This is a genomic window from Altererythrobacter sp. CAU 1778 (assembly GCF_054482795.1).
The window spans coordinates 1-115,343 of sequence record NZ_JBTLRP010000002.1 but is presented as its reverse complement, the minus strand read 5'-3'; the positions used below and the strand labels follow the sequence as shown (position 1 = coordinate 115,343).

Here is a 115,343-nt window from a genome sequence, read left to right as displayed (position 1 = left end):
GGAAGTGCGCGGCATCGTGCAGAAGGATGACGACGTGCTGCATATCGTCGTGCGCGAGCTGGTCGACGGCACCGATCGCCTGCTCGCCCTGTCCGACGACCTGCTGCACACGCAGATGGAACGCGCCGACCACGTAAACAGCCCATTGCCGCCGTCCGCCTCGCGCCACCCGCGCGATGCGCAGATCATTCCGCGATCGAGAGATTTTCATTGATGCAAGGGCGCTCCTGTCCGTAACGCTGCGCGGATACATGAGCGATCCTTCCACCCACACCCGGTTCCGCGACGCGCTGGGCGCCTTTGCCACCGGCGTGACCATTGCGACGACGCTGGACGAAAGCGGCGATCCGGTGGGCGTGACGGCGAGCAGCTTCAACTCCGTCAGCCTCGACCCGCCGCTGGTGCTCTGGTCGCTCGCCAAGGAAAGCAAGTCGCGCCCGGCCTTCTGCGCCAGCGGACATTTCGCCGTCCATGTCCTCACCGCCGCGCAGGAGGCGCTGTCCAACCGCTTCGCCCGGTCGGGGGAAGACAAGTTCGCCGATGTCGACTGGCACAAGGGGCAACTGGGCTCGCCCGTGTTGCAACACTACGCCGCGCGCTTCGAATGCCGCACCCGTCACCAGTACGAGGGCGGCGACCACATCATCATGGTGGGCGAAGTCATCGATTTCGAATCGCGGGACGAAGCCCCGCTGCTGTTTCACGGCGGTCGCTATGCCGATCACCGCCCGCGGCCCGTTCGCAGCGCGGTGGACATGGAACACGGCCATTTCAGCGACGATTTCCTGTTCCAGCTGGTCTCGCGCGCGCACTATGCCACATCGCGCAGCGCCCGCGGCACGATCGCCGCGCTCGACCTGTCCATGGCCGAATACCTCGCGCTCGCGCTCCTCAGCCGCCAGTCGCCGCAAACGGGCGCGCAGCTTGCCAATTATTGCGACGACTTCGGCTACGCGCTGGCTGAAAGCGATATTACGGCAATGGTCCGACGCGACCTGCTGGCCGCCACGGACGGCGGGTTCGAACAGGGCGAGGAAGGGCGCCGGCGTTTCCTTGAAGTGCTGGCCGCAGCCAAGGCGCGCGAAACGGATCTCGCCGACCAGCTGACCGACGCCGAACTGGCCGAGGCGAAGCGGCTGCTGCGCAAGATCATCGCCCTCGCCGAAGCGGGCTGATCCGCTCAGGCGAGGCCGGTGATGCGGCCAGCCTCGTCCAGCCCGATATCGAGCGCCGCCGGATGGCGCGGCAGGCCGGGCATGGTCATGATGTCGCCGCAGATCGCCACCACGAAGCCCGCGCCCGCCGACAGCCGAACCTCGCGCACCTCGACCACGTGGCCTTCGGGTGCGCCGAGGCGAGCCGGATCGGTCGAAAAGCTGTACTGCGTCTTGGCAATGCAGACCGGCAGTTCGCCGAAGCCCCACCCGGCATATTCGGCCAGAGCGCGGGCCGCAGGCGCGGACAGCACGATGTCCTGCGCGCCGTAGATTTCGCGCGCCACGGTGCGGACCTTCTCCGCCAGCGGCATCGCATCGGGATAGAGCAATTCGACTTGGGCCGCGGCGTCCAGCGCCTCCATCACGCGGCGCGCCAGCTCGGTCGCGCCTGCGCCGCCCTCCGCCCAATGGCGCGACAGCGCGCAGGTTACGCCGAGATCAGCGCAGATCTTCTCCAGCGCTGCAACTTCCTCGGCAGCGTCCTTGGCGAAATGGTTGATCGCGACCACCGGGGTCAGGCCGTATTTCCGCAGGTTCGCGACGTGACGCGCGAGGTTTGCCGCACCTCGCTCCAGCGCGGGGACATCGGGACTCTCGAGATCGGCCTTCGCCACCCCGCCCTGCATCTTGAGCGCCCGGACAGTTGCCACCAGCACCACGGCATCGGGGCGGAGGCCAGATTGGCGGCACTTGATGTCGAGGAATTTCTCCGCCCCCAGATCGGCGCCGAAGCCGGCTTCGGTCACCACCACGTCCGCCAGTTTCAGCGCCGCCCGCGTGGCGACGACCGAGTTGCAGCCATGCGCGATATTGGCGAAGGGACCGCCGTGGATGAAGGCGGGATTGTTCTCGATCGTCTGCACCAGATTGGGCGCGAGCGCATCGCGCAACAGCACCGCCATGGCGCCGTCCGCGCCGATGGCTCGCGCGGTGACGGGTTCCCTTGAATAGCTGCGCGCCACGATCATATCGCCGAGCCGGCGCTGGAGGTCGTGCAGATCGCTGGCGAGGCACAGGATCGCCATGATTTCCGACGCGACGGTGATGTCGAAGCCGCTTTCGCGCGGAATGCCGTGCGCGGGACCGCCAAGCCCGACGGTGATGTTGCGCAGCGCGCGGTCGTTCATGTCGACCACACGCCGCCAGCTGATCCGCCGCGGATCGATATTCAGCGCATTGCCCCACTGCAGATGATTGTCGATCATCGCCGACAACAGGCTGTGCGCCGAGGTGATGGCGTGGAAATCGCCCGTGAAATGGAGGTTGATGTCCTCCATCGGCACGACCTGCGCGCGCCCCCCGCCCGCCGCGCCGCCCTTCATCCCGAAGCACGGGCCGAGCGAGGGTTCGCGAAGGCAAGCCATGGCGTTGACGCCGATTGCATTCAGGCCGTCAGTCAGCCCGACGGTGGTGGTGGTCTTCCCCTCTCCCGCCGGGGTCGGAGTTATGGCCGTGACCAGCACCAGCTTGCCTGCGGGCCGGTCCTTCAGCGCAGCAATCTGGTCGAGCGAAAGTTTCGCCTTGTCATGGCCGTAGGGGACCAGCGCCCGTGCCGGCAGGCCCAGCCGCCGCTCTGCCAGCGACAGGATCGGCTCCAGCTTCGCGGCGCGGGCAATATCGATGTCGGGCGCGCCGGGCGGCGGCAGATGGTCGGTCGGCATGGCGGGAGAAATCTCTGCGACAATGGTGGAACGGCAAGCTTGCCCGCCCGTGCGGCTCCGCGACAAGGCCTGCCGCTCCCGCAATCCCCCGACAGGTCAGATGAACCGCCCGAAGCGGCCCTTGTCCGCCAACACCTCGCGCGCGCAATTGTGCCCCGGCGCGCCGGTCACGCCGCCACCGGGATGCGAGCCTGCGCCACACATGTAGAGGCCCTTCACCGGCCCGCGATAGCTGCCGTGGCCGAGCACGGGCCGCGCCGACCATAGCTGGTCGAGACTCATGTGACCGTGGAAGATGTCGCCGCCGACAAGGCCGAACTTGCGTTCGAGTCCCTTGGGGCTCAGCACCTGCCGACCGAGGATCGAAGCGCGGAAGCCCGGTGCATGCGCCTCGACCGTATCGATGATCGTGTCGGCGGCGGCGCCCTCCTCGTCGTCCCAGTCACGACCGTCGGGAAGCTCGGGGGCGAATTGCTGGCAGAACAGGCTGGCGACGTGCTGGCCCGCAGGCGCGAGGCTGTCGTCCACCGTGCTGGGGATCAGCATCTCCACGATCGGCGCCTTCGACCAGCCATGCAGCTTCGCGTCGATGAAGGCCCGGTCCATGTAGTCGAGCGTGGGTGCGATCACGATACCGGCGCGGTGATGCTCGCCCGGCTCGGGCAGTGCCGTGAAACGCGGAAGTTCGCTCAGCGCGACGTTCATGCGGAAGGTCCCGCCGCCCGCCTTGTACCCGCGCATCCGGCGGCGGAAATCGTCTGGCTGGTGGCTCTCGTCCAGCAACCTGCCGTAAAGCAGCTTCGGCCCGACATTGGCGATAACGCGCTTCGCCCGCACTTCCTCGCCAGTTTCGAGCGTCACGCCTGCCACAGCATCGCCATCGACGAGCACGTGCGCGACCGGCGCTTCGAGGCTGATCTCCACGCCCGCTTCCTCGCATGCCTCGGCCATCAGCTGCGTGATCGTGCCCATGCCGCCGACGACATGGCCCCATGCGCCCTTGTTGCCGTTCACCTCGCCAAAGACGTGGTGCAGGAGGACATAGGCGCTGCCCGGCGTGTCGGGCGAAGCGTAATTGCCGACCACGGCGTCGAAACCGAAGGCCGCCTTCACCGCCTCGCTTTCGAACCAGCCATCGAGAAAGCTGCGCGCCGACTTGGTGAAGAGGTCGAGTACGTCGCGCTTCGCATCGAGCGGCAGACGCGAGAGGCCCCAGCCCTGCGCCACCGCCGCCCCGAGGGATCGCAGCCCCTCTCCGGCGTTTGGCGGCGTCTCGAGCGCCAGAGCGCGCAGCACGTCCGCCACGCGGTCGAGCGCGGCGTAGTAATGCGGCAAGGCATCCGCATCGCGCTTGGAAAACCGAGCGAACTCCGCCTGCGTCCGCTCCAGCGAACCGCCGAGCTTGAGATAGCCGCCATCGGGCTGTGGCAGGAAGTTGGAGATCGGGCGCTCGATCACGCGATAGCCGCGCTCGGGCAGGCGCATGTCGGCGATGACTCGGGGCTGCAAGAGGCTGACGGTGTAGCTCGCGACCGAGTTGCGGAAGCCCGGGTGGAATTCCTCGGTTACAGCCGCGCCGCCAACGACGCCGCGCCGCTCCAGCACCCGCACCTTCAACCCCGCACGGGCAAGGTAAAAGGCGCAGGTCAGGCCATTGTGCCCCCCGCCGATGATGACTGCATCGAGCATGTCTGGCGCCTCCATCGCTTCGCCCCTTCAGGCAAGCCTAGTGGACGCTTGCCGTTTCCGTCTTTCGCACCGGCGCGCTGCGGGCCGCTGCGAGAGCGACAAGGCACAGCAGCACGTAGCAGATCATCGGCACGATGAAGGCGAAGGTGTAGCTCGTCGCGTCGGAAACCAGTCCGACCAGCACGGGGATCGCAGCGCCGCCGACAATGCCGGTGCACAGCAGACCCGACGTCGCCTCGTCGCTGGCGCTCGAACGCTCCAGCGTTAGGGTGAAGATCACCGGGAACATGATCGAATTGAACAAGCCGATCGCCAGCGCGACGTAGCCCGCGGAAACGCCGCCCACCGCGAAGACATAGAGGCACATCGCTGCCGCAATCGCGGTAAAGATCGCCAGCAGGCGCGTCGCCTTCACGAAATAGAGCAGGCCGGTACCGACCAGCCTGCCGACGAACGCGCCGCCCCAGTAGAAGCTCACCAGCGCACCCGCTTGTTGCAGATTGATGCCCCAGGTGTTCTCGCTGTTGAGGAACAGGGCCATCTGCGTTCCGATGGCAACCTCTGCGCCCACGTAGAGGAAGATCGCACCCGCGCCGATCAGCGCCCAGCGCGACGACAGCGCCTCTCCGATCAGCTGTCCGATGTTCTTGCCCGAACCGATGGCAGGCGCAGCCGCGGCAACGGTCTTGCGGGCGAGGAAGAAGAAGCCGAGCAGCAGGATCAGGAGGCCGCAGATCCAGAAGTACGCGCGGTCGATGCCCGCCAGCGCGTTGTTCCGCACTTCCTCGGTCAGCGCGACGCCGTCAGTGACTTCGACGCCGGCCAGGAACAGGCTCGCCCCAAGGGCCGGGCCGATGATCGTGCCGAAGCTGTTGAACGTTTGCGCCAGCGTTAGACGGAAGTGGCTTTTTTCGGGATCACCCAAGGCGGCGGCGAGCGGATTTGCTGCGACCTGCAGGATGGTTATGCCGCTGGCCAGCACGAACAGGCCGAGCAGCACGAGGTTGTAATTGGCGATGTTCGCCGCGCCCAGCATGATCAGGCAGGCGACGACCATCATCGCCAGGGCCAGAAGGATGGACGGTACCGCACGCCATTTCGCAATGATCGCCGCCGCCGGGAAGCTGACGAGGCCATAGGCAATGAAGAAGGCCGACGCGGAAAGCTGCGCCTGTGCGTCGCTGAGCGTGAAGATGCCCTTCACCGCTGCAACCAGCGGGTCGATCAACGATGTGATGAACCCCCAGGCGAAGAACAATGTCGTCACCGCGACGAATGCGGCAGTGACGCCGGTCCGCTTTTCCATGAATACCCTTCCCGTTTCGTCCCGCAATGTGAACGTTCTCTTTTGCTCTGCCTACAGCAAGACTGCGGCTGGAGGCGAGCCATATTTTGGGAATCGAACAATGGGAAGGTGGCAAATCCCTTCGCCCACGACGCTGTCTGGCAGCCGAAGGCCCCGTCAGGCCCCAATGCTCGCTGCCGTACCGGAACGGTGCTTGTCGCTTTTCAAAAAACCGGTATGGTGTGAGTCGGAAATGCGCAAAGCATCTGCATCGGGAGAGTGGTGATGGCTTGGGACTTCGAAACCGAACCGGAATTCCAAGAAAAGCTGGACTGGATGGAAGGCTTTGTCCGCGAAAAGGTCGAACCGCTCGGGATGCTCGGCATCCATCCTTACGACGTCAAGAATCCGCGCCGCAACGAACTCGTGCGGCCCTTGCAGGAAGAGGTGAAGGCCAAGGGGCTGTGGGCCTGCCACCTCGGCCCGGAACTGGGCGGCCAGGGTTACGGTCAGGTCAGGCTCGGCCTGATGAACGAGATTCTGGGCGGCGCGACATTTGCGCCGATCGTCTTCGGGTGTCAGGCTCCGGACACCGGAAATGCGGAGATCATCGCGCACTATGGCACGCCGGAACAGAAAGAGCGGTATCTCCAGCCGCTGCTCAACAACGAGATCGTTTCCGCCTTTTCCATGACTGAGCCACAGGGCGGCAGCGACCCGACGAATTTCGTCACCAGGGCGGAACTCGACGGCAATCACTGGAAGATCAACGGCGAAAAATGGTTCTCGACCAACGGCAAGTGGGCCGACTTCCTGATCGTGATGGCAGTGACCGACCCGGACGCGCAACGACACCGGAAAATGAGCATGTTCATCGTCCCGGTCGACACGCCGGGCGTCGAGATCGTCCGGAACGTCGGCGTGTATGGACAGCAGGATGGCTCCGAAAGTTACGTGCGCTACACCGATGTGCGCGTGCCTGCGGACCATTTGCTGGGCGAACAGGGCGGCGCCTTCGCCATTTCACAGACCCGCCTTGGCGGAGGCCGGGTGCATCACGCCATGCGGACGGTCGGCAATTGCCGCCGCCTGCTCGACGCGATGAGCCGAAGGGCGGTCAGCCGCAAGACCCGGGAAGGTACGGTCGCCGACTACCAGACGGTCAAGATGCAGATCGCCGACAGCTATATCGAGCTGGAACAGTTCAAGCTGTTCGTGCTCAAGACCGCGTGGATGATCGACAAGCACCAGGATTATCTGAAGGTCCGGAAGGACATCGCCGCGATCAAGGCGCTGATGCCCGAAGTCTACCACAACATCGCAAGGCGGTGCATCCACATCCACGGCTCGCTCGGCGTGTCCAACGAGATGCCCTTCGTCGGCAATCTGATCGGATCGATGGTGATGGGGATCGCAGACGGGCCGACGGAAGTGCACAAGGTCACCGTCGCGAAACAGCATCTGCGCGACTACAAGGACGTCGCCGATCCGATCTTCCCAGACTACTCGCTGCTCGAGCGGCGGGCGCGGGCGAAGGAAATGTACGACCCGATCGATGAGATCGTCGAAGCGGCGGACGCGGCATGAACGAGGCGGCCGTGGTCGCTCTCCCGTCGGACAATCCCGAAGACGGGGTGCCGAAAATCGGGGTCGGCACGCGGCTGTCCTATGGCTTTGGCGCGCTCGCCAACGGTATCAAGAGCGCGGCCTTTTCCAGCTATCTGATGCTCTACTTCAACCAGGTCGTCGGCGTCCCCGCCGCGATCGTGGGCACGGCGCTGGCAATGACGCTGCTGGTCGATGCCGTGGTCGATCCCTTTCTGGGCAGGTGGGCCGACACCACGCGCTCACGCTGGGGGCGGCGGCATCCGTTCATGTACGCCGCGGCCATTCCGACCACGCTGTTCTTCTTCCTGACGTGGTTCCCGCCGGACGGCCTCAGCGCCACGCAGATGGGCTTGTGGATTTTCGTGCTCGCCTCGGCGACCCGTGCGTCGATCAGCGCGTTCGAGATCAACGCATCCGCGCTCGCGCCCGAACTGACGCCGCGTTACAACGAGCGGACGAAACTGTTCTCCCTGCGCTACTGGTTCGGATATGCGGGAGCTTACGGGTTCACATCCTTTTGCCTCGCCTTCGTGTTCGTTTCGAGCGAGGAATATCCCCGCGGGCAGCTCAATCCCGACAGCTACGCGGCTTTCGCCGGCCTCGGCGCGCTGCTGATCTTCCTCGCGATCCTGATCTGCACCGCGGGTACGCACAACCGCATTCCCTACATCCGACAGGCCGACGCCCTCATCCCAAACGCCGCCCGCGTTACGCCGATGCAGCACCTGCGCGAGATGTTCTCGTCTTTCCGCAATCGCGCTTTCCTGGCTATCTTCGGGTTCGGCGTTTTCAAATACTCCGCGATCGGACTTTACAGCGCGACGACGCTGTATTTCGGCACGTACCTCTTCAAGCTGACGGCCCCGCAACTCGCCCTGCTGACGCTCGACAGCTTCGTCGCCGCGACGATTGCCGCGCCGCTGGCGCCGGTGGTTTCTAAGTGGATCGGCAAGCGTGCCAGCTCCATGATCTTCGCCGTGGCCGGCGTATCCATCGGGCTTACGCCACTGGTGCTCAGCTATCTCGACCTCTTCTACGTACCGGGCGATGCGCTGCTCGTACCGGTGCTGTTCGTGATCGGCGCGGTCTATGGCGCGATGGTCGCGATCTCGCTGATCAACACCAGCGCCATGATGGCCGACGTGGTAGAGGACAGCGCGGTGAAGACCGGGCGCCACGATGCGGGGACCTTCTTCGCCGCCGCCAGCTTCATGCAGCAATGCTCCAATGCGCTGGGAATTTTCGCCGCCGGGCAGATCCTGGCCTGGTCCGCCTTTCCCGAGCAGGCCGATCCGCAGACCATTCCTGATGGCGTCGTGGATTCGCTGCTGCTCCACTACATTCCGATCTCCATCACGCTCTGGACCATCGGAGCGATGTTCCTCCTGTTCTATCCGATCACGCGCGAGAAGCACCTGCAGAACCTCGAAATCCTGCGCGCGCGCGAGGCCGAGGCGCGCGATAACGAGCTGCGCGACCTCCCGCTCGGCGCACCGGCAAGGTAGGGCGCGGCGTGGTCGTAGACAGCACCGCACCGCCGATCCGGCTGGGCACGAAGGTGCTCTATGGCACCGGTTCGATCGGTTACGGCATCAAGGACGTGGCCTTCCGGTCGTTCCTGCTGCTCTATTACAACCAGGTCGTCGGGGTGCGCGCGGATCTCGTGTCCTTCGCCATTCTGGTCGCGCTGGTGTTCGACGCGATTTCGGACCCGATCGTCGGACAATGGTCGGATTCGGTTCGCACCAGACTGGGTCGGCGGCATCCCTTCATGTTCGCATCCGCCGTTCCTGCGGCGGGCAGCCTGCTGCTGCTGTTCATGCCGCCCGCGGGCATGAGCGACGTTCAGACATTCTGGTATATCCTGGTGATCGGCTGCGCAGTGCGAACCTTCATCACGTTCTACGAGATACCCAGCAGCGCCCTCGCCCCGGAACTGACGCCCGACTATAACGAGCGTACATCCATCGCCAGTTTCCGCTTCTTCTTCGGTTATCTCGGCGGGATAGCGATGGCGTTCCTGACGCTCTACGTCTTCCTAGCGCCATCGGCCGAGTACCCGGTCGGGCAGCTCAACCCCGAAGGCTACTGGCGCTTCGCAATCTGGGGATCGCTGATCATGTTCGCGGCGATCATGGTGTCGAGCATCGGGACGCTGCACCGGGTCAAATACTTCAAGCCGCCGCCCAAGACTCCGTGGCTGGGCGTGTTCGGCACGCTGGGGCAGATGAAGCAGACCTTCTCGCACAAGGGCTTCCTCGCGCTGCTCGGCTTCGGCCTGCTCAAGTATACCGCCATCGGCATGACCTCCGCGCTCCAGATCTATTTCGGCACCTATCTGTGGGGACTCACCTCGGCGCAGCTTGCCGTGCTGGTGCTGGACGCGCTGGTGGGCGCGAGCCTTGGCCTGTTTCTTGCGCCGTGGCTCTCGCGCAAGTTTGGAAAGCGCAATGCCGCCTTCGGGCTCGCCGTCGTGGCGGTGCTGGTCGGGTCCACGCCCTATCTGCTGCGCATTTTCGGCGTGTTCCTCGAAAACGGCGATCCGCTGCTGGTGCCGACGATCTTCGCGATCACCTCGCTTTACAATATGTGCGGCTTTTCCTCCGCCGTGCTGACCCATGCCATGGTCGGTGACGTGGTCGAGGAAAGTCAGCTCGCCACCGGCCGCCGGTCCGAAGGGCTGTTCTACGCCGCCAACACCTTCATGCAGAAGGCGACGTCCGGGATCGGCGTGTTCGTTGCCGGGATACTGGTTTCGGTCGTCGGGCTGACGCCGGGAACCGATCCGCGCGACATCGCGCCCGAGGTGCCATTGCAGCTGGCGATGGCCTATGTACCTGCCCTGCTGCTGCTATATATCGGGGGCGCCTGCTTCCTGTTCTTCTACCGCATCGACCGGCAAAGCCACGAGGCCAATCTGGAAAAGCTGCGGTTGCAGAACCGCGAAGAAGTGGCGGACGCGGAAATGATCGCGGATCCGGCAGCATGACGACAACCCTTTTCCGGGCGCGGAATTGCGCCCGTCCGCACGTGCCAATCGAGGAGTAGACAATGGCCACGCAACCACAGACAGACGCCCCGGCGGGGGAAGACGCCTTCCGCGAGGAAGTGCGTGACTTCATCGCGCAGAACTTTCCCGAAGAGCTGAAGGGCAAGGGCAATGCCATGGCCTCCGTCGAGGGGCCGGGGCATGAAACGGCGGCGCAGAAAAGCTGGCGCGAAGCCATGGGCGCCCGCGGCTGGGGCACGCCAACCTGGCCCGCCGAATATGGCGGCGGCGGCCTTTCCAAGAAGCAGGCCCGCATCCTCGACGAGGAAATGGCGAAGGCCGGCGCCTACAACCCGATCGGCGGCATGGGCGTGATGATGTTCGGCCCCACCCTGCTCGAATACGGCAACGAAGCGCAGAAGAAGGAACACATCCCCCCGATCTGCCGCGGCGAAATCCGCTGGTGTCAGGGTTATTCGGAACCCAACGCCGGGTCCGACCTCGCCAATCTGCAGACCTTCGCAGAGGACAAGGGCGACCACTACGTCGTCAACGGCCAGAAAACCTGGACCAGCGGCGGCCAGTGGGCTGACAAGTGTTTCTGCCTCGTCCGCACGGACAAGAGCGACAAGCACCGCGGCATCAGCTTCCTGCTGATGGACATGGATGCGCCGGGCGTCGAAGTGCGTCCGATCCAGATGATCAGCGGAATGAGCCCGTTCTGCGAAACCTTCTTCACCGATGTGAAGGTGCCGAAGGAAAACCTCGTCGGAGAGGAAGGCCAGGGCTGGACCATCGGCAAGCGCCTGCTTCAGCATGAACGCACCAACCTGTCCGGCGGCGGCAGCATGGCTCGCATGATGGGTGCGAGCCTCGGCGACATCGCGAAGAAGTATGTCGAGACCGACGCAAACGGAAAAATCGCGGATGCGGTGCTGCGCGACAAAATTGCCGACTTCGAACTGCGCTGGAACGCCTTTCTCCTCACCGCGCGCCGCGCGACCGAGGAAAGCAAGGCGTCGGGCGGCGTTTCCGAAATCAGTTCCGTGCTCAAGAAGCTGGGCACCAAGCTGGGTCAGGAACGCGCAGAGCTGCTGATCGAGATCATGGGCCTGCAGGGGCTGGGCTGGGAAGGCGAAAGCTTTTCCGAAACCGAACTCGCCGGCGTGCGCGCGTGGCTCTTCGGCAAGGCCACGACGATCTACGGCGGCTCGACCGAAATCCAGAACAACATCATCGCCAAGCGTGTGCTCGGCATGCTCGATCACCAGTAAGAAAAGGAGCGCTGAAACATGGCGGTTCTCAACGAAGAACAGGAAATGCTGCGCGACATGGCGCGCGACTGGGCCAAGAACGAAGGTTCGGTGGCCGAATTCCGCAAGGTCCGCGCAAGCGGCGACGACAAGGCCTACGACCCGGCGGCCTATGGCACGATGGCCGAAATGGGCTGGACCGGGGTCATCATTCCCGAAGAACACGGCGGGTCGGACTTTGGCTGGCTCAGCCTGGGGCTGATCGTCGAGGAACTGGGCAAGTCACTCAACGCCAGCCCGCTGGTGGCGAGCACGCTGGCCGCGTCGGCGATCATCCTCGGCGGTAGCGATGAGCAGAAAGCCAAGTGGCTGCCGAAGATGGCGAGCGGCGAAGTCATCGGCACACTGGCGATTGACGAAGGTCCGCATCACGGTCGCGGCGAGATCAAGGCCAGCGTTTCGGGCGGCAAGCTGTCCGGCACCAAGGCTTTCGTGCATGAGGCCCATGGTGCAAAACTGTTCGTGGTCGCGGCGGCGGACGGGCTCTACCTCGTCGAAGCAGGCGATGGCGTCAGCCTGTCGACCCGCAAGCTGACGGACCAGCGCAGTCACGCCGACGTCACTTTCGACGGTGTAGCCGCGGACAAACTGGCCGGTGGCGGTGACAGCCTCCTCGACGATGTGCTCGACCGCGCGCGCATCCTGACTGCCGCCGAAATGCTCGGCATGGCGCAGCAGGTGTTCGACACCACGCTCGATTATCTGAAGCAGCGCGTGCAGTTCAACCAGGTGCTGGCGACTTTCCAGGCACTGCAACACCGCATGGCGGACCTGTTCGGCGACCTCGCTTCGATGCGCTCTGCGGTCGAGGGCGGCTTGCAGGCGCTGGACGCAGGGTTCCGCGTGCCGCAGGCGGGATGCCTGGCCAAGGCGCGCGCCAACGACGTGCTTCACACCATGAGCCGCGAGGGCGTGCAGCTCCACGGCGGCATGGGCATGACCGACGAATACGACGTCGGCTTCTATCTGAAGCGCGCGCGGGTGCTCGAAGCGAGCTTCGGCAGCACATCCTTCCTCAAGGATCGCTTCGCCACGCTCAGCGGCTATTGATGCCTTGGATCCGATCGAGGATCCCGACAGGCTGACACGCGACATGGCCAGCGCGCAGCAACGCGCGCTGGCCGATCACGCGCAATTCGTGGACGAGAACCTCGCCCGCAATTATCGCGCGAACTTCATTCACGGCGTGCTGGGGATGACCGGGTTCCGGCTGATCTACGCGCCCACCATCATTCCCGCCTACCTGCTGCTGCTGACGGGCAGCACGGCGGCGGTGGGCCTGGGTTCGGCGCTGCTGCAACTGGGCGCGACGATAAGCCCGATCGCCAGCGGTTCGCGGATCGAGCATCGCAGCCATATCCTGCCCTACGCCATTCGCGTCGGCTCGATGATGCGGCTGATGATCCTGTGCCTCGCGCTGGCGGGCTGGTTCCTGACCGGCAATTTGCTGCTCGCCGCGACTTTCCTCAGCTTCCTGCTGCTCGGCTTCTTCACCGGCGCCCAGCGGGTCGCGTTCCAGATGCTGATGAGCAAGCTGATCCCGATCCGCAAACGCGGGCGATTGCAGGGCTATCGCAACTTCGCCGGGGGACTGATTGCCGCCGTACTCGCCTGGGCTGCGGGGAATTACCTGATTGCCGACGAATGGCTGGGCAATGGCTACGCCACCACGTTCCTGTTCGCTTTCATCCTGACCAGCCTGGGCCTGGTGGTACTGAAGACCATGATCCGCGAACCTGCCGCGCCCGTGTCACGCCCGCAGATGCCGATGATGCAGCGTATTCGCGAATTTCCGCAATTGCTGGAGAACCGCGATTTCGCCGGTTTCTGCGTGGTGCAGAGCCTCGCCACGGTCGCCCGCGTGGGCGCGCCGTTCTGGACGGTCTACGCGGGAACGCAGCTCGGTCTCGATGGCGCGCTGATCGGCGGGCTGAGCTTCGTTTTCCTCGGCTCCGACACGGTGTCGAACATCGTGTGGGGACCGCTTGGCGACCGCTTCGGTTTCAAGATCGTCTACGTTCTCGCGTTGCTCAGCACCATTGGTGGGGTCGGTCTGCTCATCGTCGGCAGCACCGCTTTGCCAATCTACGGCGCCTTCGTGTGCCTCGGGATCGGGGGTTCGGGCTGGATGCTCGCTGCAACCACCATGGTGCTGGAATTCGGCGCGCAGGAGGACACGCCGATGCGCCTCGCGCTGATCACCACGGTCGAAGGCGCGATTGCTGCGACCGGGCCGATAGTGGCAGGACTGGTGGTGGCCGCTTACGGATTCATGCCGCTGTTCGCCGTCGTGCTCGCCAGCACCATCGCGGCGCTCGTATTCATGATCGTAAAGGTGCGCGAACCGCGCAAGCTCGCGGCCGAGGGCTGAGCTTCCTCACCCCTCGTCCAGCAAACCCTTGGTGAGCACCGAGGCGTAGGTGGCGATTGCCGCGGCTGGATCGTCGAACCGCTCGGCCCAACGGCGCGCCTCGTATGCGCCGTTCAAGGTCGACATGATGATCTGGCTGGCGACCAGTGGATCGATCGCCCGCACCGAACCGTCCGCGATCCCGTCGATCAGCAGTCCGGCGAAGCGCCGCGCGAGCCGGTTGGAACGGGTGACGACATCCGCCTTGTGCTCGCTCTCCAGCGCTTGCAGCGCGGTTGTCCGCAGCAGCGGCATGGGGTCGAAGAACTGCAGGTCGAGCAGTTCCGCCAGAACGCTGGAAAGGCGCTGCCAGTAATCCTCGCCCGCCGAAAGCCCCGCCATCTGCGTCGCGGAAAGGCGATCGTAGCTTTCTTCGAAACAGGCGAGCACCAGGTCGTCCTTCGCCTGATGATGATGGTAGAAGCTGCCCTTGGTCACGTTGATCGCTTCCGCGATGCGGTTGACTGACGCACCGCGATAACCGCGCTGGTTGATCATTATCGTCGCAGCGCGAAGGAACGCGTCGTTCTGGCTGGTGTCCGCGCTCTCCTGCGTGCGCCACGGGCGATCCGCTATCGGCTGCGGCGACCAGCTGCCCCGCTGGGCCGGGAGACCGTAGCAGAGGATGTCGGTCATCCGCTCCTGCACGCGTGGGAAATCGAGCGAGGAATAGCGTAGCGACCATACCGGCCACCACATCACCGCTTCGAGGAGGATGTGCGACTTCGCGGAAACGAGCGCCCGGTTCTCGCCGGTTTTCGACCCGCCAAAGAAACCGCGAACGATGTCGACGATGGCGCGATACCGTTCCATCAAAGGCTCTTCCCGCTCCGCATCGAGCGTGCGGATTTCCGACAGCGCGACGAGCAGCCCGCGCTCACCCCGCCGGATGCGTTCGCGAAGTTCGACGTGCAGGGCGATGAACTTGCAGATCCGCGCGGTCGGATCGGCCTCCGCCAGAGCGGTCCGCGCGATCTCCTCCATCAGGTCGAGCGTCTCGTTATAAACGGCGACGACCAGCTCTTCCTTGCGGGAAAAGTAATAGGTGATGCTGGTGGCATTGAGCCCGATCGCGCGCGCCACTTCGGACAGGGTGGTGGCCTGCACGCCGACGTCGTTTATCAGCACCGACGCGGCGTGAATGATGGTGTCGCGCTTTTCGCCGAACCTCTTGGTCGAAGCCGTATTGCCGCTCATGGTCCCCTCGCCACTCGGCAGGCTGTCACGCGCGGGCCGGGCAATTATTCGCCCCTGCCGCGCATGGCAGATTGCAGTCAGAACATCGCAGCGAGATCCTTCTTCAGGATCTTGCCGTTCGCATTGCGCGGCAGCGTATCAGCCGAAAACACAATGCGCACCGGCACTTTGAACTTCGCCAGCCGATCCGCAACCCATTGTTGCAGTTCTTCCTCGCTCGCGCTGGTGCCCGGGGCGAGATGGACCACGGCGGCAGGCTCTTCACCGAGCTGCTGGTGCGGCAGGCCGATCAGTGCGGCATCCGTGACGGCCGGGTGGTCGTAGAGGACGTTCTCGACCTCGGACGAATAGATGTTTTCGCCCCCGCGGATGACCATGTCCTTCGCGCGGTCGGCGATGTAGCACCAGCCTTCCTCGTCCAGCCGGGCGAGATCGCCGGTCCGCACCCAGCCATCGACGAAGGTTTCCGCCGTCGCTTCGGGATTGTTCCAGTAGCCCTTCACGATCATCGGACCGCGCGCCCATAGTTCGCCCACCTCGCCGGTGGGAAGTTCGCGGGTGCCGTCTTCCGACATGATCTTCAGGTCGGCGACCGCAACCGGCGGGCCGCAGCTGTCGGGCCGGTTCAGGTAATCCTCGCTGGAATGCGAGGTGACCGTCGCCATCGTTTCGGTCATGCCCCAGCCGTTTCCGGGCAATGCCCCGAACACTTCGCGGATCTTCCGCACCAGTTCGGGTGCGGAAGGCGCGCCGCCATACGCGATCGCTTCCAGGCTGGAGAGATCGTATTTCGTGCGATCGGGATGTTCGATCAGCTGCCATGCGATGGTCGGAACGCCGCCGGTCGAATTGACCTTCTCGCGCTCGATAATCTGGAACGCTTCGACCGGGTCCCACTTGTGCATGAAGACCATCGTGTTGCCCGCCACGATGCCGCCCATCAGCCCGGCAGAGCAGGCGGTGACGTGGAACAGCGGGATAACCGTCAGCCCGGTCTTCGGGACCGGATCGGGCAATGCCTCGCCCCGCCGCATGACGGCGCAACTGCCGCTGTAGCCGCCCGACAGGATGTTCGTGGTCAGGTTGCGATGGGTGCCGAGCGCGCCCTTGGGCTTGCCGGTCGTGCCAGAGGTGTAGAAGATCGTCGCATCGTCATCGGGCGCGATGGAGACGTCTGGCAATTCCATATCCGGCAGACGCGCGAATTCATTGGGAGAGCCGATGATCGATTCAAGCGTCTCGGCTCCTTCGGGCGCGCCATCGGTCCGTGAGACCAGAACGGCCTTCAGGTTCGGTATTTCCGCCATGTGCGGCGCCACGCGTTCCCACCGCTCGGCATCGCAGATCAGCAGCTTGGTGCCCGAATTGTCGAGGCCGTAGGCAAGCTCCGCGCCGGTCCACCAGGCATTGAGCGGGACGCAGATCGCCCCGATGGTCACAGCCGCGAAAAACGCGACGGGCCATTCGGGCAGGTTCCGCATTGCCAGCGCGACGCGGTCGCCCTTCTGAACGCCACGCGCCTGGAGTTCATGGGCCAGCGTCGCCACGGCGCGGAACCAGGCGTCGTAAGTGACGCGCTCGTCCTCGTAGATGGTGAACTCGCGCTCGCCATGCGCGCGACCCGCCATCGCGATGACGCGCAGGTTCTGGGGCGCGTTCTTCCAGACACGGGTCGGGACGCCGCGGATGTCGACCGTTTCCATTTCGAACCTCGCGCCCGGCGCGGTCAGCAGTTCCCGACATTGCTCGCGGGTCATCGCCGGCCAGCCCTCGGGACGCACCCAGCCGATAGCCGAGGCGAGGTCTTTCACCTGTGTCGCCATGGTCAGAGTACCTCGAACAGGCCGGCCGCCCCCATGCCGCCGCCCACGCACATCGTGACGACAACGTATTTCGCGTTCTGTCGCTTGCCTTCGATCAGTGCGTGGCCGACGCAGCGCGCGCCGGTCATGCCGAAGGGGTGCCCGATGGAAACCGAGCCGCCATTGATGTTCAGCCGCTCGTCCGGAATGCCCAGCTTGTCCCGGCAGTAGAGCACCTGCACGGCGAAGGCTTCATTCAGCTCCCACACGCCGATGTCGTCGATCGAAAGGTCGAAGCGTTCGAGCAGCTTGGGAATTGCGAAGACCGGGCCGATGCCCATTTCATCCGGCTTCGTGCCCGCAACGGCCATGCCGACATATCGGCCCAGCGGCTGAAGGCCGCGCTTCTCGGCGAGGCTGGCTTCCATCAGCACGCTGGCGGAGGAGCCGTCGGCCAGCTGGCTGGCGTTGCCTGCGGTCACGGTATAGCCTTCGCCCATGACCGGTTTCAGGCTGGCGAGCCCTTCCAGCGTGGTGCCGGGGCGATTGCAGTCGTCCATGTCGATGGTGACGTCCTGCGTGGACGTTTCGCCGGTTTCCTTGTTCGTCACCGCCATCGTGGTGCTGACCGGAATGATCTCGTCCGACAGCTTGCCCGACGCCTGCGCCGCAGCAGTGCGTTGCTGCGACTGGAGCGAGTATTCGTCCTGCGCTTCGCGGCTGATGCCGTATCGCTTGGCGACCACTTCCGCCGTCCCGATCATGGGCATGAAGATGTCCGGGTGCATCTTCAGCAGTTCTTCGTCACGCGCCGGTGGGGTGCCGCCGCCGGAACGCAGAGAGGTAATCGATTCAAGACCGCCCGCGACGCACACGTCCATGCGGTCGACGATGATCTGCTTGGCTGCCGTGGCGATCGCCATCAGGCCGGAGGAACATTGGCGGTCGATCGTCATGCCAGCGACTTCGACCGGCAGGCCAGCGCGCAAAGCGACCTGGCGACCGATGTTGAAGCCCTGCGCCCCGCCCTGGCTGGCGGCGCCCATGATCACGTCGTCGATCTCCCCGCCTTCGACGCCTGCGCGTTCCACCGCGGCTTCGACCGACCATGAACCCAGCTGCACCGGATGCGTGGTATTGAAAGCGCCGCGGGCCGCCTTGGCGAGCGGCGTGCGGGCGGTGGATACGATGACGGCGTCACGCATGACTGAAAATCCTCTTCCCATGACAACAGGTGATTCTGCTTGCGGTTGTTAAGACAGAACAGGTAGCGCAACGCAAGGAGGTTCGCCCAAGTTTTGAATTTGAGGTATGAGGCCTTCCTTCTGTAGCAAAATGCTCTATCAGCAGCATTCAGAACAAAAGGTATGCCCCTCCACGCGAGGGGGAAGAGACGGATTGGGAGAGTGCATGGTTGAGCTGACGGATGCCTCGGCGCTGGGCTTTGACAGCGATCGGCTGCGCCGGATCGATTCCTTCCTGCAGGAACAATACGTCGACACCGGGCGGCTGAAGAACACGCAGGTCCTGGTCGCGCGCGAAGGCAAGCCGGTGCATTATTCGCACGCCGGTGTGTTGCGCGAAGATGGCACGCCAATGCGCGAAGATGCGCTGTTCCGCATCGCCAGCATGACCAAGCCGGTGACGTCTATCGCCTTCATGCAGCTGGTCGAACAGTGCAAGGTCGCGGTCGACGACCCGGTTGCGCGCGTGCTGCCCGAATTCGCCAGGTTGGGCGCTAATGGCGGCGGCGGTGGCTCGCTGCCCTTCGGTCCGATGAAGGCTGGCCAGCCCATGCGCTTCGTCGATCTTCTGACGCACATGAGCGGCCTGACCTACGGCTTCCAGAACCGATCGAGCATCGATGCGGCCTATCGCAAGGCCGAACTGGACATGTCGCGCCTCGCCTTCGATTCGGACGAATACATCGGCACGCTGTCCAGGATCCCGCTGGAATTCGAGCCGGGTTCGCGCTGGAACTATTCGGTCTCCACCGATGTCCTGGGCGTCGCGGTGGAGCGTTTGTCCGGTATGAAGCTGGGCGAGTATTTCCAGAAATACATCTTCGGCCCGCTCGGCATGGTCGACACCGGCTTCGACGTCGATCCGGCAAAGCAGGACCGGCTGGCCGACGCCTACGGCTATCGTCCCGGTGGTTCGCCACGCCTCGTGGACGAGGCCGCCAGTTCGCGCCTCGTCGAAGCGGCGAAGTTCCATTCCGGCGGCGGCGGGCTCGTCTCGACCATCGCGGACTATCACCGCTTCTGCGCCATGCTCGTCAACCGCGGCGAACTGGACGGCGCGCGCATCATCGCGCCCAAGACGCTCGACCTGATGACGGCCAATCACCTCCCCGGCGGCGCGGACCTCACTGAGATCAGCCAAAGTCTTTTCAGCGAAGCGAACAATGCCGGCACCGGCTTCGGCCTCGGCTTTGCCATGGTGATCGACCCGGCGAAGACGCTGATGCCCGCAAGCCTTGGCGAGTTCTACTGGGGCGGCGCCTATTCGACCGCGTTCTTCGTCGACCCGCTGGAGCAGGTCTCGATGGTCTTCATGACCCAGCTTTACCCCTCATCCACCTATCCCATCCGCCGACAGCTCAAGACGCTGATTTATTCGGCACTGACAGACAGCTACGCCTGAGAAGGAGACTCACGAAATGGCATCCCCCATCACCACGGAAAAGCATGGCAACGTCCTCGTCATCACCTCCGACAATCCGCCGGTCAACACGCTCGGCCAGGCCGTGCGCCAAGGCTTGAAGGAAGGGATCGAGCAGGCAAATGCCGATGACAGCGTCGAAGCGGTCGTGATCCGCTGCGACGGTCGGACCTTCTTCGCGGGCGCGGACATCACCGAATTCGGCAAGGCGCCGCGGGGGCCGAGCCTGCCCGAAGTGTGCGACGCGATCGAAGCGAGCGAGAAACCGGTCGTCGCCGCCATTCACGGCACGGCGCTGGGCGGCGGCTGCGAAGTCGCGCTTGGCTGCCACTACCGCGTGGCGGTGCCCTCGGCCAAGCTGGGCCTCCCCGAAGTGAAGCTCGGCCTGATTCCCGGTGCCGCCGGCACGCAGCGTCTGCCGCGCGTTGTCGGCGCCGAAGCCGCTTTGCCGATGGTCGCGATCGGCGATCCCATCTCCGCGAAGAAGGCACAGGACATTGGCCTGGTTGATCAGATCGTGGGCGAAGACAGCCTCGCCGCCGATGCCATCGCCTTTGCCCAGTCCAAGATCGGCCAGCCTGTTCCGCGCGCCAGCGAAGGCACAGCCAATCAGGACGGCGTTAAGAACCCCGACATCTTCGACGCCTTCCGCGCCAAGAACGGCCGCAAGATGCGCGGCTTCGACGCGCCCAACGCCGGAATCGAAGCGGTCAAGGCTGCAGGCGAGATGTCCTTCGCCGACGGGGTGAAGAAGGAACGCGAGCTCTTCGGCAAGCTGATGACCGGCACCCAGTCGCGCGCGATGCGCCACTACTTCTTTGCCGAGCGTGCCGCCAACAAGATCGACGACGTGCCCGCCGACACCCCGCTGATCCCGATCGAGAAGGTCGGCATCATCGGCGCCGGAACCATGGGCGGCGGCATCGCGATGAACTTTCTGTCCGCCGGCATCCCAGTCGTGATCCTCGAAATGAAACAGGATGCGCTCGACCGCGGCATGGGCGTAATGCGCAAGAATTACGAGAACACCGCCAAGCGCGGCCGCATGACGGGCGAGCAGGTCGAAGCTGCGATGGGCCGCCTGTCCGGCACGCTCGAATACGCGGACCTCGCCGATTGCGACCTCGTGATCGAAGCCGTGTACGAGAACATGGACGTGAAGAAAGAGGTCTTCACCACGCTCGACAACACGGTGAAACAGGGCGCTATCCTCGCTTCCAACACCAGCTATCTCGACATCGACGAGATTGCGGCTGTCACCGGCCGCCCCGGCTACGTGGTCGGCCTGCACTTCTTCTCGCCGGCCAATGTCATGAAGCTGCTGGAGATCGTGCGCGGCGAGAAAACCCGCGACGACGTGCTCGCCACATCGATGAAGCTGGCCAAGAAGATCGGCAAGATCGCCGCAGTGTCCGGCGTATGCCCCGGCTTCATCGGCAACCGCATGCTCAGCCCCCGCCAGCAGCAGGCCAATGCGCTGCTGATGGAAGGCGCGAACTACTGGGACATCGACGACGTCCTGCTCGAATTCGGCTTCCCCATGGGGCCGTTCCAGATGGGCGACCTCGCGGGAACGGACATCGGCTGGCACCGCGATCCCTCGAAGATCGAAACGATCCGCGATGCGCTCTGCGCGAAGGGTCGCTTCGGCCAGAAGGCGGGCAAGGGGTATTATGACTACGACGAGGCGCGCAACCGCACGCCTTCGGAAGAAACCAAGCAGATTATTGCCGATTTCGCCGCCGAGTCCGGCCAGGAACAGCGCGAGATCAGCAAGGACGAAATCCGCGAACGCCTGCTCTATCCGATGGTCAACGAAGGAGCCAAGATCCTCGACGAGAAGATGGCGCAGCGCGCCAGCGACATCGATGTGGTCTGGATCAACGGCTACGGCTGGCCGCTGTACACGGGCGGACCGATGTTCTGGGCGGACACGGTCGGGCTCGACAGGGTGGTCGAAGGCCTTGACAATTATGGCCTTCCCGTCAGCGACTACCTCAGGAACAAGGCCAAGGCGGGCGAAAGCTTCAATTGAGCTTTTGCCAGATCGTCGCGGTCGCAGGGAGAGTGTGATTTGACCAGCATAGCCAGCCAGGCGGCCGGGGGCGTTGACACCAGTGTCTCCCCCCGCGCCCGCAACGTCACCCTGTTCCTGCTGACCGCGACCTATTTCTTCAGTTACATGGACCGTCAGATACTGGCGATCCTGCTGGAGGACATAAAGGCCGACCTGCTGCTCAGCGATACGCAGCTCGGCCTGCTTTCGGGCCTCGCCTTCGCGATCTTCTACGCGACGCTCGGCATTCCGGTCGCATGGCTGGCCGACCGGGCAAACCGCGTGAACATCATCTCCGTCGCGCTGACGTTGTGGAGCGGGATGACTGCGGTCTGCGGCCTCGCGACCAACTTCTCGCAATTGCTCCTGGCGCGAATAGGCGTGGGAATTGGGGAGGCAGGCTCCAGCCCGCCCAGCCATTCGATCATCGCAGACATGTACCCGGCGGAAAAACGCGCGTTGGCGCTGTCGATCTATTCGCTCGGCGTTACACTGGGCGCTGCCGCGGGCCAAATTTTCGGCGGCAATCTTACCTACTTCTTCGACTGGCGCACGGCCTTCATCGCCATCGGACTGCCCGGCGTGTTGCTGGCGATCTTCGTCAAACTGTTCGCCACCGAACCGGCACGAAAGGCAGAACCGGGCGCGACCGACGAGGCGCAACATCCATCGGTGATGGACGGCTTCCGCTCCATCTTCTCGAACCGCGCGGCAGTGTGGCTGGTGGCGGGCGTCACCCTGACATCGATGATCGGATATGCTCTGACCGGGTGGACGCCGGCCTATCTTATCCGTGATTTCGGTATGAATACGCTTGAGGTCGGCAATATCGTCGCTCCGCTGCTTGCCATTGCGGGCGTCGCCAGCGGTCTTGGCAGCGGCTGGCTTGCCAACCGCCTGACGGAAAAGCACGGAATGCAGGCCCAGCCGCTGATGATCGCGGCCTTAAAGACTGCCGCCCTGCCCTTCCTCGTGCTGTTCTATGTCGTCGAGAACCAATGGTTCGCCGTGGGCATCTATTTCATCGCGGTGCTGTTCCAGTCATGCTATCTCGGCCCCACCTTCGCCATGATCCAGACGCTCGCGCCGCTCAAGATGCGCGCGGTCTGGGCCGCGGTGACGCTGCTCATCATCAACCTGATCGGCCTCGGCATCGGCCCGACGATGGTCGGCATCTTCTCCGACTTGCTGGAGCCGACCTATGGCGAACAATCGCTGCGCCATGCACTGCTGATCATCGCGCTGATGACGCCGATCGCGATCTTCTGCTACTGGCGCGCCAGCGTGGCGCTGCGGCACCAGGCGGCAACCGCAACAGCTTAGCCGACCAGGCATCATCAAGGGGGCGGGGCGCATTGAGCGCCCGCACCCTTTTGTTCAGGACGCCAAACGAATAGCCGCCTCTCGAACCATTGCTCCCGAACCCGAATTAGAATAGCGGGTATGCAAAAGGGATATGGGAGAGACGATGAGCCTGGACCTGCCAGCACTGCTTACCCCAAAGCCGTCGGGGACCGGCAGATGGATCGGATCGCCCGGCCCCGCCATGGGGCCGCGGCTGTTCGGCGGGCAGGCCGTGGCACAGGCGCTGATGGCCGCTTCGGCACAGGAATCCGGCGGCAAGCTGGCGCATTCGCTGCACTGCTATTTCCTCAAGGCCGGTATCGCGGACGAGCCGGTGATTTACGACGTTACCACGCTCAGCGAGGGGCGCAGCTTCGCCTCCCGACGGATCGAAGCCACGCAGAGCGATCAGGTGATCTTCACCATGGTCGCGTCGTTCCACACTCCCGAGCCGGGCTTTTCCCATCAGGAAACCGCACCGCTTCCGCTCGATTTCGAAGCCGCGCAGGCATCGCTGAAGGCTTGGGTTGCGAAGCACGAACAGGTCGCCAATTCCCCGCTGATAAGTCGCCTGCAAAACCGCCCGGTGGAAGTCATACCGCTCGATCCGGGCAGCCTGTTCGGTGGCCGTGCGCGCGAACCGCACACCGGGTCATGGGTGCGGATGCGCGATGCTGCCAATGCCGGCCCTGACATGCAGCGGGCGCTGCTGGCCTATGCCTCCGACATGATGCTGCTACGCAATGCCATGCTTCCACACGGCGTGCGCCCCGGCACCGATCAGATGCAGGTCGCCAGTCTCGATCATGCGGTATGGTTTCATGAAACGCCCGATTTCGACCAGTGGCACCTCTACGCCACCGGCAGCACCTGGGCCGGGCACGCTCGCGGAATGAACCACGGAACGCTGTTCGACCAGCAGGGTCGCATGATAGCCACCGTGCAGCAGGAGAGCCTGATGCGGCCACGCGGGGAGACGCTGGCGCGCCTGCAGGAAAGCGAGACCGCATGACCGACACGCCCACACCCTTCGCCGATCTCGACAGCGGTGCGCTGGAGGACTGGATTTCGGGGCAAATCGGCTCCGACACGCAGGTGAGCAGCATCACCAAGTTCGAAGGCGGGCAATCCAACCCGACATACCGCGTCGTCACCAGCGCTGGAGACATGGTGCTGCGACGCAAGCCCTTCGGCAAGCTGTTGCCATCGGCCCACGCGGTCGAGCGGGAGTATCGCCTGATCGACGCGCTCCATCCCACGGGCGTACCGGTCGCGAAGCCGATCGCCCTGTGCGACGATGCCGAGGTTATCGGCGCGCCATTCTACCTCATGGAAATGGTCACCGGTCGCACCTTCTGGAACGGCAGCCTGCCCGATTGTGCGCCCGAGGAGCGCGGCGCGATCTATCGCGCGATGATTGCCGCGCTCGCCAGGCTGCACGCGGTCGAACCAGTGGCCGTCGGCCTTGGCGATTACGGCGCGCCGGGCGATTACTTCGCGAGGCAGGTGGGCCGCTGGACGAAGCAGTATCGCGCCGCCGAAACGGAAGAAATCGCCGAGGTGGAGCGACTGATCGAATGGTTGCCCGCGACCATGCCGGTTCAGGACCGCACCTCGATCATCCACGGCGATTATCGCATCGACAACATGATCTACGCGCCGGACCGGCCGGAGATTCTCGCGATCATCGACTGGGAGCTGTCGACGCTCGGAGATCCGATGGCGGACTTCGCCTATCTCGCCATGAACTGGGCCATGCCCGCGGGCGAGCGCGGGGCGCAACTGGGCGGCCTTGACCTGCCTGCGCTGGGCATCCCGACGCTGGATCAGGCGACGCAGCAATATTGCGAGCTGACCGGGCGCACGTCCGTGCCCGATCTGAACTGGTACTTCGCCTTCAACCTGTTCCGCCTCGTCGGCATCATCCAGGGCATTCGCAAGCGCTCGCTCGAAGGCAACGCGTCCAACGCCAATGCCGCCGCCACGGGCGCGCGTATTGTCCCGCTGGCGCAGCAGGCCTGCGCCTTCGCCGACCGCGCCAGGACTTCGTGAAAGGGAGAGAACCCATGTCGCTATTCGACCTGACCGGCAAGACGGCCATCGTCACCGGTTCCAGCCGCGGAATCGGGCGGGCAATCGCGCAGGAGCTGGCCGCGCACGGCGCGCGCGTCGTCATTTCGAGCCGCAAGCAGGACGCCTGTGAAGAAGTCGCCGCGGCGATCAACGCCGGTTACGAGGAACCGCGCGCCATCGCGATTGCCGCCAGCATTTCCGACAAGGCCCAGCTCGAAGACTTGTTTGCCTGGACCCGGCAGCAGTTCGGCCCGGTCGACATCCTCATCTGCAACGCGGCGAGCAATCCGCATTACGGATCGATGGACAGCATTTCCGACGAGCAATTCCGCAAGGTGCTCGACAACAACATCCTGTCCAACCACTGGCTGATGCAGCTCGCGCTTCCCGACATGCGGGCCAGCGGCGACGGCGCGATCGTGGTTATCAGCTCCATCGGGGGGCTGCGCGGCTCGACCTCGATCGGGGCGTATAACGTTTCCAAGGCGGCGGATTTCCAGCTGGTGCGCAATTACGCAGTCGAGAACGGCCAGCACGGTGTGCGGATAAATGCCATTGCGCCGGGTCTGGTGAAAACGGACTTTGCCAAGGCCCTGTGGGAGAACCCGAAGGCACTGGAGGAGACCGAAGCACGTCTGCCGATGCGGCGGATTGGCGAGCCTCGCGATATCGCGGGTGCGGCGGTCTATCTTTCCAGCCCGGCGGCAAAATGGACCACCGGCCAGATGGTCGTGGTCGACGGAGGAGCAACGATATGAGCGGACGTCTGGAAGGCAAGATTGCCATAGTGACCGGTGCGGGCAGCGGGATCGGCCGCGCCAGCGCGCGCCTGTTCGCAGCCGAAGGCGCGAAGGTCGTGCTGTTCGACAAGACCGATGCCGTGACCGCCGTCGCGCAAGACATTGCTGCTACCGGGGCGCGCGCAGTAGCGATGATCGGCGATGCCGGCGAGGAAGGCGATGTCGCAGCGCTGGTAGCCAGGGCACAGAGCGAATTCGGCGGGCTCCACGTGATGTTCGCGAACGCTGGTATTACCGGCGGTGTGCGCGGCGGGTTCTTCGATGCCACGCCGGAACACTGGGCCGAGGTTCTGCGGGTCAACCTGATTGGCCCGTTCCTGGCAGTGAAGCACGCCGCCGGCGCAATCCGAGACAGCGGGGGCGGCGCGATCGTCTGCACCGCCTCGGTCGCGGGGCTTCGTTCCGGCGCGGGACCGGCACAATATTCCGCGAGCAAGGCGGGCGTAATCAACCTCGTTCAGACGGCAGCGCAGCAGCTCGCCGGGACCGGAGTTCGCGTCAACGCCGTGCTGCCCGGCCTGACCGAAACCGGCATGACCAAGCCGATGTACGACGGCGCGCGCGCCGCCGGGAAGGAAGACCGCATCGGTCAGCTCAATCCGCTGCTGCGTGGCGGCGAACCGGAGGAAATCGCCGCTGCCGCGCTGTTCCTTGCCAGTGACGATGCCAGTTACGTCAACGGGCAGGCTCTTGCCGCCGATGGGGGACTGTCGAGCTCGCACCCGACCAGCCGTCCGCCGGGCGATCCCAACCGCCCCAGTTCGTGAAACCATCAGGCGGCGATTGCCGTACGCCTCACCGCCAGCCCGGCCAGGAACTGTTCGGTCGCAGCCGCCCAGCTAAAGCTCGCACCGTATTGCGCGCACGCATGGCGGTCGAGCGTCAGCGCGCATTGCACCGCTTCGCGCAGGTCCGGACTGATGGTGCCCACGCGCGGCGTCAGCACGTCGCGAGGCCCGGCGACGTCGAATCCCGCCACCGGCGTGCCGCAGGCGAGCGCCTCCGCCATGACGAGCCCGAACGTGTCGGTCAGGCTGGGAAAGACGAACACGTCCGCCGCGCGGTAGGCGCTGGCGAGTTCCTCGCCCCGTAGGACGCCGAGGAAGCGCGCGTCGGGGTGGCGGCGCTGCAATTCTGCACGTTGCGGTCCGTCGCCGACCACCACCTTGGTCCCCGGCATTTGCAGCGACAGGAAAGCATCGAGGTTCTTTTCTACCGCCACGCGACCGACGTAGAGCATGACCGGATCGGGCAGCCGCGTCATCGCGGGATGGCGCCCGCCGTCGGGATGAAAGGTCGCAAGGTCGACGCCCCGCCCCCACCGGTGAAGCGGCCCGATGCCGCGGCTCGACAAGTCCTGAGCCAGCGTTTCGGTGGCGCAGAATACGGCCTGTGACGCGCGATGGAACCGCTGGATGAGCGGCCAGAAGACGCCGGCGGGCAAATGCGTTCGCTCCGCCGCGTAGTCGGGGAAATGCGTGTGGAAGGCGCTCGTGAACGGCATGCCTCCGCGTACCGCCCACGCGCGCGCGGCGAAGCCCAGCGGCCCCTCCGTGGCGATGTGGAGGGCATCCGGACCGAACCCCTCGATCATCGCGCCGATCCGGTGGCGCCCCGCCAAGGCAAGGCGGATTTCGGGATAGGACGGACATGGCAGGGAGCGGAAGCGATTGGGGCCGATCACTTCCACCGTGTGCCCCCGTCCGCGCAGTTCGGCGCAGGTCGCCTCCAGCGTACGGACGACGCCGTTGACCTGCGGCTGCCATGCGTCGGTGACGATACAGATCCGCATCACGCGACCTCCTGCAGGGGCGCTTCTGCCGGGGCGCGGGCCGCGATCTCGCTCGGCCAGTGGAGCACTTCCATCTGCCCGTCGTCATGTTCGACCAGCGCAGTGCAGCTTTCGACCCAGTCGCCATCGTTGTAATAGGCGACGCCGTCGAATTCGCGCATCTCGGCTGTATGGATGTGCCCGCAGACCACGCCATCGACACGGCGCTTGCGCGCGGCTGAGGCGACCACCTCCTCGAATTGCGAGATGAAGGCGACGGCGTCCTTCACCTTGTGCTTGGCATGAGCGGAAAGCGACCAGTACGGCAGGTCGAACCTGCGGCGCACCGCGTTGACCAGCACGTTCACTCGCAGAAGCAGGGTGTAGGCCGCGTCACCGAGGAAGGCCAGCCAACGCTTCGACAGCATGATCGCGTCGAACTCGTCGCCGTGCAGCACCAGCAGTCGCCGCCCGTCGGCTGTTTCGTGAATGGCAGAGCGGCGAATTTCGACCCCGCCGAAACTCGTGCCGGAGAACTGCCGGAACATCTCGTCGTGATTGCCGGGAATGTAGGTGACTGCGGTGCCGCCCTTCGCCTTCTTCATGATCCGGCGCAGGATCGCGTTGTGCCGTTCGGGCCAGTAGAACTTCTTCTTCATCCGCCAGCCGTCGATCATGTCGCCCACCAGATACAGCCGGTCGCTGTCGCAGTGGTCGAGAAAGTCGAGCAGCAGCTCCGCGTTGCAGCCGCGGGTGCCGAGGTGGACGTCGGATATCCAGATCGTGCGATAGTGCCGCCGCGGCGCGCCCGATGGGCCGATGCGCCGGTCCGTTTTCGACAACTGCTTGAAATCGGGGGCAGCTTTGCGCTGCGGCAGCGGGACGATTCGATTGAGCATTGCGCGACACCTCCCTGTCGAACCCAGCGCTAGGGAGCGATTGTGACGAAGCGAATCGCATGTGACAGCTTGGTGAAACGCCGCACGGTAGCTACCCGGCCCCTTCCCGTGGATGATCCAAAGGGCGAACATGACGGGCGTCGGGCACCATGCTAGGCCGCGCCATGGCCGAAACGAGCACAGACAACAGCGGCAGGACGCGAAGGTTCGAGCGCAAGCGGGAGGACATCATCCTTGCCGCATCGCAGCTCATCAACGAGGTCGGCGTGCGTGGCATGACCTTCCTCGACGTTGCCAATCGGGTCGGGCTGACCACCACCAGCGTGACCTATTATTTCCAGAAGAAGGACCTGCTGGCAGAAGCCGCCTTCGGCTATGCGCTCGACCACCTGGAGGCGATCGTCGAAGAAGCGGGCGCCATGCCCACCCCGCAGGAGCGTGTGGCCCGGGTGCTGGAACTGGAGCTGGACGACTGGGCCGCCCGGCGCGCGGGCAAGAGTTCACGGCGCGCGCAGCTTTCGGAGATTCGCACGCTCGACGATCCCGTCCGCACGCGGCTGAGCAGGCGGTTTGTCGCCATCGTGCGCCGGATGCGCGATTTCTTCGGGCCGGAGAATACGGCAGAACAGAAGACCGCCAATCTCGTGCGGGCGCACGTGCTGATGGAAAACCTGTTCTGGCTGCCGACCTGGCTGCCGAATTACTCATCATGGGAATTTGCGCGGGTCCACCACTACATGATGGACCTGCTGACCAATGGCATCGCCGGAAAGGGCGGCAGCTGGAACCCGCGCCCGCTGGAAGAACGGGCGCCTGACGCTGGGGAGTCGATGCAGGGTGGTGAGACGTTCCTTTCCGCCGCCACGCGGCTCATCAACACGCTTGGTTATCGCGGCGCATCGGTGAACCGCATCGCGTCGGAACTGAAGCTGACCAAGGGCAGCTTCTATCACTACCTCGAAAGCAAGGACGAGCTGGTCGTACGCTGCTTCCAGCGCACCTATGACCGGGTTTCCTTCCTTCAGCAAAGCGCGCGGACACTGGACGTGCCAATGCGCGATGCGCTCGCCTCGGTGCTGGAAAAGCTGCTGGAAATCCAGTTCCGCGGCGATCTTCCGCTGCTGCGCTTTTCCAACCTTCATGCGCTGCCTCCCGATCCGGGGCGGCAGGTGACGGCCAAGGCTTCGCGGATCGCGCGCCGCCACGCGGCGATGCTGACGGACGGAATGGCGGACGGTTCGATCCGTCCGCTCGACGCTGCCATCGCCGGGAGGATGATCTCGGTCGCGGTCAATTCGGCGCTGGTGCTGCGCGGGTTCGCGCTGGAACGCTATCCGACCGCGCCCGCCCATTACGGGCGGATCCTCGCGCACGGAATGTTCGACTAGCGGTCCACGGCTCGTGATGAAACGAGAGCAGCGGAAGCTCGTTGCCGCATTCGCCTGTTGTCTTGCCGGGATCGTCGGCTCACTGTGGCGTTCACCACCCAGATCGCGCAGCGCTGCGTCGTTTCGGGCAGCCAGCTCGATTTCCGCCCCAGATCGTTTCCCGAGGACCTATGACGATGACCGAGAACCAACCGCGCAAGCTGGTCGACCGCATGGTGCAGCCGGTGGGCCTCGGATGCATGAACCTCAACTGGGCCTACGGCGACCCGCCCGAACACGCGGAACGCGTGCGCCTGCTGAACGAGGCGCTCGACCTCGGCTACGACCATCTCGACACCGCCAGCATCTACGGCGTCGGCGCGAATGAGGAACTGATCAACGAGGCAGTAATGCATCGCCGCGACGAGTTCCTGCTGGCCAGCAAGTGCGGCATCAAGATCGAGGGGCGCAACCGCTCCATCGACTGCTCGCCGCAATCGATCGCGACCACGCTGGACGAAAGCCTGAAGCGGCTCGGCACCGATACGATCGACCTCTATTACATGCACCGCTTCGATCCGAAGGTGCCGATAGCCGACAGCGTCGGCGCAATGTCGCGAGCAATCGAACAGGGCAAGATTCGCAGCTACGGCGTGTCCGAATGGAGCGCGGCGCATATCCGCGAAGCCCACGCGATCGCGCCGATGGCGGCGGTGCAGACCGAATACTCGCTCTGGACGCGAAATCCGGAACTCGGCGTGCTGGAGACAACCAGCGAACTCGGCATCGCCTTCGTCGCCTTCTCCCCGGTCGGTCGCGGAGCGCTGGCCGGTGGATTGAGCGACCCCGAGACGCTGGGCCAGCAGGACATCCGTCGCACCATGCCGCGTTTCAGCGCCGACCACTGGCCCGCAAACCGCGCGCTGATCGCGCATTTCGATGCAGTTGCGACGCGCGAGGGGATGACCCCCGCGCAACTCGCACTAGCATGGCTGCTGGCACGCAACGATCACGTCCATGTCATTCCCGGCACCAAGGACATCGACCACATGCGCGAGAACTTCGCTGCCCGGGCCATCGCGCCGGGCGATGCCGTGCTGGAAGAGGTCGACGCGCTCATCAACCAGCAGACCGTTTCCGGCCACCGCTATTCCGATGCCATGAATGCCTCGATCGATACCGAAGACTACGGCTAGGCCAGCGCAAGCACTCCGGTGAGGATGTGGCGCACCAAGTCGACCTGTCCGCGCGCGCCGGTCTTCGCATAGATTTTCTTCGAATAGTTTCGCGCCGTTTCCACCGTCAGCCGATGCGCACGGGCGGCCTCCGCGATAGTCAGCCCCTGCGCCATCGACCACGCGAGCCTTGCCTCCGACGGGGTGAGGCCGAACAGTTCGACAAGTTGCTCGTGCCGCCCGGCCAGCGTCGAGCCATCGCCGCTGAGATATACCGCCGCCACCGCACCGCTTTCGGCGGAGCGGATCGGAACCACCAGCATGTCCGTCCACGGATCGCGCGACAAGGGAACTGCGCGCGGGCGGGCGTGAGGATCGGCGGCAAATCCGGCGACGAGGCCGGTCAGCTTGCGTTCTATCGCCGACGAGCGCGGCACCAGCCGCCCGCCGGCGCCCCGCGTCAGTTCGCCCGAACGCTGCATCATGCGTTCCGCCTGCGGGTCGCAATCGAGGATGCGGCCCCCGGCGTCGAGCGTGATCCAGCCGAAATTCATCCGGGCGAGCGTGTCTGCGCTCATCTGCGAGCGGGCGCGTTCCTGCTCCAGCGCGGCGAAGACCCGGAGCGCGGTGGCCAGGTGCGGAAGCAGCGCGACCATGAGATTGGCGACGTCCGGGCCGATCGCGCGCTCTCCTGCCAGCACGAACATGGATTGCAGTTCCGCCCCGTCCCGCAGCACGACTGCCCGCAGGCTGGCCTCCGACCCGCCCGGCACGTCGAGCAATTCGGACAAGGTGTAGACCCGGCCCGTCCGGAAGCTTTCGATGCGGGACTGCAAGGCCGCGGGCCACTCGCCCAGCGGATTTGCCGGCCAGACACCGGACGTCGTTTCGTGCCCGAACCCCACACCGGTCCGACCTATCGCCAGTCCGGCGAACCCCGCGCCCGACGCGCGGCGCAGGCGATCGAGGAAAGTCTGAAACAGGGGCTGCTCGAACATTCCCTCGTGCAAGGGGACGAGCAGGTCCGTTTCGCCGAGATTGGGAACGCGCATGGATTTTCTTTATCACTCCCATATGGGAGGTCCAGCGATCAATCGGCGGCCCTATCTGCCCCCGCATGAGCGACGCATCCACTCTCACCCATCTCCAGCGGCTCGAGGCCGAAGCGATCCACATCATGCGCGAAGTCGTGGCCGAGGCGGAAACGCCGGTCATGCTCTATTCCGTGGGCAAGGACAGCGCGGTCATGCTGCATCTGGCCCGCAAGGCCTTCCACCCCTCGCCCCCGCCGTTTCCCTTGCTTCACGTCGACACGACGTGGAAGTTCAAAGACATGTACGCCCTTCGCGACAAGATGGCGCGCGAAAGCGGCATGGAACTGCTGGTCTATCGCAACGCTGAGGCGGAGGAACGGGGGATCAATCCCTTCGATCACGGCCCGCTCCATACCGATATGTGGAAGACCGAAGGGCTCAAGCAGGCACTCGACAAATACGGCTTCGACGCGGCCTTCGGCGGGGCGCGCCGGGACGAGGAAAAGAGCCGCGCGAAGGAGCGCGTGTTTTCCTTCCGCAGCGCCAGCCATGGCTGGGACCCGAAAAACCAGCGGCCCGAATTGTGGAACATCTACAACGCCAAAAAGCGCAAGGGAGAGAGCATCCGCGTCTTCCCGCTGTCCAACTGGACCGAACTCGACATCTGGCAGTACATCCAGCTTGAGCAGATCGAGATCGTCCCGCTCTATTTCGCGGAAGAGCGCCCGACCTTCGAATACGAAGGCGGCCTGTTCATGGCCGACGATCCGGAGCGGCTGGAGCAGGTGCTCGGCGCCATGCCGGAAATCACCATGCGTTCGGTCCGCTTCCGTACGCTCGGCTGCTTTCCGCTGACCGGCGCGGTCGAAAGCGAGGCGGCGACCCTGCCCGAAATCATCCAGGAAACCCTCCTCACCACCACCAGCGAACGTCAGGGCCGCGTGATCGACAAGGACGCAGGCGGCGCCGGCATGGAGAAGAAGAAGCAGGAAGGTTACTTCTGATGACCGAGCCCATCTACCGCACCGACGCCCTCATTGCCGAGGACATCGACGCCTATCTGGACAAGCACCAGAACAAGACCATGCTGCGCTTCATCACCTGCGGCAGCGTGGACGATGGCAAGTCGACGCTGATCGGACGGCTGCTCTACGACAGCAAGATGATTTTCGAAGACCAGCTCGCCGCGCTGGAAGACGACAGCAAGCGCGTCGGCACGCAAGGGCAGGAAATCGACTTCGCCCTGCTGGTCGACGGTCTGGCGGCGGAGCGCGAACAGGGCATCACCATCGATGTCGCCTACCGCTTCTTCAACACGGAAAACCGCAAGTTCATCGTCGCCGACTGTCCGGGCCACGAACAGTACACGCGCAACATGGTCACCGGCGCCTCCACCGCCGACCTCGCGGTAATCCTCGTCGATGCGCGCAAGGGCGTGCTCGTACAGACGCGGCGGCATTCCTACCTTTGCCACCTGCTCGGCATCAGCAATATCGTGCTGGCCGTGAACAAGATGGATCTCGTCGATTACGACGAAGCCGTGTTCGATCGCATCACCGCCGACTATGCCGAATTCGCCAGGTCGCTCGGCATTGCGGATTTCACCGCCATTCCGATCTCCGGCTTCAAGGGCGACAACATCGCTTCCGCACCGAGCGAAAATACGCGCTGGTATTCTGGCCCCAGCCTTATCGAGCACCTCGAGAATGTCGATGTGCGTACCGACGCGGATCGGGCCAAGCCCTTCCGGATGCCGGTGCAGTGGGTCAACCGCCCGGATCTCGACTTCCGGGGTTTCGCCGGACTTATCTCGACCGGCTCGGTCAAGCCCGGCGACGGCGTGCGCGTGCTTCCGTCGGGCAAGACCACGACGGTCAAGGCGATCCCGTCCTTCGACGGCGCGATGGACGGGGCCGTCGCAGGCCAGTCCGTCACGCTGACGCTGGCGGACGAAATCGATTGTTCGCGCGGCGACGTGATCTGCGTTGCTGACGATCCGCCACAGACCGCCGACCAGTTCGAGACGACATTGGTCTGGCTGGCGGACGAGGATCTGCGGGTGGGGCGCAGCTACTGGCTGAAGCTCGCCACGCAAACCGTCTCCGCTACGGTGCAGGAGCCGAAGTATCGCACCGACGTGAACACGCTCGGCCGACTGGCGGCGAAGACGCTGACGCTCAACGACATCGGCGTGGCGGAAGTTTTCGCGGACAAGCCTGTCGTGTTCGAACCCTACACCGACAATCGCGCGCTCGGCGGGTTCATCCTGATCGACAAGGTGACCAATGCGACCGTCGCCGCAGGGATGATCAACTTCAGCCTGCGCCGGAGCCAGAACGTCCACTGGCAGGCGACCGACCTTACCCGTGCAGATCATGCCGCGATGAAGAACCAGACGCCGCGCGTCCTGTGGTTCACCGGCCTGTCGGGGAGCGGCAAATCGACCATCGCCAACGAGGTCGAAAAACGGCTCGCGCTGATGAACCGCCATACCTTCCTGCTCGACGGGGACAATGTCCGCCACGGGCTGAACAAGGACCTCGGATTCACGGAAGCCGACCGGATCGAGAATATTCGCCGCATCGGCGAGGTCGCCAAGCTCATGACCGACGCCGGCCTCATCGTCCTCACCGCCTTCATCAGCCCGTTCCGGGCGGAGCGTCAGATGGTGCGCGACATGATGGAAGACTGCGAATTCGTCGAGATCTTCGTCGACACGCCGCTCGAAGTGGCGGAGGAACGTGACGTGAAGGGACTCTACAAGAAGGCGCGGGAAGGCAAGCTGAAGAACTTTACCGGCATCGACAGCCCCTACGAGCCGCCCGAACAGCCCGACATCGTGGTCAATACGGTCGACATGACGCCCGAAGTCGCCGCCGAATATATCATCCAGCAGATCCTCCCGCTGAAATGAGCGATTGCGCGATGACCGACGGCGAACTCGCCGCGCACCTCGCCGAAGTTGCCGGCCGCATCTTGCTGCAGGTGCGCGCCAGCGGGCTGATCGCAGGCAAGGCACTGGGCGCGGCGGGGGACGAGACGGCAAACCAGTTCCTCGTCCATGCCTTGCGCGCGCAGCGCCGCGACGATGGCCTGCTGTCCGAAGAATCGAAGGACACGCGGGAGCGTCTGGGCAAATCGCGCGTGTGGATCGTCGACCCGGTCGACGGCACCCGCGAATACGGCGAGGCGCGCAGCGACTGGGCGGTCCATGTCGGGCTGGCGGTAGACGGAGAAGCCAGCGTCGGCGCGGTCGCCCTGCCGGGCCTCGACCTGGTCCTGAGGAGCGATAAGCCAGCCGCCCTGCCCAGCCCTGCGGAGCGCCGTCGCATGGTGGTCAGCCGCTCGCGGCCCGCGAAGGAAGCGGTTGCCGTGGCCGAAACGCTGGGTGCCGAACTCATCCCGATGGGCAGCGCGGGTGCCAAGGCGATGGCCGTGGTTCGCGGCGAAGCGGACATCTACCTCCATTCCGGCGGGCAGTTCGAATGGGACAATTGTGCGCCGGTGGCGGTCGCGCAGGCACACGGCCTGCATTGTTCGCGCATCGACGGATCGCCGCTGCGCTACAATTGCGAAGACACCTACCTCCCCGACCTGCTGATCTGTCACCCCTGCGATGCGCGGCGGCTGCTCGAACTCGTCAGTGAGAATTGCGGCCTTTAGGGGCTGGTCTTTTATCACGCCTGTCATGCCGCGGCCGCTGCACTTGGCGGCAGAGCGTCAGCTATCGGCTGACATCGGCACCTGCGGGGTCGAATCGCTCTAGCTGGCTGCGCGTGACGGCGATCGTGTCACCCACCAGCCCGTGCTTCATCGCGGCGAGCGCCAGCCCGCTCCTTGCCATGTCCTGTGGGCTGCCCTTCTCGAGCCAGCGCAGCAATACGCCGGCGGCAAAGGCATCGCCGGTTCCGATCCGGTCGACGATTGGCGCGATGCGCACTTCCTCGGTCTGCCAGTGACTGGGCCGCAGATCGACTCTTGCCGCAAGGCGATGCGCAGTTGCGCTTTCGACGTGGCGCGCGGTCGATGCGATCATCTCCAGTTCGGGGAAGGCCTCGAATGCAGCCTTCGCAGCCTCGCGCCGACGATCTGGTCCATCCCCCGAAAAGTCGCGGCCGAGCAACAGGGAAATGTCGCGATGATTGCCGATGAGGATGGTGGCCTGCCGAACCAGCCCTGTCAAAATGCTTCGCGGGTCCGCGTCCCACGCTTCCCAGAGGTTGGCACGGTAGTTTCCGTCGAAGCACACAGGCACATTCGTTGCGCGCGCGGCAGCTACCGCCGCCTCGGCCAAGGCGACGCCGCCCGGGCCGAGCGCCGGCGTGATGCCGGAGAGGTGCAGCAGGGCTGCCCCGTCCAGGGACACGCCGAAATCGAAATCCTGCGGAGCCGCGAGCGCGAATGCGCTGCCGCCGCGATCGTAAGTCACCGACCCGCCGATCGGTCCGGTCGGCGGCTGGAAGAAATACAACCCCATGCGGCCTGGGAGCGTGGCAATGCTGCTGGTATCGACCCCTGCGGACCCCAGCGCGGACCGCGCCCGTCGACCGAGGGGATTATCTGGCAGCGCGCTCAGCATGCGAGCCGGTCGACCAAGGCTCGCCAGCGCGACCGCGACATTCGCTTCGGCCCCGCCGACCGCAAGGTCGAGCGTGTCGGACCGGTCGAGCATCTGACCCGCCGCACCCGACAGGCGCAACAGCATCTCGCCGAAGCAGACCACCGGTGCAGGGATGGCCATACTCACTGAGCGGGCCGGAAAGAGCAGACTTCGGGGCGGTTTGTCACCCAGGCGGCGGGCGCAAAACCCAATCCGCCAGAGCCGCGGCGAACGGTCAGCATGGATGCGTCAATCATGATTTTCCCGCACTCCCACGTCCCGCCTTGCCGGGCCAACCTTATGTCGTCCGCCTTCGCGCATGGCGACGGACGGCGCATCAAGACTGGCTTCCGGCACCGCATCCCAATCTTCCTCGGAGAAATCAAGCGCGTCGTCCCGCCCGGTGTTCGCGGCTCGGGCGTCATGCATAGTGACGACCGCTTCTGCTCATGGTAGCGCTACATCGAAATGGGAGGAGGCGAATCCGTGAGCGATCAGGACATTAGCAGCAAGGTTTCCAGGCGCGGCGTTCTTACCGGTGCTGCCGGTGCCGGGCTGACCCTGTCGGCAGGACGGGCGTTTGCACAGGAGGCCGAAGGGCAACCGTTGCTCGGCGACTGGCCCCTGCCCGATCCATCCGCGCGCAAACTGCGCTGGGCGATCGTCGGCCTCGGCTTCTTCGGCGTCGGACAGGTCATACCCGGCTTCGCCAAGGCGCAGCATTCGCGCATCAGTGCCTTCGTTTCCGGCAACGCCGACAAGGCGCGCGATCTGGGCGCGCGCTACGGCGTATCGCGGTTCTACAATTACGATAATTTCGACGACATCGCGAACGACGAAGAGATCGATTGCGTCTACATCGTGCTGCCCGTGGGCCTGCACGCCGAATACACGATCCGGGCCTTGAAGGCCGGCAAGCACGTCCTGTGCGAGAAGCCCATGTGCTCCACCGTCGCGGAAGCTGAGGCGATGATCGCCGCGGCGAAGGCAGCGAACCGCCAGCTGGGCGTCGCCTACCGCGTGCATTTCGAACCCAATAATGTCGCCGTGCTCGGCATGATCGAACGCGGTGAACTCAGCGCAATGCGCTATGTCTCGGCCGATCACGGCTTTTCCGCCAATCCCGAATTCGCGCCGCACAAGTGGCGTCTCGAAAAGGTGCTGGGCGGCGGAGGCTCGCTGTTTGACATCGGCATCTACGGCATCAACACATCGCTGATGATGCTGCCCGGTGACGAGGTCCAGACGGTTAGCGCGACCTATTCGACGCCCGCCGGCGATCCGCGCTTCACGGAGGTCGAAGGCGGCATCGAATACCGGCTGCGGATGCGCAGCGGGATCAGCGTGCAGGGCTCCTCCTCCTATTGCTGGAACCCTTATGTCTCGCGCCAGCGGTACTTCGGCGAAACGGCTTCGGTCGAAATGAACCCCGCCACCACGTATGACGACAACAGGATCGAATTGAGCGGTGGCGGACAGGCGCCGCGCACGTTCCGCGCGGGCGAGCCAATGACGCAATTCGCAAGCCAGGTGGACGGGTTCTCTCTCGCCGCGCGCAACAACACGCCGCACCGCACGCCGGGCGAAATGGGATTGCGCGATATGCGGATCATCGCCGCCTGCTACGCCAGCGCCGATGCGGACGGAGCGGCCGTCACCCTGTGACCGCCGCGCCCGTTGCGCGCTGAGCGGGCCAACTCAGTCGTTCAGGTCCACGGGAGTCATCTTCGGGACGAGGAACTGGATTGCCGCAAACGCAATCAGGTATCCGAGCCCGGCGTAGATGACGATCGGGACATAGGATCCCGTCAGCTCTAGCGTCCAGCCCGTCGCCTGCGCGATCAGGATGCCGCCGATGGAGCCGGCCAGACCGCCCATGCCTGCAATGGTGGCGACCGCGCGGCGCGGATAGAGGTCCGAGATCATCGTGAAGATGTTGGAGCTGAAGGCCTGATGCGCCGCCGTGCCGAGGCCGATCAGCAGCACGGCCATCCACGGTTCCGGAACGCTTGCCACGGTGACCAGCGGTACGGCCAGCAGGGCAGCCCCGAACAGCGTGGTCTTGCGCGCCCGGTTTACGGACCAACCGCGCGAGATGAGATGTGAGGATAGCCAGCCGCCCGCAATCGAACCGACATCGGCGAGCAGGTACACACCGATGAGCGCCGGGCCGATGGTGGCAAGGATGCCGCTGTCGCCCTTCGGAAACAGTTCCAGCCCCTGGGTCTTGGACAGGAAGTCCGGGAGCCAGAAGAGGAACAGGTACCAGACCGGATCGGTAAAGAACTTGCCGCAGATGAAGTACCACGCCTGCGGTTGCCGGATCGCTTCGCTCCACGTCAGCTGCCTTCCGACATCGCTTTCGCCGTCCTGTTCGATCCACGCGCGCTCTTCCGTCGACACGTCCGGGTGATCGGCAGGAGAGCGGTAGAATTTGAGCCATGCCCAGAGGACAACGAAACCCAGAGCGCCGGTAACGAGAAACGCCGCCTGCCAGCCGTATGTGCCGGCGATGACGATCGCGATAATCGGGGTCAGCAGCACGCCGACATTGGCGCCAGCATTCAGGATGCCGACCCCCAGCGCGCGTTCGCGACGGGGGAACCATTCGGCAATGCCCTTCACCGCGCCGGGGTAGCCCGCGCTTTCCGCGACGCCGAGTGCCATGCGCGCGATAATGAAGGCCAGGACGCTGCGGGCCGCGGCGTGGAAGCAGGCGGCAATGCTCCACAGTGCGATGGCCAGCGCCACGCCCTTGCGCGTGCCGACCTTGTCGAGCCAGCGCCCGACCACCAGCAGCCCGATGCCGTAACTCGCCTGAAAGGCCGTGACGATGTTGCCGTAATCGACCTCGCTCCAGCCCAGATCATCTTCGATGATCGGCTTCAGCACGCCGATGATCTGGCGGTCGATATAGTTGATCGTAATGACGAAAAAGATCAGCGCGCAAATGCCCCACCGATACTTGCCCGCCGGCTTCACCAGGTCCCCATCGCCCATAATGTCCCCTCCTCCGCTCTACTCTATTGAGCTTGCGAATTGTGCGACCCTATCCCAATGGTAGCGCTAACGTAAGAGGGGATGGAAATGAAGATCACCGGCGCGAAGGTCATCGTTACCTGCCCCGGTCGCAATTTCGTGACGCTGAAGATCGAAACCGACGAAGGCGTTCACGGGATCGGTGACGCGACGCTCAATGGCCGCGAACTGGCGGTGGCGACCTATCTGGAAGAGCATGTCGTGCCGTGCCTGATCGGGCGCGACCCGGCACGGATCGAGGACATCTGGCAGTTTCTCTACCGCGGCAGCTACTGGCGGCGCGGCCCGGTCCAGCTTTCTGCGGTAAGCGCGGTCGATACCGCTCTATGGGACATCAAGGGCAAGGTAGCCGGGATGCCGCTTTACCAGCTGCTCGGCGGGCGGAGCCGCGATCGCGTGCTGTGCTATGGCCACGCCAATGGCAACACGCTCGACGAGACGGTGGAAGCGGTCGGGCGCTACATCGACATGGGCTACAAGGCGATCCGCGCACAAAGCGGAATACCCGGCATCGAGAAGGCCTATGGCGTTGCGCGCGGCACGTTGCATTACGAACCGGCGGATGCTGCCCTTCCCACGGAAACGGTTTGGGACACCCCCAAATACCTGCGCTTCGTGCCCAAGCTGTTCGAGGCCTTGCGCCAAGAATTTGGCGACGAGCCGGAATTGCTGCACGATGTCCACCATCGCCTGACGCCCAACGAGGCGGCACAGCTTGGCAGGAGCCTGGAAGGCCACCGGCTGTTCTGGATGGAGGACCCGACGCCTGCCGAAAACCAGCAGGCCTTCCGCCTGATCCGCGAGCGGACAACCACGCCGATTGCCGTCGGCGAAATCTTCAACTCGATCTGGGACGCAAAGGAACTGATCGAGACGCAATCGATCGACTATATCCGCACGACGGTCTTGCGCGCGGGCGGGATTACCCATTTGCGCCGCATCGCCGATTTCGCATCGCTCTATCAGGTGCGTACCGGCTGCCACGGCGCCACCGATCTATCCCCTGTGACGATGGGCGCAGCACTCCATTTCGACACCTGGGTGCCGAACTTCGGCATTCAGGAATACATGCGCCATTCCGAAGAAACGGACGCGGTATTCCCGCACGATTATCGCTTCGAAGACGGCTTCCTGCACTGCGGCGAAACGCCGGGCCACGGCGTCGACATCGACGAAAGCCTGGCGGCGAAGTATCCCTACACGCCGATGCAACTGCCCGTCGCCCGGCTCGAGGACGGGACGATGTGGAACTGGTGAGCCCTAGAATGCGGCGCTGATTTCTCGCCCGTCGTAGGTCAGTTCCATGCCGCTGCGCTTTTCGAACACATCCCCGTCCGGCTGCCCGTCGTGCAGGACCACCACCATCTCGCGGCGCGCTTCCATTCCGGGAAAACTGCCTTCCCGCGCGCCGATGGTCAGCGTTCGCGCATCATCATCCCAGCGCATGGGGACGCGCGCGAATTCACCGCTTGCGTATCCCATGTCGGTGCCCTGATCCTCGTAAAGAGTGAACGCGCCATCCGTCCCGGCGAAGACATGCATCGTCAATCGGCCCTGCGGCTTTTCGGCAGTGGACTGGACGTCTTCGCCTGCCGGCACGATCGTCCCGGCGCGCACGAACAGCGGCATCCTCTCACGCGGAGCGGCGGCTGAAATCGTCTGCCCGCCGGTATGGACAGCGCCGGTCAGGGCGTCGTGCCACGCGGCTCCGGCAGGGAGATAGACCGCCCGCTCGCGCTGCTCGAAGCCCGTCACAGGCGCGACCAGCAGCGAAGGGCCGAACATATACTGGTCGTCTATGCTCCAGGCCCTTCGGTCTGCGGCAAAGTCCATCACGAGCGGGCGCATCATCGTGCCGTGATCGAAATGCGTGCCGGCAGCCACGGTGTAGATGTAGGGCAGCAGGCGATAGCGCAGCTTGTGATAGCTGATCAGCGCGTCGCGCATCGCCGGATCGCCTTCGCTGACCAGATAGGTTTCGCGGTAGGGGTATTCTCCGTGACTGCGGAACAGCGGCGTGAAGGCTCCGAACTGGAACCAGCGCAGGTAAAGCTCGCGCCATTCGGGCAAAGCGGCGGGCTCCTCCTTCGAGAAGCGCTCCTCCACCGCGAAGCCACCGATGTCGTGCGTCCAGTTCGGGATGCCCGAAATGGAGAGATTGGCACCCGCGCTGATCTGGTCGCGCAGGTCGTCCCACCGCGCGGCGACATCCCCGGACCACAGGGCTGAGGAGGTACGCTGCACGCCGCCGAAGCCGCTGCGGGTCAGGATGAAGGGTCGCTCGTCCGGTCTCGTCGCGCGCAGCCCGTCTGCCACGCCCTCGGCATGGACCAGCGGATAGGAATTGAAGATTGCCGCCCCCGGCACGCCCGTCACGGGAGACGTCATCTGATATGCGCGTTCCTCGACCGAGAGGTTCGAATGCCAGTCCGGCTCGGTCGCATCCATCCACCACGCGTCGAAGCCCAGAGCTTCCAGCCCGTCGCGCATCTGCCGCCAGTAGATCGCCCGCGCCTCTGCCGAGTAGGGATCGTAGAAAGTGTTGGCATATCCGGGGCCGACCCAGTCGCGTTGCCCAGCTTCAAGCGGGCGCGGATAGAGAAAGCCTTTCTGCGCCAGCTCCCGGCCGTTTGCCGTGTCGGGATAGTATTTCGGCCAGACCGAGATCATGATCCGCCCGCCAAGTTCGTGGACATCGTCGACCATGGAAGACGGATCGGGGAAACGCGCCGGATCGAAGCACTGGCACCCCCACTGGTCCTCCGGCCAGTAGAACCAGTCCTGCACCACCGTGTCGATCGGGATACCCTGCTCCCGATAGGCACCGATCACGTCGAGCAGTTCGGCTTGCGTGTTGTAACGCTGGCGCGACTGCCAGAAGCCATAGGCCCAGCGCGGCATCATCGGAGCTTCGCCGGTCAGACGCCGGTAACCGGCGACCAAAGCGTCCATGTCGGCGCCCGGCACGACGTAATAGTCGATCGCCTTTGCCGCATCGCTCGCGAAGCTGACCGAATGGCGGTCCGCGTCTGGCAGCGGTGCGGCGTGTTCCAGCGCGATGTAGCCCGCGTTCGGTTCCCACTCGACACGCAGTTCGACCGGCTGCCCCTGATCGAGATCAAGCGCGAAATTGTGATACCAGGGGTTCCAGTTCTGCCGCCAACGGTCGAGCACCTCTTCGCCGTCGGCAAACACCTTTACGTAGCTGGAAGAATAGAGCCGGAACTTGTGCCGCCCCGACTTCTCCGGAGCGAAGCTGCCGGTCCACACGACGCGCTGCGTCTCCACGGCATTGCCCGCGGTATTCTGCCCAGTCGTTGCCGCTTCGGTCCGCGCCTTTGCAGCTTCGGGCCATTTCGCCTGATCGCGGATGTACTGGTAATCGATCGTCGGCTCGCGCTGAGATACCGCCAGCCGGTCGCCGAGGAAGTAATCGGCGGACCAGTCCAGCCGAAGTTTCCGATATGGCTCCGGATCGCCGACGCGCGTGATGGAGCTGTTGTCCCACAACAATCCGTAACCCCGCGTCGACAGAAGGTATGGCACCGCGATTGCCATGTTGTGCTGGGCGAGTTCCACGTCCTCGCCATTGTAGTTCATCTGCCGGTTCTGGTGCTGGCCGAGGCCGTAGAAACCTTCGTCGGTCCCGCGGTTGAACTGGACACGCGTGGCGAGCCACTTCTGCCCTTCGATCACCACGGGCTGCAACGTGCGCGCGGCCGCATACTCGTCGAGCAACAGCTTTCCGGCACTATCGTGGATCGTGACCCGGCCATCGGCCAGCCCCACCTGCGCCGACGCGAGCGCAGAGCGAAGCATCGCGACGTCCGCGGTGGCGGAGAACGACGGAGCACCGTCGGCTTCCTTCACGACCATCGTGGTCGGATGCCCGTCCGGCAGGCTGTCCTTCCCGACCGTGACGCGGAAGGTGCCGTCGGCATAGCCGAGCACACGCACCTTCTCGCCCGTATCGGTGGTGACGACCATGCCGTGATCGATTTCCGCGACCTCCCCGGCATAGCACGGGGATGCCGCTGCAAGCGTCAGCGGAACGAGCGCAAGGAACCGCATCGTCATTCGACCGTGGTGGGCGTCGCGATGGCCGCCGGCGCGATCGTCCCCGGCGCCTCGCCCGTCACCGTGAAACGCGTCCGGGTGCGAATATCGTCGGAGGCGCTGCCGATCATCACTTCGATCTCGCCTGGTTCGACGATCCACCCGCCGCCCTGCGCCCACAAGGCGACTTGCGGTGCCGAGAGGGTGAAAGTCACGCGCTTCGTTTCGCCGGGGGCAAGGGCCACGCGGCGGAACCCGCGCAATTGCTGGACGGGGCGAGAGATGCTTGCAACGGGATCGCGAACGTAAAGCTGGACCACCTCGTCGCCTGCGCGTGGTCCGCTGTTGGTAACGGGTACGGTAATGCTGACCTCGCCGCCGCGCGCCGCGATCTGCGTGCGGGACAGCGTCGCCTCGCCATAGCTGAAGTTCGTGTAGCTGAGCCCGTGACCGAAAGCGTAGAGCGGGGTGATCGCCAGATCCTTGTAGCGCGCGGTATCCTTGGAATTGTCCGGGTCGGCCGGACGCCCGCTCGGCAGGTGGTCGTAATTGACCGGCACCTGCCCGGTAGTGCGCGGGAAACTTGCCGGCAGCTTGCCTCCGGGATTGATCCGGCCGGTCAGCACGTCGAGGATCGCAGGCCCCGCCTCGTCACCCAGCATCCAAGTTTCTAGGATGGCGTCGGCTTTCTCCGCGACGTCGGGAATTGCCAGCGGACGACCGCCCATCAGCACGACGATCAGGGGTTTGCCGGTCTGGGCCAGGGCATCGAACAACTCGCGCTGGCGGCCCGGCAACTCCAGGCTCGACCGGCTTCGGGCCTCCCCGGAGAAGTCGTAATCCTCGCCCAGTGCCAGCACGATGACGTCGGACGCCTTGGCCGTGGCGACCGCTTCCGCGATCCCGCTGGCGTCTTCGCTTCGCACATCGAGGCCCGGAGAATAGGTCACGCCAGGCAGACCCGCTTCCATCGCAGCGCGCAGGGTCACGACATCGCCATCCTCACCGCGCGCACGCCACGATCCCTGCGCGGACCGTGCATCGTCGGCAAGCGCCCCGACCAAAGCGATCCGCCCTGTGATGGCGGCCAGCGGCAGCGCGCCGGATTCGTTCTTCAGCAAGACGATGGAACGCCCTGCCACTTCGCGCGCTGCGGCACGATTGGCCGGCGATCGCATCTCAGCCGCTTCGCGCGCCACGTCGTGATACTTGTACGGGTCGTCGAACAGGCCGAGATCGCGCTTCACCCGGAGGATGCGCATGACCGCTTCATCCAGCAAGGGAAGCAGGGTCGGATCGGCAGAGAGCGCCGCTTGCAAATCCTGTGCGTAGACGTCGGCCACCATGTCCATGTCGACCCCGGCCTTCAGCGCGAGCGATGCCGCCTGCGTGCGATCTCGCGCGACACCGTGCTTCGTCAGTTCGTCCACCGCCTGCCAGTCGGACAGCAGGATACCGTCCCATCCCCATTCGTCGCGCAGCATCTGGCGCAGCAACGCCGCATTGCCAGTGGTGGGCACGCCGTCCACCGCGTTGAAAGCCGTCATGTAGCTTGCCGTGCCGGCATCGGCGGCGGCCCTGAACGGCGGGAGGTAAACCTCCTGCATGGTCCGTTCGCCCACTTCCGCCCCGGCGTAGTCGCGCCCGCCCTCGGCTGCCCCGTAGGCGCCGAAATGCTTGGTCGCCGCGATGATCGTGTCGGGTGCCGACAGGTCGCTGCCCTGAAAGCCCCTGACCTGCGCTTCCGCCATGCGGCTTCCGAGGTAAGCATCCTCGCCCGAGCCTTCGACGATCCGGCCCCACCGCGGATCGCGGGCGATGTCGATCATCGGCGCAAAGGTCCAGTGCAGTCCCGCCGCACTCGCCTCGCGCGCGGCAACCCTGGCGTGGAGTTCGGCGGCGGACGGATCCCAGCTCGCAGCCATGGCGATCGGCACCGGGAAGATCGTGCGGTAACCGTGCACGACGTCCATCGAGAATAGCAGAGGAACGCCCAGCCGCGATTCTTCGACCGCGACACGCTGGAGTTCGCGCAGGGGCGCGGCACCGGCGACGTGAAGGTAGGAACCAACCTCGCCCTTGCGGACCTTCTCCAGTTCTTCCGGGCCGAGGCGCGAATTCAACGCTTTCGACCGGCCACCCATGCGCTGGACCAGTTGCCCGATCTTTTCCGCCTGCGTCATCCGGGCCAGCAATTCGTCCAGGTTCACTTCGCGCGCGGCGACGGCGTTCGCCTGCGGTGCCTGCACCTGCTGCGCCTGCAACGGGCTCGTCATCGCGATGCAGCAGGCGGCCACACACAGGCTGGTAGCGCTACCTCTTGCCGAGATACTCATGGTCCGGATTCCCCTCTCCAGCATTCTGCCAGTTTTCTGACAGCCTTGTCATATCGATCGGACGCTAGGTTCGTCGCACGCTTTGTGCAAGCCTGGGGAACGCCACTTGCCCAATGCCTCACCACCGGCGATAGAAGGGCGAACAGGGGGCAGAGTGGTCAGACGGACGACAATAACCGATATCGCCCGGCAGGCGGGAGTCTCCATCAAGACCGTGTCGCGCGTGCTCAATGACGAGCCGCACGTGCGCGCCGATGTGCGGGCGCGGGTCAAGCAGGTGGCGGAAGAACTCCACTACCATCCCAATCTCAACGCGCGCGGCTTGATCACACGCCAGAGCTTCCTGATCGGGCTGACGTACGAACGGCCCAGCGCCAGTTACGTGGTGGAGCTGCAACGCGGCGCGCTGGATCGCCTCGAACACGAACGGTATCGCCTGCTGGTGCTCCCCTTCGACAAGGCGAGCCAGCGATCGAAGGATCTCTTCGCGCTGATCCGCAGCTCATCGCTCGATGGCATATTGCTCGCCCCGCCCAGTTGCGACGATCTCGGCCTGCTCGATGCACTCGACAACGCCGGGATAGCCTATGCCCGGATTGCGCCTACCGTGGCCTTGGAACGCGGCATCGTGGCGATCATGGACGACACCGCTGCCGCGCGTTCCATCGCGGGCCATCTGCTTCAGCTCGGCCACACGAGGCTCGCGATCATTACGGGCCGCCAGACCCATGCCGCGACCCGTATGCGTCTGGACGGGTATCGGCAGGCAATCGAGTCGCACGGCCTCGATTTCGGTTCCGTTCTGGTCGAGAGCGGGGACTTCGGCTTCGAAAGCGGGGAAGGCGCCGCGCGGCGGATACTCGACCGCCAGGATCCGCCGACGGCCATCATTGCCGAGAACGACGACATGGCGGTCGGCGCCATCACCGTGGCCCGCGAAATGGGGTTCTCAATCCCGTCCGACCTGTCCGTCGTGGGCTTCGACGACTCGGAGATCGCGCGGCTGAGCTGGCCGCGGCTGACGACGATCAAGCAGCCGGTTTTCGCCATGTCGCGGCAGGCGATGGACGACCTGCTGAAGCATATCTCAAAGTCGGATGAGGCTTCGTCCGGCTCGACGATGCACCGGCATGAACTCCTCCTGCGCGACTCGACGTCGCAACCTCCTGCCTGAAATTTAACGACGAGAAAGTCTCTCTGCCTGAATTATTGTTACTTTTGCGGCGCGTTTTTTGAATGTTGACATCGTTGTCGGGTTGGGTCTAGCTTTCGGCATCGTCGCGGACAACACGCGGCATACTGAGAGGTCCGGCATCCGCCGGAAATTTGGGAGGGAAGATATGAACTTCGCCAGGAAGAGGCCTGCGCTTGCGCGCACGGCCTCATGCGTTGCCATTGCAGCTTTTTTTGGTAGCGCTACCACCAGCGCATTGGCGCAGGAAGCGGACAGCACCCAGCCGGTAGCTTCTGCGGAAACCGATACAGACAACGTCATCGTCGTTACCGGCCTTCGCGCATCGCTCGATCGGTCGCTGGACCTGAAGCGCAACTCGGTCGGCGTCGTCGACGGCATCTCCGCCGAAGACATCGGCAAGTTCCCCGACTCCAACCTCGCGGAATCGCTGCAGCGCGTCGCCGGTGTCTCAATCGACCGCGTCAATGGCGAAGGCTCCCAGGTTACCGTCCGCGGCTTCGGCCCGGGCTACAACCTCGTGACCCTGAACGGCCGCACGCTTCCGACCGCCAGCATCGCTTCGGTCGGCCGCGACCAGAACGGCGACTTCGTGTCGGGCACGACCCGCAGCTTCGACTTCAACAATATCGCATCCGAAGGCGTTAGCGCGCTGCAGGTCTACAAGACCTCGCGCGCAGCAGTGCCGGGCGGCGGTATCGGTGCGGTCATCAATATCGTCAGCCGCAAGCCGCTCGACGGACCGGACGGCTTCAGCGGTTCGATCGGAGCCAAGGCCGTCTATGACGCGACCGACACTTACGATTTCGACCGCGTCACTCCGGAAGTATCCGGCCTGCTGAACTGGGCGAACCTCGACAACACCTTCGGCGTGACATTGTTCGGCAGCTATCAGAAGCGCAACAATTCCGCCGTGTCGAACACCGCAAACGACTGGAACATCGAAACCTTCGCAGATTTCGCGGACCCCGGTCGCGGCCGCGTGCTGAGCAACGGCACCACGGTGATCAACAATGCGCCCAGCGACGACACGCTGGTCGCCTTCCCCAACGACACGCGTTACCACTATTCGGAATATTCGCGCGAACGCGTCAACGGTCAGCTTACGCTGGAATTCCGGCCGACGGACGTGCTCTCCATCACGGCGGACGGCACCTTCTTCCAGAACGATGCGCAGGAACGACGCACCGACCAGACCAACTGGTACAACCGCCCGTTCTCTGAAGTCACCTTCGACGGGAATACGGAAGTCGCCACCGCGATCGGCTTGGTCGACGTCATCACTTCGCCCAAGGACGGCGGTTTCGAACAGCAGTATCGTGCCACCCGCGATCGCCTGTGGGACGTCGGCCTGAACGTGGAATTCGAAGCCACGGACAATCTGACGCTCATCCTCGACGGGCACCACGGCAAGGCGCAGTCGCTGCCGAACAATCCGCTCGGCCACACCTCGACGCTCTTCGCCCTCGCTTACAAGGGCGTTGCCGGTCAGTCGCTGAACATCGTCGACGGGTTCCCGCAGCAGAGCGTCGTTTTCGATGACAGCGTCAACGGGAACAACAACGGCGTTCTGGATCTGGCCGACCTCGGTTCGCAGGTCGCGCGCAGCCAGACTTCCTCGCAGAAGCAGACCGTCGACGAAGTCCGCTTCGATGGTATCTGGGAAATGGGCGACGACGATCGCGTCCAGTTCGGCGCGAGCTATCGCTCGTCGGCGATGAACCAGCAGGCGACGAGCACCTACAACGCGCTCGGTGACTGGGGGGTCGGCAACATCGGCGACATCCAGACGAATGCCGCCGACCTCGTTTCGCCGTTCTGCCTTGTCTGCAAGTTCAAGGATTACGACACCGGCTCCACGGGTGCCTCGCTGACTGCCTTCCGCGGTCTGGCGACGGACCTCTTTACGGCCTTCAACGTGCCCGGCACCGTCGACGGTCAGAGCGACAACTCGGTCGATGAAAAGATCTGGTCGCTTTACGGTCAGGTGGAACTGAACACCGAGCTGATGGGTCGCCCGACCAACATCGTCGCGGGCGTTCGTTACGAGAACACCCGGTCGAAGTCGGTGTCGCTCCAGCTGGTTCCGCAGTCGATCGTCTGGGCCGCCGACAATGACTTCACGCAGATCGCGTCGGCAACGTTCGAACCGGTTTCGGGCAAGAACGACTACGATCACATCCTGCCGGCGCTCGACTTCTCGATCGACCTGACGGACGAATTGAAGGGCCGCGTGTCCTTCGGCCGCACCATCGCGCGTCCCGACTTCGGCTCGCTGTTCGCATCGACCGATCCGGGCAGCCCGAACCGTCCGACCTATCTCGGCGGCGTACCGGGCGGCAACGCAGGCAACCCGGAACTGGTCCCGCTGGTGTCCGACAACTTCGATGCGAGCCTCGAATGGTATTTCGCACCGTCGAGCTACGTTTCGGCCGGCTTCTTCGACAAGCGGGTGAAGAACTTCGTCGGCACCGGTCAGACGACGACGTCGTTGTTCGGCTTGCTCGATCCCTCGTCGGGTGCCGAAGGCACGCGATCGGGTGATGCGGTCGCGTTCCTCGAAGCCAACAACTACGACCTGTCGGATGTGAACCTGTTCACGATGACGGCCCTGATCTCGCAGTTCGGCCTCGCAGCCGCTTCGGCGCAGTTCAATGCCAACGTCGGGCCCAACGGCCTCGATCAGGCGTTCGTCGATCAGGTTCTGGCAGCCTATGACGTGACGGGCAATTCGGCGGATCCGCTGTATCAGTTCCAGATCCAGCAGCCGGTCAACAGCAAGGACGGCCACATCTACGGTCTGGAGCTTGCCGGTCAGTACTTCCTCGGCGACACGGGCCTGGGCGTTGCTGCGGCGTACACGCTTGTCCGGGGCGATGTCGGCTACGACATCACCGCCGCGCCGACGGCCGACCAGTTCGCCCTGCTTGGCCTGTCGGACACGCTGAACGCCACGCTGATGTTCGAAAAATACGGGTTCTCGGCCCGCGTCACCTACAACTGGCGCGACGCCTTCCTGTCGAACAACAGCCGCGGTTCCTCGCGTAACCCGGTGTTCGTCGCCTCCTACGATCAGGTTGATGCGAACGTGAGCTACGACGTGACGGAAAATCTGACCCTCTCGTTCGAAGCGATCAACATCACCGGGTCGAATACCGAGACCTACGCACGCACCACCAACCAGCCCTGGTTCATCGTCGATGGCCGGCCGAGGTACTACGCAGGAGCGCGCTTCAAGTTCTGAATCTCTTGAACGATCGAGATGAGGGGGTAGGCTGTCATCCGCTAGCGGGTGGCAGCCTGTCCCGCTTTTGGAGAGGATGAATGGCTGATATTTCGGGCCTCGTCGCGCTGGACAGCGTCGACCATGCCGACCTCAGGCTGAAGGCGCTGCATGGGACGCAATGCGGCGATCCGGGCGGGCAGGTGGCCGTGTTCGTGTCGGAATTCGAGGCGTTGCAACGCGACTATCCGATCATATTCCTGCGCTCTGCGGAAGGTGACTTGCAGCCGGTCGCGCTGCTCGGATTTTCGAGGGAAGAGAACCTCTTCATCGAAGCAGGACGATGGCAGGCGCGCGCGATCCCCGCGCTCGTCCGGCGGGGCCCGTTCCGTTTCGCCATGGGTGATGCGGGAGAGCCGACGATCATGGTAGACCTGAACAGCCCGCGAATCGCAGCGGAGGGCGAAGAGGGTGCGCCGGTGTTCCGCGAACACGGGGGTCAGGCCCCATCGCTCGACAACGCGGTGGAGGCGCTACGCCAGATCCACTCCGACGTCGAACGCACCAGGCAGGCGATGCAGGAGTTCGACCGCCTCGCCCTCGTCGAACCCATCCGGGTCAACATTCGGCTGAGCGATCACGACGTCGTCAAGCTCGAGAATTTCCACGGTATCACGATGGAGCGGGTCGGCGCGCTCGGTCCCCAGGAACTGGGCGAACTGAACGCCAAGGGCTTGCTGGCGCCCGCGGTGCTGGCCGCCAGTTCGCTCGGCAACATTGGCAATATGCTCGCCATGCGTAAGCGCCCCGAGGCATGAACGCGCAGGCCGCGCCTCTCCTGCCAAGTCCGCGCGCTATCGAAGAACGCGTTGGCCCGCTGCCGCAGGGCGAGGCGCTGGATCGTCTGGTTCGCGAGGAAGGGCGACCTATCGTTTTTCGCGGTGTCGGCGCGCAGCTTCCGCTGGTCCGCGCCGCGCGCACGTCCGACGCGGCGGCGGGCGAGTACCTGAGACAATATGCACAGCAACAGGCGGTCACCGTCTATCGCGCTCCAGCCGAAGCCGGGGGCCGATTTCACTACAACGACGCGGTCGACGGGTTCAATTTCACAGCGGAGCGGCAGGAGTTCGGCAGCTTGCTGGACGAGTTGCTGTCCGGGCCAGCGGACACGCTCTATCTCGGCTCCACCGATCTCGACCGCTACTTCCCCGGAATGCGCGCGGAGAACGATCCGGGGGTGGCAGAGGTCGTCGGCAGCGAATTCGCGCCCGTTATCGCCAGCCTGTGGCTCGGCAATCGGACCGTGACGGCAGCCCATTACGATTTCTCGAACAATTGCGCGATGTGCGCGGCCGGGAGGCGCAGGTTCACGCTGTTCCCGCCCGACCAGATCGCCAATCTCTATCCGGGACCGCTCGAGCCGACGCCGGGTGGGCAGGTCGTCAGCATGGTCGATTTTTCCGCGCCCGACTTCGACCGGTTTCCCCGCTTCGCACAAGCGCTCGAAGCCGCGCAGACAGCCACGCTCGAGCCGGGCGACGCCATCGTCTATCCGGCGATGTGGTGGCATCAGGTCGAAGGGCTCGACGCTTTCAACGTGCTGCTGAACTGGTGGTGGAACGCCACGCCGGATTACATCGACTCCCCGCAGATAACCCTGCTGCACGCTCTCATGGCCATCCGCCAACGCCCCGAGCACGAGCGGGCGGCCTGGCGGGACGTGTTCGATTATTATGCCTTCGGTGATCCCGAGAACGCACGCGCGCATCTGCCCGAAGCTGCGCAGGGTATGCTGGCCGAAATGAATCCGATGATGGCGCGTCGCCTGCGGGCGGATCTGACGCGAAAGATCCAGCGATGATGCAGAATCCCCCCGTTCGGGTGGTCATTGCCGGAGGCGGCACGGCGGGCTGGATCTCTGCCTGCGCGCTCGCGCGTCAGCTGGGCAGCCTCGTCGAGGTAACGCTGGTGGAAAGCGATGCGATCCCGACGATCGGTGTCGGAGAGGCCACTATCCCGACCGCACGCGCATTTCACGAATATCTCCGCATCGACGAACGCGCTTTCATGCAGACCACGGGCGCGACCTTCAAGCTGGCGATCCGGTTCGACGACTGGGGACAGATCGGTGAGAGCTACGTTCACAGCTTCGGCACGTTCGGCCTGAAGACCTGGGTCGCGGATTTTCAGCACTTCTGGCTCGAGGCGCGCGCCGCCGGGGAAACGGCACCGATCGGCGCATGGTGCCTGGAACACGAAGCCGCGCTGGCGGGAAAATTTGCCGCCGGCGGACAGCCCCCGCTCAACTATGCCTACCACCTCGACGCCGGGCGATACGCGGCCTTCCTCCGATCCATCGCGGAAGGAGACGGCGCGCGGCGGGTCGAGGGTACGATCGCCTCGGTCGAGCGCAATTCGGAAAACGGCGACATCGCCGCGCTGGTCCTTACGTCGGGAGAGCGGATTGCCGGCGACCTGTTCATAGACTGCACCGGTTTTCGCGGCCTGCTGATCGAGCAGGAGCTCGAGAGTGGATATGACGACTGGTCGGAATATCTCCCGACCGATGGCGCCTGGGCGGTGCAGACCGAGAATACCGGCGATCCCCTGCCCTACACCCGCGCGGTCGCCCATGAAGCGGGGTGGCGCTGGCAGATCCCGTTGCAGCATCGCACCGGAAACGGCCTCGTCTTTGCCAGCACATTCATGAACGCCGAAGAGGCGCGACAGAAATTCGTCGACAGTCTTGCCGCGGAAGGTGCCGGTGCCATGGTAGGCGAACCGCGCCTGATCCGCTTCGTTACCGGCAAGCGGCGGCAGATGTGGAAGGGCAACTGCATCGCGCTCGGCCTGTCCTCGGGCTTCGTCGAACCGCTCGAATCGACTAGCATCCACCTCATCATGATCGGCATCACGCGGCTGTTGCAGATGTTCCCTTTCGACGGAGCCACCCTCGCCTTGCGCGCCCGCTGGAACTCGCTGGCCGACCGCGAACTGGAACATGTGCGCGATTTCATCGTGCTCCACTATCACCTCACACAGCGGGACGATTCGGAATTCTGGCGCTCGCGGCGCGAGATGCGCATACCCCATACGCTGCGCGCGCGGATCGACAGTTTCCGCGAAAATGCGCAGGCCTGGCAGGAAGGGCAGGACATGTTCCGCGTCGATAGCTGGTTGCAGGTCATGCTCGGCCAGGGTCTCGATCCGCAAAGCTGGCATCGCCTGCCGCACCTGATGAGCGACGGGCGCCTGCGCCGCACCATGCAGGATCAGCGCGAAGCCATTTCCGCGCGCGTCGAGGCCATGTCCTCTCACGCAGAATTCCTGCGCACGTACTGCGCGAAATAGGCAATGAGAACGCTAACTTTCGCTTGACCCGCATCCGACAACGTTGTCATATCGCCGCGGGATAGGTGTGTTCTGACGCCACGAATCGCGCAGGCCACCGGATGTTTTTTGGAGGGGCTTATCAAACCGCAAGCAACCGGCATTTTCGCCGCCACGATCCTCATGTCGCTGTCGGCCTGCGCCGCTACTTCTCCGGAAATGGACACTGCGTCGGCGGCCACCGCCGCTACCGCTCCAAGGCAGCAAGGTATCGCCAATCCGGAGATCTGGCCGTCCTACACCTACCCGGTGAAGCTGACCCAGGCGCAGGAAGCCAACGTCGCCAGCCTCATCGGCCGCATGACGCTGGAAGAGAAGATCGGTCAGCTGGTGCAGGCAGACCTGTGCTGCGTCACGCCGGAGGATGTGAAGAAATACAACCTCGGCTCGATTCTCGTCGGCGGCAATTCCGGTCCCAACCAGAACGACTTCGCACCCGCCGCCGAATGGCTGAAGGCCGCGGACGAATTCTACCTCGCTTCGGTGGATACCAGCGATGGCGGTGTCGGCATTCCGACCGTCTGGGGCATCGATGCCGTCCACGGCAACGCCAACATCATCGGCGCCACCGTGTTCCCGCAGAACATTGGCCTTGGCGCGGCCCGCGATCCCGATCTGATCGAACGCATCGGCAAGGCCACGGCGAAGGAAATCCGCGCCACCGGCCAAGAATGGACTTTCGCGCCGACCGTCGCCGTGCCGCAGGATTTCCGCTGGGGTCGCGCCTACGAAGGCTATTCGTCCGACCCGCAGCTGGTCGCCTCATACGTGGGCGCGATGGTGCGCGGGCTTCAGGGCCCGCCAAGCAATAACGATCTGCTTTCCGGCCCTTACGTGATCGCCTCGACCAAGCACTTCCTGGCTGATGGCGGAACCGATCGCGGTGTCGATCAGGGCGACAGCTCGGTCAGCGAGGAAGAACTGCGCGACATCCACGGCGCGCCTTACGGACCGGCGATCAGGGAAGGCGTTGCCACGGTCATGGTCAGCTTTTCGAGCTGGCAGGGCCGCAAGATGACGGGCAACGAGAGCCTCGTCACAGGCGTGCTGAAAGACCGCATGGATTTCCGCGGCTTCACCGTTTCCGACTGGAACGCCCACGGTCAGGTCGAAGGCTGCACCAATGAAAGCTGCCCGCAGGCCCTGCTGGCGGGGATCGACATGTACATGGCGCCCGACACGTGGAAGCCGGTTTACGAAGACCTGCTGGCGCGCGCGAAAGCGGGTACGATCCCGATGGCGAAGATCGACGACGCCGTCGGCGACATCCTGCGGGTGAAAGAACGGCTCGGCCTGTTCAAAGCGGGCAAACCCTCCGATCGTCCTTACTCCGGGCAGTGGGATCTTCTTGGCGCTGCGGACCATCGCGAGGTGGCGCGCGAGGCGGTGCGCAAGTCGCTCGTGTTGCTGAAAAACCAGAACGTGCTGCCAATCGCGCCGGGCGGGCGGCTGCTCGTCGCGGGCGAAGGGGCGGACGACATCGCACGCCAGTCGGGCGGCTGGACGATCACCTGGCAGGGCAGCGGCCTCAACAACGATATGTTTCCCGGCGCGACCTCGATCTGGTCGGGGCTGAAGCAGGCAGTGGAAGCCGGAGGCGGCAGCGCGCAGCTTTCGCCCGACGGCACCTTCGCGCAGAAGCCCGACGCGGCCATCGTGGTGTTCGGGGAAAAGCCTTATGCGGAGTTTCAGGGCGACCGCGCCACGCTCGCGCTCGATAGCGATCTGACCGGTCCCTACGAAACCATGCGCAAGCTCAAGGCGCAGGGCATTCCTGTCGTTGCGCTGATGATCACCGGCCGTCCGCTCTACGTGAACCCGGCGATGAATATTGCTGACTCCTTCGTGGTGGCTTGGCTTCCGGGGAGCGAAGGTGGCGGCGTGGCCGACGTGCTGATCGCCGATGCCGACGGTTCGCCGCGTTACGACTTCACCGGCAAGCTGCCCGCAGCATGGCCCAGGACGCCCGACATGGCGGACGGTGCGCTGTTCGAATTCGGGGACGGCCTGACCTTCAAATCCGCCGCGACGGCGTGGACGCCGCTGGCGGAAGTCGACACCGCACAGGCCCGCGACAGCCGCACATGGTTCTCCGCCGGGAACCCGGCCGCCAGCTGGTCGCTGCTGGTCACCGGCGGCGAAGGCAGCGCGCAGACACGGGTGACCACGGTTCCGGCCGAGGCCGCCGAGGGACGCATCCAGGTGAGCGCAGAGAATTTCCTCGTGCAGGAAGGCGCACGACGTTTCGCCATCGCCGGGGGCGCGGCAACGATGTCTCTGCGCAATTTCGAAGCGCTCGACCTCGACCGGGAAACCAATGCCGACGTAAAGCTGCTCGTCACGCTCAGGGTTATCGATGCGCCGGACAGCGCGTGGATCGGCGCGCGCGGAGATGGGTCGATGGGGATGATCCCGGTCAATCTTCCGGTCACCAGCGGTTTCGTGCGCTACGGCATCCCGCTGCGCTGCCTGCGCGAAGCGGGGGCACAGATGACCAGCCTGACCGAACCTTTCATACTGGGGACCAACGGCAAGGCTGACATCGCCATCGGCGAAGTTCGCCTCGGAACGGATGCGGATGTCGACCTTCCTTGCGGCAGCTAGTGCACCGTCCGCAAAGGAGAGATGATCGCATGCGCAAACTACCAGCCTTCGCCGCCCTGCTCGTTCTTGCTTCCCCTGCCGCGCAGGCGCACGAACGTTCCCTGCCGGTCGGCAGTTGCATCAACATGGGCAACAGCCTCGAATCCTTCCCCGAAAGCAGCCACGGCAAGCTGATCGACGCGGCGGATTTCGCCCGCATCAAGGCCGCGGGATTCGAAACGGTCCGCATTCCGGTGCGCTGGTCGGCGCACGCCGCGAACGAAGCGCCCTATGCGATAGAGCCCGCGTTCATGACGCGCACGGGCGAGGTGGTCGACATGGCGCTGGATGCCGGGCTGAAGGTCATTCTCAACGACCATCACTTCCGGGAACTGGTCGAAGATCCGGCAGGCAACACCGCGCAGCTGGCAGCGATGTGGGCGCAGGTCGCGCAGAATTTTGCCGACCGTCCCAACGAGACGCTGTGGTTCGAAATCGCGAACGAGCCGAACGACAAGCTCACCAATGCGAACCTCGTCGAAACGCTCGGCCCCGCGCTGGCGGAAATCCGCAAGACCAACCCCGAACGCGCAGTCGTAATCGGCGGCGAATTCTGGAGCGGCATCTCATCGCTCGAAACGCTGAACCTGCCCGACGATCCGAACGTCATCCCGACGTTCCACTATTACGAGCCGTTCGCATTCACCCATCAGGGCGCGAGCTGGGCCGGTCCGGACATTCCGGAAGTCGGCCGCGTGTATGGCGGTGCGGAAGACAGCGAACGGTTGGCCGCCGACCTCGAGAAGGTTCGGGCCTATACCAAGCGCACCGGTCTCGTCCCGTTCATCGGTGAAAGCGGTGCGTATGAAGCGCACATTCCGCTGGAGCAGCGGGTCGCCTATACCAAGGCAATCCACGACACTTTCGCGCCGGAAGGCATCGGGATCTGCACTTGGGCCTACACCAACACCTTCCCCTTCTGGGATCAAAAGAGCGGGGAATGGCTGCCCGGTATGCTGGAGGCCATGGGCCTGCGGGCACCCGGAAAATAATCCGGGCGGCCGAACCTTTCGTAATGCGCTAGTCGGCGTTAGACTGTGCGGGACTGTAAGCGTAAGGGCCTACGACGAGGCCCGTGAACAGTCCCGCATGGACGGATGCGAGAGGCTCCACATCGACGTCCGTCGCCACGTCCTTCCACATGTTCTGTCCGGCAGCACGATAGGCGAAATCTGCCCGCCCGCCCTTGAATCGCATCCGCAGATCGACGGCGCCGGTAACCGGAGGGGCCGATTGCAGCACTTCGCCGCGCTCGGCATCGCCCGCTCCGGCCCGCCGCCGCAGCACGATCCGGTCACCTTCGATGCCGAGTGCAACGAAATGCGTTTCGTCCATCAGTGCAAGCAGACCCGCGAAATCCTCCGTCGCCGAAGGGGTGAAGGACACGCGCGTCGTGTATTCCGCCTCGTGATGGCGCATACGCCGCCCGACGAACGAGGGCTTGTCGAGACTTCCGGTAGATGCTGATCCGGCAATGAGCGCCAGCTTGCCCGCCTGCCGATCCACGGCGACTTGCTGAACCATCTGCGGCGTTCGCAAACCGATCCATTCGTGGGACAGCGGCCCGTTGAAATCCTCGCGCCAGCGGCCCCAGTCGGTGCCGGGGCTCTCCGGCAGATCGGGCTTGTCCGCTGCCATGGGAACCGGCTCTCCCGGCTGCAGGAAAATCGGCCAGTCGTCCTGCCAGGTGACCGGCAGCAAAAATGTCTCGCGCCCCAGCAGCGTCGATTGTCCGGCGAACGGGCGCGTGGCGAGGAAAACGCCCCACCAGCTTCCATCGTCGAGGCGGACGAGATCGGCGTGCCCCGTCGCTTCGACCCGCTCCGGCCTTTCGGCGGGCAGGTCCCGCTGCGTAAGGATCGGATTGCGCGGGCCGGGCGTGTAGGGTCCTTCGACCGATCGCGATCGATAGATCGTTTCCGAATGGGCATCGGCGGTCCCGCCTTCCGCCGCCATCAGGTAATACCAGTCACCGACCTTGTAGATATGGGGCCCTTCCGCCCAGACCGGCTTGGTCGACAGGTCGACCCCGCCATTGACCAGCAGGGTCGGCTCGCTCGAGACGGTCAGTGTTGCGGGATCGAAACTGCGCTGCCAGATCGCGCGATGCCCTTCGTATTGCGGCGGGCCTGGAGGCTCGTCGTTGTAGACGATCCACGCGCGCCCGTCCGGATCGAAATACAGCGAAGGATCGATCCCGCCGAAGTCGAGCGGCGCTGGCTCGCTCCACGGGCCGGCCGGGTCCTTCGCGGTGATGACGAAATTATCCCCGCATTCGATGCAGGTGTTGACGATGTAGAACAGCCCGTCGTGCCAGCTGATCGCCGGGGCGAACAATCCCCGGTTCGTGCCGAGCCCGCTGAAATCCGCCTGGGAGGGCCGATCGATCGCGTTGCCGATCTGGCGCCAGTTTACCAGATCGGTCGAGTGATAGACGGGCAGTCCGGGAAACCAGCTGAATGTCGAAGTGACGAGGTAGAAATCCCGACCGACCTTCACGATCGACGGGTCGGGCTGGAAACCCGGCAGGATCGGATTGCGAAACTGCCCTTCGGCCACGTCGGAAGACTCGCCCGCCCGATATTCGACGTAATCGAAATTTGCCGTCGGCGCCGCGTTCGCCGTCGAATGCAGCAACGATGCAGCCGCAATCCACGCCAGTTTCCCCGTATTTCGCAAAAGCCCTCTCCTCATATGCCCCAAGGTCCGGCGGGGCTTGCCCGCCAGCCGTTTGCTGCATATGGTAGCGCTATCAATTACGGGAGCAAGGCCACAAATGGCCCGGACGCTTGAAGAGTTTTTGCCTGCGGACTTCCGCTCGGGTCGATTCCTGGGCCGTGCAATGTCACCTGCGGGTCCATCCGTTATCGCGATAGACGGCGGCGAGATTTTCGATCTCACCGGCGAAGTCGCGACCGTGTCGGGCGCTGTCGCCCGCCGTCATTTCACAGGCGGAACGGCACTCGGTTCCGTTTCCGAGGGACTGCCCGATGGGTGGACCTTGCTGTCGCCCGTCGACCTTCAGTGCATCAAGGCGGCCGGTGTCACCTTTGCGCTGTCGGCCATCGAACGCGTGATCGAAGAGCGCGCGCGCGGCAATCCAAGCGAAGCATCGAGGATCCGTGCGGACCTCGAATCGCGGGTCGGCTCCGGTATTCGCTCTGTCGTTCCGGGCAGCGCAGAAGCGAACGAGCTGAAGGCCGCGTTGATCGAAGCCGACATGTGGTCCCAGTATCTGGAAGTCGCCATCGGCCCCGACGCAGAAATTTTCTCCAAGTCGCCGGTCCTGTCGACCGTCGGCGCGGGAGCGATGATCGGCGTGCGTTCCGATTCCGCGTGGAACAATCCGGAACCCGAAGTGGTGCTGGTGTGCGATAGCTCCGGCGAAGTTGTTGGCGCGACGCTCGGCAATGACGTCAACCTGCGCGATTTCGAAGGCCGCTCGGCCCTGTTGCTGTCCAAGGCTAAGGACAACAATGCCAGCTGCTCCATCGGGCCGTTCATCCGCCTGTTCGACGAGACCTTCGGTATCGACGACATCCGCAATGCGGAGGTCGAACTGACGATCGACGGTCCCGAAGGCTATCGCCTCGAAGGCCGCAACGTCATGGCCCAGATCAGTCGCGATCCGCTCGACCTGGTCGGCCAGTGCCTGTCCGAACATCACTATCCCGACGGTTTCGTCCTGTTCTGCGGGACGCTTTTCGCGCCCACGCAGGACCGCGACGATCCGGGCGCCGGCTTCACTCACAAGGTGGGTGATGTCGTCACGATCCGCTCCGACAAGATCGGAACGCTGGTAAACACAGTCACCACGTCGCGCGATGCGCCGGCGTGGGAGGTCGGCGTGGCCGACTTCGTTCGTAATCTTGCGGGTCGAGGACTGATCGACCGCATCTGATAAATATATTGGCGCGAAGAGAAAAACCGCGCGCCACGCAACAGGAGCTTATGCGTAATGTCGGAGGGGACAACTGGAGGTAGCGCGAACCGCGCTATCTACCCCAGTTTGCAAGGAAAACGGGTCATCGTCAGCGGCGGCGGTTCGGGAATCGGCGAAGGACTGGTGGAAGAATTCTCGCGTCAGGGTGCCAGGGTGGCATTCGTCGACGTGAAGAGTGAAGACAGCGAAGCGCTGTGCGAGCGGCTTACCGATGTCGAGCACGCACCGATCTTCCGGTATTGCGATATCACCGATGCGAACGCCTACATGGCAACGATTTCGGAGATGATCGAAGCCCTCGGCGGCTGCGACATCCTGCTGAACAACGCCGCGAACGACACCCGTCATTCGATCACGGACGTCACGCCGGAGCTGTGGGACAGCTCTATGGCGGTAAATCTGAAGCACCAGTTCTTCGCCGCGCAAACGGTCGTTTCCGCGATGAAGGAAGCGGGCGGCGGATCGATCGTCAACCTCGGCTCGATCAGCTGGCACCTCGGCCTCGAGGACCTCACGGTCTATCAGACGGCGAAGGCGGCAGTCGAAGGGCTTACCCGCAGCCTGGCGCGTGAGCTTGGCCGGTCGAACATTCGCGTCAACGCGATCATTCCCGGCAATGTCCAGACCCCGCGCCAGATGATGTGGTACACGCCGGAAGGGGAGGCGGAAATCGTCGCCTCGCAGTGCCTCGACGGGCGCATCCAGCCGGTCGACATAGCAGCCATGGCGATGTTCCTCGCCTCGGACGACGCGCGTTATTGCACCGCGCACAATTATTGGGTGGATGCCGGATGGAGATAAACGCCAAGGTTCGCCAACTGATCGACGCCAGCACCAAGCTGGGCGAAGGCGTCTTGTGGGACGATCTGCGCCAGGTCGTCTGGTTCGTCGATATCAAGCGGCATCGCCTGTGGCATTACGACCCCGCGACCGGCAGCAATGCCTATGACGAGGCACCGGACCAGATCGGATGGGCCGTGCCCGCCGAAAACGGCTTGTTGCTGTGCGGTCTGAAAGACGGTCTCTACACGTTCGATCCCCAGACGCGCGCCTTTGGCAAGCTGATGGACGTCCCCGGCGAACCGTCGCAGAACCGCTTGAACGATGCCTGCACCGATCCCTGGGGCCGGGTATGGTTCGGGTCCATGGACGACGGCGAGAACGCGAATTCGGGCGCCTTTTACGTCTTCGACGGCGGCGAAGTGCGCCAGGCGGGGCCGAAGGGCATCAAGATCACCAACGGTCCGGCAGTAAACGCCAAGGGGACCCGTATCTATTTCACCGACACGACCGAACAGAAGATCATGGTCGCGGATCTCTCGCAGGACGGCGTGGGTGAAGCGAGGCTGTTCGTCGATACCGGTGCCTTGTTTCCCGATGCCTATCCCGACGGCCCGGTGGTCGATGCGGAAGATCACCTGTGGACCGGCCTTTATCTGGGCAGCAAGGTCGCACGGTTCTCCCCCGATGGCGAACTCGTCGCGACGGTCACCATGCCTGCGCGCGACATCACCAAGATGGGGTTCGGCGGAACGGACATGGGAACCGTTTTCGTCACGACAGCGACCAAGAACATGGAGCCGTCCGATATGGAAACCTACCCGCAGGCAGGCAGCCTGTTCGCCTTCGACGCCCCGGTGAAGGGGTTTGCCCAGACGCGGGCCAAGCTGTGATGCGGCGCCTCGCCAGCCTGGCAGGGGCACTCGCACTCGGCGTATCGGCCCCGGCCCTCGCCGCACCTTCGCTAGTCGCCGGTTACGGCGAAGGCATGGTTCTCCAGCGCGATGTCCCGATCCAGCTGTCGGGCAAGGCCGAACCGGGCGAGACCGTCACCGCGACGTTCGGCGGCAGCAAGGCGACCGCGAAGGCGGGTTCCGACGGCGCGTTCCTGATCACCCTGCCCGCCCGCCCCGCTTCCGACCAAGGCCAGACGCTGGACCTCGTCGCGAAGAGCGGACGGGTGACTTACGCCAATATCCTCGTCGGCGATGTCGTCCTGTGTTCGGGGCAGTCGAACATGGAATTGCAGGTTAACCGGGCGCTGAACACCTTCAACGAACTGCGCCTGTCGGCCGACGATGGCATTCGCCTGCTGATGGTGCCCAAGTTCACGGCTTCGACCCCGCAGGACCGGTTTTACGAACCTGCCGGATGGAATGCCGCCTCCCCCGATACGGTCGGCGATTTTTCTGCCGCCTGTTTCTACATGGGCAAGCAGTTGCGGGCAGACCGGCCCGACGTCCCGCTCGGCCTGATCCATTCCAACTGGGGCGGTAGCGCCGCGCGCGCCTGGCTGACGCCGGAAGGGGTGGAGGCGCTCTACGGCTCGGAAGCGCTCGCGCAATTGCGGCAATACTCCGTCGATCCATTGGCAGCGACGCAATCCTTCCTGCCCCAGTGGTTCGACTGGTGGCGTGCGAACGACAACGGGCGCGAACCCTGGACCGACAGTTCCATGCTGGATTGGAAGCCGATCCCGCAGTTCTCCTTCTGGAACGAGTGGACCGGCACCGGACTGGACACCAGCCCGCAGGCCAACGTGTGGCTGCGCCAGACCTTCGATCTCTCGGCTGAACAGGCAGCGGCGGACGGCACCGTCAATATCGGGTCGATCGACGATCTGGACTTGACGTTCATCAACGGTCAGCCGGTCGGCTATACCTTCGGCTGGGGGGTCGAGCGCAGCTACCGCGTGCCGGCCGAATATCTGCGCCCCGGCACAAACGAAGTGCTGATCGCCGCAAACAACATGTGGGACACCGGCGGCTTCTTCGCTGGCCCGGACCGGCTGTTCTTCACGCCTGCAGGCGCCGAAGCGATCCCGCTCGGTGCGGACTGGGAATACTCGCTCAGCAAGGTGCAGGGTGCGCCGCCGCGCGCGCCGTGGGATTCCAACGCGGGCCTTGGCGTGATGCACAACTTCATGGTCGCGCCTCTGGGTGCCATGCGCCTCGCCGGGGTTGCCTGGTATCAGGGCGAAAGCGATGTCGGCCAGCCGGATTACGATGCCAAGCTGCGCGAGCTGTTCCGCGGATGGCGCAGCCAGTTCGGGCAGCAGGCGCGGATGTTGGTGGTCCAGCTCGCCGACTATGGGGAGCGTCAGTCGCAGCCCGTCGAAAGCGGCTGGGCACAGTTGCGGCAGGAACAGCTCGACGGTGTCACCGCAGACCGCAACGCCGCGCTGGTCACCGCGATCGATATCGGAGAGCCGACGGACATCCACCCCGCCAACAAGAACGTGCTGGGCCGACGCCTGGCGATGGCTTTCGAGGGCAAGGCCATGCCGATGCCCAAGTCGGCCACGCGCGCAGGCGATTCCGTCACCGTCAGCTTCACCGGCATCGAAGGCGGATTGCAGGCGCACGGCGGACCGTATCCGCTGGGCGTGGAGCTTTGCGGAGCCGCCGGAAACAGCTGCCGCTGGGTCGTCGCACAGATCGCCGGTGACAGCCTGGTGATACCCGTCGCGGACGGGGCACCTGCTGCGCGCGTGCGCTACCTCTGGTCGGACGCGCCGGTCGCCAATCTCTACGACGCGCGTGACCTGCCGGTTCCGGGTTTCGAACTACAGGTCAAATGACCGGGATTAACCGCCGCGGCGCCATCGCCGGAACGATTGCCGGAATCTCGGTGCTGTCGCTCGGCACGGTCGGTCACGCCTTCCAGCCTGTCGACCGTTTCGTGCGGCGGCAGGGTATCGGCTTCGTGCGCGATGGTGCGACTTACCGGATCGTCGGCGCGAACATGTGGTACGCGGCGTGGCTCGGGGCCGACACGGACTATGGTGACCGGGGACGGTTGCTACGCGAACTCGACCGCCTGCAATCCATCGGCGTCAACAACCTGCGGATCATGGCCGCTGCCGAGGAAGGGCCGCTCAGGAATTCCATCCGCCCCGGCTTCACGCGCGAGGACGGTGGCGAAAACCGGGCATTGTTCGAGGGCCTCGACTTCGCCCTGGCGGAAATCGGCAAGCGGGGGATGACCGCCGTCGTCGCCCTGTCCAATTTCTGGGAATGGTCGGGCGGGCTCCAGACCATTCTCGGGCGTGTCACAGGCGGTCCCTATGTCGACAACGGCGACCCGGCTGCGCCGTGGCCGGCCTTCGCCGACGCGACCGCCGCGTTCTACGCCAATGCCGAGGCGCGAGCGCTCTACGACCGGCATCTCGATGCAATCGTCGGGCGCACCAATACAATCACCGGAAAATCCTATCGCGACGATCCGGCGATCATGAGCTGGCAGCTTGCGAACGAGCCGCGTCCCGGCGGCAGCGATGCGATGATCGCCGCAACGAGCGACGCCTATTTCGACTGGATCGACGCGAGCTTCGCGCGGATACGTTCGCTCGATCCGAACCATTTGCTGTCGCTCGGTCAGGAAGGCACGATGGCGACCAATGGCAGCGAGGCGATCGTGCGGCGGGCCCATGCCGGTGCGGATTACCTCACCGCGCATATCTGGCCGCTCAACTGGAGCTGGGTCGCGGGTGACGATCTCGCGGGCACATGGGCGGACGGCAAGGCGAAAACGGAAGACTACATTGCGGTCCACCAACGGCTCGCGGCACAGGCCGGAAAACCATTGGTGATCGAGGAATTCGGCTTTCCGCGCGACGGAGAGGAATATGCGCCCGACGTGCCGACCGCTTTCCGCCAGCAATTCTACTCGGTGATCTACAAGGCCGTGGAGCAAAGCTGGGCCGCCAGCGGTCCGCTGGCCGGTAGCAATTTCTGGGCATGGAACGGCGAAGCGCGCGCAAAACATGACGACTTCCGCTTCGTCAACGGCGACGGCGCATACATGGGCGATCCGCCGCACGAACCACAAGGCTGGTACGGCAATTTCGACACCGACACCGCTATGCTGGATCTGGTAAAATCTCACGCCGCAACGGCGGCAATCCACGCATCAAAGGACAAATCGTGACTTTGCCAAGGCTTCGCGTCGGCGATTGGGAGGCCGAACTTGCGCCCGACGTAGGCGGGGCGATCACGGCCCTGCGCATGGCAGGCGTGCCCATCCTGCGGGAGACGCGCTCCTCACCCAGCCATCCGTTGCAGACCGCCTGCTTTGCGATGGTCCCTTACGCCAACCGGATCGCGCATGGTCGCTTCACCTTCAACGATCGCCCGGTCCAGATCGCGCCCAATTTCCCGCCACAGCGCCATCCCCTGCACGGCATGGGATGGCTGACCCGGTGGAACATCCTGCGTCATGACGATGCAAGCATTCTGCTGGAACATCAGCATTCCGGCGACAGTGCATGGCCCTGGGCCTATCGCGCCCACCAGCACGTATCGCTCGATCGGCAGGGTTGCACCGTTCGGCTGATGGTCGAAAATCTGTCGGATGAGACTGCGCCGATGGGGCTCGGTCTGCATCCCTATTTCCGGCGCTTCGCCGACACCGTGCTGCAGTTCGAAGCCGACGCCATGCTCGGCATCGATGAGGAGTTCCTGCCCGACGGCGAAAGCCACCCGGTCGACCGGCTTGCCGCCTGGCCGAAAGGCTCTGCCCTCCCCGACGTCCTGACCGATCATTGCTTCACCGGATGGTCCGGGCACGCCCGGATTTCGGATGCGCTGGGCGACATCACACTGCGCGGCTTCGGCACGCCCTGCTGCCATGTCTTCGCGCCGCCCGCAGGCGACGAACTGTGCGTCGAGCCCGTCACGCAGACACCCGATGCATTCAACCGCGCCGCAGACGAAGTGCCGAAAGTCCTTCCCGGGCGCGCCACGGGAATTGCGATGCGGATAGAGGCGACACCTGCAACCGGCAGGCGCATTGCCGCTTGAACGATCCGCGCCCCCTCGACGGAATAACCACCGGCTACGAAGCCCGCTTCGATTTTCCGGATTATGCCGCCGAACCGAGGCGCTACATCCTGGCCAGCGTGCCCCGATCGGGCAGCACCTATGTCAGCCATTTGCTCTGGCAGACCGGGGGCCTGGGCGCACCGCTCGAATATCTGAATTTCGAACCTTCCGGCCCTTACGGCCATGCCCACGATTCCCGTTCGGCGCAGGACGAAATTTGGTCGCAAGTCATCCGGTCCCGTACTTCGCCCAACGGCGTTTTCGCAATCAAGGCCTTCCCCGCGCAGCTCGAGGATTTGGGCCGTCTCAACCCCGCACTTCTCGCGCGCGCGATGCGCTTCCTGCTGGCCGATGGTCCTGCCAGCCGCGTCGTCCAGCTTCGACGCAGGGATCGGACGGCGCACGCCATCTCGCTGGCGCGGGCCAGCCTTTCGGGCGTCTGGCGCAAGGAGCAGGAGACCTCTGACGCGCAGGAGCCGGTGTATTCGCCGGCCATCCTCGCCCGCGCCGGGCGCGACATCGCTCTTCAGGAGCAGGCGTGGGAAGCCATGTATCGCGACATGCGGATTACGCCCTTGGTTCTCTGGTTCGAAGACGTGCTCGAGGATCCGGCGCGCGCGCTGGAGGCCGTGGCGAGTTACCTTGACGTCGATCTCACGCAAGCGCGCCCGGTCGCCGTTCCGCGCATCGAGAAGCAGTCACAGGCCGGGGCTCGCCAATGGCGGGCCGAACACGCGAAGGCCCGCCCCGAAGACTAGTGATTGTGGCGCGGAAGCTTTCTGGAGGTACCGCGGTACTTCAGCGCGAAATCCATCACTCCGCCTTCCGCCAGCTGCCCGGTCTTCTCGCGGAAGATTTCCTCCCACGGGGTGTTCGATTCCGGCACTGGTGGTGCCGGATCCTCGGCCTGCCGCCGGGCGATTTCCTCGTCCGAGACCAAGGCGTCGCAGCGCCCTTCGTTGAGGTCGATCCGGATGACGTCGCCCGTCCGTAGCCAGGCAAGCCCGCCACCCACCGCGCTTTCGGGCGAGACGTTGAGAATGGAAGGGCTGTCGCTGGTGCCAGACTGGCGGCCATCGCCCAGAGTCGGCAGCCACTGGCGGCCTTCGCGGATCATCGCGTCGGGCGGCTGCATGTTCACGACTTCCGCGCTGCCTGGCCAGCCGATCACGCCGGAACCGCGGACCACGAGGATGCAGTTCTCGTCGATAGCCAGTGCGGGATCGTTGATCCGGTGATGGTAATCGTCCGATCCGTCGAACACGATCGCGCGTGCTTCGAAAACCCCTTCCGCACCGGGGCGGGAAAGATATTGCGCGCGAAACTCGGGCGAAATGACCGAGGTCTTGAGCATTCCGAACTCGAACAGATTGCCCTTGAGTACGCGGAAACCGGCGCGCTGCATCAGCGGTTCGTCGAAGGTGCGGATCATTTCGCGGTCCCCGCTTTCCTTGCCAGCAAGGTTTTCCGCCATGGTCCTGCCGGTGCAGGTCAGCACATCGCCCGCAAGCTTTCCAGCGTTCAGCAATTCCCACATCGCCGCCGGCACACCGCCTGCGCGGTGGAACCGTTCACCAAGATACTTGCCCGCAGGCTGCATGTTGACGAGCAACGGCAGGTCGTAGCCGTGGGTTTGCCAGATGTCCGGCGACAGGGTCACGCCGGCATGGGCCGCCATCGCCTGCACATGGGGCTGGGCATTGGACGATCCGCCCAGCACGCTGACCGCGGCAATGGCGTTGAGGAAAGCGTCTTCGGTCAGGATGTCCGAAGGCTTCAGGTCTTCGCGCACCATTTCGACGATACGCTGACCGGTGCGATAGGCATACTGGCCGCGTTCGCGATAAGGCGCCGGGATAGCGGCGCACCCAGTCAGCGAAAGGCCCAGAGCCTCCGCCACGGCGTTCATCGTGCTGGCCGTCCCCATCGAATTGCAGTGACCGGCCGAGGGCGCGCTGCTGGTCGCGCGGTCGAGGAATTCCTCCTCGTCGATTTCGCCCGCTGCCAGTTTGCGGCGGCTGCGCCAGATGACGGTTCCGCTGCCGACCAGTTCCCCTTCGTGCCAGCCGTCCAGCATCGGTCCGCCCGACAGGACGATGGCGGGAATGTCGACCGTGCTGGCGGCCATGATCTGGCTCGGCGTGGTCTTGTCGCACCCGGTGGTCAGCACCACGCCGTCGATCGGATAGCCGTTCAGAAGCTCGACCAGGCCGAGATACAGCAAATTGCGATCCAGCGCGGCGGTGGGCCGGCGACAGTTCTCGAAAATGGGGTGCACCGGAAACTCGATCGGCACGCCGCCCGCGTCGCGGATCCCGTCGCGGGTGCGCTTGGCCAGCTCGACATGGATGCGGTTGCAGGGCGACAGGTCGCTGCCAGATTGCGCAATGCCGATGATCGGCTTGCCGCTGCGCAGTTCCTCGGGCGTGATGCCGTAATTCATGAACCGCTCGAGATAGAGCGCGGTCATGTCCATCCGCTCAGCATTGTCGAACCAGTCGCGCGAACGCAGGCGGCGGCCGTTTGCCGTATCAGGCATTATCTCTCCGATTTGTCTTTGTAAGCGGAAGCGAGGCTCGGCCCCGCGTCCGAGGCCCGTCGGACCAGCGTGTAAGGCAAGGTAATCTGTTCCGCCTCGTTCGTTTTCGCAGGGCGCTTGGCCTTGTGAACGCGCGCGATCATCTTGACCGCCTGCGCGGTCATGTCGCGGATCGGCTGGCGGATCGTGGTCAGTTCCGGCCAGATGGAACTCGCAAGCTCGGTATCGTCGAAGCCGCAAACGGTAATGTCGCTCGGCACGTCGAGGTGCTGGCGGTGGGCCATTGCCACGGTCGCAGCGGCCATGTCGTCGTTCGACGCGAAAATGGCGGTCGGTCGCGGTCTGGCTGCCAACAGCTTGTCCGCCGCGGCTAGGCCCGACCGATAGGTGAATTGCCCCTGCGCGACCAGGTCGTCCGGCACGGCGAGACCTGCGTCTTCCATGGCCGCCCGGTATCCCTTCAACCGGCTGCCGCTGGCGACCTGTTCGGGATTGCCGATGATGAAGCCGATCCGGTCATGCCCCAGCGATATTATGTGCTTCGTCATGTCGTAGGCGGCCTGGAATTCGTCGATCAGCACGGCACCGTGCGACCCGATCGCCCGGCCCGGCCCCACCGCGATCGCGATGCCGCCCGTATCGCGAATGAGGTCGAGCACGCTCTGGTCGTCGCACAAGGGCGGCGGCAGGATGAAGCCGATGATGCCCCCTTCGGCAAGCTTGCGGATGAGCAGCTTGCTCTCCGCCGCGGTTTCGCAGCTCTGCACCATCAGCTGGATGCCGCGCTGGGTCGCCTCGTCGAGGGCACCCATCAGGAATTCGCTGAGGTAGGATGCCGACGGATTGTCGAAAAGCAGCGCAATACGCAATTGCGCACCACCCGCCAGCGAGCGGGCCGCGCGATTGGGCGTGTAGTTGAGCTTGGCAATCGCTTCGAGCACCTGCTCGCGCGTGCCTTCGCGCACGTTCTCCTCGCCATTGATGACGCGGCTGACGGTCATCGGCGAACAGCGCGCCTCGCGTGCGACATCCGCGATTGTCGGGGCCGAGTTCGACCGCCGCGAGCCGCGCCGCGCAGGTTGCTTTTCCTGTGGTATGTTGCCGTCCATCAACATGGCCATAGCCCCCGCTTGAGCTTGCCAGCAAGACACAACGTCGGCGCGCCGGCTTTCACTGTCCGGGCGCTTCCGGAAAGCTCAGCGAGCGGTAATGATCGAGCGTTTCGGCGGGCGCGCGCGTCCCGGCAGGAAGGGGGAGGCCATTGACCGATTGCCAGTAGGCGATGCTGGCATCGCGCCACCAGCGCGCCTCGCGCGCCTCGATCGACAGGTCGGCGCTGACGCTTTCGAACCTTTCCGCATCCACGAAGGATCGCAGGCCCGCCCATTCGGCCTGCATGGCGTCGACTTCGGCAACGCCGCGATCGTATCGCGCGACGAGTTCCTCCCACAGCGTCCGACCGGATGGCATCGGCGCGTCCCAGCTTACATGATGGAACCACAGCAGATAGGCCGGGTCGATCGTCTCGGCAGTCGCCCATTGCGACGCCACCTGGGGCGCATATTGCGCCAGCGCATCGCTACCGGTTGCCGTGCGGTCGTAGCCGATCCCGCTCTTGTCGGCGCGGTGGTAGTAGCACGGGTTCCAGTCCGGTCGTGCAAGGTCGCACACCCACGAACCCGGACCGTAGTGATGGCCGGTCGCCATCAGGTGCGCGAGACCGAGCGGGGTCATGTAATCCACCTTTGCCTCGCGCGAACGCATCATCAGCGGCACGACGCGGCTCAGGAATTGCTCCTCGCGCGAGAAGGTCTGCGCCGCCCACTCGCGCGCGATGTCCTCGCTCCGCAGCCGTGTGTTCCACGCCAGCCGGCCGAAGGCATACCAGTTCGCCTGGTCGAAATGCGTGCCGGTCCAGTTACGCGCGCTGCCGGTGTTGGCGACGCCCGCAATCCCCGCCGGAGCCACGATGTCGGCAACGCTTCCGCCCCGCCCCGTGTCCGCTTTCAGCACCTCGCGCCACATCGGGGCGAGATAGGCAATCCCCGTTGCCTGCCCGAGATATTCCCGCGTGATCTGCGCTTCCAGCACGAGCCTGGACGCAGGCATTGCGCCGAACAGCGGGTGAAACGGCTCACGCGGCTGGAAATCCAACGGGCCGTTCTTGACCTGGACGTAGACATTGTCCGCGAACTTCCCGTCGAGCGGGACGAATTCTTCATAGGCCTGCTTGGCGCGGTCAGCCTCGTTCTCGGCCGAATAGACGAAGGCGCGCCAGATGACGTTGCCCCTGCCCTCCAGCGCGGCGGCCAGCATGTTGGCACCATCGGCATGGGTGCGGCCATAGTCCTGCGGACCGGGCTGCCCCTCCGAATTGGCCTTCACCAGGAAACCGCCGAAATCGGGAATCGCGGCATAGATCTCGTCCGCCTTGGCCTGCCACCAACCACGCACCGCCGGATCGAGCGGGTCCGCGGTTTCGAGCCCGCCGATGTCCTGCGGCGCGCTGAAGCGGGCGGACAGGTAAGCCCGGACGCCATAAGGACGCCATGCGTCGGCCAGCCGCGCCAGCTTGGCGATGTAGCGCGGCTCCAGCATGAAGGCGCGGGCGTTCACGTTGTTCACCACCGCGCCGTTGATACCGACGCTGGCATTGGCGCGGGCGTAATCGATCATTCGCGGGTCGAGCCGTTCCGGCAAATGCCACCAGTCGAAGATCGAGCGGCCTGCATAGCCACGCTCGACGTGGCCATCCGGATTGTCCCAGTGGTTGATCATGCGCAGCGGCGTCGCGGGCCGTTCCTCCGCTGCGATATTGGCTAGATCGCGGCCTTGCGAGAGTTCACGCAGTAGGGCGAAGGCCCCGTAAAGGCATCCGCGCGGCCCCGTCGCCGAAATCACGACCTTGCGAAGCGCCGTCTCGTCGGCCTGATCGATAGAAAAGCCTTCGGCCTCAGGCTCCGTAGCCGCGCACGAAAGCACGATTTCATTGCGCGCAGCGGTATTCAGCGGGCGTGCGAGCAGGCTTTCGAGACCGCGCTGCAACTCCTCCTGGGCGATGCGCGCGCTTTCGTTTTCTCCAGCACCGTCTGCCAGCTTGATGGCGGGATCGAATGCCTCCAGTCTGGCCTTGGCGGCCCCTTCCAGAGGTGCATATCTAAGCCAGAGATCGTAGCCATCCTCGGCGCGCGCAAGCCCGCTCGCCGCTACGCAGGCAAAAAGCGCGACGAACAATAATGTAAGCCGGTTGACAGGCCCTCTCCCTCTTATCATGGTAGCGCTACCACATGAAAGCGACCAGTCAAGACTGGCGCTCGGGGAGAGGGAAAAGGTCATGTTTTCATTCACGCGTGCCGCGCTTGCCGTCGGCGTATGTCTTGCAGCCATTCAGGTGCCGATGGATGCGCGGGCTGCGACTCAGGAAACCGTTGCCGCACATTCGATGGCGGAGGCACCGTACTGGAACGCCTCCCTTCCCACCGAACAGCGCGTGGCCGACCTCGTCGCGCGGATGACGCTGGACGAGAAGATCGCACAGATCACCACGATCTGGGACAACAAGACGGAAATTCAGGGCGAGGATTTCGAATTCGATCCGGCCAAGGCGACCGCGGCGCGGCCCGCCGGTATCGGCATGATCGCCCGCCCGTCTGACTTGCAGGGACCGAGCAGCCCCCGCGTCAATCCGCCGCGCAGCATCGAACGCAGCATCGCCTATGTGAACGCGGTCCAGAAATGGGCGCGCGAGGAAACGCGCCTCGGTATCCCGGTGCTGTTCCACGAAGAATCCCTGCACGGTCTGGCGGCGCAGGATGCCACCAGCTTCCCGCAGTCCATCGGGCTTGCCTCTACCTGGAACCCCGATCTCGTTCGCGACGTCAACTCGCTGATTGCCAGCGAGGTACGGCCGCGCGGCGTCCACCTCGTGCTCTCTCCTGTGGTGGACGTCGCGCGTGACCCGCGCTGGGGCCGTATCGAAGAAACATTCGGCGAAGATCCGTTCCTTGTCGGCGAACTTGGCGTCGCCGCCGTCGAAGGTCTCCAGGGCGTCGGCAAGTCCCGCGTTCTTCCCGAAAACAAGGTTTTCGCCACGCTGAAGCACATGACCGGTCACGGTCAGCCCGAAAGCGGGACGAACGTCGGCCCCGCCTCCATCGGCGAACGTACGCTGCGCGAGATGTTCTTCCCGCCGTTCGAACAGGTGGTGAAACGGACTGCGATCGAAGCGGTCATGGCGAGCTACAACGAGATCGACGGCATTCCGTCGCACTCCAACCGCTGGCTTCTGGAAGACGTCCTGCGCGGCGAATGGTCCTTCCCCGGCGCTGTCGTGTCCGACTACTACGCGATCGAGGAAATGGTTACGCGCCACAAGATCGCCGCCGACAACGAAGCAGCTGCGAAGCTCGCGCTGAGCGCCGGGGTCGACATCGACCTGCCGGTGGGCGCCGGTTTCTCGACGCTCAAGGGCCCGGTCGAACGTGGCGAAGTGCCGATGGCAGCCATCGACGCAGCGGTTTCGCGCATCCTGACGCTGAAATTCAACGCCGGTCTGTTCGAAAACCCGTGGGGCGACGTCACCGAAGCTCGCAAGAGCGGACTTGCCAAGGGCGCAGCGCTCGCACGCAAGGCGGCGGAACAGTCGCTCGTCCTGCTCAAGAACGATGGCGTGCTCCCGCTCGCCATGCCGAGCGGCAAGGGCGAAAAGCCGACCATCGCGGTGATCGGCCCGAACGCCGATGTCGCGCGACTTGGCGGGTATTACGGCCTGCCGCGTCAAACCGTCTCCCCGCTCGAAGGCATTCGTGCGCTCGTCGGCGACAAGGCCGAAGTGGTGCATTCTGAAGGCGTCAAGATCACCGAGAATGACGACTGGTGGGAAGACGAGGTCGTTCTGGCCGATCCCGCTCAGAACCGTACGCGGATCGCCAGCGCAGTCGAAGCGGCGAAGGACGCCGACACGATCCTGCTCTTCATCGGCGACACCGAACAGACCAGCCGCGAAGGCTGGGCCGAGGCGCACCTCGGCGACCGCTCCGACCTCGACCTGGTGGGCGAACAGCTGGAACTGTTCCGCGCGATGAAGGCGCTGGGCAAGCCGGTGGTCGCGGTTCTCGTGAACGGCCGCCCGCCCAGCTATCCCGAGATTGCCGCCGAAGCCGACGCGATCCTCGAAACCTGGTACGCTGGCGAACAGCAGGGCGCAGCCATTGCGGACGCATTGTTCGGCAAGGTCAATCCGGGCGGCAAGCTGCCAGTCACCGTGGTCCGCAACGTCGGGCAGGTTCCGTTTTTCTACGACCACAAGCCGAGCGCACGGCGCGGCTACCTGTTCGACGATGCTTCGCCGCTCTATCCGTTCGGCCACGGTCTCAGCTACACCAGCTTCCAGTTCGGCGCGCCGGTCCTTTCCTCCACCACCGTCAAGGCGGGACAGGGCGTGACCGTGCGCGTGCCCGTTACCAACACTGGCAAGCGGGCAGGCGATGAAGTCGTGCAGGTCTACCTGCGCGACGAGGTCAGCTCCGTGACGCGTCCGGTCAAGGAACTCGCCGGGTTCCAGCGCGTGACGCTGAAGCCGGGTGAGAAGAAGATGGTCGAGATCACCGTCCAGCCGCGCTCCATGATGCTGTGGAACCGCGACATGGAACAGGTGATTGAACCCGGTACCTTCACCGTGATGACCGGACCGAGCTCGGCCGAAACGCAATCGGTCAGCTTCGAGGTCACCCAGTGAAGGCAACCAGACGCAATGCACTGAAGCTCCTGGGGGGCGGCAGCCTCTCCGCCCTCGCCTTCTGCGAAGCGCCCATGGCCTTCGCACAGGCGGCGCCGGTCTACAAACAGGCCGCCGCGCCGATCAAGGCACGCGTGGCAGACCTGCTGGCGCGTATGACGTTGGTCGAAAAGGTGCAGCAAATCCGCACCGCCTGGGCCGGCAAAGGCGATATGCTGGACGGGCTGGTGTTCGATCCGGCGAAGGCGAGTGCGGCATTCCCGCACGGCATCGGCCATGTCACTCGCCCGTCCGACAAGCGCGGCGTGCCCGGCGTCGGCGGGGCGGCAGGCGGGACGAAGGCCAACTGGCGCACTCCGCAGCAGACGGTCGAATTCATCAACGCGCTTCAGCGCTGGGCGATGAACGACACGCGTCTGGGCATCCCCGTGCTGCTGCACGAGGAATCGCTGCATGGATACATGGCGACGGATGCGACCATGTTCCCGCAGGCCATCGCGCTCGCAGGATCGTTCGACACCGACCTGATGCGCCGCGTGCAATCCGTGATCGCCCGCGAAGTGCGCGCTCGCGGCGTTCCCATGGTGCTCAGCCCCGTGGTGGACATCGTGCGCGATCCTCGCTGGGGCCGGATCGAGGAAACCTGGGGCGAAGACCCCTATCTCGTCGCGGAAATGGGCGTTGCGGCCGTCGAAGGCCTGCAAGGTCCGGGCAAGTTCGAGAAACTGGCCGACGGCAAGGTCTTCGCGACTCTCAAGCACATGACCGGCCATGGTCAGCCGGAAGCGGGCAACAACGTCGCCCCGGCCCAGACCGCAGAACGCGACCTGCGCGAAATGTATTTCCCGCCGTTCCGGGAAATCGTCCAGCGCACCTCGGTCGGCTCCGTCATGCCGAGCTATAACGAGATCGACGGCGTACCCAGCCACGCCAACGTCTGGCTTCTGGGCGAGGTGTTGCGCGGCGAATGGGGCTTCGACGGCATCATCGGGTCAGACTACGGCGGGGTGCACGAGATTGCGACGCTCCATCACGTCGCGAAGGACCTCGAAGATGCCGCACACCAGGCATTGCTCGCCGGTGTCGACAGCGAACTTCCCGAGGGCATGGCTTTCGCGACACTGGTGGAAGCGGTCGAAGCGGGCCGTATCCCTGCCGCCCTCGTCGACCTCGCCTGCGCGCGGATGCTCACGCTGAAATTCCGCGCTGGCCTGTTCGAAAACCCGTACGGCGACTGGCCGCTGGCCGAACGTATCACCGGCAATGCCGAAGCACGCGCGCTCGCGCTCGAGGCTGCGCGCAGGGGCCTGTGCCTGCTGACAAATCGCAACGACACCCTGCCGCTGAATGAAGCGCGCATGGGCCGCGTCGCGGTGATCGGACCCAATCACGCCATCGCGCGTCTGGGCGGTTATTCGAGCGTGCCGCAACATCTGACGAGCCTGATCGACGGCCTGCGCCAGGTCGCACCGAACGCTGACTTCGTGACCGCGCAGGGCGTCTTCATCACGGACAGCGAAGACCGGTCGAAGGACGAGATCGTCCTCGCCGACCGGGCCGAGAACCTGCGCCTGATCGAAGAGGCCGTGGCAGTGGCGAAGACGGCCGACACCATCGTCCTTGCGATCGGCGACACGGAACAGACCAGCCGCGAAGGCTTTGCCAAGAACCACCTCGGCGATCGCACCAGCATCGATATCGTCGGCGAACAAAACGAACTGGTCGACGCGCTCGCCGCGCTGGGCAAGCCGCTGATCGTCGCTGCCTACAACGGCCGTCCGCCCAGCTGGCTGAACGTGATCGAGAAGGCCGATGCCATTCTTGAATGCTGGTATCCGGGGCAGGAAGGCGGCACCGCCGTTGCCGAAGCGCTGCTGGGGAAGATCAATCCCGGCGCCAAGCTGCCAGTCAGCGTCGTCCGCAACGCAGGCCAGATCCCGCTGTTCTACAATCACAAGCCGACGGCGCGTCGCGGATACCTGTTCAGCGACGCGGCCCCGCTGTTTCCGTTCGGACACGGCCTTTCCTACACCAGCTTCGAGATTTCCGCGCCGAGCGCGTCGAAATCGCAATACCGTCTGGACGAACCGCTGGAGGTGACGGTCGACGTAACCAACACGGGAAGCCGGGCAGGCGACGAGGTGGTTCAGCTCTACATCACGCGAACCAATCTTTCGGTCACGCAGCCGGTGCTCGAGCTCAAGGGCTTCGAGCGTGTCACGCTGGCGCCGGGCGAGCGGCGGAGCGTGCGCTTCACCATCGAGCCGCGCCGCCTCGCGATCTGGAACCGGGCGATGAAGGAAGTCAACGAGCCCGGGCCCGTAACCCTTTCGGCTGGCAATTCGAGCGCAGCCCTGAAAACAGCACAAGTGGAGATCGTTTGATGATGAAACGGGGATTGCATTCCAGCAGGCGGGGCGTGCTGGCGGGCCTTGCATCCTTGCCGCTGGCTTCGTGCGCCACGTCCATGGTGGACAATGTCGCCGGGGCTGGAACCGTGACCGGCCGCTGGCCCACGCCTTCGCTAGACGCGCTGGCCCGAAGAGGCGGGCGCCGGTTCGGCTCGGCCGTGGCTTCGCATGGGAACTTCACCGACGGCGGTTCGATCGAGAACCCGCTCTACGCGGCGCTCGTGAAGGCGGAATGCGGCATCGTCGTGCCAGAGAACGAGATGAAGTGGCAGGCGACCCGCCCGGACGCGAACACGTACGACTTCGCGCGTCTCGACCGCATCGCAGCATGGGCCAAGGCCGAAGGGCTGGATCTGCGCGGGCACACGCTGCTGTGGCACCGCCCGCAGTGGTTCCCCGAGTGGCTCAACAACTATGACTTCGGCGCCAATCCAGCTTCGGAGGCCGAGCGGCTCGTGGTCGGGCACATCCGCACGGTCACCGATCGCTACCGCGGCCAGATCACCAGCTACGATGTCGTGAACGAAGCGATCGACCACGACACCAACGACCTGATGCAGACGAGCCTCAGCCGTGCCATGGGCAGTGCCGAGGCGGTGCTCGACCTGGCTTTCCACACGGCCCGTGAGCAGCTCCCGACGGGTCTGCTCGTCTACAATGATTACATGAGCTGGGAGCCGCAGCATCGCGAGCACTGCGCCGACGTTCTCCGACTGCTCGAAGGGTTCCGCAAGCGCGGCACCCCGGTGGATGCCCTCGGCATCCAGTCGCATATCGAGATGTTCGAAATTGACCCCGCGACCGGTGTGGGCCCCTACGCGGAAGCCGAATGGCGGCGTTTCCTCGACGAGGTGACCGGCATGGGGTACCGGCTGCTGATCACGGAATTTGATGTGAAGGACAAGGCACTGCCCGCGGACACCGCGCTGCGCGATGCCAAAGTCGCGGAGTTCACCCAGCGCTATTTCGACGTGATGCTCGACTACGACGATCATCTCGACGACATTCTCGCATGGGGCATGGTCGACAAGTTCAACTGGCTGCAAGGGTTCGAACCCTCGAAGCGGGCAGACGGGCTTGAAGTCCGCGGAACGCCCTATGACTCCGATTACCAGGTCAAGCCGCTGCGCAACGCGCTGGCAGAGGTTCTTGCCAACGCCTGAGTCGCACTACCAACCCTTACCGGTTTCCTCGCGAAATGCCGGCCAGCCCTGCTGGTCGGCATTTTTCGTGCGTCAGGCAATGGCGCACCGCAGGGGAACTGCGCCGCAAGTCGGGCAATGCCTCAGAGCCGCACAAACGAGAAGGGGCGCCGTGCCTGCCGGCACGGCGCCCCATTCACCTCCTGGCGGCTGTCTTAGAAGTTGCCGCGCAGGATGAAGGAGAAGCGGCGATCGTTCATGAAGTAGGATCGCGGCGCAAGATCGTCCGGGTTGCCGGTGTACGCCTGCGTCGTCTTCGTCACTTCATTCAGCAGGTTCACACCCTGCACACCGAACTTGATATTGTCGGTGACCGTGAGGAAGACCGAAGCGTCCAGCTGCCCCGTCGGCTCGTTGAAGATCGAGTAGTAGGGGAAGATCACGTCGGACGCGGTCAACAGGAAGCGCGAGCGCCAGTTGTAGGCCGCACGCAACGAGATCGGACCCTTTTCGTAGAAGCCGGTGATGTTGAAGTTGTGCTTCGACAGCTGCTCGAGCGGGAGATTGCCCGGGGGCACCGTCGAATCCGTCGGAACAGCCCCACCGTTCAGGAAGGTGTTGGGCAGACCGGAGCTGTCAATGAACGTGTAGTTCGCCTGCATTCCGAGCCCGTCCAGCGGTGCGGGAAGGAAATCGTAGGTCTGCTGGTAGGCCAGCTCGAAACCCTTGACCTTGCCGCTGCCATCGAAGTTCGCAGGACCACGGATGGTGATATCGCGCGATTCCCCGCTGCCGTTGGTGATCGTTTCAGTCCGCACCGACTGGTAGAAGAAGTTGTCGATGGTCTTGTAGAAGCCATTGAGCGTGACCGAACCGACCGGTGCGAAGTACCACTCCAGGCTGGCGTCGAACTGCCATGCGGTTGCCGGCAGCAGGGTCGGATCGCCGGCGGTGCCGGTGAAGTTGCCCGAAGTGTCGATGCTGGCGGTGAAGTAGTTGCGGATATAACCATTGTCCGGCCGCGAAAGGACCTTCGACGCGGCCAGGCGCAGGACGATGTCGTCCGACAGGCCGAATTTCAGGTTCATGCTGGGCAGGATGTAGTCGTAGTCGTTCTTGATCGAGTTGTAGATGAACACGCCATCGGCGAAGTTCTGCAGAGCGACGTACGCGGCTTCGCCCAGATTACAGATGCCACCCGGTACCACCGTACCGCCACCGGCGGCTGCCGGTCGAGCACGTTCGGCGCAACGCACGTCGAAGTCCTGTGCGATACCGAGCCCGTCACGGGTGCCCGCAGTCCGCGACGTCGCCGACCGGAGATCGGTGGCCACGTAGCGCAGGCCGATATTGCCCGACATGCGGATGTCGCCGAACAGTTCGTCGCTACCGAATTCAAGCATACCGTAGGCCGCGTAGTCGTACTGCTTCACGGACTGGATGTCGGACGGAAGGTAGGGCGAGCCGTCGATTGCGCCGGCACGTCCGGCGAGCGGGTTCCACGTCGGTGCCCCGCCCAGTGCAATCGTCTGAGCCTGGATCGAGCGGAAGAATTCGACCGAGTCGTCGTAACCGTCGATCAGATCGCCCGCGTAGTAGTACGCCCCCGGAGGGCCGGGTACTTCGCCGCGGAAGAAGTTGGGGAATTCATACCGTTCCGAAGAATCGGCAGGCGTGTCGCCGAAGTTGACCGGGCGCGAACCCGACCACGTTTCGCTCAACATGCCCCAGTTGTAGGTGCTGTAGCGCACGGTCTGCTCACGGCCCTGATAGCGGCCGCCGAAACGTGCACGACGCAGGAAGGCATCGTCTTCGAAATCATAGGTGAAGTCGGAGCTGAAGGCGAACTGGTCGCCCTTGCTGTCTTCCGCGTGATCCATCGCCGCGCGCCAGAACTGGAAGCGCGGATCGTTGAAGTATTCTTCGTCGGTCGCGTTTGCGAGATCCGCACCCGGCGTCGACCAGGTGTAGCCGAGGAACTGCGGCTTGTGCGGAACGATGACCGGGTATTCGCCCGAGATATCGAGTTCCTGGTCCGCGAAGTTCGAACCGAAAACGCTGAAGTCCAGGTTTTCCTTGCGCGACGTCGCGTACTGGGCGTCCAGTTCGACGCTGAGGCGGTCGGTCAGCTTCTGCTGCAGGTTGAGGCTGTAATCCGAGTTGGTGGTTTCATCCATCACCTGGCGACGCGCCAGCGAATACTGCGAACCGCCGATCGGAACGAAGGGCGACGTTCCCGGATCGCCGCGCCAGCCATTCGAGGCATCGACGATGTAGCCCGACTGGAACAGGCCGTTCTCGTCGTAGATGTAGTCGGTGAACCCACCCACCGGGCACTGTGCGCGCGGCGGAGTTTCGTCGTTCGGGTCGATACTGCCGTTGCTGTCGACGACGTTCGGTCCTGCGCCGTTCTGCTGACAGCCGATCGGATAGGTCGAGTATTCCGAAAGGTCAGGCGCGGCTTCGTAGGTGTACTCGCCCCACGAATTGGTCGTGTGCGAACGGATGAATTCGGCAGTCAGCTGGGTACGCTCGTCAAGGCTTTCCCACTGTGCCGCGACGGAGAAACCGTCACGCTTGCGGTTGAAATCCTGGGTACGGAACTGGCCGCCAACGGGTGCCACGCGGTAGTCCGCATAGTCTGCGAAGCCATCGGCGCCCGGCGTGCCGAAGTTGCCGCAGACCGCATTGCCGCCCGGCAGCGTGAATTCGTCCGAACCCGACGGAAGCGGGTTGCGGCAAACGAACCGGTCGGCGGTGTTGGCGATGCCAACCAGCTGACCGTCGCGCGTCTGGTAGTTTGCGATCTGCAAGCCGTCTGCGCGGCTCTTGATCTGCGAGAAGGCGCCGCTGACCAGCAGGCCGAACCGGCCGCTGTCCGTGTCCCAGGTGTTGCTGATCAGGCCCGAGATGGTCGGAGTCCATTCCTCGGACAGATCGCCGTAATTGGCTTCCGCGCTGAGTGCGAGCGTCAGGCCGTTGTTGTCGAACGGCTTGCGGGTGTTGAGGTTGACCGTTCCGGCAAGGCCGCCTTCGATCATGTCCGCGGTCGAGTTCTTGCTGATGACGACCGAGCCGAGCAGTTCGGAGGGGACATCGGCAAAGTTGAGCGCCTGACCACCGACGCCAGCGGCGAAGGCGGAGCGGCCGTTGAATTCCGAGCGCACGAAGTTGAGACCACGCACGACCACGCCCGAACCTTCTACCGAGAAGTGGTCGGGGTCGTTCGAACCGGCGAAGCGGTTGATCGCGATGCCCGGAACGCGCTGAAGCGCTTCGGTAACCGAGCGATCGGGCAGCGCGCCGATGTCTTCGGCGGTGATGGCGTCGACGACCGTATCGGCATCGCGCTTGATCGACTGGGCATTGGCGAGCGACTGGCGCAGGCCCGAAACGATAATGACCGTATCGTCGGTGGCGGCTTCTTCCGCCTCGGTCGAAGCATCCTGCGCGAACGCGGCAGAACTCGCCAGCATTCCGCCAAGTACGAATGCCGATGCGCTCGTCTTAAGGACGGCACGAAGGAATGCACCGTCGCCACGACGCTGCGCAATAAGATTGCGGTATGCTTTGGTCACAAGACCCCTCCCATGTTAGCGCTACCAATGGCGCTGACGCGTTACGCGTTCTCCAGCCCGTCTGTTATCGAATCGAAGTTGGGTTGGCAAGAGACGTATGGAGAGTTTAGCTTGAGAACATACGCATATGCTGCGTGGAGAGGAAAGCAGGGGGATCATGACTGAAGCCAATGGTATCGTTACCGGCGAGCGTACGGGGTCGGTTGTCATCGTTGGCGGCGGGACGGCGGGCTGGATGTGCGCGGCCGCGATGTCGCGATATTTCAACGACGGTCGGCGAAAATTCACCCTGATCGAATCGGACGCGATCGGTACGGTCGGCGTGGGCGAGGCGACGATCCCCCCGATCCGCAACTTCAATGCCATGCTGGATATCTCGGAAAGCGATTTCATCCGCGAAACGCGCGCGACGTTCAAGCTCGGCATCGAATTCGTCAATTGGGGGCGAATCGGCGACCGCTATTTCCATCCGTTCGGAGATTACGGCGAAGATCTGCACGGCATCAGTTTCCACCAGCTCTATCTGCGCGAGCAGGCGCGCGGCGGCGACACCGGCCCGATCGACGATTATTGCATGAGCGCCGTCGCCGCCATGGAAGGGCGTTTCGGACGCCCGGCGGCAGGGGCACGCTCGCTCGTCAGCCAGATCAACTATGCCTTCCAGTTCGACGCCAGCCTCTATGCCGCCCTCCTTCGCAGGACTGCCGAACGGCAAGGCACGCGGCGGTGCGAAGGAAAGGTCGTCGATGTCGAGCGACATCCGGAAAGCGGCGATGTCACCGCCGTTCGGCTGGACAACGGCATGCGGGTCGAGGGGGACCTCTTCATCGATTGCTCGGGCTTTCGCGGACTGCTGATCGAGGAGACGCTGGAAACAGGGTTCGAGGACTGGAGCCATTGGCTTCCCTCCGACCGTGCCATAGCGGTGCAGACGACGGGTTCCGATGTCACCAAGCCCTTCACCCGCTCGACCGCGCATGGTGCAGGATGGCAGTGGTACATTCCCCTCCAGCACAGAACCGGCAACGGCCATGTCTTTTCCAGCGCGTTCATGGACGAGGAAGAGGCGCGCGATACGCTGCTGCGCAACCTGCCCGGTCCGCCGCTCACCGAACCGCGCACGATCCGGTTCAAGGCGGGCATGAGGCGCAAGGCCTGGTCGCACAACGTCGTCAGCCTGGGCCTGAGTTCGGGTTTCGTGGAGCCGCTCGAATCGACGTCCATCCACCTCATTCAGAATGGTATCGCGCGGCTGTTCGCTCTCTTCCCGGACAAACCGATCAGCCCGGTTGCCCGCGACGAGTACAATCGGGGAATGCACGAGCTTTACGAGGACGTGCGCGATTTCATCATCCTGCATTACAAGGCGACACAGCGCGACGACACGGAGTTCTGGCGCTACGTGCGCGACATGGACGTGCCCGACAGCCTCGCGACGAAGATCGAATTGTGGCGCCAGCACGGGCGGACCTTCCGCGAAAACGCCGAGTTGTTCGCCCAGCCGAGCTGGATCGCGGTGATGCTGGGCCAGAACATCATGCCGCGCAGCTACGATCCGATCGCGGACACGCTGGACGAAGACAAGGTCGCCGCCGCGATCAGGCAGATGCGGGCAGGCTATCGACAGACGGCGCAGCGTTTGCCGACGCAGGAGCAATTCCTGCGCCAGTCCGGTGCATGGCACGAAGCCACCGCGCCTGCGAGCGCCCTTGCCGGAGAAATCGGGTGAGCGTGCAACCCGTTCGCGAGATCGTGATCGTTGGTGGCGGCACGGCCGGCTGGATGACGGCCGCCGGGTTGACCCGCGTGCTCGGCGCGATGCCGGGCCTCAAGGTCACGCTCATCGAAAGCGAGGCGATCGGCACCGTTGGCGTGGGCGAAGCGACGATACCCCAGATCATCGGGTTCAACCGCATGATGGGCATCGACGAGCGGGAGTTCGTCCGGGAAACCCATGCGACCTACAAGCTCGGCATCGAGTTCGTCGACTGGCTGCGCCCCGGCCATTCCTACATCCATCCGTTCGGGACTTACGGCCTCGATCTGCTGGGAATCGAGTTTCACCATTTCTGGCTGCGCGGACAGCAGCTGGGCGACGCGGCGCCGCTCGATGCCTATTCCATTGCCGCGATGGCAGGACAGGGCGGCAAGTTTTCATGGCCGCATCCCGACCAGCCGAAATCCCCGATGTCGAAGCTGGCCTACGCGTTTCAGTTCGACGCGAGCCGCTACGCCGCCTTCCTGCGGCGCAAGGCCGAGGATGCGGGCGCCGTCCGCGTCGAAGGCAGGATCGCGGAAGTGCTGCGCGACGGCGAAAGCGGCTTCGTCACCGGCGTGAAGCTGGAGAGCGGGCAACTGGTCGAAGGGGAGCTATTCGTCGACTGCTCCGGCTTTCGCTCGCTCCTGCTTGGCCAGGCGCTGGAGGTCCCCTTCGTCGACTGGTCCAAATGGCTTCCCTGCGACAGCGCGGTCGCCATGCCCTGCGCGCTCTCCGGCCCCGAACAACCGCTGACCCGGTCGACCGCGCGCCCGGCGGGATGGCAATGGCGGATTCCCCTGCAGCACCGCGTCGGAAACGGGCACGTCTTCTCGAGCGGCCACATGGACCGTGATGAAGCGACGCGGATCCTGGTGGACAGTCTCGACGGCGAAGCTCTGGCGGACCCCAACCAGCTGTCGTTCCGGGCCGGCCATCGTGCCCGCGCGTGGGAGAAGAACGTCGTCGCTCTCGGGCTGGCAGCAGGCTTCCTGGAGCCGCTGGAATCGACATCGATCCATCTCGTCCAGTCGGGCATCGCGCGATTGCTTTCGCTGTTCCCGACCACGCGCTTCGGCGAGACCGAGATCGCTCGCTTCAACCAGGAAACGGAGCGCGAATATCGCGACATTCGCGACTTCCTGGTCCTCCACTATTGCGCGACCGAGCGGGACGACAGCGAATTCTGGCGCTATTGCCGCAATCTCGAACATCCCGATGGCCTGGCCGAAAAGCTCGAGATGTATCGCAGCTCCGGCCGTATCTTCCGCCACGACAACGAGCTGTTCACGGAGGCGAGCTGGCTTGCCGTGATGAACGGACAGGGCATCCGTCCGGCCAGCCACCACCCGGCTGCGTGCCTGTTAGACGAGGAAGAAACGCTGAAGCGCCTGCGACACATTCGCGAAGTCATCGGGCAGGTCGTCGATCAACTCCCGACGCAGGAGCAGTTCCTTCAAGGCAACGGCAGCGCGATCGCGGCTGATGCGAGGCTGTACGCGCGCGCATGACGGGCGAACCGGCACCGATAGAACAGGCGGACCTGCCGCTGGACAGCGCGAAGCTCGCCGCCCTGCGCGAAGGTGGCAGACCCGCAGTGTTGCGCGGCGCCGCGTCGCAATGGCCAGCCGTCGAAGCGGGCAGGCACGGGGCGGAGGCGGTGCTGCGCTATCTCGTCCGCGAACCCTCGCAGCGACCCGTGAAAGCAATTGCCGCCGCGCCATCCGAAGCGGGCAGGTTTTTCTACACCGACGACCTCACGCGTTTCAATTTCGTGGAAGCTCAGGGGCGACTGGAGGCATTTCTAGCCGATCTGGCCAAGGCGGTGGACTCCCCCTCTCCGCCAGCGATGGCCGTCCAGTCGGAAGACATCGCCTCGCTGATCCCGCACGTCGCGCAGGAAAATGCTCTGACTGCCCTTCCCGGCGTTCCGCCACGTATCTGGATCGGCAATCGCGTCCGTGTCGCGCCCCATTACGATGCGAACGAGAACGTCGCCGTGTGCGTTGCAGGGCAGCGGCGCTTTACCCTGTTCCCGCCTGACCAGATCGCCAATCTCTATCCCGGCCCGCTCCACCTGACGCCAGCTGGAACGCCGGTGAGCATGGTCGACATCGCATCTCCCGATCTCGAGCGTTTTCCGCGCTTTGCCCAGGCATGGGACCATGCCCTGCAAGCGACTCTCCAGCCGGGCGATGCGATCTACATTCCCTATGGCTGGTGGCACGGTGTGGATTCGCTGGATCCGGTGTCGATCCTCGTCAACTACTGGTGGAAACCCGACGTGTCGGAAGGGATTGCGCCGCACACCACCGCGCTGCTCGCCGCGTTGATGAGCATCCGGCACCTCCCCGACGACCAGCGCCGTATCTGGGGCAATATGCTGCGCTATTACGTGTTCGAGGAAAGCGGCGATCCAGCCGGTCATCTGCCAGACCATGCCAAGGGCGTGCTGGGCAAGCCGTCGCCGAGGCTGTTCGCCCAGATGCGCGACATGCTGCTGCAATCGCTTCAGTAGCCGCGCGGCGTCAGCGACGCTCCAGCACGGACGCCAGCCAGCTTTCGTAAGGCGGCGCGTATTGCAGGGCGGCGTTCGCCTTGTCCTCGAACTGCCGGCGCGCGGTTTCATCGGGTCCAAGCCGGGCCGACCGGTTCTGCGGCGAGACGCCCGCTTCGTAGCCGAGCGCGACGAGCAAGGCTGTCGTCTCCTGCCTCAGGTACGGCGCTTCTTCGCGAAACACGGTGCGCCCCCGCCTGACGTACTGATCTATGAAGCTCCCCAGCCCGTCGGGCAGCGTCTGCTCGCCGAACACCGTGCGTGCGCGCGGGGCGGCATAATGAAGGCACAGCGCATCGCGCACGCCGTCGAGCATCAGCGATGCGCGGCGGTTGTACTCGGCACGCTCCAGCGGAGCGATGCTGCGTCCGGGTAGCATCTCCAGCAGCAGATCGAGCTGCCGATGAGCGAGGTCCAGATGCAACCCCGCAAGCGGTTCGAATTGCGCGCTCGCATCGCCCAGCGCCACGACATTGCCCATCCAGCAATCCTGCAACCGGGCGGGCGCGATGCCCAGGACTCTCACCGGCTCGACGCCGAGCGCGAGCAATGCGGCGTCCTGCGCGATGCCATCGCCCGTGCCGAGCATGGTATGCAAGCCGTCGCGTCCCGCAACCTCGCTCAGCCAGCCTTCGCTCAACAGGCTGTTGCGATCTTCCAGCGCGGCAAGCGCCTGGCCGGGCTTCCCCAGCCAGACCCGCCGGGTCGGCAAAAACGGCTCCCAATTCTGCTGAGCAAAGGCCGGGTGGCGCGACGCCAGTTCGGTGCGCGGGCCGCTGCAATCGAGAAACAGGTCGGCGGAAATGGCCTGCCCGTCTTCCAGCACCACGGCCAGAATATTGCCCTCGCCGTCGAATTCCACGCCGCGAATGGTGCCTGCCACGTGCTGCACACCGATCGATTGCGCCATGCCGATCAGCAGGTCGCGGTAGGCAGGCGGATGCCAGCGCATGGCATAATCGATGTCCGACAGCGGCGTTGCGCGATCTTCCGGGGGCGGAGCGAACCGGCGCGCATCCACCAGCACTTCCGCAATCGATCCTGCGGGACGTTCGCCGGTGATGTTGCGCGGTCCCGCGCCCCAGTTCTTCGCAAAGCCAGTGGCCAGCGCCGGATCGACGCCGCCGCCATAGGGGAACATCCCGTGGCTGCCCTCGGCACCCCAACCGAAATACCGGGTGGCCAGGCGATGCGTCCCGCCAGCCTTGAGCACGATGTCGCTTTCCGCGATGCCCAGCCGCTCGTGCAGTCCGTTGGTGAACGGCAGTGCGCTGACGGCAGTGTCTGCGAATGCGGTGATTTCGACCGGGAGGCCGATCAGCACCACTTCGCAGCCCGGCAGCGCGCGCCGCATTGCGACAGCGGCAAGCACGCCAAGCTGCCCGCCGCCTGCCACGACGATGCGCTGCAAGGGCGCGCGCGGTTCGCTCATGAAGCTTGCGCCAGTCGCGTCTTTTCGGCCCTCAGGAAATCGACATGGCGGGGCATGGCCTCGACCTCGCGAAGGATCGCTCCGCGCAGCGATTCGAAGGCGCGTTCCAGCGTGTGGACGGTTCCCAGCGCGGGGCGCGGATCATGGCAGCGCGGGATGAGGCCCTGCCCGACATAGACGGCAATCCAGCTCGCATCGTAGAACAGGCCATCGGAGTATTTCTCGATCCGGCCGGTTTCGCGCCACAGCTCCATCTTTTCGGCGAGACTGTCCGGCACCGTCATCGTCCGCACGTGGTTCCAGAACTCGGAATCGTCGCGCGTGGTCGCGTTGTAATGCAGGATCAGGAAATCGCGGATCCGGTCGTATTCCATGTCGACCAGCCGGTTGAATTCGTCGCGGTCGCGCGGGTCAATGCGCCCGTCCTGCGGGAATTGTTCGACCAAATAGGTGATCGCCATCTGCGCCAAGTAGATGGAGGTCGATTCCAACGGTTCGAGAAAGCCGCTCGCAAGCCCGACCGCCACGACATTGTGGCTCCACGACCGCTTGCGCCGTCCGGGCCGGAACCGCAGCACGCGCGGATCGGCCAGCGGCTCGCCCTCGGCAGCGGAGCGGATCGCCTCGCACGCTTCGTCTTCGGAAATGAAACTGCTCGCGAAGACGTAGCCATTGCCCATGCGGTGCTGGAGCGGGATCTGCCATCGCCAGCCGGCAGGCATGGCGGTTGCGGTGGTATAGGGGCGCAGGTCCTGCGTGGCGTGGGTGCAGGGCATGGCCGCGGCGCGATCGCACGGCAGCCAATGCGTCCAGTCTTCCCATTCCGCGCCGAGTTCCTGCCCGAGCAAGAGGGAGCGGAAGCCCGAGCAATCGACGAACAGGTCGCCTTCGATGCGTGCGCCATCCCTCAATATCAGCGCCGTTACGTCCCCGCTTTCACCATCGCGTTCCACGCTTACCACCAGTCCTTCGCGGCGTTCCACACCGACGCTGAGGCCGAATTCGCGCATGAACGGACCGAACAGGGTCGCGTCGAACTGGTAGGCATAGCCATAGGTCGAGGAGAGCGAATCGTCCTGCGCGGGCGGAGTGAAGCGGTTGGCGAGCGCGGCAGTGACGGCCAGCGAATAATCGCCCAGATCGCCGGCCAGGCCGTGGCGCTGCATCTCCAGCCAGTAATGATGGAAAGCGACGCCGTTCAGTTCTTCCCCGAACGAACCGAACGGATGAATATAGCTTTCGCCGATCTTCCCGAAGTCGCGGAAATCGATGCCCAGCTTGTAGGTCGCGTGGGTCGCCCGCATGAATTCGGCCTCGGAGATACCGAGCTTTTCCACGAACCCGCGAATATGCGGCAGCGTGGCTTCGCCGACGCCGACGATCCCGACATCCTCGCTTTCGACGAGAGTGACGCGGACTTGCCCTTTCAGGATGCTGGCCAGACCCGCGGCGGTCATCCAGCCTGCGGTGCCGCCACCCAGAACGACGACGCGGACGGGCTCTGCCTCGGATTGCTTCATGGCTGGCACGCTAGGAAATCAGGGCCGGACACACCAGCGTGTATCCGGCCCGAATTGTGGGTAGCAGGAATGCTCACCGAAATGGTCAGCCTTCCATCTGCTCCAGTTCCTTGCCCTTGGTTTCCTGAATGAAACGCTGGACGAGGAAGAAGCTGATCACCGCGCAGACAGCGTAGAAGCTGTAGCTTGCGGCCAGCCCGATGCCGGTCGCCATGACCGGGAAGGTCTGGGCGATCAGGTAGTTCGCGAACCACTGGAAGAACCCGGCCACGGCCAGCGCCGATCCGCGGATCTGGTTCGGGAACATTTCTGCCAGCATGACCCACATCACCGGACCCCAACTGACGTTGAAGAAGATGACGTAGAGATTGGCCGCGACCACTGCCAGCGTCCCGAGGCCGGTCGACAGGACGAGGTTGCCGTCCGCATCGAGGCTGCCCTGGCTGAAGGCGAAGACCATCACGAACAGGGTCGCTGCCATGCCGGCCGAGCCGATCAGCAGGAGCGGCTTGCGACCGACCTTGTCGATCACCGCGATCGTCACGAAGCAGGCCGCGATCGACACGGCGCCCGACACGATGTTGATCAGCAGCGAGTCCGCTTCGGTGAAGCCCGCCAGCTGCCACAGCGTGGAGCCGTAGTAGAAGATCACGTTGATCCCGACGAGCTGCTGGAAGACTGCCAGCATGATGCCCACCCAGACGATCGACCGCATACCGAGAAAGCCCTTGCCGCCCGGAGGGGTCAGCACGTCGCGCAGGCTCGGCCGGTGATCCTCGTTGAAGCTGGCACGAATTTCGGACAGCTTCTTGGTCGCTTCGTTCGAGCCGAACAGCCGAGTCAGAACGCCGCTGGCCTCTTCGGTACGGCCCTTCGCGATGAGATAACGCGGGCTTTCCGGAATGAAGAACAGCGCGACCAGGAAAATCGCGGCCGGAACGGCCTGCATCAGATACATCCAGCGCCAGGCCTGCAACCCGCCCCAGAATTCGTTGGTCGATTCGCCTGCCAGTTGGGCGAGGAGATAATTGACGAGGAAGGCGAGCGTCAGGCCGGTGATGATCATCACCTGCTGCACCGTCGTCATCCGCCCGCGAATGTTCGCCGGCGCCACTTCCGCGATATAGGCGGGAGACAGCACACTGGCGGCGCCGACGGCCATGCCGCCTGCGATGCGCGCGATGACGAATATCGTGTGATCGCCCGTCAGGCCCTGAACGAGCGCACCGACGAGGAACAGGACCGCCGCGATACGCATGACATTGCGACGGCCCATCACGTCGGCCAGCGTGCCGGCGAAGAACGCGCCGAGGAAACAGCCGATCAGCAAGGATCCGACGGTGAAGCCAAGTCCGCCCTCGCTCAGCGCGAAGGCTGCCTTCAGGCCAGGCTGGGTTCCGTTTACGGCGCCGCTGTCATAGCCGAACAGCAGACCGCCGATCGTCGCCACGGCAACGATTGCCGAAATAAGCGCCATATTTGCGCCGTTTCGCGTCTCTTCCAATTACCCTCTCCCCGTTGCTTGTTGCAACATGTGTCCGTTATGGTAGCGCTACCTTCGTCTCAATTTGAAAGCAAAGCAAGCCACGTTTTATCAAGAAGACGTAGGCGGGAAAGGATCGGGAATGTTGCACGGTAAGAATTTGGTGGCCGGAGAATGGCGCCTTGGTGAAGGCAGCTTTCACGCTGTAGAGGCCATCAGCGGAAACCCGCTGGAGCCGGAATTTCACGAAGCATCCCGGCAGGACGTCGCCGATGCCTGCGCTGCCGCTGCCGCAGCGCAGGCGCAATATGCCGCCCTGCCCCTGGCGGAGCGCGCGGCTTTCCTCCGACTCGCCGCGGACAAGATCGACGCGCTGGGCGACACGCTGACGCAGCGCGCCATGGCCGAAAGCGGTCTGCCGGAAATGCGCCTGAACGGCGAGCGCGGGCGCACGGTCGGGCAGCTGCGCCTGTTCGCTGCGGAAATCGAGAACGGCGGCTTCCAGGGCCTGCGGATCGATCACGCGGATGGCTCGAAGACGCCGCCCAAGCCCGATCTGCGGATGCGCAAGATTCCGCTGGGGCCGGTCGCTGTTTTCGGCGCGAGCAACTTCCCGCTGGCATTCTCCGTCGCAGGCGGGGACACGGCCTCGGCCCTGGCGGCTGGTTGCTGCGTGGTCGTGAAGGGACATCCCGCGCATCCGGGAACGTCCGAACTGGTCGCCGGTGCGATTGCCGAAGCGGTCGAGGAAAGCGGACTTCCGGCGGGCGTCTTCAGCCTTCTGAACGGCACTTCGAACGACCTTGGCGAAGCGCTGGTCAAGGACCCGGCGATCGCCGCGGTCGGCTTCACCGGGTCGCGCGGCGGCGGTCTCGCGCTGGTCGCTCACGCGGCATCGCGCGACGTGCCCATTCCGGTCTACGCGGAAATGAGCAGCGTCAATCCGGTCGTGCTCATGCCGAACCGGCTGGCCGAATCGCCCGAAGAACTGGGCAAGGCCTACGTCGGCTCGCTCGCACTTGGGGCGGGCCAGTTCTGCACCAATCCGGGTATCGTTCTCGGCGTGAAGGGTGATGCGATGGACAAGTTCCTCGCCGCTGCCCGCGCTGCGCTGGACGAAGTGCCCGCGCAGACCATGCTCACCGGCAATATCGCTGCCACTTATGCCCGCGGCGCCAGCACCATTGCGGCGCAGAACGATGTCGAGCTCGTCGGGCTCGGCGCGGAAGGTACCAACCTGTGCGGCCGCGCTCAGGTCTACACCACCAGCGGCAAGGCATTCGCTGCCAATCCCGCGCTGGGCGAAGAGAACTTCGGCCCCGGCTCGATCGTCATACAGTGCGACGACCTCAACGAAATCGAGACGATCATCGCCGGTATGGAAGGACAGCTGACCGCGACCCTGCACATGGTGCCGGCCGACTATCCCGCCGCTGCGAAGCTCGTGCCGGTGCTCGAACAGCGCGCTGGACGCGTCATCGCCAACGCCTGGCCGACCGGCGTCGACGTGACCCACGCGATGGTTCACGGCGGCCCGTTCCCCGCGACTTCGGATGGACGGAGCACATCGGTCGGGACGCTTGCCATCGACCGCTTCCTGCGTCCGGTGTCCTATCAGGACATGCCTGCCGCCCTGCTGCCCAAGGCATTGCTCGACGGATCGAGCAAGACCCTGCGCCGCATCGACGGCGACTGGAAGATCTGATTTCCATGCAAGAAGCCCGGCCCCTTTGAACGGGGGCCGGGCCTCTTTCGATCGTGTCAGCGATCGTGGGCGGGGGCACCGCCAAAGCGCCGCTCGGCCCGGCATTGGGTCGAGCAAAAAGGGCGCTATCGTACGAGCGCGTCCCGCTCGAGCTGTTCCAGAACCGCGGCTGAACTCGCGTAGGGTTCGTCCTCCTGCTGCCGGGTCAGTTCCAGATCCCCGGGCTGGGTTTCGCGGCTGCGGCGCCATCCTTCCGGTCCCGGTTCGGCAAGCCCCATCAGACGAAATGCGCGCAGCCAGTGCTGCATCGTGTATTCGCCCCATTTCTCCCGGAAGATCTCGGCATTGGCAATCACGCTGTCGAGGTGATGGACCGGCGGCATGTGGTGTGGGTGATACTGGTGAAACGCCTTTGCTCCCCTCACCCACCAAAGATCGAGCCCGGCGGCATCGCAGACCCGGCCGAAATCCGTATCTTCGCCGCCATAACCGCTGAACTTCTGGTCAAACCCGCCTGTCTTCGCGAAATCGGCGGCAGACATGGCGAAGTTGAGCGACCAGAAGCAGCGGTAGTCTTGGCACGCCTTGAGCGGCGTTTCCGGCGGGCCGGGCCGTTCCGAGTGCTTGACGCCAAGCTGCTCGAACAGCGCGAAATCCACACCGCCGCGCGTCGCACCCTTCGGCAGGTAGGCGACCTCGCCCATCAGAAGGCCGCCTGCCGCGGCCGCAGCCCCCACGTAATCGCCGATCAGCTGCGGATGGGGAATGCAGTCCACGTCGAGAAAGACGAGCAGATCGCCTGCCGCCTCGGAAGCGGCCCGATTTCGTGCTGCGGCGAGACAGAGATCGTCGTCGCCCAAACGGATCTGCCGGATCGGAAACGGCGTGTCGGGCAGTTCGTACAGGTCGCGTTGCAGGACCGCGACGACCAGTTCATCGGGCTTGAACTCGCTCAACGCCAGTCCGCGGACGAGATTTGCCAGATGGCCCTCGCGCCCGTGCGCAAGTGTGCAGACGCTGACGACGCTCATGCCAGCACCGCCTTTTCCGTCTGGGGGTTCGCTGCTGCCGGCGCAGCGCCCGCGCCCTGCCACAAGCGGTCCGCAAGCTCGTCCAGCCAGGCCGCGGCATCGGCGGCAGCAGTTGGCGACAGCAACGTTTCGCGCGTCGCCTGGTTACATTCGGCAGCCTCTTGCCAGAGGGTTTGCCACTCGGCGGGCTGCGATGGCCAGACGGGCCGGGTGGCGCAGACCCCTGCCCTGCCCAGCGCTTCCGCCTTTGCGTATTGCTCGCTGAAATAGCGCCATTCCGGCACCACGATCCATGGCTTGGCGACTGCGGCGATCTGGTGGACGGTCGTGTTGCCGCAGCTCGATACGATCCGGTCCGACGCCGCAATCCATAGCGGCGCATTATCGACCCAGCCTTTCAGTTCGAGATTGCCGGGTGGCGTCTCGTGCCATTCGCTGAAGGTCTCGCCGATTACCACCCACCGGGCCGATGGCTCCGCGCGCGCGCCCAGAGTGAGCGGCGCGGTTGGCGTGCCCTGCCCACCACCGCCCGCGAGGACGAGCACGATCTCCGCATCGTCGGCAATGCCGAGACTGCGGCGAGCGTTCTCCCGGTCGGGGAAATCACCGAGATCGACGCCGATTCCGGGCGCGTAATGCGTTTTTTCCTTCAAGGCGCGGGGCCGGTCGGGCTGTTCCAGTGCCGGGGAGAAGGGCGCGAGCAGGCCTGCTGCCGCTTCGTAGCTGGCCATATGGCCGGGATCGCTGCGGTTGCCATGCTGGAGCACAGCGACATGGGGGACCGAACACAAGCGGGCAAACAGCCCCATCTCGGCGGAGACATCAGTGATGAACAGGGCCGGGTCCGCCTGCGCAAACCAGCCGCTTACCGTTGCCATGGCATCGCGGATCGTGTGCCAGCCGAGCGGCGCGCAATGGAGGACGTTCGGCGTCTGCGCGCTCGACATGTACGGAGGTTCTGCCCCTGTCGGCTCGAACAACGAGGGAATGTGCTTCACGCTCACATTGTCTGCGAGGTCGGGGAAGATATCGGTGCGAGCACAGAACAGGGTCACCTGGCGCCGTCCATGCAGGGCGTTGGCAAGCGCGGCGGCCCGCGTGGCGTGCCCGCGTCCCTGGTGGTGAACGAAAATCCCGATCGGTCCGTCCTTGCTCATGCCGATATCCTTTGTGGCGCGGGTTTGGCATCCGGCGCGAAACCGGGATTTGGCTGCGGCATCTGGAACAGGTGGCGCTTGACCCCTTCCAGCGCGCCACCGGCGTATGGCTGTTTCGCGACATAGACGGACGGGGACTTTGCCAGAGCGTCCAGTTCCGCATTGAAATTCGCGACCAGCACCGCGTTGGGACATTCGCTCAGCATGTCGAGGTCGTTGCCGCTGTCTCCGATCGCCACGACCTTCTGCAAAGGCAAGCCAAGCCGGCGTGCGACGTGCCGCATCGCGCCCGCCTTGCCGGCGCCATACGGCACGACATCCAGCATGGTGCCGTGGCTGTAGATGCATTTGGCTTGAAGCCCGGCGGCGCGCAGCGCGCGGCCCGCTTCCTTCGCGACGAAGGCATTGGCCAAGAGATAGGACTTCTTAAAAGGCGATTGATCGACCTCGCGCTGCGGGGCAATTCCGGGGACGCTCCGCAGGACCTTGACGACTTCGTCCCCGTTCCACGTCGCCGCGATGGCCGCCTCGAATTCCCGATCTGGCGAGAGGTCCGCTCCCTTGCGCCACCAGATCCTGCTACCGACGTCGGTAATCAGAAGGTGCGGGATCGAGTACTGCCATTTGCGCAAAATCCGCATCGCTTCATGCAGGGAGCGGCCGGTAGCGACGCCGAACGCGATATTGCCGTTCCGCCGCGCCCAGTCTTCCAAGGCCGCCGCGCCGTCCCGGCAACCGGTCAGAGTGTTGTCGATGTCGCTCAGGATCAGGGCATCGTGGCTGCCGAACCCCATGGGCCTCACTGTCCGTGGCGCCGTGATGTCCCTGGCAATCGCGACGAAATCGCGCGCGTAGGACGACCAGCTCATCTCCAGCGATTTCCTGGAGCCGTTGGCCGAGCACCGCTGCCATTGCACCGGGTCAGAAAGAAGCTCCGTGATGCGGTCGGCAATATCGTGCGGGTTGGCCGGGTCGGCCAGCAGGCCATGCTGCAGCTCGGATACGATATCGACCGGCCCGCCATTGCGCGTGGCCACGACCGGCGCGCCGTGCGTGGCGGCCTCCACCAGCGTAAGGCCGTAGGGTTCCATATGCGCGGGATTGACGAAGACGCCGCCAGTTTCTCTAACGAGCGCGTAGAGCCCGGTTATGTCGCTTTGCGTGTGCCGCCGCGGCCAGGCAACGCTGCCGTGCAGATCGTGCCGGTCGATGGCCTCGACGATACCATGCAGCACATCGTTCTGTTCCGCTTCGCCCTGATCGATCGATTCCCGCAAACCCGCGATAACAGCCAGATTGGCACGCTCGCGCAGTTCCGGTCGCTGCCCGAAGGCCTCCACCAGCGAGACCAGATTTTTCTTCCGCACCGGCCGGGCGATGGCGAGGATCAGCGGTTTGTCGGCTTGCCTAAGAAACGGCGCAAGCAAAGCCTGCGCGCCGTCGATGTCGGCGGTCGTCGCCCGCTTTCGCTCCACCCCGGGAATGACGCGATGAACCTTGGTGCAGTCGATCGAGGGATAGCCCGGCAGCTGGCGTTCGCATTCATCGCGAGAGGAAGCGATGATGGCGTCCGCTTCCGCAATGGCGCGATCCTCCGCTTCGAAGCGATCCTGCTGTTCCTTCGTGCGCTGCGGGCCCACCTTGTCGTTGACCAGCGAATGCGCGGTGTAGACGAAAGGTATCCCGAATTCCTCCCGCGCGGCACGCGCCACCTCGGCGGCGTCGGCGAAATGGGCATGTATGATGTCGGGCCGCTCGTCCCGGCTGCGGAGCATCTCGAGGAAGGCCTTTTTGAAGGCGGGCAGATCGCCTGCCAAGGCTTCCTTTGACAGGTATTTGGGATTGCCCGTGTCCACCCGCGTTATCCGGAGCTTTTCGCCGATCCGCTCCGACGGCCGGGCATATTCGGGCCCCAGATGCGCCTCGTCGATCAGGCGCGTAACGATCTCCGCATCCTCGACCTCGGCAAGGTCGGCGAGAGCCTGCATGGCGCCGAGCACATAGGTGATGTGCCCCCCGGTATCTTCGGTGATGCCGTACTGGACCGGCGGCGCGCGCAGGCATCCTCCGAGAGCCAGTGCCATGATTTTCAAGGGATCGTTCTCCACTGTTTGAGCCTCAGTTCAAAGCAGTGGCCGCTATCTTTGTTTCCGGATGCAACCTTTATCATGCGCGCAATGGGGCGGTTCGGGGAAACAACCCCACGATCCAACATTGGGATACGCATGTATCGATCAGACCTGTCGCCCGCAGAAGCGGCCGTAAGCCCGCTGGCCGCAAGACCGGGCCCCACCAGAAACGGGCGCGCACTGAAGGTCGCGGTGATCGGTCACATCCGGCATCCGGTGGCCGAACCCTACATGGGGGGAATGGAAGCGCACTGCGCGTCGCTGTGTGAAGGCCTGGTCGCGGCGGGGCACGAGCCTACCCTGTTCGCCGCGCCCGATGCCGACGTTTCATGCGGCAGCGTGGCGATCTGCGACCGGCCCTATGAAGAGGTCTTTCCGTGGGCCGCCTGGCGAGGCTCGGCAGAACTGGACGCTTACCAGAGTGACGCCTTCGGGCGGGCCTGGCGCGAAATCGAAGATGGCGATTTCGATGTCGTCCACAACAACTCGCTCTTCCCCCCATTGATCGGGTGGGCAGCGGCAGCCCGCGTGCCCATGCTGACGTCCCAGCACGTCCCGCCATTCGGGACGATGCACGACGCGGTCTGCGATGTGGCCGATGTCGCCCATGCACGCTTTACCGTGACGTCGTTCGCGCAAGTTCCACTATGGTTCGATGACGCGCCCGCCAATCTGACCGCTGTGTACAATGGCATAGACTGCCGGGCATTTTCCCCCGGCGCCAAGCACGGACGTCTCGTGTGGACCGGGCGCATCACGCCAAACAAGGGCACGGCACTTGCGGCCCACGCCGCGCGGATTGCCGGAGTGGCGCTCGATATTGCCGGCTCCATCGAGGACGAGGATTATTTCGCACGCGAGGTCGCGCCGCACATCGGGGGCAAGGTTCGGTTTCTCGGCCACATGAAGGGCGATGCTCTCAGAAGCCTCGTGGCAGGCGCGTCCGCAGTTGTCGCCACGCCGACATGGGAAGAACCGTTCGGCCTGGTGGTGGCGGAAGCCCTGGCTTCCGACGTCGCGGTGATCGCTTTCGATCGCGGCGCCATGGCGGAAGTAATCGGCGATTGCGGCGTAATCGTTCCCGCAGAGGATGTGAACGCATTGGCCGAAGCTATGGCCTCACCGCCTTCCCTCGCGTCCGGGCAGGCGCGTCGACGGGCTTTGTCGCTGTTCAGCAATGACCGGATGATCGAAGGTTACGTGGCGCAATACCGCCTGGCCATGGCCGCCGCGCGCGAGGCAGAGGAGGCCGCTGCTTGAGCCTTCCGCACCGCTATGTCTTCGTGGGCGGCCTGCATCGAAGCGGCACCAGCCTCGTCACCAATTTGCTGGAAGAGCATCCGGACATCGCGGGAATTCGCGGCGCGCCCGTGCCCGAAAACGAGGCGTGCTATCTCCAGGGCGCGATCCCGCATACGGCGCAGCACGGAGTTCCCTGCCACTTCGCGACCGACCCGGACCAGCATCACGTGGAGGGGTCGCGGTATGACAGCCTTGCGGCTCGCGAACGAATGGAAGCCGACTGGACCGCGTGGTTCGACGCATCGAAGCCTTGGCGGGTGGAGAAGTCACCGGTGAACCTGACCCGGATGAGGCTCTACCAGATGCTTTTCCCCCTTTCGCAATTCGTCGTGGTTGTCAGGCGCCCGGAATTCGTCGCAGCGGCGATGCGCAAATGGACCGACATGGGTGACGAGGCGGTGATCCGACACTGGCACGATGCCCACGCGGTCGTCGCCGCGGATCTGCAATACATCCATCGCTGGCTCATCGTTCGCTACGAGGATCTGGTCCGCAACCCTTCCGCCGAACGGGCCCGTCTGTTCGAGTTCCTCGACCTCGCCCCCTGCTCCAGCCAACTGACGATAAGCGACGGGAACGAACGCTACCGGTCCGGGGTCCCGGCACAGAGCGACCAGCGCGAAGCGTTCGGGTATGACCCGGCGGCGATTGGCGGCCGCCACGTCTTGCGATCCATTTCCGAAAAGATCGGTTTCAGTGAGCCGGGAAGCGCGAATTGCCACTGATGCAGCCGAAGCCCGGCTAACACGAAGATCGGAGCTATTCCGCGCGGAATGCCCCGGCCAACTCTTCGTAGCCCGGCCATATCGGATGGGGTGCATCGAAGCATCGCGCCGCGACCTTCTCGCGCCCGCCCTGCGCGTAATGATTCCTCAGCTCCGGACCGAAAGGATCGTCGACGAAGCGCCCGTCCGCGATGTGCCACAACCATGCGTCGAGACCTTGCGCGATGGCGGCGTAATCCTTGCCCTCGCGGCGGAGCGCCAGCGCCGTGTCGAGCCAGCGCTGCGGAATCTTCTGCGTCCCGTCCATCGCGATCTGCGCCAGCTGATGGCGCAACGCCGGATCGGCGAACCGGGCCAGGAGCGTGTCGGCATAGGCGTTCAGATCCTGCTGCGGAGCAGGGGAGAGCGTCGGCAAGGCTTCGTGCCGCATCAGCCGATCGGCAAGAGCGCGCAAGGCGGGGTCCGCGACTGCTTCATGCACGAATTCGTATCCCGCCCGCAGTCCAGCGTAGGCGAGCAGCGAATGCGCGCCGTTGAGCATTCTCAGCTTGGCTTCCTCGTAAAGAGCGACGTCCGCGACGAGCTGCGCGCCGTAACGCTCCCATGAGGGTCGAAGTCCGGAAAAGCCGTCAGCGATCACCCATTGGCTGAACGCCTCGGTGAACACCGCGCCGTGGTCTGCCATGCCGATGCGGGCCTCCAGCTCTGCGCGATCCGTTTCGGTGGTGCGCGGGACGATGCGGTCGACCATCGTTGCCGGGGCGCTACATTCCTTTGCGAACCAGTCCGAGAGGTCGGGCTGCTCCGCTGCCAGCCACTGCCGCATGAGGGAATCCAGCACCGCGCCATTGTCGGGCAGATTGTCGCACGACAACAGCGTGACCCCCGGCAGCCCCGCATCGCGCCGCGCCGCAAGCGCGCGGGTGAGCAGCGGGTAGAAACCGGAGCGTGCCTTGCCGAAGTCGAGCGCATCGCCTTCGCCGCGGGCGTACCCCTTCTCGGTCACGGTGAAGCTGACGATGTGGCAAGAAGGTTCGGCGATCCGTGCGACGATGGCGTCTTCGCAATCGGGGGCGAAGAGCACTTCGCGTACGCACCCGATCAGCCGCGTGACGCTGCCCTCGCCCGACCGTTCGGTCAGCGTGTAGAGGCCATCCTGCGGATTGAGCTGGCGCGCGACGTCATCGGACCGCAGCGACACGCCGCAAATCATCCAGTCACGCTCGCCCGCGGCCATCGCGCATTGCGTATACCAGGCCATGTGCGCGCGGTGGAATGCGCCAATGCCGAAGTGGACAATACCGACGCGCTGGCTGTCGCGATCATATGTCCCGCCCGTGACCTCCGGCGGAAGGCTGCTGGCAGTGTCGGTGCCGAGCCTCACAGGCGGTAGGCCTGCTTGACGAGGTTGTAGGTCAGGTCACGCGCAGTTTCCGCCGCTTCCCAGTCCTCCATCCGGTGCTCCGCGACGAGTTCGGCCAGGAAACCGCAATCGACCCGGCGCGCGACATCGTGCCTTGCCGGTATCGACAGGAAAGCGCGCGTGTCGTCGTTGAAACCGACCGTGTTGTAGAAGCCCGCCGTCTCGGTCGTCATGCGGCGGAAGCGGCGCATACCTTCGGGCGAATCGTGGAACCACCATGCCGGCCCCAGCCGCAGGCAGGGGTAATGCCCGGCGAGCGGCGCGAGCTCGCGCGCATAGCTGCTCTCGTCGAGAGTGAAGAGGATCACCGTCAGCGACGCTTCGTTGCCATGCCGTTCCAGTAAGGGGCGCAATGCATGGACGTAATCCGTGCGCATCGGAATGTCGGCACCCTTGTCACGCCCGAGGCGGGCAAACAGCTTCGCATTGTGGTTGCGGAAAGAGCCGGGGTGAATCTGCATCACCAGACCATCGTCGAGGCTCATGCCCGCCATTTCGGTCAGCATCTGCGCGCGGAACAGCTCGGCGTCGGCAGGATCGGCGTCGCCGCCCTTCACCTTGTCGAATAAGGCTTCTGCCTCTGCTTCGGTCAGGTTGGCTGTCGCGGCGCTCGGATGGCCGTGGTCGGTGGAGGTCGCGCCCATTTCCGCGAAGAAGGCGCGGCGCTGGCGGTGCGCGGCAAGGTAGCCCTGCCAGCTTTCGCAGTCCTCCCCGGTCAGGTCGGAGAGCGTCCGCAGATTGTCTGCGAAACCTTCGAATTCGGGATCGACCACTGGATCGGGGCGATAGGCAGTAATCACGCGCCCCTTCCACTCGCTTTCGCGAATGGTGCGGTGGTGTTCCAGCGTATCGAGCGGTCCTTCCGTGGTCGCCAGCAATTCGATGCCATATCGATCGAACAAGGCGCGCGGGCGAAACGCGTCGCGCTGCAGGGCTTCGGTGATGGTGTCGAAATAGAAGTCGGCCGTCCTACCCTCCAGCCGCACCTCCATCCCGAACACCTCGGAGAACACCCAGTCGAGCCACATCCGGCTCGGCGTGCCGCGGAACAGGTGATAGTTTTCGGCGAGAATGCGCCAGGCCTCGCGCGGATCGGCGGAATCGCCGCCGACGCCCAAGTCCTCCAGACGCACGCCTTGCGAATAGAGCATCCGGAACAGGTAGTGATCGGGCACCAGCAGGAGTTCGGCCGCGTTGCCGAAGGGCGCATCGGTGGCGAACCATTCGGGGTCGGTGTGCCCGTGCGGGCTGACGATCGGCAGGTCGGCGACCTCGCGGTACAACTCACGCGCGATATCCCGCACGCGCGGCTCCGAAGGAAACAGGCGGTCGGGGTCGAGATGCAAGGGGCGGGTCATGCTGGCGAGGCTTTCAAGTGATCTGGCAGGATGCGATCGGGCCGAAATCCTGCCTTCGTATGTTTTGTGGTTACCGGTTTCCTCGCCGGGTTTGCGTATATCCTGCAAGAATTCAATCGCCGGGTGGCGCCGACCCCCCCTGCCCTCAGGATTCCAGATCGAAGCATGTCGCCGTCACCAGCGCGTTCTGCATGCAGCGAACTGTCGGTAGCAGTGATCGCGCCAATGACGCCAAATTGCGCAAAGCCAGCGTAAAATTAACCACTTGCTCTTAGGCGTGCTCATCAGAGCCGTCTCTGGAGTCCGCCGTGCGTATCATCAATTGCATCGCTTTCGAGCACAACCCATGGTTGGTGCTGCTGGCTGCGATCATGTGCCTGAGCGGCTCCCTGGTGTCCGCTACCCTGTTCCGGCGGACACTTTCCGAAAGCGGGGCGGCCCGCCTGCACTGGTCGTTTCTCTCGGCCGTGACCGCAGGCGCCGCGACTTGGGCAACGCATTTCATCGCGATGCTGGGCTATCACGTTGCGGCCCCCGTCACGATCGACGGGGCATTGACCGTGGTCTCGGCGCTTATCGCCTTCGTGGGCATAGGTCTGGGCCTGGTCGTCGCCACGCGCGGTGCGCGCAGTGCGATCATCATGGGCGGTCCGATCATCGGGCTCTCGATTTCGGCAATGCATTACGTGGGCATGTTCGCCTACCGCGTGGACGGCATCGTGCGCTGGGAATGGGAATACGTGGCCGCATCGCTCGTCATCGCCTGCGTCCTGTCCGCGCTGGCGATGCAAAGGCTGGGCAATTCCTCGGCCCGTCACTCTGTCTGGCAGGCTGGCGCATTGCTCGCCGCTGCCATCATCGGACTTCATTTCGCCGGAATGACGGCGTTCTCCGTGATCCCGCTCAAGGGATTTTCCGGGGCTGACAGCGATGCCTTTGCCGGGATGGCTGCGGCCATCGGACTGGTTGCCCTGCTGATCGTCGGCACCGGCGTGTCGACTTACGTAATCGAACGCAAGACAAGTTCCGACGGCGAGACGCGGATCGCACATATCGCGATGCACGATTCGCTGACGGACCTCGCCAATCGCCACCAGTTTTCGGAAGCCCTCCAGCTGGAATGCCACCGGCGCAAACAGTACGGTCGGCCGTTCTCACTGCTGATGGTCGACCTCGACCGCTTCAAGCCGATCAACGACACGCTGGGCCATCCGACAGGCGACATCGTCCTCCAGCGCGTTGCCCGCAGGTTGCGGGCGGCCGTTCGCTCAGGCGACATGGTCGCGCGCATCGGCGGTGACGAATTCGCGATCATAAGCTTCGGCGCGGCTGACATGGACACCGCCGAAAGGATTTCGCGTAGGATCGTCGAAGTTCTTGCCCGACCGATGGTCATCAACGGCAACGTCGTCGAAGTCAGCGGCAGCGTCGGCATGGCGCTGGCGCCGGAGCATGGCGAAGAGCCCGACGAGCTTATCCAGCATGTCGACATAGCGCTCTACGCTGCAAAACGCGACGGGAAGAACACCTTCCGCCCGTTCGAGCCGATGCTGATGGACGAGATCCAGCGCCGACGCTCTCTTGAAGCATCGCTGCGGCGGGCGTGTATGCGAGACGAATTCTCGCTGGTCTATCAACCCGTCTTCACCTCGAAGACCGGCAAGCTAAGCGGTGCCGAAGCGCTCCTGCGGTGGACCTGTCCCGAGCGGGGCGAGATTTCGCCTGCCGAATTCATCCCGATCGCGGAAGAACTCGGGCTCGTCTCGCGCATCGGCAACGACGTGCTGCGCAAGGCCTGCAAGGATGCGGCGCAGTGGCCTGCCGACATCGACCTGGCCGTGAACGTCTCACCGGTACAATTGCTCGACCCCCGGCTGCCGCAAACCGTTTCGCAGGCACTGAACGATGCCGGCCTCGAACCGCGACGGCTGGAACTCGAGATCACGGAGACCGCGCTCCTCAACAACGACGAGGCCGCACTCAAAACGATCACCCGGATCCGCGATCTTGGCGTGCGAATTTCCCTCGACGACTTCGGAACCGGTTATTCCTCGCTCAGCTACCTGCACAGGTTTCCGATAAGCCGCATCAAGATCGACCGGTCGTTCGTCCAGCAGCTGCCCGACGATCTCGGCAGCGCCTCGATCGTGCGGGCGATCGCACAGCTGGGTGGCAGCCTAAACATGCAGATTACCGCCGAGGGAATTGAAACGGATTCCCAGCTCAGCTTCATTCGCGAGCACGGTTGCGATCACGTCCAGGGGTTTCTGACGGGGCGGCCCATCAGCGCAGAACACTTCCAGACGCTCGCTGTCGTCAGCGCCGTCGCAGCATGATCGCCAGGGAATAACGAACGCCATGCAGATCAGCAGATTGTTATACACCAGCCACGCGAATTTGCGCGCCTCCGGCGTGCCGATCGACGAACAGGTCCTGAAGATCGGACAGGCAGCCGCCGCGCGCAATCGCAGCCGACAGATCACGGGCGCGCTGGTGTTCGTGGAAGGTCAGTTCATCCAGGTCCTCGAAGGACCACCGGATACGGTCGAGGACCTGTTCGAGACGATTTGCTGCGACTTCAATCACTCGCATGTGCGCCTCATCGACCTGCTTTCCGCGCCTGATCGACTGTTCGCCGACTGGGACATGGCAATCCTGTCCGCCGAGAACGATGCGACGATCGAACTGCGCAACGAGCTCGAACAGATTCAGTTCATGGTCGGCGTCAATGCGCGTGTCGCGATCGACCAGATCCGCTCGACCCTGTTGTCAGGTTCCCTCGAACGACGCGCGCGTGGCGCCGCTCTGACAGCTTGAGGCGAACGGACCTGTTTCCGCACCGAGTTCCGGCACGGTGCGGTTTCCCGATAAACGGTCGCTCACGATGCGATTCTATGGCTTTGCCGGGTAATTCGCCCAGACGCTCCGGCCTTCGGGGCCAAAGGCCATAACCTGATAAGCCTGGCGATGGTCGCCATGCTCCATTCCAGGCGAGCCCATCGGCATGCCAGCGACGGCTAAGCCGGTGACCCCGGCGGGGCGTTCGGCCAGCAGGCGCTCGATATCGGCGGCGGGCACATGGCCTTCGATTACGTAGCCTTCGACGATCGCGGTGTGGCACGATCGCAGATCGTTGGGCACGCCGTTCTCTGCCTTGACCCCACCCATATCGGGATGATCGACCGAGGTGACATCGTGCCGGTCGCCCTGTTCCATGTGCTCGGCCCAGGCGAGGCAGCAGCCGCAATTGGGGTCGCGATACATGGTGATCTCGGCCGCCTGCGCCGCACTTGTGCACGCTGCAAGGAAGATCGCGCCGATGACGGGGAGTATCGGGCGGCGGGTCGGATTCTTTTTCAGGCTCATTGGTTGTGTCCCATTTCATTCATCTGTTCGTCCGACATGGTCGACATGTCGTGGCCGGCATGCGGATCAGCGGCGGGCGTTGCGGTGGTTGTCGGTGTTGGAGGCGCGACAGGCGCCAACGCGGCGTCTCGCGCGGCAGGCGCTTCCGCGCGACTTGATGCAGGCTCGGCGCTCGACCCCGCGACTGGCGCATCTTCTGACGGTTCCACGACCGGTGCAGCGACCGGCTCTGATGCGGCCGGAACCGGCGTAGTGATGGCTGCTTCGGCCGGCGACGTTTCCTCGTCCACTGGGGCGGCAGCGTCTCCGCATGCTGCGAGCGCGAGCAGGAGCACTGGCGCGATCAAGGACTTCGCGGCGAATGCGCGTGTATCGAAATGCATGGCGGGCTCCTTCAGAGTTTGAGGTGATTGAGGCCGTGAGCGAGTTCGCCGCCCATATAGGCCTGAACGATCAGCAGTGCCGCAACCGAAAAAAGCGTGAGGCGAAGGGCAAGGCGCGATTGCGGATTTCGGTACGCGATCCATGCTGCCGCAAGGCCAAGAGCTGGGATCAGCATCCCGTTCCAGCGGTGAAGCTGCATGACGGTATCGCCGCCAAACCACATTCCGGTGTGTATCCATCCAAACAGCGCGGCGACGACAGCCCCCGCAGCACCGCCATAGATCATGATCTTCACGGCCGCTTTACGTTCCGAAGTGCGGCGCGCCATTACGAACAGTTCGATGAGTGCGGCCATCAGCAAGAGCGCTATCGGGAAGTGGACCGTGGCCGGATGCAGGCTCTTCAGGGCGCCAACGATCCCTTCGCTTTCAACTTGCACGGCATCATGGCTTGGCGTGGTTTCGTTGGAAACTTTGGCGCTGCCCATCGCTTCCATATCGTGACCGGGCTGAGCATAGACCGCTGCGGTGACAGCAGGACGCTTCGCCTCCTCCCCGTGCTTCTCCTCGCCATGCGCGAACGCAATCGTCGCAGAGAATAGGAGAAATGCACCAGCGATAAGGCGCAGCACGAAGTTCACCGTTTCGCTTTCTCGAACAGGTCGACCAATTCGCCGAATTTCTGTTTCTGTTCGTCAGCATCACCGCTGGCGATTGCTTCGGCAACGCAGCACGCGGCGTGCCTCTTCAGGATTTCGCTCTCAGCCTTGCCCAAGGCGGCCTTGATCGCCTGGACCTGGTTCAGAATGTCCATGCAATAGCGATCGTCCTCGATCATCTGCGCCACGCCGCGCACCTGCCCCTCGATCCTGCGAAGACGATTGACGATGCGGGAACCATCGGTTGCTGACACGTTTAACGCTCCATCTGCGACGATACCCTGCGGGGTATCTTGCAATACTCATGGGGGGTATATATGTCGGCCATCGAAGGAGTTGCAAGGCCTTGAGTGAACTGCTGGTTTCTCGTCGTCGCGTTTTTGGAATGGGAGCGATTGGCGCAGGGGCGCTGGCCCTGCCGGCCTGGGCTCGCGGCGGCGATCTGCACGGCGGCGGTCCCATTCGCGCCGGTTTCGACGAGGTTTCGGGTCGGGAAATTGCTCTCACCATCGGCGAAGGTCCGCGCGTGGTCCAGGGACGCCGCGGGCACGCGGTCGCTGTGAATGGCAGCGTGCCGGGTCCGCTGGTGCGCCTGCGCGAAGGCGAACCGGTCCGCATTGCCGTCACGAACACGCTCGACGAGGACAGCTCGATCCATTGGCACGGCCTGCTGCTGCCGTTTCAATACGATGGCGTCCCCGGCGTCAGCTTCCCCGGGATCAAGCCGGGCGAGACCTTCGTTTACGATATTCCTGCGCTTCGCCAGCACGGTACCTACTGGTGGCATAGCCATTCGGGATTGCAGGAACAGGCCGGACATTACGGCCCGATCGTGGTGGAACCTTCCGGCACGGATGCCGTGAAGGCGGATCGCGATTACGTGCTGCTGCTGAGCGATTTCACCCCGCTTCACCCGCACGCGATCATGGACAAGCTGAAGAAGGGCGAAGGTTACTTCAATTACCAGCAGAACACCTGGACGGACGACTATCCGCTTTCTGGCGAAGACCGGCAGATGTGGGCGCGGATGCGCATGATGGCGACCGACATCCTGGACGTGACCGGTTCGACCTACACCTATCTCGCCAATGGGCGCGGCCCGGAAGAGGGTCTCGAATTCCTGTTCCGCCCTGGCGAGCGGGTGCGGCTGCGCGTCATAAACGGCAGCGCGATGACCTTCTTCAACGTCCGTATTCCGGGCGTGAAGTTCTGGGTGGTCGGCGCCGATGGCCAGAACGTGCGCCCGGTCGAGGTCGAGGAGTTCCAGATCGGCACGGCAGAGACCTACGACATCGTCGTCGAGCCGACCGGCGAAGCCCGGACGATCGTGGCCGAAAGCATGGACCGGTCAGGCATGGCGGTGGCGACCCTCGCTTCGCGTCCTGGCGCGCGTGCGGAAGTCCCCGCGCTGCGCGATCCGCCGCTGCTGACTATGGCGGACATGGGTATGAACCACGGGTCAGGCGGAATGGATCATGGCGGCGGCGACATGGCAGGAATGGACCATTCGGCCATGGGCCATGACATGTCGTCGCACGGTGCGACCGCCGATCCGATGGCCGGAATGGATATGAGCGGCATGGACATGCGCGACACGTCCCTGTTGCCGCCCAGTGTGAAGGTCGGCCCCGGTATCGATATGGTGTCGATGAACCCCGTCGATCGGATGGGCGATCCTGGCCTCGGCCTGGACGACGTGCCGCACAAGGTTCTCACTTATAAGGATCTCGTGGCGCTCCAGCCGAACGACGATCTGCGCCGCCCGTCGCGTCAGATGGAAATTCACCTGACCGGTAACATGGAACGTTACATGTGGTCGTTCGACGGCAAGAAGTTCACCGCCGTCAGCGACGATCCGATCCGCTTCGCCTATAACGAACGTGTCCGTGTGAAGCTCGTCAACGATACGATGATGGCGCACCCGATCCACCTGCACGGTCATTTCTTCGAACTGGTCAACGGCGCGCCTGCGGATCGGCAACCCCAGAAGCACACCGTGATCGTGCAGCCCGGCGGCAGCGCGACCTTCGACCTCACCGCCGACGAACAGGGCGACTGGGCCTTCCACTGCCACCTTCTCTATCACATGCATTCGGGCATGTTTCAGATTGTGACGGTCGCGCCGCAAGGCAGTCAGTCCGATGTGAAGCGGGTGGGAGAAGACTGATGCGCCTGCTCGTCGCCACGCTCCTTGCGAGCGTTACCACTCCCGCCATCGCACAGGACCATTCGGGTCACGCGATGCCTGCCTCGCAAGAGCCTGCACAGACCGAATGCGAGAAAGAAGCCGCTCGCCATCGCGCCATGGGCCATCTGGTTCCCGATGGAGCGTGTGCGCCCACCTCGCAACCGGGCGAACCAGTCTCCGCCGATCCGCACCAAGGCCACGCTGGCATGGATCATTCACAGATGGACCACGGCCAGATGGAAGGAATGGACCATTCCACCATGGACCATTCCGCGATGAACCATACGAATATGGGAGGCATGGACCACGCGGCGATGGGCCATGACGGGATGCAATCGTCCGACCAGGCGTCCACGGACCATCAGGCGACGGACCACGATAGCATGGATCACGGAGCCATGGATCATAGCACCATGGACATGGCTTCCATCCCGCAAACACCGCCTCCGGTTTCGGCGGGATCGGGACCGCCTCTCGCCGCCGATGCAATCTGGGGCGCGGATGCAATGCGCGCCTCGCGCGAGGCTCTGCGCGCCGAGAACGGCGGAACGAGCGTTTTCTGGTTCCAGGGCGACCGCGCCGAATATCGCGCACGCGAAGGCGGGGATGGTTACCTGTGGGACTTGCAGGGCTACTACGGCGGCGACCTCGACAAGTTCTGGTTCAAGAGCGAGGGCGAAGGGACATTCGGCGAAAGCCCCGAATCCGCTGAAATTCAGGGCCTGTGGAGCCATGCGATCGGCCCATGGTGGGACTTGCAGGCCGGCGTCCGGCAGGACCTGACAGGCCCCGAACGGACCCATGCCGTCCTCGGCGTGCAGGGACTTGCGCCCTATATGTTCGAGGTCGATGCAGCCGCTTTCCTGTCGACCAAGGGCGATCTGACGGCGCGTGTCGAAGCCGAACTTGACCAGCGCATTACCCAGCGCCTCATCCTGCAACCGCGCGCCGAGGCAAACCTGTCAGCGCAGGACATTCCCGAACTGGGTGTCGGAGCAGGTCTCGATTCGGTCGAACTGGGGCTGCGGTTGCGCTACGAATTCGTGCGAGAATTCGCCCCTTACATCGGCATCGAACAGGAGTGGAAGGTGGGCAGCAGCGCAGACTACGCTCGCGCTGCCGGCGAAGATCCCAGCGCGACGAATTACGTAGTCGGCGTTCGCTTCTGGTTTTGAACGCCAGCGCTAAGCATTCGAAGCTGGAAATGAGTTAAGGAATAACTACGGAACGCGTCCGCTTTACGTAATTAAATGCTATGTCCGGGCATTCGGCTCTCGGGCCCGGACTTGCCGGCGGCGCCAATCTTTGTCGTGTGTATTGTCGCGAAATTGCCGCTTACGATTTGTTAATGAAAAATGGTGCCCCATAAACGACAAAGGTGGGCACTCTAATCATTGGCGAATTTCCGTCACTTTGCTTCGCTGACGTCCGCCTTGCGCCCGAATCTCGGACGTTTAAGAGCAAATCAAATTCTCTGGAAAGCGGACGTTCGTTTAACGCTGCTGAGCGGCAGCTAGTTAATTCGCTCTCACCAGCTTGTTCATCACCGTCTTATCGACTTATCGAAATTCCCGGCTATTGCGGAGTAGCGCGCCCGAAACTTTGATTTGAGCTAAAACTTCATTCGAAGCGCTCCATTCCTCCAACGCTGATCGCAGGGCCTTTGCTACCGAAACACGGCGCGAGAACTCTACGATCCCGCCGGAGAATCTGGCGCCGGCGGGGTTCTTGATGTGCGACCTTTCGACGTGCTCGGCGAGGCTCACCGACAGGAGATTGGTTTCGCGCGGACTGAGATTGATGAGATCTTGAAATTTTCAGAAAGAAGCGACTTCTTGGACAATCGAGGTTGGCAGGAAGAGAGGGCCTGGCTGCGGTAAGGTTCCGTGTACTGCTGTCGAACCTCCGGGGAAGCTACGGCATCCTGCCCACCGACGGTCTCGAGAGATGGCTTGCCGGTCTCTATCAATCGAGCCTCGGGATCGATCGAGCCGTCGCCTTCGACGATCTACGCATTCCTCTATAGGTCATTGCCGCTGACGTCGGCTCGGCCCCGGCGATCCTGTTGATATGTCCGATGTCCTCAAGGTCGTCCCAGGCGCCTTGGACCGGCGATAGGGTTGGTTAGGACATCTTCACGCGGGACGAAGCCCCGTTCGGTTAGCACCATTGTATTCAAGTCGAGCCCGCTCTCCATGGCCCCGCGCTTCGCCGCGGCGGCGAGCTTCGCCATCATCTCGCCCTGTCCTTTCGCCTGTTCGAGAGCGGAATTCAAAACAATCGCCTGCACCATGAGCGTATCGGCAAATTGCTGCCGGGCGGCCTGATCCATCTGAGCCACACCATCACTCGTGCCCAAGCCCAAGCGAGATTGTCGACTGACCGCCGCAAAGGTCTCCGCCGAGGGAGTGTCGTGGCGACCGCTTGCCGTAAGCCATGCGGACATCCACCACAGCGCGTAGACATCGCCCAGATTGTGCGGATCGAGACCGAACTGGCGCATGACCCCGCCCATCGGCGCCACAATGTCCGGCTGGGTGGAAAAAAGCTGCTGGAGGTCGTCGGCGGCAGCGGTGTCCCTCTCCCGCGTCTGCTCGACGAACCTTGACAGATTGCGCGATGTACGCCGCCGGTCGTAGCTGAAATCGAGGTCGGCAACTTGCTCAGTCGCGTCTACGGCGGAAGGGTCTGCGACGATTTTCTCGACATTCTGCGTGGCAGCTTCGATGCCGGCATTGCCGATACCGGACGAGATAAATGCTCCGCCCATGTCCTGTGCGGCAGCGACGCTGGCCGTTGTCACGGCGATGATCGATGCACAGGCCCAGAATATCCGCGTCATATGCGACCTCCAGAAGCCTGCACCACGAGCGCTAGCCCGCTTTTTTCCCAAGCCAGAACGCTCCGCCAAGACCCAAACCGAGAGCTGCTGCAATCGCAACCAACGTTGCGTTCGAGCCATCGTCGACCTGCGCCAGTGCCTGAGCATCTTCGCGTACAACGCCTGAAGCATCGGACCCGTCGCGCGGGACGAAGCCCTGCTCGCTCAGCACCATCGTGTTGAGATCGAGCCCGCTGGAGAGCGCGCCCTGCTTTGCAGCCTGCGCCAGTTGCGCGAGCATTTCCGGCTGGTTCGCCGATTGTTCGAGCGCAGTATTCAGCAAGGTCGCCTGCACCATCAGCGCCTCGGCATATTGCTGTTTCCCGGCATCGTCCACCTCGGCAAAGCCCGGGGTGGCGGCAAAGGCATTTCGCGCCTGATCGCGCACCGCAGAGATGGTCGCTGAAGGCGGCGTATCCTGACGCTGGTTGGCGACCAGCCAGGCCGACATCCACCACAGAGCGTAGGCATCGGCCACATTCGAAGGATCGAGCCCGTAGGACTGCATGACGCTGCCGATGTCGTCGATCAGGTTGGGCTGTGATGCAAAAAGTTCGGTCAGCTGTGCTCTATCCCGATCAGTTGCGGCTGCTTCGGCAAATTTCTCAAGGTTGGACGAGCGCCGGGATTGCATTGGTTTGAAGCGAAGCAGGTCCAGCTCTCGAACTTGCAAATCCGGCCGAAACTCCTCTGCGGTGTCGCCCTCTTCATCATCGGACTGCACCTGCCATTGCGTGACCGGCATATGGACTGGAACGGGCGGCGAAAAATAGAAATTCGCCTGCGCCGAGGCAGGCGAACTCGCGATCGAAAGCCCAATGAGCCAGAGGAGTTTGATAGCTTTACCGTTCATTTCCGACTCCAAGCAATAAGCAGGCGTGTCTGGAGACACGCCTGCTCTCTCACATGTTTGCAGGTGCTGAACAGGGCTATTTTCTGGCCAGCTGGGCTTGCGCTTCGCCGACTGCCTTGATGGCATTGGTGGCAGCGGTTGCAATAAAGGACATCTCCTGAGCGTATGCTTGCAGCAACGTCGAAGCGGAGGACAGCTGGGACTGTTCAAGCGGCGGCAATCGTTGCAGCTTGGAAGACACGGAGGGGTGCTTGATTCGACGCGTAAATTTGTTGGGGCGCTATCTGGTGGGCATGGGCCTCGCTTTGGCGCTTTCCGCCTGCAATTTTACCGACGATACGCCGACCTATCGGTATCGCCTTAAAGTCGAGGTCGAGACGCCGGAGGGGTTGAAATCTGGCTCCAGCGTGATCGAGGTCAATACAGGTTTCGGCCGTTCGCCAATGGCTCCTTCAAGCCGCGCCTTGCGGTTCAAGGTGCGGGGCGAGGCAGCTGCAGTGGATCTGGGCGAGCGCGGTGTATTGTTTGCTTTGCTACGGTCCGAAAACGAAGTCGAATGGGCTTCGCATGTGATGTTCCTGCTGACTCCGCAGGTCACGTCGAGCGATGGACGAGATTATGAGGCGACTTTTGCCGAGATGCTCAAACGTCGCGGTGAAATCGAGCTGCCTCGCTACTTTCCAATTCAAGGAATGAGAAGGCCCGCCCGCCCCATGCTTGTGACATTCGGCGATCTCGATGAGCCCACATCTGTCGAGAAGGTCGCCCCGGACAATCTAGCTGCGACGTTTGGCGAAGACGTGGAGCTTAGACGAATCACCGTGCAGCTGACAACGGATCCGGTAACCACTGGAATTGAGGATCAGCTTTGGTGGTTGTCCGAATACTACAGCAGAATGCTTGATGGACAGCGGCTGAATGTATCGAACGATTTGGCGAATAATCTCACCCAAAGCGATTTCTCGAAGGAAAGTAAGAAATGAATCGTGATGTATTCTTATCGATTTTGGCTCTCGGATCCCAGACCCCGTCGACGAGGTCAATCTCATGCCATTCGGCGTGCCGGAGTTCGCCGGGGCGTACGAACACATGCGGCGCTATCTGCAAAGCTAACTTGGTCACCATGTAGCCAGTGAAGTCGTCGGTTGCGCGCAGCAGCCCGCCTAGCTCGGTGGGCTCGAGGATTGCTGCATAATGCGTGGCTCTCGGCGTTACGAGAGCGCCCTTCAGCATACTGGTCGGATCGGATTTGCAGCGGGTGGTAGCAACACCGTAGCGAAATACCCGGCCTGCGAACGAGCGGCATTTCTTCGCAGTCTTGTGCTTACCAGTGGCTTCCAGTCGTTTGAGAGGAGCCAGGACTTCGAACGGCTCAATCTCGTCGATGGGTCTGTTCCCGATGGCAGGCGCAAGCTTGTCGAGGAAATAATTGGCCTTGACGATCGTGCCATCGGCGCGGCCATTCTGGACCATCATCTGTTCAATATACTCACGTGCGACTGCCTCGAACGTGTGCGCAGAAAGAAACTCTGCGCGGATTTTTCGCTTCCGCTTCTCAAAGGCCGGGTCGCCCCCAGAAGCAACAGCTCGTCGTGCCTCGTAGGCCGCGTCTCGCGCTTGCTTGAGGCTGATGTCGGGATAGCTGCCGATGCAGAGCTTCTTTTGCGCGCCGCCGATCCGGTATCGGAATCGCCAAAGTTTGCCGCCGGTGGGCGTCACCTCAACATATAGGCCGCGCTCATCAGTTACCTTGTACGGCTTATCCTTGGGCTTGAGTGCGCGGAGGCGAGTATCTGTCAGCGGCATGTGGGGGCCTTTTCATCTGGGCCTTTGCGAAACGGCCTCAAAAGGCCCACAAAAGTGTCTGGAACCCCCGAGAACAAGCGGGACGATCCGGAACGATCCGGGGGCCAAATCCCTAGGATTTCTGCGGGTTTTATAGATTATTTGGGAGAACGTGAGAAGAACAAATGGTGCCAGAAGAGGCATCACATTCAGACTACTTTCCCAAAGCTTATCAAATAGTTAGGAATTCGGCCGTCTCCGAAAAGCCCTCAAAAGGCCCTCAAAAGCCGTCTAATGCATTGGTTCGATGCCTTTTTAGGGACTCAGATTTGATTCTGCGACATCTGAACTTGAACCTGATCAATGACCGCTTTGCGCCCCAATCTCGGTCATTCGGCCTATCGCCCGCAGTTCCTAAAGCGGTCATAGCCGCCGCGCCTAGGTGACTTCCGCTTTTGGGGGCTTTTCAGCGACCCATGAATGGCTGGGTCCGGGTGGGAAGCGGCTGGGCCGATTTTGGTCAGATTTGTGTGATAGCGGACGGTGTGTCTTTGGCATTGAGCTTGTCAGGATGGTTCGAAAAATCGCGCGACCGAAGAAACCTCGCGCTTTTACGGAGCACTTTCCCTCGTAAAGTCTCCCCGTGAAAGATCATTTGCTAACCGATTTATGGCGTCGATTGAATTCAAGCGCTGTCCATCTAGCAGTTTATCATGGTAATTCGGCAACCACTCCAAGCGCCTTTCAATCTCCGTCGTCACCGGATCGCTGGTCAGCGCGACGGTGATCCGCCTTAGCTTAACTCCCACACCGAAGCTGGCGGACAGGTCGTCTGGATCAACCCGCGCAATGCTCTTGGGATCGCGCTCGTCGGCGAAGGTAACCAGCATCGGATAAGCGCTGCCCCGGGACAGCTTGCCATGCGCAGGCCAGGTCCGCGGCAATTCAACCGTGCCTTTGATGAGTAAGACGTTGTCGAACTCGTCTTCCCAAGCTTCGCCCTCGATTTTGGGAGCGAGCATCGGCATCACATAGGATGCCCAGTCGATGTTGTCGTCCGATCGCAAGAGAGCGTAGAGCGTTCTGCCTCCTAGAAGATCGACAGCGACCGCCTCGCCCCGAACCCGGCGATCGATCCGTTTTCCGAACCCGCTCATGGCGCTGCGGCCCATAGATTGCCGCACCTCGATCACGCTGGAACCCGTCCTTAGGCCTTCGGGCGTCTCGACCTCGACCGTCAGACGGTAGCGGTAATCAGGGGTGTGATCGGCTAGTTCACTACCGCAAGCTGCAAGAAACATGCACATAGGTGTGAGCAATGTAGCCCATATGCTGAGAAAACCTCGACGCGACTCCATTCCCCATCCGATCTCATGCGGCTCCTGTCAGTTGAGGTAATAATCACCTCAGATTTACGTACGGTTTCAGGAGCAGTTTTTTGAAGTATCTTCGTCCGCTTTGGGGTCGCTTGCGGAATGTCGGCTCTCGCGGTCCCGAACGCCAAGAGCGGACTGTCCTGCTACGTTTAGAGTTTCGGACGCCGAGAGGCGTCGGAAAGTCGACGGTGCCCGAACCTGCGGGCCGCATGCGATGAGCTATGGGGATTTCGAGTTTGGGCTGGTCCTGGCGTCTGCTGACGACGCCG

General features: G+C 64.0%; 85 protein-coding genes (1 of these 85 running past the window's edge). 50 read left to right on the top strand and 35 right to left on the bottom strand.

Annotated features, from left to right (window positions below):
- Together ACXYN8_RS08615 and ACXYN8_RS08610 are read left to right on the top strand one after the other, a co-directional pair.
- Nucleotides 1-214: the 3' end of an error-prone DNA polymerase gene (locus ACXYN8_RS08615; protein WP_458889017.1), read on the top strand. It extends 3,116 nt beyond the left edge of the window; the window shows 214 of its 3,330 coding nt (coding positions 3,117-3,330); its start codon lies beyond the left edge, outside the window; the stop codon is at nucleotides 212-214.
- A gap of 37 nt (nucleotides 215-251) precedes the next feature.
- Nucleotides 252-1,175 (top strand): flavin reductase, encoded by a 924-nt coding sequence (locus ACXYN8_RS08610; RefSeq protein ID WP_458889016.1) that lies wholly within the window; start codon nucleotides 252-254, stop codon nucleotides 1,173-1,175.
- A gap of 5 nt (nucleotides 1,176-1,180) precedes the next feature.
- On the opposite strand, the gene ACXYN8_RS08605 is transcribed toward ACXYN8_RS08610, so the two are convergent.
- From ACXYN8_RS08605 to ACXYN8_RS08595, 3 genes are all read right to left on the bottom strand, one after another.
- Complete coding sequence (locus ACXYN8_RS08605) at nucleotides 1,181-2,878, bottom strand: formate--tetrahydrofolate ligase (protein WP_458889015.1); 1,698 nt, start codon at nucleotides 2,876-2,878, stop codon at nucleotides 1,181-1,183.
- Between the two features lie 96 nt (nucleotides 2,879-2,974).
- A complete protein-coding gene (locus tag ACXYN8_RS08600) occupies nucleotides 2,975-4,582 on the bottom strand; it encodes a phytoene desaturase family protein (RefSeq protein WP_458889014.1) in 1,608 nt (535 codons plus the stop codon).
- Between the two features lie 22 nt (nucleotides 4,583-4,604).
- Nucleotides 4,605-5,873 carry an MFS transporter gene (locus tag ACXYN8_RS08595; RefSeq protein WP_458889013.1) on the bottom strand — a complete coding sequence of 423 codons (1,269 nt, stop codon included), beginning with the start codon at nucleotides 5,871-5,873 and terminating at the stop codon, nucleotides 4,605-4,607.
- Nucleotides 5,874-6,137: 264 nt separating this feature from the next.
- On the opposite strand from ACXYN8_RS08595, the gene ACXYN8_RS08590 reads away from it, so the two are divergent.
- From ACXYN8_RS08590 to ACXYN8_RS08565, 6 genes are all read left to right on the top strand, one after another.
- A complete protein-coding gene (locus tag ACXYN8_RS08590; RefSeq protein ID WP_458889012.1) occupies nucleotides 6,138-7,439 on the top strand; it encodes an acyl-CoA dehydrogenase family protein in 1,302 nt (433 codons plus the stop codon).
- Nucleotides 7,436-8,965 (top strand): MFS transporter, encoded by a 1,530-nt coding sequence (locus ACXYN8_RS08585; protein WP_458889011.1) that lies wholly within the window; start codon nucleotides 7,436-7,438, stop codon nucleotides 8,963-8,965. The genes ACXYN8_RS08590 and ACXYN8_RS08585 overlap by 4 nt, the downstream gene beginning before the upstream one ends.
- Before the next feature lie 8 nt (nucleotides 8,966-8,973).
- Complete coding sequence (locus ACXYN8_RS08580; RefSeq protein ID WP_458889010.1) at nucleotides 8,974-10,449, top strand: MFS transporter; 1,476 nt, start codon at nucleotides 8,974-8,976, stop codon at nucleotides 10,447-10,449.
- 62 nt (nucleotides 10,450-10,511) lie between these two features.
- A complete protein-coding gene (locus ACXYN8_RS08575) occupies nucleotides 10,512-11,723 on the top strand; it encodes an acyl-CoA dehydrogenase family protein (protein WP_458889009.1) in 1,212 nt (403 codons plus the stop codon).
- A gap of 18 nt (nucleotides 11,724-11,741) precedes the next feature.
- Nucleotides 11,742-12,812, top strand: a complete 1,071-nt coding sequence (locus tag ACXYN8_RS08570) for an acyl-CoA dehydrogenase family protein (protein WP_458889008.1) — start codon at nucleotides 11,742-11,744, stop codon at nucleotides 12,810-12,812.
- 4 nt (nucleotides 12,813-12,816) lie between these two features.
- Nucleotides 12,817-14,133: an MFS transporter gene (locus ACXYN8_RS08565; protein ID WP_458889007.1), complete on the top strand. Its 1,317-nt coding sequence runs from the start codon at nucleotides 12,817-12,819 to the stop codon at nucleotides 14,131-14,133.
- A gap of 6 nt (nucleotides 14,134-14,139) precedes the next feature.
- Here the strand turns inward: ACXYN8_RS08565 and ACXYN8_RS08560 are convergent, their stop codons facing one another.
- The 3 genes from ACXYN8_RS08560 to ACXYN8_RS08550 all read right to left on the bottom strand — a co-directional run bounded on the left by ACXYN8_RS08560 (nucleotide 14,140) and on the right by ACXYN8_RS08550 (nucleotide 18,376).
- Nucleotides 14,140-15,369, bottom strand: coding sequence for a TetR/AcrR family transcriptional regulator (locus tag ACXYN8_RS08560; protein ID WP_458889006.1), 1,230 nt, complete (start codon nucleotides 15,367-15,369; stop codon nucleotides 14,140-14,142).
- 77 nt (nucleotides 15,370-15,446) lie between these two features.
- Nucleotides 15,447-17,192, bottom strand: coding sequence for a class I adenylate-forming enzyme family protein (locus ACXYN8_RS08555; protein WP_458889005.1), 1,746 nt, complete (start codon nucleotides 17,190-17,192; stop codon nucleotides 15,447-15,449).
- A gap of 2 nt (nucleotides 17,193-17,194) precedes the next feature.
- Nucleotides 17,195-18,376 carry an acetyl-CoA C-acyltransferase gene (locus tag ACXYN8_RS08550; protein ID WP_458889004.1) on the bottom strand — a complete coding sequence of 394 codons (1,182 nt, stop codon included), beginning with the start codon at nucleotides 18,374-18,376 and terminating at the stop codon, nucleotides 17,195-17,197.
- Nucleotides 18,377-18,581: 205 nt separating this feature from the next.
- Between ACXYN8_RS08550 and ACXYN8_RS08545 the strand changes: the two genes are divergently transcribed.
- The 7 genes from ACXYN8_RS08545 (at nucleotide 18,582) to ACXYN8_RS08515 (ending at nucleotide 26,875) form a co-directional block, all read left to right on the top strand.
- Complete coding sequence (locus ACXYN8_RS08545) at nucleotides 18,582-19,817, top strand: serine hydrolase domain-containing protein (RefSeq protein WP_458889003.1); 1,236 nt, start codon at nucleotides 18,582-18,584, stop codon at nucleotides 19,815-19,817.
- A gap of 16 nt (nucleotides 19,818-19,833) precedes the next feature.
- Entirely contained in the window at nucleotides 19,834-21,870 is a 2,037-nt protein-coding gene (locus ACXYN8_RS08540) for a 3-hydroxyacyl-CoA dehydrogenase NAD-binding domain-containing protein (protein ID WP_458889002.1), read from the top strand.
- Nucleotides 21,871-21,909: 39 nt separating this feature from the next.
- A complete protein-coding gene (locus ACXYN8_RS08535; protein WP_458889001.1) occupies nucleotides 21,910-23,214 on the top strand; it encodes a spinster family MFS transporter in 1,305 nt (434 codons plus the stop codon).
- A 145-nt stretch (nucleotides 23,215-23,359) separates the two neighbouring features.
- Nucleotides 23,360-24,247: an acyl-CoA thioesterase gene (locus ACXYN8_RS08530; RefSeq protein WP_458889000.1), complete on the top strand. Its 888-nt coding sequence runs from the start codon at nucleotides 23,360-23,362 to the stop codon at nucleotides 24,245-24,247.
- Nucleotides 24,244-25,287 carry a phosphotransferase family protein gene (locus ACXYN8_RS08525; RefSeq protein ID WP_458888999.1) on the top strand — a complete coding sequence of 348 codons (1,044 nt, stop codon included), beginning with the start codon at nucleotides 24,244-24,246 and terminating at the stop codon, nucleotides 25,285-25,287. The genes ACXYN8_RS08530 and ACXYN8_RS08525 overlap by 4 nt, the downstream gene beginning before the upstream one ends.
- A 14-nt stretch (nucleotides 25,288-25,301) precedes the next feature.
- Nucleotides 25,302-26,066, top strand: a complete 765-nt coding sequence (locus tag ACXYN8_RS08520; protein WP_458888997.1) for an SDR family NAD(P)-dependent oxidoreductase — start codon at nucleotides 25,302-25,304, stop codon at nucleotides 26,064-26,066.
- On the top strand, nucleotides 26,063-26,875 hold the full coding sequence (locus tag ACXYN8_RS08515; protein WP_458888996.1) for an SDR family NAD(P)-dependent oxidoreductase: 813 nt from the start codon (nucleotides 26,063-26,065) through the stop codon (nucleotides 26,873-26,875). Before ACXYN8_RS08520 ends, ACXYN8_RS08515 begins: the two co-directional genes overlap by 4 nt.
- 5 nt (nucleotides 26,876-26,880) lie before the next feature.
- Here ACXYN8_RS08515 and ACXYN8_RS08510 read toward each other — a convergent pair whose 3' ends face one another.
- Together ACXYN8_RS08510 and ACXYN8_RS08505 are read right to left on the bottom strand one after the other, a co-directional pair.
- Complete coding sequence (locus ACXYN8_RS08510; protein ID WP_458888995.1) at nucleotides 26,881-27,900, bottom strand: glycosyltransferase family 4 protein; 1,020 nt, start codon at nucleotides 27,898-27,900, stop codon at nucleotides 26,881-26,883.
- A complete protein-coding gene (locus ACXYN8_RS08505) occupies nucleotides 27,900-28,778 on the bottom strand; it encodes a UDP-2,3-diacylglucosamine diphosphatase (protein WP_458888994.1) in 879 nt (292 codons plus the stop codon). The genes ACXYN8_RS08510 and ACXYN8_RS08505 overlap by 1 nt, the downstream gene beginning before the upstream one ends.
- A gap of 164 nt (nucleotides 28,779-28,942) precedes the next feature.
- Here ACXYN8_RS08505 and ACXYN8_RS08500 point away from each other — a divergent pair, with 164 nt between their 5' ends.
- Both ACXYN8_RS08500 and ACXYN8_RS08495 read left to right on the top strand, forming a co-directional pair.
- Nucleotides 28,943-30,166 (top strand): TetR/AcrR family transcriptional regulator, encoded by a 1,224-nt coding sequence (locus ACXYN8_RS08500; protein WP_458888993.1) that lies wholly within the window; start codon nucleotides 28,943-28,945, stop codon nucleotides 30,164-30,166.
- 176 nt (nucleotides 30,167-30,342) lie between these two features.
- Complete coding sequence (locus tag ACXYN8_RS08495; protein WP_458888992.1) at nucleotides 30,343-31,341, top strand: aldo/keto reductase; 999 nt, start codon at nucleotides 30,343-30,345, stop codon at nucleotides 31,339-31,341.
- Here ACXYN8_RS08495 and ACXYN8_RS08490 read toward each other — a convergent pair.
- Complete coding sequence (locus ACXYN8_RS08490; RefSeq protein WP_458888991.1) at nucleotides 31,338-32,372, bottom strand: helix-turn-helix transcriptional regulator; 1,035 nt, start codon at nucleotides 32,370-32,372, stop codon at nucleotides 31,338-31,340. The genes ACXYN8_RS08495 and ACXYN8_RS08490 overlap by 4 nt on opposite strands.
- Nucleotides 32,373-32,437: 65 nt before the next feature.
- Between ACXYN8_RS08490 and cysD the strand changes: the two genes are divergently transcribed.
- Genes cysD through ACXYN8_RS08475 form a run of 3 tightly spaced genes read left to right on the top strand, consistent with a single transcriptional unit; the run spans nucleotide 32,438 to nucleotide 36,017 of the window.
- Nucleotides 32,438-33,358: a sulfate adenylyltransferase subunit CysD gene (gene cysD / locus ACXYN8_RS08485; RefSeq protein WP_458888990.1), complete on the top strand. Its 921-nt coding sequence runs from the start codon at nucleotides 32,438-32,440 to the stop codon at nucleotides 33,356-33,358.
- On the top strand, nucleotides 33,358-35,268 hold the full coding sequence (gene cysN / locus ACXYN8_RS08480) for a sulfate adenylyltransferase subunit CysN (RefSeq protein ID WP_458888989.1): 1,911 nt from the start codon (nucleotides 33,358-33,360) through the stop codon (nucleotides 35,266-35,268). Before cysD ends, cysN begins: the two co-directional genes overlap by 1 nt.
- An 11-nt stretch (nucleotides 35,269-35,279) precedes the next feature.
- Complete coding sequence (locus ACXYN8_RS08475; RefSeq protein ID WP_458888988.1) at nucleotides 35,280-36,017, top strand: 3'(2'),5'-bisphosphate nucleotidase CysQ; 738 nt, start codon at nucleotides 35,280-35,282, stop codon at nucleotides 36,015-36,017.
- 61 nt (nucleotides 36,018-36,078) lie between these two features.
- On the opposite strand, the gene ACXYN8_RS08470 is transcribed toward ACXYN8_RS08475, so the two are convergent.
- A complete protein-coding gene (locus ACXYN8_RS08470; RefSeq protein ID WP_458888987.1) occupies nucleotides 36,079-37,095 on the bottom strand; it encodes a sugar kinase in 1,017 nt (338 codons plus the stop codon).
- A 345-nt stretch (nucleotides 37,096-37,440) separates the two neighbouring features.
- Here ACXYN8_RS08470 and ACXYN8_RS08465 point away from each other — a divergent pair, with 345 nt between their 5' ends.
- Nucleotides 37,441-38,619, top strand: coding sequence for a Gfo/Idh/MocA family protein (locus ACXYN8_RS08465; RefSeq protein ID WP_458888986.1), 1,179 nt, complete (start codon nucleotides 37,441-37,443; stop codon nucleotides 38,617-38,619).
- Between the two features lie 33 nt (nucleotides 38,620-38,652).
- Here the strand turns inward: ACXYN8_RS08465 and ACXYN8_RS08460 are convergent, their stop codons facing one another.
- Nucleotides 38,653-39,954, bottom strand: a complete 1,302-nt coding sequence (locus tag ACXYN8_RS08460) for an MFS transporter (protein WP_458888985.1) — start codon at nucleotides 39,952-39,954, stop codon at nucleotides 38,653-38,655.
- Nucleotides 39,955-40,041: 87 nt separating this feature from the next.
- Here ACXYN8_RS08460 and manD point away from each other — a divergent pair, with 87 nt between their 5' ends.
- On the top strand, nucleotides 40,042-41,250 hold the full coding sequence (gene manD / locus ACXYN8_RS08455; RefSeq protein ID WP_458889588.1) for a D-mannonate dehydratase ManD: 1,209 nt from the start codon (nucleotides 40,042-40,044) through the stop codon (nucleotides 41,248-41,250).
- 3 nt (nucleotides 41,251-41,253) lie between these two features.
- Here the strand turns inward: manD and ACXYN8_RS08450 are convergent, their stop codons facing one another.
- Both ACXYN8_RS08450 and ACXYN8_RS08445 read right to left on the bottom strand, forming a co-directional pair.
- Nucleotides 41,254-44,070, bottom strand: a complete 2,817-nt coding sequence (locus ACXYN8_RS08450) for a glycoside hydrolase family 31 protein (protein ID WP_458888984.1) — start codon at nucleotides 44,068-44,070, stop codon at nucleotides 41,254-41,256.
- Entirely contained in the window at nucleotides 44,067-46,385 is a 2,319-nt protein-coding gene (locus ACXYN8_RS08445; RefSeq protein WP_458888983.1) for a glycoside hydrolase family 3 N-terminal domain-containing protein, read from the bottom strand. The genes ACXYN8_RS08450 and ACXYN8_RS08445 overlap by 4 nt, the downstream gene beginning before the upstream one ends.
- A gap of 154 nt (nucleotides 46,386-46,539) precedes the next feature.
- On the opposite strand from ACXYN8_RS08445, the gene ACXYN8_RS08440 reads away from it, so the two are divergent.
- The 7 genes from ACXYN8_RS08440 to ACXYN8_RS08410 all read left to right on the top strand — a co-directional run bounded on the left by ACXYN8_RS08440 (nucleotide 46,540) and on the right by ACXYN8_RS08410 (nucleotide 57,825).
- A complete protein-coding gene (locus tag ACXYN8_RS08440; protein WP_458888981.1) occupies nucleotides 46,540-47,559 on the top strand; it encodes a LacI family DNA-binding transcriptional regulator in 1,020 nt (339 codons plus the stop codon).
- A 256-nt stretch (nucleotides 47,560-47,815) separates the two neighbouring features.
- Nucleotides 47,816-50,821, top strand: a complete 3,006-nt coding sequence (locus ACXYN8_RS08435) for a TonB-dependent receptor (RefSeq protein ID WP_458888980.1) — start codon at nucleotides 47,816-47,818, stop codon at nucleotides 50,819-50,821.
- 80 nt (nucleotides 50,822-50,901) lie between these two features.
- A complete protein-coding gene (locus tag ACXYN8_RS08430) occupies nucleotides 50,902-51,618 on the top strand; it encodes a SapC family protein (RefSeq protein ID WP_458888979.1) in 717 nt (238 codons plus the stop codon).
- Nucleotides 51,615-52,661, top strand: coding sequence for a cupin-like domain-containing protein (locus ACXYN8_RS08425; protein WP_458888978.1), 1,047 nt, complete (start codon nucleotides 51,615-51,617; stop codon nucleotides 52,659-52,661). Before ACXYN8_RS08430 ends, ACXYN8_RS08425 begins: the two co-directional genes overlap by 4 nt.
- Nucleotides 52,658-54,151: a tryptophan halogenase family protein gene (locus tag ACXYN8_RS08420; protein ID WP_458888977.1), complete on the top strand. Its 1,494-nt coding sequence runs from the start codon at nucleotides 52,658-52,660 to the stop codon at nucleotides 54,149-54,151. The genes ACXYN8_RS08425 and ACXYN8_RS08420 overlap by 4 nt, the downstream gene beginning before the upstream one ends.
- 198 nt (nucleotides 54,152-54,349) lie before the next feature.
- Nucleotides 54,350-56,794, top strand: a complete 2,445-nt coding sequence (locus ACXYN8_RS08415; protein ID WP_458888976.1) for a glycoside hydrolase family 3 protein — start codon at nucleotides 54,350-54,352, stop codon at nucleotides 56,792-56,794.
- A gap of 29 nt (nucleotides 56,795-56,823) precedes the next feature.
- Nucleotides 56,824-57,825 (top strand): glycoside hydrolase family 5 protein, encoded by a 1,002-nt coding sequence (locus tag ACXYN8_RS08410; RefSeq protein ID WP_458888975.1) that lies wholly within the window; start codon nucleotides 56,824-56,826, stop codon nucleotides 57,823-57,825.
- A gap of 28 nt (nucleotides 57,826-57,853) precedes the next feature.
- Here ACXYN8_RS08410 and ACXYN8_RS08405 read toward each other — a convergent pair whose 3' ends face one another.
- The gene (locus ACXYN8_RS08405; protein WP_458888974.1) at nucleotides 57,854-59,512 is read right to left on the bottom strand and encodes a glycoside hydrolase family 43 protein; all 1,659 of its coding nucleotides are present in this window, start codon (nucleotides 59,510-59,512) and stop codon (nucleotides 57,854-57,856) included.
- Nucleotides 59,513-59,675: 163 nt separating this feature from the next.
- On the opposite strand from ACXYN8_RS08405, the gene ACXYN8_RS08400 reads away from it, so the two are divergent.
- The 7 genes from ACXYN8_RS08400 to ACXYN8_RS08370 are packed head-to-tail and all read left to right on the top strand — an operon-like array spanning nucleotide 59,676 to nucleotide 67,356.
- Nucleotides 59,676-60,734, top strand: a complete 1,059-nt coding sequence (locus ACXYN8_RS08400) for a fumarylacetoacetate hydrolase family protein (protein WP_458888973.1) — start codon at nucleotides 59,676-59,678, stop codon at nucleotides 60,732-60,734.
- A 57-nt stretch (nucleotides 60,735-60,791) separates the two neighbouring features.
- A complete protein-coding gene (locus ACXYN8_RS08395; RefSeq protein WP_458888972.1) occupies nucleotides 60,792-61,577 on the top strand; it encodes an SDR family NAD(P)-dependent oxidoreductase in 786 nt (261 codons plus the stop codon).
- Nucleotides 61,568-62,449 carry an SMP-30/gluconolactonase/LRE family protein gene (locus tag ACXYN8_RS08390; protein ID WP_458888971.1) on the top strand — a complete coding sequence of 294 codons (882 nt, stop codon included), beginning with the start codon at nucleotides 61,568-61,570 and terminating at the stop codon, nucleotides 62,447-62,449. Before ACXYN8_RS08395 ends, ACXYN8_RS08390 begins: the two co-directional genes overlap by 10 nt.
- Complete coding sequence (locus ACXYN8_RS08385; protein WP_458888970.1) at nucleotides 62,449-64,356, top strand: sialate O-acetylesterase; 1,908 nt, start codon at nucleotides 62,449-62,451, stop codon at nucleotides 64,354-64,356. Before ACXYN8_RS08390 ends, ACXYN8_RS08385 begins: the two co-directional genes overlap by 1 nt.
- Nucleotides 64,353-65,705 carry a glycoside hydrolase 5 family protein gene (locus tag ACXYN8_RS08380; RefSeq protein WP_458888969.1) on the top strand — a complete coding sequence of 451 codons (1,353 nt, stop codon included), beginning with the start codon at nucleotides 64,353-64,355 and terminating at the stop codon, nucleotides 65,703-65,705. The genes ACXYN8_RS08385 and ACXYN8_RS08380 overlap by 4 nt, the downstream gene beginning before the upstream one ends.
- Nucleotides 65,702-66,577 (top strand): aldose 1-epimerase, encoded by an 876-nt coding sequence (locus tag ACXYN8_RS08375; RefSeq protein WP_458888968.1) that lies wholly within the window; start codon nucleotides 65,702-65,704, stop codon nucleotides 66,575-66,577. The genes ACXYN8_RS08380 and ACXYN8_RS08375 overlap by 4 nt, the downstream gene beginning before the upstream one ends.
- Complete coding sequence (locus tag ACXYN8_RS08370; protein WP_458888967.1) at nucleotides 66,574-67,356, top strand: Stf0 family sulfotransferase; 783 nt, start codon at nucleotides 66,574-66,576, stop codon at nucleotides 67,354-67,356. The genes ACXYN8_RS08375 and ACXYN8_RS08370 overlap by 4 nt, the downstream gene beginning before the upstream one ends.
- Here the strand turns inward: ACXYN8_RS08370 and ACXYN8_RS08365 are convergent.
- Genes ACXYN8_RS08365 through ACXYN8_RS08355 form a run of 3 tightly spaced genes read right to left on the bottom strand, consistent with a single transcriptional unit; the run spans nucleotide 67,353 to nucleotide 72,410 of the window.
- Nucleotides 67,353-69,137 carry an IlvD/Edd family dehydratase gene (locus ACXYN8_RS08365; protein ID WP_458888966.1) on the bottom strand — a complete coding sequence of 595 codons (1,785 nt, stop codon included), beginning with the start codon at nucleotides 69,135-69,137 and terminating at the stop codon, nucleotides 67,353-67,355. The genes ACXYN8_RS08370 and ACXYN8_RS08365 overlap by 4 nt on opposite strands.
- On the bottom strand, nucleotides 69,137-70,258 hold the full coding sequence (locus ACXYN8_RS08360) for a LacI family DNA-binding transcriptional regulator (protein ID WP_458888965.1): 1,122 nt from the start codon (nucleotides 70,256-70,258) through the stop codon (nucleotides 69,137-69,139). The genes ACXYN8_RS08365 and ACXYN8_RS08360 overlap by 1 nt, the downstream gene beginning before the upstream one ends.
- 49 nt (nucleotides 70,259-70,307) lie before the next feature.
- Complete coding sequence (locus ACXYN8_RS08355; RefSeq protein WP_458888964.1) at nucleotides 70,308-72,410, bottom strand: alpha-glucuronidase family glycosyl hydrolase; 2,103 nt, start codon at nucleotides 72,408-72,410, stop codon at nucleotides 70,308-70,310.
- Between the two features lie 61 nt (nucleotides 72,411-72,471).
- Between ACXYN8_RS08355 and ACXYN8_RS08350 the strand changes: the two genes are divergently transcribed.
- The 3 genes from ACXYN8_RS08350 (at nucleotide 72,472) to ACXYN8_RS08340 (ending at nucleotide 78,448) form a co-directional block, all read left to right on the top strand.
- Nucleotides 72,472-74,874: a glycoside hydrolase family 3 N-terminal domain-containing protein gene (locus ACXYN8_RS08350; RefSeq protein ID WP_458888963.1), complete on the top strand. Its 2,403-nt coding sequence runs from the start codon at nucleotides 72,472-72,474 to the stop codon at nucleotides 74,872-74,874.
- Between the two features lie 74 nt (nucleotides 74,875-74,948).
- On the top strand, nucleotides 74,949-77,258 hold the full coding sequence (locus ACXYN8_RS08345) for a glycoside hydrolase family 3 N-terminal domain-containing protein (protein ID WP_458889587.1): 2,310 nt from the start codon (nucleotides 74,949-74,951) through the stop codon (nucleotides 77,256-77,258).
- Nucleotides 77,258-78,448 carry an endo-1,4-beta-xylanase gene (locus ACXYN8_RS08340; protein WP_458888962.1) on the top strand — a complete coding sequence of 397 codons (1,191 nt, stop codon included), beginning with the start codon at nucleotides 77,258-77,260 and terminating at the stop codon, nucleotides 78,446-78,448. Before ACXYN8_RS08345 ends, ACXYN8_RS08340 begins: the two co-directional genes overlap by 1 nt.
- Before the next feature lie 194 nt (nucleotides 78,449-78,642).
- Here the strand turns inward: ACXYN8_RS08340 and ACXYN8_RS08335 are convergent, their stop codons facing one another.
- Nucleotides 78,643-82,005, bottom strand: coding sequence for a TonB-dependent receptor (locus ACXYN8_RS08335; protein ID WP_458888961.1), 3,363 nt, complete (start codon nucleotides 82,003-82,005; stop codon nucleotides 78,643-78,645).
- 157 nt (nucleotides 82,006-82,162) lie between these two features.
- Here ACXYN8_RS08335 and ACXYN8_RS08330 point away from each other — a divergent pair, with 157 nt between their 5' ends.
- Genes ACXYN8_RS08330 through ACXYN8_RS08320 form a run of 3 tightly spaced genes read left to right on the top strand, consistent with a single transcriptional unit; the run spans nucleotide 82,163 to nucleotide 86,279 of the window.
- Nucleotides 82,163-83,734, top strand: a complete 1,572-nt coding sequence (locus ACXYN8_RS08330; protein WP_458888960.1) for a tryptophan halogenase family protein — start codon at nucleotides 82,163-82,165, stop codon at nucleotides 83,732-83,734.
- Nucleotides 83,731-85,272, top strand: a complete 1,542-nt coding sequence (locus tag ACXYN8_RS08325; protein WP_458888959.1) for a tryptophan halogenase family protein — start codon at nucleotides 83,731-83,733, stop codon at nucleotides 85,270-85,272. Before ACXYN8_RS08330 ends, ACXYN8_RS08325 begins: the two co-directional genes overlap by 4 nt.
- Nucleotides 85,269-86,279 (top strand): cupin-like domain-containing protein, encoded by a 1,011-nt coding sequence (locus ACXYN8_RS08320; protein ID WP_458888958.1) that lies wholly within the window; start codon nucleotides 85,269-85,271, stop codon nucleotides 86,277-86,279. The genes ACXYN8_RS08325 and ACXYN8_RS08320 overlap by 4 nt, the downstream gene beginning before the upstream one ends.
- A 10-nt stretch (nucleotides 86,280-86,289) precedes the next feature.
- Here the strand turns inward: ACXYN8_RS08320 and ACXYN8_RS08315 are convergent, their stop codons facing one another.
- From ACXYN8_RS08315 to ACXYN8_RS08305, 3 genes are all read right to left on the bottom strand, one after another.
- Nucleotides 86,290-87,750, bottom strand: a complete 1,461-nt coding sequence (locus ACXYN8_RS08315; protein ID WP_458888957.1) for a tryptophan 7-halogenase — start codon at nucleotides 87,748-87,750, stop codon at nucleotides 86,290-86,292.
- Nucleotides 87,747-89,270, bottom strand: coding sequence for a tryptophan halogenase family protein (locus tag ACXYN8_RS08310; protein ID WP_458888956.1), 1,524 nt, complete (start codon nucleotides 89,268-89,270; stop codon nucleotides 87,747-87,749). Before ACXYN8_RS08310 ends, ACXYN8_RS08315 begins: the two co-directional genes overlap by 4 nt.
- Before the next feature lie 85 nt (nucleotides 89,271-89,355).
- Nucleotides 89,356-90,747 (bottom strand): sugar porter family MFS transporter, encoded by a 1,392-nt coding sequence (locus tag ACXYN8_RS08305; RefSeq protein WP_458888954.1) that lies wholly within the window; start codon nucleotides 90,745-90,747, stop codon nucleotides 89,356-89,358.
- Nucleotides 90,748-90,895: 148 nt separating this feature from the next.
- Here ACXYN8_RS08305 and ACXYN8_RS08300 point away from each other — a divergent pair, with 148 nt between their 5' ends.
- Nucleotides 90,896-92,458, top strand: a complete 1,563-nt coding sequence (locus ACXYN8_RS08300) for an aldehyde dehydrogenase (NADP(+)) (RefSeq protein WP_458888953.1) — start codon at nucleotides 90,896-90,898, stop codon at nucleotides 92,456-92,458.
- 125 nt (nucleotides 92,459-92,583) lie between these two features.
- Here ACXYN8_RS08300 and ACXYN8_RS08295 read toward each other — a convergent pair whose 3' ends face one another.
- Genes ACXYN8_RS08295 through ACXYN8_RS08285 form a run of 3 tightly spaced genes read right to left on the bottom strand, consistent with a single transcriptional unit; the run spans nucleotide 92,584 to nucleotide 96,730 of the window.
- Nucleotides 92,584-93,489, bottom strand: coding sequence for a galactosyltransferase-related protein (locus ACXYN8_RS08295; protein ID WP_458888952.1), 906 nt, complete (start codon nucleotides 93,487-93,489; stop codon nucleotides 92,584-92,586).
- Nucleotides 93,486-94,646 carry a hypothetical protein gene (locus ACXYN8_RS08290; protein ID WP_458888951.1) on the bottom strand — a complete coding sequence of 387 codons (1,161 nt, stop codon included), beginning with the start codon at nucleotides 94,644-94,646 and terminating at the stop codon, nucleotides 93,486-93,488. The genes ACXYN8_RS08295 and ACXYN8_RS08290 overlap by 4 nt, the downstream gene beginning before the upstream one ends.
- The gene (locus ACXYN8_RS08285; protein ID WP_458888950.1) at nucleotides 94,643-96,730 is read right to left on the bottom strand and encodes an HAD-IIB family hydrolase; all 2,088 of its coding nucleotides are present in this window, start codon (nucleotides 96,728-96,730) and stop codon (nucleotides 94,643-94,645) included. Before ACXYN8_RS08285 ends, ACXYN8_RS08290 begins: the two co-directional genes overlap by 4 nt.
- Before the next feature lie 141 nt (nucleotides 96,731-96,871).
- On the opposite strand from ACXYN8_RS08285, the gene ACXYN8_RS08280 reads away from it, so the two are divergent.
- Nucleotides 96,872-98,035 (top strand): glycosyltransferase, encoded by a 1,164-nt coding sequence (locus ACXYN8_RS08280; protein WP_458888949.1) that lies wholly within the window; start codon nucleotides 96,872-96,874, stop codon nucleotides 98,033-98,035.
- Nucleotides 98,032-98,802: a sulfotransferase family protein gene (locus ACXYN8_RS08275; protein ID WP_458888948.1), complete on the top strand. Its 771-nt coding sequence runs from the start codon at nucleotides 98,032-98,034 to the stop codon at nucleotides 98,800-98,802. Before ACXYN8_RS08280 ends, ACXYN8_RS08275 begins: the two co-directional genes overlap by 4 nt.
- 34 nt (nucleotides 98,803-98,836) lie before the next feature.
- Here ACXYN8_RS08275 and ACXYN8_RS08270 read toward each other — a convergent pair whose 3' ends face one another.
- On the bottom strand, nucleotides 98,837-100,186 hold the full coding sequence (locus tag ACXYN8_RS08270; protein ID WP_458888947.1) for a mannitol dehydrogenase family protein: 1,350 nt from the start codon (nucleotides 100,184-100,186) through the stop codon (nucleotides 98,837-98,839).
- Complete coding sequence (uxaC, locus tag ACXYN8_RS08265) at nucleotides 100,183-101,583, bottom strand: glucuronate isomerase (RefSeq protein ID WP_458888946.1); 1,401 nt, start codon at nucleotides 101,581-101,583, stop codon at nucleotides 100,183-100,185. The genes ACXYN8_RS08270 and uxaC overlap by 4 nt, the downstream gene beginning before the upstream one ends.
- A gap of 308 nt (nucleotides 101,584-101,891) precedes the next feature.
- On the opposite strand from uxaC, the gene ACXYN8_RS08260 reads away from it, so the two are divergent.
- The gene (locus ACXYN8_RS08260; protein WP_458888945.1) at nucleotides 101,892-103,919 is read left to right on the top strand and encodes a putative bifunctional diguanylate cyclase/phosphodiesterase; all 2,028 of its coding nucleotides are present in this window, start codon (nucleotides 101,892-101,894) and stop codon (nucleotides 103,917-103,919) included.
- 22 nt (nucleotides 103,920-103,941) lie between these two features.
- Nucleotides 103,942-104,400 carry a BLUF domain-containing protein gene (locus ACXYN8_RS08255; RefSeq protein ID WP_458888944.1) on the top strand — a complete coding sequence of 153 codons (459 nt, stop codon included), beginning with the start codon at nucleotides 103,942-103,944 and terminating at the stop codon, nucleotides 104,398-104,400.
- 75 nt (nucleotides 104,401-104,475) lie between these two features.
- Here the strand turns inward: ACXYN8_RS08255 and ACXYN8_RS08250 are convergent, their stop codons facing one another.
- Genes ACXYN8_RS08250 through ACXYN8_RS08235 form a run of 4 tightly spaced genes read right to left on the bottom strand, consistent with a single transcriptional unit; the run spans nucleotide 104,476 to nucleotide 106,245 of the window.
- Nucleotides 104,476-104,949 (bottom strand): DUF411 domain-containing protein, encoded by a 474-nt coding sequence (locus tag ACXYN8_RS08250; RefSeq protein ID WP_458888943.1) that lies wholly within the window; start codon nucleotides 104,947-104,949, stop codon nucleotides 104,476-104,478.
- The gene (locus ACXYN8_RS08245; protein ID WP_458888941.1) at nucleotides 104,946-105,332 is read right to left on the bottom strand and encodes a hypothetical protein; all 387 of its coding nucleotides are present in this window, start codon (nucleotides 105,330-105,332) and stop codon (nucleotides 104,946-104,948) included. Before ACXYN8_RS08245 ends, ACXYN8_RS08250 begins: the two co-directional genes overlap by 4 nt.
- An 11-nt stretch (nucleotides 105,333-105,343) precedes the next feature.
- Nucleotides 105,344-105,973, bottom strand: a complete 630-nt coding sequence (locus tag ACXYN8_RS08240) for a DUF2231 domain-containing protein (protein WP_458888940.1) — start codon at nucleotides 105,971-105,973, stop codon at nucleotides 105,344-105,346.
- The gene (locus ACXYN8_RS08235; RefSeq protein WP_458888939.1) at nucleotides 105,970-106,245 is read right to left on the bottom strand and encodes a metal-sensitive transcriptional regulator; all 276 of its coding nucleotides are present in this window, start codon (nucleotides 106,243-106,245) and stop codon (nucleotides 105,970-105,972) included. Before ACXYN8_RS08235 ends, ACXYN8_RS08240 begins: the two co-directional genes overlap by 4 nt.
- Before the next feature lie 50 nt (nucleotides 106,246-106,295).
- Between ACXYN8_RS08235 and ACXYN8_RS08230 the strand changes: the two genes are divergently transcribed.
- Together ACXYN8_RS08230 and ACXYN8_RS08225 are read left to right on the top strand one after the other, a co-directional pair.
- Entirely contained in the window at nucleotides 106,296-108,158 is a 1,863-nt protein-coding gene (locus tag ACXYN8_RS08230) for a copper resistance system multicopper oxidase (RefSeq protein ID WP_458888938.1), read from the top strand.
- Nucleotides 108,158-109,354, top strand: a complete 1,197-nt coding sequence (locus tag ACXYN8_RS08225; RefSeq protein WP_458888937.1) for a copper resistance protein B — start codon at nucleotides 108,158-108,160, stop codon at nucleotides 109,352-109,354. Before ACXYN8_RS08230 ends, ACXYN8_RS08225 begins: the two co-directional genes overlap by 1 nt.
- 908 nt (nucleotides 109,355-110,262) lie before the next feature.
- Here ACXYN8_RS08225 and ACXYN8_RS08220 read toward each other — a convergent pair.
- From ACXYN8_RS08220 to ACXYN8_RS08210, 3 genes are read right to left on the bottom strand one after another with little or no spacing between them, the layout of a single operon-like run.
- A complete protein-coding gene (locus ACXYN8_RS08220) occupies nucleotides 110,263-111,021 on the bottom strand; it encodes a DUF6683 family protein (protein ID WP_458888936.1) in 759 nt (252 codons plus the stop codon).
- Between the two features lie 31 nt (nucleotides 111,022-111,052).
- A complete protein-coding gene (locus tag ACXYN8_RS08215) occupies nucleotides 111,053-111,952 on the bottom strand; it encodes a DUF6683 family protein (RefSeq protein WP_458888935.1) in 900 nt (299 codons plus the stop codon).
- 37 nt (nucleotides 111,953-111,989) lie between these two features.
- A complete protein-coding gene (locus ACXYN8_RS08210) occupies nucleotides 111,990-112,154 on the bottom strand; it encodes a hypothetical protein (protein ID WP_458888934.1) in 165 nt (54 codons plus the stop codon).
- 52 nt (nucleotides 112,155-112,206) lie between these two features.
- Here ACXYN8_RS08210 and ACXYN8_RS08205 point away from each other — a divergent pair, with 52 nt between their 5' ends.
- On the top strand, nucleotides 112,207-112,896 hold the full coding sequence (locus ACXYN8_RS08205; protein WP_458888933.1) for a hypothetical protein: 690 nt from the start codon (nucleotides 112,207-112,209) through the stop codon (nucleotides 112,894-112,896).
- On the opposite strand, the gene ACXYN8_RS08200 is transcribed toward ACXYN8_RS08205, so the two are convergent.
- Nucleotides 112,859-113,719: a tyrosine-type recombinase/integrase gene (locus ACXYN8_RS08200; RefSeq protein WP_458888932.1), complete on the bottom strand. Its 861-nt coding sequence runs from the start codon at nucleotides 113,717-113,719 to the stop codon at nucleotides 112,859-112,861. The genes ACXYN8_RS08205 and ACXYN8_RS08200 overlap by 38 nt on opposite strands.
- A 590-nt stretch (nucleotides 113,720-114,309) precedes the next feature.
- On the bottom strand, nucleotides 114,310-115,005 hold the full coding sequence (locus tag ACXYN8_RS08195; RefSeq protein WP_458888931.1) for a hypothetical protein: 696 nt from the start codon (nucleotides 115,003-115,005) through the stop codon (nucleotides 114,310-114,312).
- Between the last annotated feature and the right edge of the window lie 338 nt (nucleotides 115,006-115,343).

What these genes read in the sequence shown, in the direction of transcription:
- ACXYN8_RS08610 (WP_458889016.1), top strand. Translation starts at nt 252, where the DNA reads ATGAGCGATCCTTCCACCCACACCCGGTTCCGCGACGCGCTGGGCGCC.
- ACXYN8_RS08605 (WP_458889015.1), bottom strand. Translation starts at nt 2,878, where the DNA reads ATGCCGACCGACCATCTGCCGCCGCCCGGCGCGCCCGACATCGATATT.
- ACXYN8_RS08600 (WP_458889014.1), bottom strand. Translation starts at nt 4,582, where the DNA reads ATGGAGGCGCCAGACATGCTCGATGCAGTCATCATCGGCGGGGGGCAC.
- ACXYN8_RS08595 (WP_458889013.1), bottom strand. Translation starts at nt 5,873, where the DNA reads ATGGAAAAGCGGACCGGCGTCACTGCCGCATTCGTCGCGGTGACGACA.
- ACXYN8_RS08590 (WP_458889012.1), top strand. Translation starts at nt 6,138, where the DNA reads ATGGCTTGGGACTTCGAAACCGAACCGGAATTCCAAGAAAAGCTGGAC.
- ACXYN8_RS08585 (WP_458889011.1), top strand. Translation starts at nt 7,436, where the DNA reads ATGAACGAGGCGGCCGTGGTCGCTCTCCCGTCGGACAATCCCGAAGAC.
- ACXYN8_RS08575 (WP_458889009.1), top strand. Translation starts at nt 10,512, where the DNA reads ATGGCCACGCAACCACAGACAGACGCCCCGGCGGGGGAAGACGCCTTC.
- ACXYN8_RS08570 (WP_458889008.1), top strand. Translation starts at nt 11,742, where the DNA reads ATGGCGGTTCTCAACGAAGAACAGGAAATGCTGCGCGACATGGCGCGC.
- ACXYN8_RS08560 (WP_458889006.1), bottom strand. Translation starts at nt 15,369, where the DNA reads ATGAGCGGCAATACGGCTTCGACCAAGAGGTTCGGCGAAAAGCGCGAC.
- ACXYN8_RS08555 (WP_458889005.1), bottom strand. Translation starts at nt 17,192, where the DNA reads ATGGCGACACAGGTGAAAGACCTCGCCTCGGCTATCGGCTGGGTGCGT.
- ACXYN8_RS08550 (WP_458889004.1), bottom strand. Translation starts at nt 18,376, where the DNA reads ATGCGTGACGCCGTCATCGTATCCACCGCCCGCACGCCGCTCGCCAAG.
- ACXYN8_RS08545 (WP_458889003.1), top strand. Translation starts at nt 18,582, where the DNA reads ATGGTTGAGCTGACGGATGCCTCGGCGCTGGGCTTTGACAGCGATCGG.
- ACXYN8_RS08540 (WP_458889002.1), top strand. Translation starts at nt 19,834, where the DNA reads ATGGCATCCCCCATCACCACGGAAAAGCATGGCAACGTCCTCGTCATC.
- ACXYN8_RS08530 (WP_458889000.1), top strand. Translation starts at nt 23,360, where the DNA reads ATGAGCCTGGACCTGCCAGCACTGCTTACCCCAAAGCCGTCGGGGACC.
- ACXYN8_RS08525 (WP_458888999.1), top strand. Translation starts at nt 24,244, where the DNA reads ATGACCGACACGCCCACACCCTTCGCCGATCTCGACAGCGGTGCGCTG.
- ACXYN8_RS08520 (WP_458888997.1), top strand. Translation starts at nt 25,302, where the DNA reads ATGTCGCTATTCGACCTGACCGGCAAGACGGCCATCGTCACCGGTTCC.
- ACXYN8_RS08515 (WP_458888996.1), top strand. Translation starts at nt 26,063, where the DNA reads ATGAGCGGACGTCTGGAAGGCAAGATTGCCATAGTGACCGGTGCGGGC.
- ACXYN8_RS08510 (WP_458888995.1), bottom strand. Translation starts at nt 27,900, where the DNA reads ATGCGGATCTGTATCGTCACCGACGCATGGCAGCCGCAGGTCAACGGC.
- ACXYN8_RS08505 (WP_458888994.1), bottom strand. Translation starts at nt 28,778, where the DNA reads ATGCTCAATCGAATCGTCCCGCTGCCGCAGCGCAAAGCTGCCCCCGAT.
- ACXYN8_RS08500 (WP_458888993.1), top strand. Translation starts at nt 28,943, where the DNA reads ATGGCCGAAACGAGCACAGACAACAGCGGCAGGACGCGAAGGTTCGAG.
- ACXYN8_RS08495 (WP_458888992.1), top strand. Translation starts at nt 30,343, where the DNA reads ATGACCGAGAACCAACCGCGCAAGCTGGTCGACCGCATGGTGCAGCCG.
- ACXYN8_RS08490 (WP_458888991.1), bottom strand. Translation starts at nt 32,372, where the DNA reads ATGCGCGTTCCCAATCTCGGCGAAACGGACCTGCTCGTCCCCTTGCAC.
- cysD (WP_458888990.1), top strand. Translation starts at nt 32,438, where the DNA reads ATGAGCGACGCATCCACTCTCACCCATCTCCAGCGGCTCGAGGCCGAA.
- cysN (WP_458888989.1), top strand. Translation starts at nt 33,358, where the DNA reads ATGACCGAGCCCATCTACCGCACCGACGCCCTCATTGCCGAGGACATC.
- ACXYN8_RS08475 (WP_458888988.1), top strand. Translation starts at nt 35,280, where the DNA reads ATGACCGACGGCGAACTCGCCGCGCACCTCGCCGAAGTTGCCGGCCGC.
- ACXYN8_RS08470 (WP_458888987.1), bottom strand. Translation starts at nt 37,095, where the DNA reads ATGGCCATCCCTGCACCGGTGGTCTGCTTCGGCGAGATGCTGTTGCGC.
- ACXYN8_RS08460 (WP_458888985.1), bottom strand. Translation starts at nt 39,954, where the DNA reads ATGGGCGATGGGGACCTGGTGAAGCCGGCGGGCAAGTATCGGTGGGGC.
- manD (WP_458889588.1), top strand. Translation starts at nt 40,042, where the DNA reads ATGAAGATCACCGGCGCGAAGGTCATCGTTACCTGCCCCGGTCGCAAT.
- ACXYN8_RS08450 (WP_458888984.1), bottom strand. Translation starts at nt 44,070, where the DNA reads ATGACGATGCGGTTCCTTGCGCTCGTTCCGCTGACGCTTGCAGCGGCA.
- ACXYN8_RS08445 (WP_458888983.1), bottom strand. Translation starts at nt 46,385, where the DNA reads ATGAGTATCTCGGCAAGAGGTAGCGCTACCAGCCTGTGTGTGGCCGCC.
- ACXYN8_RS08430 (WP_458888979.1), top strand. Translation starts at nt 50,902, where the DNA reads ATGGCTGATATTTCGGGCCTCGTCGCGCTGGACAGCGTCGACCATGCC.
- ACXYN8_RS08425 (WP_458888978.1), top strand. Translation starts at nt 51,615, where the DNA reads ATGAACGCGCAGGCCGCGCCTCTCCTGCCAAGTCCGCGCGCTATCGAA.
- ACXYN8_RS08420 (WP_458888977.1), top strand. Translation starts at nt 52,658, where the DNA reads ATGATGCAGAATCCCCCCGTTCGGGTGGTCATTGCCGGAGGCGGCACG.
- ACXYN8_RS08415 (WP_458888976.1), top strand. Translation starts at nt 54,350, where the DNA reads ATGGACACTGCGTCGGCGGCCACCGCCGCTACCGCTCCAAGGCAGCAA.
- ACXYN8_RS08410 (WP_458888975.1), top strand. Translation starts at nt 56,824, where the DNA reads ATGCGCAAACTACCAGCCTTCGCCGCCCTGCTCGTTCTTGCTTCCCCT.
- ACXYN8_RS08400 (WP_458888973.1), top strand. Translation starts at nt 59,676, where the DNA reads ATGTCACCTGCGGGTCCATCCGTTATCGCGATAGACGGCGGCGAGATT.
- ACXYN8_RS08395 (WP_458888972.1), top strand. Translation starts at nt 60,792, where the DNA reads ATGTCGGAGGGGACAACTGGAGGTAGCGCGAACCGCGCTATCTACCCC.
- ACXYN8_RS08390 (WP_458888971.1), top strand. Translation starts at nt 61,568, where the DNA reads ATGGAGATAAACGCCAAGGTTCGCCAACTGATCGACGCCAGCACCAAG.
- ACXYN8_RS08385 (WP_458888970.1), top strand. Translation starts at nt 62,449, where the DNA reads ATGCGGCGCCTCGCCAGCCTGGCAGGGGCACTCGCACTCGGCGTATCG.
- ACXYN8_RS08380 (WP_458888969.1), top strand. Translation starts at nt 64,353, where the DNA reads ATGACCGGGATTAACCGCCGCGGCGCCATCGCCGGAACGATTGCCGGA.
- ACXYN8_RS08365 (WP_458888966.1), bottom strand. Translation starts at nt 69,137, where the DNA reads ATGCCTGATACGGCAAACGGCCGCCGCCTGCGTTCGCGCGACTGGTTC.
- ACXYN8_RS08360 (WP_458888965.1), bottom strand. Translation starts at nt 70,258, where the DNA reads ATGGCCATGTTGATGGACGGCAACATACCACAGGAAAAGCAACCTGCG.
- ACXYN8_RS08355 (WP_458888964.1), bottom strand. Translation starts at nt 72,410, where the DNA reads ATGATAAGAGGGAGAGGGCCTGTCAACCGGCTTACATTATTGTTCGTC.
- ACXYN8_RS08350 (WP_458888963.1), top strand. Translation starts at nt 72,472, where the DNA reads ATGTTTTCATTCACGCGTGCCGCGCTTGCCGTCGGCGTATGTCTTGCA.
- ACXYN8_RS08345 (WP_458889587.1), top strand. Translation starts at nt 74,949, where the DNA reads ATGGCCTTCGCACAGGCGGCGCCGGTCTACAAACAGGCCGCCGCGCCG.
- ACXYN8_RS08340 (WP_458888962.1), top strand. Translation starts at nt 77,258, where the DNA reads ATGATGAAACGGGGATTGCATTCCAGCAGGCGGGGCGTGCTGGCGGGC.
- ACXYN8_RS08330 (WP_458888960.1), top strand. Translation starts at nt 82,163, where the DNA reads ATGACTGAAGCCAATGGTATCGTTACCGGCGAGCGTACGGGGTCGGTT.
- ACXYN8_RS08320 (WP_458888958.1), top strand. Translation starts at nt 85,269, where the DNA reads ATGACGGGCGAACCGGCACCGATAGAACAGGCGGACCTGCCGCTGGAC.
- ACXYN8_RS08315 (WP_458888957.1), bottom strand. Translation starts at nt 87,750, where the DNA reads ATGAGCGAACCGCGCGCGCCCTTGCAGCGCATCGTCGTGGCAGGCGGC.
- ACXYN8_RS08310 (WP_458888956.1), bottom strand. Translation starts at nt 89,270, where the DNA reads ATGAAGCAATCCGAGGCAGAGCCCGTCCGCGTCGTCGTTCTGGGTGGC.
- ACXYN8_RS08305 (WP_458888954.1), bottom strand. Translation starts at nt 90,747, where the DNA reads ATGGCGCTTATTTCGGCAATCGTTGCCGTGGCGACGATCGGCGGTCTG.
- ACXYN8_RS08300 (WP_458888953.1), top strand. Translation starts at nt 90,896, where the DNA reads ATGTTGCACGGTAAGAATTTGGTGGCCGGAGAATGGCGCCTTGGTGAA.
- ACXYN8_RS08295 (WP_458888952.1), bottom strand. Translation starts at nt 93,489, where the DNA reads ATGAGCGTCGTCAGCGTCTGCACACTTGCGCACGGGCGCGAGGGCCAT.
- ACXYN8_RS08290 (WP_458888951.1), bottom strand. Translation starts at nt 94,646, where the DNA reads ATGAGCAAGGACGGACCGATCGGGATTTTCGTTCACCACCAGGGACGC.
- ACXYN8_RS08285 (WP_458888950.1), bottom strand. Translation starts at nt 96,730, where the DNA reads ATGGCACTGGCTCTCGGAGGATGCCTGCGCGCGCCGCCGGTCCAGTAC.
- ACXYN8_RS08280 (WP_458888949.1), top strand. Translation starts at nt 96,872, where the DNA reads ATGTATCGATCAGACCTGTCGCCCGCAGAAGCGGCCGTAAGCCCGCTG.
- uxaC (WP_458888946.1), bottom strand. Translation starts at nt 101,583, where the DNA reads ATGACCCGCCCCTTGCATCTCGACCCCGACCGCCTGTTTCCTTCGGAG.
- ACXYN8_RS08255 (WP_458888944.1), top strand. Translation starts at nt 103,942, where the DNA reads ATGCAGATCAGCAGATTGTTATACACCAGCCACGCGAATTTGCGCGCC.
- ACXYN8_RS08250 (WP_458888943.1), bottom strand. Translation starts at nt 104,949, where the DNA reads ATGAGCCTGAAAAAGAATCCGACCCGCCGCCCGATACTCCCCGTCATC.
- ACXYN8_RS08245 (WP_458888941.1), bottom strand. Translation starts at nt 105,332, where the DNA reads ATGCATTTCGATACACGCGCATTCGCCGCGAAGTCCTTGATCGCGCCA.
- ACXYN8_RS08230 (WP_458888938.1), top strand. Translation starts at nt 106,296, where the DNA reads ATGGGGGGTATATATGTCGGCCATCGAAGGAGTTGCAAGGCCTTGAGT.
- ACXYN8_RS08225 (WP_458888937.1), top strand. Translation starts at nt 108,158, where the DNA reads ATGCGCCTGCTCGTCGCCACGCTCCTTGCGAGCGTTACCACTCCCGCC.
- ACXYN8_RS08220 (WP_458888936.1), bottom strand. Translation starts at nt 111,021, where the DNA reads ATGACGCGGATATTCTGGGCCTGTGCATCGATCATCGCCGTGACAACG.
- ACXYN8_RS08205 (WP_458888933.1), top strand. Translation starts at nt 112,207, where the DNA reads ATGGGCCTCGCTTTGGCGCTTTCCGCCTGCAATTTTACCGACGATACG.
- ACXYN8_RS08200 (WP_458888932.1), bottom strand. Translation starts at nt 113,719, where the DNA reads ATGCCGCTGACAGATACTCGCCTCCGCGCACTCAAGCCCAAGGATAAG.
- ACXYN8_RS08195 (WP_458888931.1), bottom strand. Translation starts at nt 115,005, where the DNA reads ATGTGCATGTTTCTTGCAGCTTGCGGTAGTGAACTAGCCGATCACACC.